The sequence below is a fragment of the Bacillus sp. X1(2014) genome (genome assembly GCF_007678255.1).
This window is the reverse complement of record NZ_VEED01000001.1, coordinates 634,387-749,729: the sequence shown is the minus strand read 5'-3', so window position 1 is coordinate 749,729 and position 115,343 is coordinate 634,387. Positions and strand designations below refer to the sequence as shown.

At 39.0% G+C, this 115,343-nt stretch carries 114 protein-coding genes, 1 tRNA gene, 1 other RNA gene, 1 riboswitch and 4 other annotated features (2 of these 121 only partly in view); of the genes, 95 read left to right on the top strand and 21 right to left on the bottom strand.

What is annotated here, in order from left to right; translation table 11 throughout:
* Positions 1 to 260: the beginning of an NAD kinase gene (locus FS608_RS03920; RefSeq protein ID WP_144547929.1), read on the bottom strand. 544 nt of this gene lie to the left of the window's left edge; 260 of the gene's 804 nt are visible here — the first part of the coding sequence; its start codon is at positions 258 to 260; its stop codon lies off the left edge, out of view.
* A 162-nt stretch (positions 261 to 422) separates the two neighbouring features.
* Here FS608_RS03920 and sppA point away from each other — a divergent pair, with 162 nt between their 5' ends.
* The 10 genes from sppA (at position 423) to FS608_RS03875 (ending at position 8,070) form a co-directional block, all read left to right on the top strand.
* Positions 423 to 1,433, top strand: coding sequence for a signal peptide peptidase SppA (gene sppA / locus FS608_RS03915; RefSeq protein ID WP_144547928.1), 1,011 nt, complete (start codon positions 423 to 425; stop codon positions 1,431 to 1,433).
* An 11-nt stretch (positions 1,434 to 1,444) separates the two neighbouring features.
* Entirely contained in the window at positions 1,445 to 1,912 is a 468-nt protein-coding gene (locus FS608_RS03910) for an RDD family protein (protein WP_144547927.1), read from the top strand.
* A 102-nt stretch (positions 1,913 to 2,014) separates the two neighbouring features.
* Complete coding sequence (locus FS608_RS03905) at positions 2,015 to 2,686, top strand: DUF2953 domain-containing protein (RefSeq protein ID WP_260871564.1); 672 nt, start codon at positions 2,015 to 2,017, stop codon at positions 2,684 to 2,686.
* Positions 2,687 to 2,703: 17 nt separating this feature from the next.
* On the top strand, positions 2,704 to 3,204 hold the full coding sequence (gene ytfJ, locus FS608_RS03900; RefSeq protein WP_144547926.1) for a GerW family sporulation protein: 501 nt from the start codon (positions 2,704 to 2,706) through the stop codon (positions 3,202 to 3,204).
* Positions 3,205 to 3,385: 181 nt separating this feature from the next.
* Positions 3,386 to 3,886, top strand: coding sequence for a thiol peroxidase (gene tpx, locus FS608_RS03895; RefSeq protein WP_144547925.1), 501 nt, complete (start codon positions 3,386 to 3,388; stop codon positions 3,884 to 3,886).
* Positions 3,887 to 4,000: 114 nt separating this feature from the next.
* Complete coding sequence (locus tag FS608_RS03890) at positions 4,001 to 4,984, top strand: class I SAM-dependent methyltransferase (protein ID WP_144547980.1); 984 nt, start codon at positions 4,001 to 4,003, stop codon at positions 4,982 to 4,984.
* A 233-nt stretch (positions 4,985 to 5,217) separates the two neighbouring features.
* Positions 5,218 to 6,411 (top strand): acetate kinase, encoded by a 1,194-nt coding sequence (locus FS608_RS03885; RefSeq protein WP_144547924.1) that lies wholly within the window; start codon positions 5,218 to 5,220, stop codon positions 6,409 to 6,411.
* Positions 6,412 to 6,469: 58 nt separating this feature from the next.
* A complete protein-coding gene (locus FS608_RS30685; RefSeq protein WP_222127300.1) occupies positions 6,470 to 6,616 on the top strand; it encodes a hypothetical protein in 147 nt (48 codons plus the stop codon).
* A 102-nt stretch (positions 6,617 to 6,718) separates the two neighbouring features.
* Entirely contained in the window at positions 6,719 to 7,561 is an 843-nt protein-coding gene (locus tag FS608_RS03880; protein ID WP_144547923.1) for an EcsC family protein, read from the top strand.
* A complete protein-coding gene (locus tag FS608_RS03875; protein WP_144547922.1) occupies positions 7,558 to 8,070 on the top strand; it encodes a MogA/MoaB family molybdenum cofactor biosynthesis protein in 513 nt (170 codons plus the stop codon). The genes FS608_RS03880 and FS608_RS03875 overlap by 4 nt, the downstream gene beginning before the upstream one ends.
* A gap of 38 nt (positions 8,071 to 8,108) precedes the next feature.
* Here the strand turns inward: FS608_RS03875 and FS608_RS03870 are convergent, their stop codons facing one another.
* Both FS608_RS03870 and FS608_RS03865 read right to left on the bottom strand, forming a co-directional pair.
* Positions 8,109 to 8,423, bottom strand: a complete 315-nt coding sequence (locus FS608_RS03870; RefSeq protein ID WP_144547921.1) for a hypothetical protein — start codon at positions 8,421 to 8,423, stop codon at positions 8,109 to 8,111.
* A 134-nt stretch (positions 8,424 to 8,557) separates the two neighbouring features.
* On the bottom strand, positions 8,558 to 9,010 hold the full coding sequence (locus tag FS608_RS03865) for a universal stress protein (protein ID WP_144547920.1): 453 nt from the start codon (positions 9,008 to 9,010) through the stop codon (positions 8,558 to 8,560).
* A gap of 106 nt (positions 9,011 to 9,116) precedes the next feature.
* Between FS608_RS03865 and FS608_RS30055 the strand changes: the two genes are divergently transcribed.
* The 3 genes from FS608_RS30055 to ald all read left to right on the top strand — a co-directional run bounded on the left by FS608_RS30055 (position 9,117) and on the right by ald (position 11,096).
* Positions 9,117 to 9,275, top strand: coding sequence for a hypothetical protein (locus FS608_RS30055; RefSeq protein ID WP_222127299.1), 159 nt, complete (start codon positions 9,117 to 9,119; stop codon positions 9,273 to 9,275).
* 158 nt (positions 9,276 to 9,433) lie between these two features.
* A complete protein-coding gene (locus FS608_RS03860; protein ID WP_186328581.1) occupies positions 9,434 to 9,814 on the top strand; it encodes a hypothetical protein in 381 nt (126 codons plus the stop codon).
* 163 nt (positions 9,815 to 9,977) lie between these two features.
* Positions 9,978 to 11,096 (top strand): alanine dehydrogenase, encoded by a 1,119-nt coding sequence (gene ald, locus FS608_RS03855; protein WP_144547919.1) that lies wholly within the window; start codon positions 9,978 to 9,980, stop codon positions 11,094 to 11,096.
* Between the two features lie 97 nt (positions 11,097 to 11,193).
* Here ald and ssrS read toward each other — a convergent pair.
* Together ssrS and FS608_RS03845 are read right to left on the bottom strand one after the other, a co-directional pair.
* A non-coding RNA gene (gene ssrS, locus FS608_RS03850) (6S RNA) lies at positions 11,194 to 11,390 on the bottom strand.
* Positions 11,391 to 11,445: 55 nt separating this feature from the next.
* Positions 11,446 to 12,543 carry a M24 family metallopeptidase gene (locus tag FS608_RS03845; RefSeq protein WP_144547918.1) on the bottom strand — a complete coding sequence of 366 codons (1,098 nt, stop codon included), beginning with the start codon at positions 12,541 to 12,543 and terminating at the stop codon, positions 11,446 to 11,448.
* A 186-nt stretch (positions 12,544 to 12,729) separates the two neighbouring features.
* On the opposite strand from FS608_RS03845, the gene FS608_RS03840 reads away from it, so the two are divergent.
* From FS608_RS03840 to FS608_RS03830, 3 genes are all read left to right on the top strand, one after another.
* A complete protein-coding gene (locus FS608_RS03840; RefSeq protein WP_144547917.1) occupies positions 12,730 to 13,410 on the top strand; it encodes a metal-dependent hydrolase in 681 nt (226 codons plus the stop codon).
* Between the two features lie 83 nt (positions 13,411 to 13,493).
* Complete coding sequence (locus tag FS608_RS03835; protein ID WP_144547916.1) at positions 13,494 to 13,733, top strand: hypothetical protein; 240 nt, start codon at positions 13,494 to 13,496, stop codon at positions 13,731 to 13,733.
* Between the two features lie 126 nt (positions 13,734 to 13,859).
* Positions 13,860 to 15,179 carry a CBS domain-containing protein gene (locus FS608_RS03830; RefSeq protein ID WP_144547915.1) on the top strand — a complete coding sequence of 440 codons (1,320 nt, stop codon included), beginning with the start codon at positions 13,860 to 13,862 and terminating at the stop codon, positions 15,177 to 15,179.
* 87 nt (positions 15,180 to 15,266) lie between these two features.
* On the opposite strand, the gene FS608_RS03825 is transcribed toward FS608_RS03830, so the two are convergent.
* Positions 15,267 to 15,578 (bottom strand): YtpI family protein, encoded by a 312-nt coding sequence (locus FS608_RS03825; protein ID WP_144547914.1) that lies wholly within the window; start codon positions 15,576 to 15,578, stop codon positions 15,267 to 15,269.
* 96 nt (positions 15,579 to 15,674) lie between these two features.
* On the opposite strand from FS608_RS03825, the gene FS608_RS03820 reads away from it, so the two are divergent.
* Positions 15,675 to 16,625: a DHH family phosphoesterase gene (locus FS608_RS03820; protein ID WP_144547913.1), complete on the top strand. Its 951-nt coding sequence runs from the start codon at positions 15,675 to 15,677 to the stop codon at positions 16,623 to 16,625.
* Positions 16,626 to 16,660: 35 nt separating this feature from the next.
* Here the strand turns inward: FS608_RS03820 and ytrI are convergent, their stop codons facing one another.
* Both ytrI and ytrH read right to left on the bottom strand, forming a co-directional pair.
* Positions 16,661 to 17,161, bottom strand: coding sequence for a sporulation membrane protein YtrI (gene ytrI / locus FS608_RS03815; protein ID WP_144547912.1), 501 nt, complete (start codon positions 17,159 to 17,161; stop codon positions 16,661 to 16,663).
* Positions 17,158 to 17,499 (bottom strand): sporulation membrane protein YtrH, encoded by a 342-nt coding sequence (gene ytrH, locus FS608_RS03810; protein ID WP_180230121.1) that lies wholly within the window; start codon positions 17,497 to 17,499, stop codon positions 17,158 to 17,160. Before ytrH ends, ytrI begins: the two co-directional genes overlap by 4 nt.
* Before the next feature lie 280 nt (positions 17,500 to 17,779).
* Between ytrH and dnaE the strand changes: the two genes are divergently transcribed.
* From dnaE to FS608_RS03770, 8 genes are all read left to right on the top strand, one after another.
* On the top strand, positions 17,780 to 21,142 hold the full coding sequence (gene dnaE / locus FS608_RS03805) for a DNA polymerase III subunit alpha (RefSeq protein WP_144547911.1): 3,363 nt from the start codon (positions 17,780 to 17,782) through the stop codon (positions 21,140 to 21,142).
* Positions 21,143 to 21,267: 125 nt separating this feature from the next.
* Complete coding sequence (gene ystJ, locus FS608_RS03800) at positions 21,268 to 22,506, top strand: NADP-dependent malic enzyme (protein WP_144547910.1); 1,239 nt, start codon at positions 21,268 to 21,270, stop codon at positions 22,504 to 22,506.
* A 7-nt stretch (positions 22,507 to 22,513) separates the two neighbouring features.
* Entirely contained in the window at positions 22,514 to 23,143 is a 630-nt protein-coding gene (locus FS608_RS03795; protein ID WP_144547909.1) for a FadR/GntR family transcriptional regulator, read from the top strand.
* A 199-nt stretch (positions 23,144 to 23,342) separates the two neighbouring features.
* On the top strand, positions 23,343 to 24,221 hold the full coding sequence (gene accD, locus FS608_RS03790; protein ID WP_144547908.1) for an acetyl-CoA carboxylase, carboxyltransferase subunit beta: 879 nt from the start codon (positions 23,343 to 23,345) through the stop codon (positions 24,219 to 24,221).
* Positions 24,215 to 25,192: an acetyl-CoA carboxylase carboxyl transferase subunit alpha gene (gene accA, locus FS608_RS03785; RefSeq protein WP_144547907.1), complete on the top strand. Its 978-nt coding sequence runs from the start codon at positions 24,215 to 24,217 to the stop codon at positions 25,190 to 25,192. The genes accD and accA overlap by 7 nt, the downstream gene beginning before the upstream one ends.
* A gap of 311 nt (positions 25,193 to 25,503) precedes the next feature.
* Positions 25,504 to 26,463, top strand: coding sequence for a 6-phosphofructokinase (pfkA, locus tag FS608_RS03780; protein WP_144547906.1), 960 nt, complete (start codon positions 25,504 to 25,506; stop codon positions 26,461 to 26,463).
* Positions 26,464 to 26,521: 58 nt separating this feature from the next.
* Positions 26,522 to 28,285, top strand: coding sequence for a pyruvate kinase (pyk, locus tag FS608_RS03775; protein ID WP_144547905.1), 1,764 nt, complete (start codon positions 26,522 to 26,524; stop codon positions 28,283 to 28,285).
* 105 nt (positions 28,286 to 28,390) lie between these two features.
* Entirely contained in the window at positions 28,391 to 28,777 is a 387-nt protein-coding gene (locus tag FS608_RS03770; protein WP_144547904.1) for an FxsA family protein, read from the top strand.
* Between the two features lie 42 nt (positions 28,778 to 28,819).
* On the opposite strand, the gene ytvI is transcribed toward FS608_RS03770, so the two are convergent.
* Positions 28,820 to 29,935 (bottom strand): sporulation integral membrane protein YtvI, encoded by a 1,116-nt coding sequence (gene ytvI, locus FS608_RS03765; protein ID WP_144547903.1) that lies wholly within the window; start codon positions 29,933 to 29,935, stop codon positions 28,820 to 28,822.
* 216 nt (positions 29,936 to 30,151) lie between these two features.
* On the opposite strand from ytvI, the gene FS608_RS03760 reads away from it, so the two are divergent.
* From FS608_RS03760 to FS608_RS03740, 5 genes are all read left to right on the top strand, one after another.
* A complete protein-coding gene (locus tag FS608_RS03760) occupies positions 30,152 to 30,613 on the top strand; it encodes a DUF441 domain-containing protein (RefSeq protein ID WP_144547902.1) in 462 nt (153 codons plus the stop codon).
* A gap of 276 nt (positions 30,614 to 30,889) precedes the next feature.
* Positions 30,890 to 32,008 carry a citrate synthase gene (gene citZ, locus FS608_RS03755; protein ID WP_144547901.1) on the top strand — a complete coding sequence of 373 codons (1,119 nt, stop codon included), beginning with the start codon at positions 30,890 to 30,892 and terminating at the stop codon, positions 32,006 to 32,008.
* A 123-nt stretch (positions 32,009 to 32,131) separates the two neighbouring features.
* A complete protein-coding gene (gene icd / locus FS608_RS03750) occupies positions 32,132 to 33,400 on the top strand; it encodes an NADP-dependent isocitrate dehydrogenase (RefSeq protein WP_144547900.1) in 1,269 nt (422 codons plus the stop codon).
* A gap of 91 nt (positions 33,401 to 33,491) precedes the next feature.
* The gene (gene mdh / locus FS608_RS03745) at positions 33,492 to 34,430 is read left to right on the top strand and encodes a malate dehydrogenase (protein ID WP_098574379.1); all 939 of its coding nucleotides are present in this window, start codon (positions 33,492 to 33,494) and stop codon (positions 34,428 to 34,430) included.
* Positions 34,431 to 34,516: 86 nt separating this feature from the next.
* Positions 34,517 to 34,993, top strand: a complete 477-nt coding sequence (locus FS608_RS03740; protein WP_144547899.1) for a MaoC/PaaZ C-terminal domain-containing protein — start codon at positions 34,517 to 34,519, stop codon at positions 34,991 to 34,993.
* Positions 34,994 to 35,359: 366 nt separating this feature from the next.
* Here FS608_RS03740 and FS608_RS03735 read toward each other — a convergent pair whose 3' ends face one another.
* A complete protein-coding gene (locus FS608_RS03735; protein WP_144547898.1) occupies positions 35,360 to 36,271 on the bottom strand; it encodes a nuclease-related domain-containing protein in 912 nt (303 codons plus the stop codon).
* Between the two features lie 192 nt (positions 36,272 to 36,463).
* Here FS608_RS03735 and FS608_RS03730 point away from each other — a divergent pair, with 192 nt between their 5' ends.
* The 19 genes from FS608_RS03730 (at position 36,464) to dut (ending at position 54,874) form a co-directional block, all read left to right on the top strand.
* The gene (locus FS608_RS03730; RefSeq protein ID WP_144547897.1) at positions 36,464 to 37,180 is read left to right on the top strand and encodes a response regulator transcription factor; all 717 of its coding nucleotides are present in this window, start codon (positions 36,464 to 36,466) and stop codon (positions 37,178 to 37,180) included.
* Positions 37,177 to 38,595, top strand: coding sequence for a two-component system histidine kinase PnpS (gene pnpS, locus FS608_RS03725; RefSeq protein ID WP_144547896.1), 1,419 nt, complete (start codon positions 37,177 to 37,179; stop codon positions 38,593 to 38,595). Before FS608_RS03730 ends, pnpS begins: the two co-directional genes overlap by 4 nt.
* Positions 38,596 to 38,614: 19 nt before the next feature.
* On the top strand, positions 38,615 to 41,251 hold the full coding sequence (polA, locus tag FS608_RS03720; RefSeq protein WP_144547895.1) for a DNA polymerase I: 2,637 nt from the start codon (positions 38,615 to 38,617) through the stop codon (positions 41,249 to 41,251).
* Between the two features lie 15 nt (positions 41,252 to 41,266).
* Entirely contained in the window at positions 41,267 to 42,103 is an 837-nt protein-coding gene (gene mutM, locus FS608_RS03715; RefSeq protein WP_144547894.1) for a DNA-formamidopyrimidine glycosylase, read from the top strand.
* Positions 42,104 to 42,199: 96 nt separating this feature from the next.
* The gene (gene ytaF / locus FS608_RS03710; protein WP_026563351.1) at positions 42,200 to 42,835 is read left to right on the top strand and encodes a sporulation membrane protein YtaF; all 636 of its coding nucleotides are present in this window, start codon (positions 42,200 to 42,202) and stop codon (positions 42,833 to 42,835) included.
* Between the two features lie 22 nt (positions 42,836 to 42,857).
* Positions 42,858 to 43,463, top strand: coding sequence for a dephospho-CoA kinase (coaE, locus tag FS608_RS03705; RefSeq protein ID WP_144547893.1), 606 nt, complete (start codon positions 42,858 to 42,860; stop codon positions 43,461 to 43,463).
* Between the two features lie 176 nt (positions 43,464 to 43,639).
* Positions 43,640 to 44,671 carry a glyceraldehyde-3-phosphate dehydrogenase gene (locus tag FS608_RS03700; protein WP_144547892.1) on the top strand — a complete coding sequence of 344 codons (1,032 nt, stop codon included), beginning with the start codon at positions 43,640 to 43,642 and terminating at the stop codon, positions 44,669 to 44,671.
* A gap of 324 nt (positions 44,672 to 44,995) precedes the next feature.
* The gene (speD, locus tag FS608_RS03695) at positions 44,996 to 45,370 is read left to right on the top strand and encodes an adenosylmethionine decarboxylase (protein WP_144547978.1); all 375 of its coding nucleotides are present in this window, start codon (positions 44,996 to 44,998) and stop codon (positions 45,368 to 45,370) included.
* 108 nt (positions 45,371 to 45,478) lie between these two features.
* The gene (locus FS608_RS03690; protein ID WP_144547891.1) at positions 45,479 to 45,874 is read left to right on the top strand and encodes a hypothetical protein; all 396 of its coding nucleotides are present in this window, start codon (positions 45,479 to 45,481) and stop codon (positions 45,872 to 45,874) included.
* Positions 45,875 to 45,962: 88 nt separating this feature from the next.
* A complete protein-coding gene (nrdR, locus tag FS608_RS03685) occupies positions 45,963 to 46,424 on the top strand; it encodes a transcriptional regulator NrdR (protein WP_026563356.1) in 462 nt (153 codons plus the stop codon).
* A 57-nt stretch (positions 46,425 to 46,481) separates the two neighbouring features.
* On the top strand, positions 46,482 to 47,870 hold the full coding sequence (locus tag FS608_RS03680) for a replication initiation and membrane attachment family protein (RefSeq protein ID WP_144547890.1): 1,389 nt from the start codon (positions 46,482 to 46,484) through the stop codon (positions 47,868 to 47,870).
* A gap of 12 nt (positions 47,871 to 47,882) precedes the next feature.
* On the top strand, positions 47,883 to 48,809 hold the full coding sequence (gene dnaI, locus FS608_RS03675) for a primosomal protein DnaI (RefSeq protein ID WP_144547889.1): 927 nt from the start codon (positions 47,883 to 47,885) through the stop codon (positions 48,807 to 48,809).
* Between the two features lie 163 nt (positions 48,810 to 48,972).
* Positions 48,973 to 49,851: a putative sporulation protein YtxC gene (gene ytxC, locus FS608_RS03670; protein ID WP_144547888.1), complete on the top strand. Its 879-nt coding sequence runs from the start codon at positions 48,973 to 48,975 to the stop codon at positions 49,849 to 49,851.
* Between the two features lie 93 nt (positions 49,852 to 49,944).
* Positions 49,945 to 50,194 (top strand) — a binding site (T-box leader).
* Between the two features lie 85 nt (positions 50,195 to 50,279).
* Positions 50,280 to 52,214, top strand: coding sequence for a threonine--tRNA ligase (gene thrS / locus FS608_RS03665; protein WP_144547887.1), 1,935 nt, complete (start codon positions 50,280 to 50,282; stop codon positions 52,212 to 52,214).
* Positions 52,215 to 52,525: 311 nt separating this feature from the next.
* Positions 52,526 to 52,658, top strand: a sequence feature (ribosomal protein L20 leader region).
* 129 nt (positions 52,659 to 52,787) lie between these two features.
* Positions 52,788 to 53,306, top strand: a complete 519-nt coding sequence (gene infC / locus FS608_RS03660) for a translation initiation factor IF-3 (protein WP_180230124.1) — start codon at positions 52,788 to 52,790, stop codon at positions 53,304 to 53,306.
* Between the two features lie 16 nt (positions 53,307 to 53,322).
* Entirely contained in the window at positions 53,323 to 53,523 is a 201-nt protein-coding gene (gene rpmI, locus FS608_RS03655; protein ID WP_026563362.1) for a 50S ribosomal protein L35, read from the top strand.
* A 38-nt stretch (positions 53,524 to 53,561) separates the two neighbouring features.
* A complete protein-coding gene (rplT, locus tag FS608_RS03650) occupies positions 53,562 to 53,921 on the top strand; it encodes a 50S ribosomal protein L20 (RefSeq protein ID WP_026563363.1) in 360 nt (119 codons plus the stop codon).
* Positions 53,922 to 54,101: 180 nt separating this feature from the next.
* A complete protein-coding gene (locus FS608_RS03645) occupies positions 54,102 to 54,362 on the top strand; it encodes a DUF1294 domain-containing protein (RefSeq protein WP_144547886.1) in 261 nt (86 codons plus the stop codon).
* 77 nt (positions 54,363 to 54,439) lie between these two features.
* On the top strand, positions 54,440 to 54,874 hold the full coding sequence (dut, locus tag FS608_RS03640; RefSeq protein ID WP_144547885.1) for a dUTP diphosphatase: 435 nt from the start codon (positions 54,440 to 54,442) through the stop codon (positions 54,872 to 54,874).
* 324 nt (positions 54,875 to 55,198) lie between these two features.
* Here dut and FS608_RS03635 read toward each other — a convergent pair whose 3' ends face one another.
* From FS608_RS03635 to FS608_RS03625, 3 genes are read right to left on the bottom strand one after another with little or no spacing between them, the layout of a single operon-like run.
* Positions 55,199 to 56,353, bottom strand: a complete 1,155-nt coding sequence (locus FS608_RS03635; protein ID WP_144547884.1) for a Ger(x)C family spore germination protein — start codon at positions 56,351 to 56,353, stop codon at positions 55,199 to 55,201.
* Positions 56,354 to 56,379: 26 nt separating this feature from the next.
* Positions 56,380 to 57,939, bottom strand: a complete 1,560-nt coding sequence (locus FS608_RS03630) for a spore germination protein (protein WP_186328580.1) — start codon at positions 57,937 to 57,939, stop codon at positions 56,380 to 56,382.
* A gap of 31 nt (positions 57,940 to 57,970) precedes the next feature.
* Positions 57,971 to 59,068, bottom strand: a complete 1,098-nt coding sequence (locus FS608_RS03625) for a GerAB/ArcD/ProY family transporter (protein ID WP_186328579.1) — start codon at positions 59,066 to 59,068, stop codon at positions 57,971 to 57,973.
* A gap of 242 nt (positions 59,069 to 59,310) precedes the next feature.
* Here FS608_RS03625 and FS608_RS03620 point away from each other — a divergent pair, with 242 nt between their 5' ends.
* Positions 59,311 to 60,396 carry a M42 family metallopeptidase gene (locus FS608_RS03620; protein ID WP_144547881.1) on the top strand — a complete coding sequence of 362 codons (1,086 nt, stop codon included), beginning with the start codon at positions 59,311 to 59,313 and terminating at the stop codon, positions 60,394 to 60,396.
* A gap of 330 nt (positions 60,397 to 60,726) precedes the next feature.
* On the opposite strand, the gene sspI is transcribed toward FS608_RS03620, so the two are convergent.
* Positions 60,727 to 60,933 (bottom strand): small acid-soluble spore protein SspI, encoded by a 207-nt coding sequence (gene sspI, locus FS608_RS03615; RefSeq protein WP_026563367.1) that lies wholly within the window; start codon positions 60,931 to 60,933, stop codon positions 60,727 to 60,729.
* Positions 60,934 to 61,199: 266 nt separating this feature from the next.
* On the opposite strand from sspI, the gene FS608_RS03610 reads away from it, so the two are divergent.
* The 5 genes from FS608_RS03610 (at position 61,200) to FS608_RS30680 (ending at position 67,008) form a co-directional block, all read left to right on the top strand.
* Entirely contained in the window at positions 61,200 to 61,949 is a 750-nt protein-coding gene (locus tag FS608_RS03610; protein WP_144547880.1) for a TrmH family RNA methyltransferase, read from the top strand.
* A gap of 61 nt (positions 61,950 to 62,010) precedes the next feature.
* Positions 62,011 to 62,280, top strand: a binding site (T-box leader).
* A gap of 70 nt (positions 62,281 to 62,350) precedes the next feature.
* Complete coding sequence (pheS, locus tag FS608_RS03605; protein WP_144547879.1) at positions 62,351 to 63,388, top strand: phenylalanine--tRNA ligase subunit alpha; 1,038 nt, start codon at positions 62,351 to 62,353, stop codon at positions 63,386 to 63,388.
* A gap of 51 nt (positions 63,389 to 63,439) precedes the next feature.
* On the top strand, positions 63,440 to 65,854 hold the full coding sequence (pheT, locus tag FS608_RS03600) for a phenylalanine--tRNA ligase subunit beta (RefSeq protein WP_144547878.1): 2,415 nt from the start codon (positions 63,440 to 63,442) through the stop codon (positions 65,852 to 65,854).
* Positions 65,855 to 66,037: 183 nt separating this feature from the next.
* Complete coding sequence (locus FS608_RS03595; RefSeq protein ID WP_186328578.1) at positions 66,038 to 66,550, top strand: nuclease-related domain-containing protein; 513 nt, start codon at positions 66,038 to 66,040, stop codon at positions 66,548 to 66,550.
* A 119-nt stretch (positions 66,551 to 66,669) separates the two neighbouring features.
* A complete protein-coding gene (locus FS608_RS30680; RefSeq protein WP_144547876.1) occupies positions 66,670 to 67,008 on the top strand; it encodes an Sjogren's syndrome/scleroderma autoantigen 1 family protein in 339 nt (112 codons plus the stop codon).
* 320 nt (positions 67,009 to 67,328) lie between these two features.
* On the opposite strand, the gene FS608_RS03585 is transcribed toward FS608_RS30680, so the two are convergent.
* Complete coding sequence (locus FS608_RS03585) at positions 67,329 to 67,619, bottom strand: 4a-hydroxytetrahydrobiopterin dehydratase (RefSeq protein ID WP_144547875.1); 291 nt, start codon at positions 67,617 to 67,619, stop codon at positions 67,329 to 67,331.
* 61 nt (positions 67,620 to 67,680) lie between these two features.
* Positions 67,681 to 68,625: a ribonuclease HIII gene (gene rnhC / locus FS608_RS03580; protein ID WP_144547874.1), complete on the bottom strand. Its 945-nt coding sequence runs from the start codon at positions 68,623 to 68,625 to the stop codon at positions 67,681 to 67,683.
* A 108-nt stretch (positions 68,626 to 68,733) separates the two neighbouring features.
* On the opposite strand from rnhC, the gene zapA reads away from it, so the two are divergent.
* The 13 genes from zapA (at position 68,734) to FS608_RS03515 (ending at position 83,896) form a co-directional block, all read left to right on the top strand.
* Complete coding sequence (zapA, locus tag FS608_RS03575) at positions 68,734 to 68,994, top strand: cell division protein ZapA (RefSeq protein WP_144547873.1); 261 nt, start codon at positions 68,734 to 68,736, stop codon at positions 68,992 to 68,994.
* Positions 68,995 to 69,000: 6 nt separating this feature from the next.
* Positions 69,001 to 69,555 carry a CvpA family protein gene (locus tag FS608_RS03570; protein ID WP_144547872.1) on the top strand — a complete coding sequence of 185 codons (555 nt, stop codon included), beginning with the start codon at positions 69,001 to 69,003 and terminating at the stop codon, positions 69,553 to 69,555.
* 74 nt (positions 69,556 to 69,629) lie between these two features.
* Complete coding sequence (gene polX / locus FS608_RS03565; protein ID WP_144547871.1) at positions 69,630 to 71,348, top strand: DNA polymerase/3'-5' exonuclease PolX; 1,719 nt, start codon at positions 69,630 to 69,632, stop codon at positions 71,346 to 71,348.
* A gap of 12 nt (positions 71,349 to 71,360) precedes the next feature.
* Positions 71,361 to 73,721, top strand: a complete 2,361-nt coding sequence (locus FS608_RS03560) for an endonuclease MutS2 (RefSeq protein ID WP_144547870.1) — start codon at positions 71,361 to 71,363, stop codon at positions 73,719 to 73,721.
* A gap of 19 nt (positions 73,722 to 73,740) precedes the next feature.
* Positions 73,741 to 74,148 carry a DUF350 domain-containing protein gene (locus tag FS608_RS03555; protein ID WP_144547869.1) on the top strand — a complete coding sequence of 136 codons (408 nt, stop codon included), beginning with the start codon at positions 73,741 to 73,743 and terminating at the stop codon, positions 74,146 to 74,148.
* 232 nt (positions 74,149 to 74,380) lie between these two features.
* Positions 74,381 to 76,087 (top strand): AMP-binding protein, encoded by a 1,707-nt coding sequence (locus FS608_RS03550; RefSeq protein WP_144547868.1) that lies wholly within the window; start codon positions 74,381 to 74,383, stop codon positions 76,085 to 76,087.
* Between the two features lie 319 nt (positions 76,088 to 76,406).
* Positions 76,407 to 76,991, top strand: a complete 585-nt coding sequence (locus FS608_RS03545) for a fatty acid metabolism transcriptional regulator FadR (protein ID WP_144547867.1) — start codon at positions 76,407 to 76,409, stop codon at positions 76,989 to 76,991.
* Positions 76,992 to 77,014: 23 nt separating this feature from the next.
* Positions 77,015 to 77,788, top strand: a complete 774-nt coding sequence (locus tag FS608_RS03540) for an enoyl-CoA hydratase (RefSeq protein ID WP_144547866.1) — start codon at positions 77,015 to 77,017, stop codon at positions 77,786 to 77,788.
* Positions 77,789 to 77,894: 106 nt separating this feature from the next.
* Positions 77,895 to 78,668 carry an electron transfer flavoprotein subunit beta/FixA family protein gene (locus tag FS608_RS03535; protein ID WP_026563382.1) on the top strand — a complete coding sequence of 258 codons (774 nt, stop codon included), beginning with the start codon at positions 77,895 to 77,897 and terminating at the stop codon, positions 78,666 to 78,668.
* A 39-nt stretch (positions 78,669 to 78,707) separates the two neighbouring features.
* Positions 78,708 to 79,685 carry an electron transfer flavoprotein subunit alpha/FixB family protein gene (locus FS608_RS03530; RefSeq protein WP_144547865.1) on the top strand — a complete coding sequence of 326 codons (978 nt, stop codon included), beginning with the start codon at positions 78,708 to 78,710 and terminating at the stop codon, positions 79,683 to 79,685.
* Positions 79,686 to 79,885: 200 nt separating this feature from the next.
* The gene (gene trxA / locus FS608_RS03525; protein WP_144547864.1) at positions 79,886 to 80,200 is read left to right on the top strand and encodes a thioredoxin; all 315 of its coding nucleotides are present in this window, start codon (positions 79,886 to 79,888) and stop codon (positions 80,198 to 80,200) included.
* A gap of 345 nt (positions 80,201 to 80,545) precedes the next feature.
* Positions 80,546 to 82,318: an excinuclease ABC subunit UvrC gene (uvrC, locus tag FS608_RS03520; RefSeq protein ID WP_144547863.1), complete on the top strand. Its 1,773-nt coding sequence runs from the start codon at positions 80,546 to 80,548 to the stop codon at positions 82,316 to 82,318.
* A gap of 70 nt (positions 82,319 to 82,388) precedes the next feature.
* A riboswitch (Lysine riboswitch) is annotated at positions 82,389 to 82,566 on the top strand.
* 112 nt (positions 82,567 to 82,678) lie between these two features.
* Entirely contained in the window at positions 82,679 to 83,896 is a 1,218-nt protein-coding gene (locus tag FS608_RS03515) for an aspartate kinase (protein WP_144547862.1), read from the top strand.
* 46 nt (positions 83,897 to 83,942) lie between these two features.
* On the opposite strand, the gene FS608_RS03510 is transcribed toward FS608_RS03515, so the two are convergent.
* Positions 83,943 to 84,386 (bottom strand): YslB family protein, encoded by a 444-nt coding sequence (locus FS608_RS03510; protein ID WP_395947389.1) that lies wholly within the window; start codon positions 84,384 to 84,386, stop codon positions 83,943 to 83,945.
* A gap of 442 nt (positions 84,387 to 84,828) precedes the next feature.
* On the opposite strand from FS608_RS03510, the gene FS608_RS03505 reads away from it, so the two are divergent.
* The 5 genes from FS608_RS03505 (at position 84,829) to gerE (ending at position 89,118) form a co-directional block, all read left to right on the top strand.
* On the top strand, positions 84,829 to 85,437 hold the full coding sequence (locus FS608_RS03505) for a succinate dehydrogenase cytochrome b558 subunit (RefSeq protein ID WP_144547861.1): 609 nt from the start codon (positions 84,829 to 84,831) through the stop codon (positions 85,435 to 85,437).
* Between the two features lie 58 nt (positions 85,438 to 85,495).
* A complete protein-coding gene (sdhA, locus tag FS608_RS03500; protein WP_144547860.1) occupies positions 85,496 to 87,244 on the top strand; it encodes a succinate dehydrogenase flavoprotein subunit in 1,749 nt (582 codons plus the stop codon).
* Positions 87,245 to 87,259: 15 nt separating this feature from the next.
* A complete protein-coding gene (gene sdhB, locus FS608_RS03495) occupies positions 87,260 to 88,021 on the top strand; it encodes a succinate dehydrogenase iron-sulfur subunit (protein WP_144547859.1) in 762 nt (253 codons plus the stop codon).
* Positions 88,022 to 88,168: 147 nt separating this feature from the next.
* Positions 88,169 to 88,750 (top strand): class D sortase, encoded by a 582-nt coding sequence (locus FS608_RS03490; protein WP_144547858.1) that lies wholly within the window; start codon positions 88,169 to 88,171, stop codon positions 88,748 to 88,750.
* 143 nt (positions 88,751 to 88,893) lie between these two features.
* A complete protein-coding gene (gerE, locus tag FS608_RS03485) occupies positions 88,894 to 89,118 on the top strand; it encodes a spore germination transcription factor GerE (RefSeq protein WP_026563391.1) in 225 nt (74 codons plus the stop codon).
* Positions 89,119 to 89,470: 352 nt separating this feature from the next.
* Here the strand turns inward: gerE and FS608_RS03480 are convergent, their stop codons facing one another.
* On the bottom strand, positions 89,471 to 89,779 hold the full coding sequence (locus tag FS608_RS03480; RefSeq protein ID WP_144547857.1) for a HesB/YadR/YfhF family protein: 309 nt from the start codon (positions 89,777 to 89,779) through the stop codon (positions 89,471 to 89,473).
* A gap of 208 nt (positions 89,780 to 89,987) precedes the next feature.
* On the opposite strand from FS608_RS03480, the gene FS608_RS03475 reads away from it, so the two are divergent.
* The 10 genes from FS608_RS03475 to clpX all read left to right on the top strand — a co-directional run bounded on the left by FS608_RS03475 (position 89,988) and on the right by clpX (position 98,885).
* Positions 89,988 to 90,437, top strand: coding sequence for a MarR family winged helix-turn-helix transcriptional regulator (locus FS608_RS03475; RefSeq protein WP_144547856.1), 450 nt, complete (start codon positions 89,988 to 89,990; stop codon positions 90,435 to 90,437).
* Positions 90,438 to 90,452: 15 nt separating this feature from the next.
* Entirely contained in the window at positions 90,453 to 91,247 is a 795-nt protein-coding gene (racE, locus tag FS608_RS03470; RefSeq protein WP_144547855.1) for a glutamate racemase, read from the top strand.
* A gap of 148 nt (positions 91,248 to 91,395) precedes the next feature.
* On the top strand, positions 91,396 to 92,454 hold the full coding sequence (locus FS608_RS03465) for a GerMN domain-containing protein (RefSeq protein ID WP_144547854.1): 1,059 nt from the start codon (positions 91,396 to 91,398) through the stop codon (positions 92,452 to 92,454).
* 122 nt (positions 92,455 to 92,576) lie between these two features.
* Entirely contained in the window at positions 92,577 to 93,332 is a 756-nt protein-coding gene (rph, locus tag FS608_RS03460; RefSeq protein WP_144547976.1) for a ribonuclease PH, read from the top strand.
* Between the two features lie 13 nt (positions 93,333 to 93,345).
* Positions 93,346 to 93,954 carry an XTP/dITP diphosphatase gene (locus tag FS608_RS03455; RefSeq protein ID WP_144547853.1) on the top strand — a complete coding sequence of 203 codons (609 nt, stop codon included), beginning with the start codon at positions 93,346 to 93,348 and terminating at the stop codon, positions 93,952 to 93,954.
* Positions 93,954 to 94,469, top strand: a complete 516-nt coding sequence (locus FS608_RS03450; RefSeq protein ID WP_144547852.1) for a metallophosphoesterase family protein — start codon at positions 93,954 to 93,956, stop codon at positions 94,467 to 94,469. The genes FS608_RS03455 and FS608_RS03450 overlap by 1 nt, the downstream gene beginning before the upstream one ends.
* Positions 94,470 to 94,580: 111 nt before the next feature.
* Positions 94,581 to 94,657, top strand: a tRNA-Arg gene (locus FS608_RS03445).
* A 118-nt stretch (positions 94,658 to 94,775) separates the two neighbouring features.
* Positions 94,776 to 95,801 (top strand): tetratricopeptide repeat protein, encoded by a 1,026-nt coding sequence (locus FS608_RS03440; RefSeq protein WP_144547851.1) that lies wholly within the window; start codon positions 94,776 to 94,778, stop codon positions 95,799 to 95,801.
* Positions 95,802 to 95,969: 168 nt separating this feature from the next.
* Positions 95,970 to 97,247 (top strand): trigger factor, encoded by a 1,278-nt coding sequence (gene tig, locus FS608_RS03435; RefSeq protein WP_144547850.1) that lies wholly within the window; start codon positions 95,970 to 95,972, stop codon positions 97,245 to 97,247.
* Positions 97,248 to 97,625: 378 nt separating this feature from the next.
* Positions 97,626 to 98,885 carry an ATP-dependent protease ATP-binding subunit ClpX gene (gene clpX / locus FS608_RS03430; protein WP_144547849.1) on the top strand — a complete coding sequence of 420 codons (1,260 nt, stop codon included), beginning with the start codon at positions 97,626 to 97,628 and terminating at the stop codon, positions 98,883 to 98,885.
* A 127-nt stretch (positions 98,886 to 99,012) separates the two neighbouring features.
* On the opposite strand, the gene FS608_RS31085 is transcribed toward clpX, so the two are convergent.
* On the bottom strand, positions 99,013 to 99,147 hold the full coding sequence (locus FS608_RS31085; RefSeq protein ID WP_260871563.1) for a hypothetical protein: 135 nt from the start codon (positions 99,145 to 99,147) through the stop codon (positions 99,013 to 99,015).
* 109 nt (positions 99,148 to 99,256) lie between these two features.
* On the opposite strand from FS608_RS31085, the gene lonB reads away from it, so the two are divergent.
* From lonB to yihA, 3 genes are all read left to right on the top strand, one after another.
* Entirely contained in the window at positions 99,257 to 100,924 is a 1,668-nt protein-coding gene (gene lonB / locus FS608_RS03425) for an ATP-dependent protease LonB (protein WP_144547848.1), read from the top strand.
* A gap of 237 nt (positions 100,925 to 101,161) precedes the next feature.
* A complete protein-coding gene (lon, locus tag FS608_RS03420; RefSeq protein ID WP_144547847.1) occupies positions 101,162 to 103,489 on the top strand; it encodes an endopeptidase La in 2,328 nt (775 codons plus the stop codon).
* Positions 103,486 to 104,067 (top strand): ribosome biogenesis GTP-binding protein YihA/YsxC, encoded by a 582-nt coding sequence (yihA, locus tag FS608_RS03415; protein WP_144547846.1) that lies wholly within the window; start codon positions 103,486 to 103,488, stop codon positions 104,065 to 104,067. Before lon ends, yihA begins: the two co-directional genes overlap by 4 nt.
* A gap of 30 nt (positions 104,068 to 104,097) precedes the next feature.
* Here the strand turns inward: yihA and FS608_RS03410 are convergent, their stop codons facing one another.
* A complete protein-coding gene (locus FS608_RS03410) occupies positions 104,098 to 104,586 on the bottom strand; it encodes a LiaF transmembrane domain-containing protein (RefSeq protein WP_144547975.1) in 489 nt (162 codons plus the stop codon).
* A gap of 278 nt (positions 104,587 to 104,864) precedes the next feature.
* Here FS608_RS03410 and hemA point away from each other — a divergent pair, with 278 nt between their 5' ends.
* From hemA to ysxE, 8 genes are all read left to right on the top strand, one after another.
* On the top strand, positions 104,865 to 106,208 hold the full coding sequence (hemA, locus tag FS608_RS03405; RefSeq protein ID WP_144547845.1) for a glutamyl-tRNA reductase: 1,344 nt from the start codon (positions 104,865 to 104,867) through the stop codon (positions 106,206 to 106,208).
* Between the two features lie 12 nt (positions 106,209 to 106,220).
* Entirely contained in the window at positions 106,221 to 107,054 is an 834-nt protein-coding gene (locus tag FS608_RS03400; protein ID WP_144547844.1) for a cytochrome C assembly family protein, read from the top strand.
* Positions 107,055 to 107,081: 27 nt separating this feature from the next.
* Positions 107,082 to 108,017, top strand: a complete 936-nt coding sequence (gene hemC / locus FS608_RS03395; RefSeq protein ID WP_144547843.1) for a hydroxymethylbilane synthase — start codon at positions 107,082 to 107,084, stop codon at positions 108,015 to 108,017.
* A complete protein-coding gene (locus tag FS608_RS03390; protein ID WP_144547842.1) occupies positions 108,014 to 108,796 on the top strand; it encodes a uroporphyrinogen-III synthase in 783 nt (260 codons plus the stop codon). Before hemC ends, FS608_RS03390 begins: the two co-directional genes overlap by 4 nt.
* 3 nt (positions 108,797 to 108,799) lie before the next feature.
* Entirely contained in the window at positions 108,800 to 109,780 is a 981-nt protein-coding gene (gene hemB / locus FS608_RS03385) for a porphobilinogen synthase (RefSeq protein WP_026563410.1), read from the top strand.
* A 19-nt stretch (positions 109,781 to 109,799) separates the two neighbouring features.
* Complete coding sequence (gene hemL / locus FS608_RS03380) at positions 109,800 to 111,086, top strand: glutamate-1-semialdehyde 2,1-aminomutase (protein WP_144547841.1); 1,287 nt, start codon at positions 109,800 to 109,802, stop codon at positions 111,084 to 111,086.
* A gap of 763 nt (positions 111,087 to 111,849) precedes the next feature.
* Positions 111,850 to 113,130 (top strand): stage VI sporulation protein D, encoded by a 1,281-nt coding sequence (spoVID, locus tag FS608_RS03375; protein WP_260871562.1) that lies wholly within the window; start codon positions 111,850 to 111,852, stop codon positions 113,128 to 113,130.
* Between the two features lie 108 nt (positions 113,131 to 113,238).
* Complete coding sequence (gene ysxE / locus FS608_RS03370) at positions 113,239 to 114,273, top strand: spore coat protein YsxE (RefSeq protein ID WP_144547839.1); 1,035 nt, start codon at positions 113,239 to 113,241, stop codon at positions 114,271 to 114,273.
* Between the two features lie 18 nt (positions 114,274 to 114,291).
* Here the strand turns inward: ysxE and FS608_RS03365 are convergent, their stop codons facing one another.
* Complete coding sequence (locus tag FS608_RS03365; RefSeq protein WP_144547838.1) at positions 114,292 to 114,483, bottom strand: hypothetical protein; 192 nt, start codon at positions 114,481 to 114,483, stop codon at positions 114,292 to 114,294.
* A 151-nt stretch (positions 114,484 to 114,634) separates the two neighbouring features.
* Positions 114,635 to 114,873: a binding site (T-box leader), on the top strand.
* Between the two features lie 48 nt (positions 114,874 to 114,921).
* On the opposite strand from FS608_RS03365, the gene FS608_RS03360 reads away from it, so the two are divergent.
* Positions 114,922 to 115,343, top strand: partial view of a valine--tRNA ligase gene (locus FS608_RS03360; RefSeq protein ID WP_144547837.1) — the start only. Its footprint extends 2,221 nt past the window's final position; 422 of the gene's 2,643 nt are visible here — the first part of the coding sequence; it begins with the start codon at positions 114,922 to 114,924; the stop codon falls past the right edge of the window.

The following is a 115,343-nucleotide window of genomic DNA, read 5'->3' as shown; positions in this document are numbered from 1 at the left end:
TTAATCCGGAAATCACAATACATACTCAGGTTATCTTCGGTTGAAATCCCCGTATAAAGACAATCATCCCGGAAGCCAGTTTTTCTAACTGCTTGTAGAAATGTTCCATCATCTCCAACACTGGCAATGATATTTGCGTTTCGGTAATCAGTGACAATTGTAAATCCATATCGATTTGCTATTTCTACAAGCGGAGCCACTTTTGACAGCATGTCCGAATCTCTTTTGTGATAAAAGTAAATATTGCGTCTATTCTCCATATTATGTACCTCCCTGGTAAATGAGATTTTTGTAACATTATCCTCATCAGGAAAATATTCTCTAAGAAATAATGCTAGTCTGAAATTAGTTTAGCATTTTATTGAGACAATATGAAATAGGACTTAATTTTAAGATAAACAAAAAGGGGGACATACGTATTTATGAATGGAAAACGGTGGGCCGCACTAGGGATTGCAGCAGCGTTATTTTTCTTCTCGGTGGTCATTAATTTTTTATCCTCTTTTGCCTTTAAAGGATGGGAAACAAATTTCACTGATTTTATGGCTTCCGCGGAGCAGCCCTTTACAGAAGAGGTTGTCAATGAAGGGAATGAATTAAAGAAAATAGTGATTCTTGATGTAAATGGGGTCATCCAGGATACAGGGGAAACTGGCTCAATTCTGCAAAATTCTGGCTTCAATCATCAGGGCTTCATGAAAAAGTTAAACTATATTAAAGACGATGATTCGGTAAAAGGAATAATTATAAAAGTCAATTCCCCCGGAGGCGGAGTGGTTGAAAGTGCAGAAATTCATGATAAACTAACTGAAATTCAAAAAGAAACTAAAAAGCCAGTCTATATCTCAATGGGGTCCATGGCCGCTTCGGGAGGATATTATATTTCAACAGCAGCTAAAAAGATTTATGCGAGTCCCGAGACAATGACTGGCAGTCTCGGTGTGATTATGGAAGGGATCAATTATAAAGGGCTGGCCGATAAATATGGCGTTGACTTTGTTACGATTAAAAGTGGTAAACATAAGGACATTATGAGCCCAACAAGAAAAATGACCGAGGAGGAACGACAAATCTTACAGTCGATGATAAATAATTCATATCAAGGATTTGTCAAAGTTATTTCAGAGGGAAGGAAGCTTCCAATCCTGCAGGTGAAAAAAATAGCAGATGGACGTGTCTATGATGGCCGCCAAGCCAAGGAATTGCAGCTAATTGATGGTTTTGGCTACTTAGACGATGTGGTGAAATATATGAAAAAACAAGAGAAACTAAAAGGTGCACAAGTCGTTCGTTATTCAGACTCACTTGGACTGAGTTCCTTATTTACAATGCAGGCAAAGAAATTAATGGGTAAAGATATGGAAATGGCTGGCTTGTTGAAGCTCCTATCAAGACCAAATTCTCCAAGACTTATGTACCTATATTCGGAATAGGGGGAGTATCCATGGAAACGAATGAGTATCAAGAATACTCGAACGACAGTAAAGAGGAACCTTCCTTTCGATATGCAGGCTTCTGGATGCGCTTTTGGGCGTACCTTCTAGATTTGGTGGTAGTGGGAAGTATTGTTAGGATGTTGATTAAACCAGTTTTTCGAATGCTGGATTTTTCTTTATCGGAATCATCCATGTTTGCTCCAGCTTCAATCGTATCCGCATTAATCTTCTACCTTTATTTCGTGCTAATGACCAAGTATCTAAATCAAACTTTAGGAAAAATGGTGTTTGGATTGAAAGTAGTTGATTTAAAAAGTGATCAAATGACATGGGGAACGATCCTCTTTCGTGAATGGATTGGTCGATTTATTTCTTCAACAATCATCGTTGGATATATAATTATTGCTTTTTTACCCAAAAAACAAGGCTTGCATGATCTATTCACTGACACCTCGGTCATACATGTGGAACGGTGAGCATAAACCTATCAACATTGTTGGTAGGTTTATTTTTTTATGGAAAAGCAAATACTACCCGCTGAAAGGTTGTGATTGAAATTGTTCTGGGTGCTTATAGTTATGTCGATTCTATTGCTCTTTTTCATTCTCATTCTTTTTACTAAATTAACAATACTAATTAATTATTATCATCATAATGACAATGATGATTTAAAGATAAAATTTAAGATTTGGTTTGGATTAATAAAATATACAATTAACGTTCCGTTAATAAAAGTGGATGATAATTCTCCTAGCATTGTAGTTAAAAGTAAAACTAAAATGGGTGATTCCTCAGCTGAAACAACTAACGCAGACTCCAAGCAATTCACAGCTGAAGATATTGAAAATAATTTTTCAAATGCCAAAAAATTACTGCATCATGTGTTTGGGTTACATCGGATTGTAAGAAATTTTTTTCGAAAAGTTACGATGAAAGGCTTTGAGTGGAATACTTTGATTGGTTTAGGAGATGCAGCACACACAGGGACGATAACGGGTGCCATTTGGGCATTTAAAGGGAGCATAATAGGTCTTATTAGTCATTATTTAAAACTGAAAGAAATGCCAAAAATAACTGTGACTCCACACTTTCAGGCTGCCGTGATTCAGACAAGAATAACATGTATTATTCAGTTTCGTATCGGGCATGCTATTCTAGCAGGATTAAAACTATTTAAATTCTGGAGGGGCGGACTTCCGCACTTTAAAAAGAAAGCAAATTTTGCAAATGATAAAACAAAATCCATTTAAAAAAGGAGGAAACAGCCATGTCTGACCATCCAATTCAAGGTTTGATGACAACTGCAATGGAAAGCCTTAAAGAAATGATTGATGTAAATACGATTATTGGTGATCCTGTCGAAACCCCTGATGGCAGTGTTATTTTGACTGTATCGAAAGTAGGTTTTGGATTTGCCGCAGGTGGTAGTGAATTTAAACTTGAGGGGTCTCAAAGTCAAGGGCAAGGGCAAGGGCAAGGGCAAGGGCAAGGACAAGGTCAGAGTCAAAGTTCATCCCATCCATTTGGGGGCGGGAGCGGGGGCGGTGTCTCAATTACCCCAATTGCCTTTTTAATTGTTAACTCTCATGGTGTTAAAATGCTGCACTTGGATGAAAGCACTCATTTGTATGAAAAAATATTAGAGCTGGCTCCACAGGCGATAGATAAAATTCAGCAAATGTTTTCAAAAAAGGACCAAGGTCAACAGCAAAATAGTTTGCAGGGATCGAGAAACGAGCATAAATCAAAAGAAGAACTTGAATTATAGGAGAAAAGGTTAATCTTCCAGAAGATTAGGAAGGTTAACTTTTTTCATGTAATATGTGAAAATTCAAAAGCTTATTAATTGCAAATTAGATTTTGAAAAGATATATTTACACTGTACATATTTGAAGGGAAAGCGTTTACTACAATCGCTAGAACTTGAACACGACAAAGGAGGATGTAAAATGGCAAATGTAACATTTAAAGGGAATGCAATTACACTTTTAGGCAATGAAGTTAAAGTAGGGGACAAAGCACCTAACTTTACTGTACTGGCAAATGATTTGTCACAAGTAACCTTAGAAAGTACCAAAGGTCAAGTACGTTTAATTACCTCTGTACCTTCTTTGGATACTGGTGTTTGTGATGCTGAAACACGTCGTTTTAATGAAGAAGCAAACAGCTTAGGTAATGTGAAAATATTAACGGTAAGTGTTGACTTGCCATTCGCACAAAAACGCTGGTGTGCTGCTAGCGGAATTGAAAATGTACAAACATTATCTGATCATCGTGATCTTTCTTTTGGTGAAGCATTTGGAGTTGCTATCCAAGAATTAAGACTACTAGCACGTGCCGTATTTGTTGTTGATTCTAACGATACAGTTACATATGTTGAATATGTAAGTGAAGCAACAAACCACCCTAATTACGAAGCAGCACTTGAAGCAGCTAAGGCGGCAAAGTAAAATAATGAATAAGAAGGCCTCTGCATAAGCAGGGCCTTTTTCTATGCTTAAAACTTGTATAATATGTCGATACTCATTAAAATGAATAAGGAAATTAATGAGGGCGGGGATCAAATGAAAGTTTCTCCAGTGGAACAACTGTTTACGTTATTTAATGAAACTGCACTTCTTTTGCAGGAAGAATTAAACTGTACATATTTAGAGGCACTCGCTGAGACAGGAGAGAATTTATTCCAAGGCTCTATCCTGCAAGATGAGGTCAGCGAACTAACAGAAAAAAGAATGAAGAAACAGTATGGACAGATTGATTTAGAAAAGTTTTCAAACGATGAAATTCGGAAAGCTTATCAGCTGGCTATTTTAAAAGGGATGAACGATAGTGTTCAACCGAACCATCAAATGACACCTGATTCTGTTGGGATACTTATTGGCTATTTAGTGGAAAGATTTATGAAACAGTCAAATTTCCGCTTGCTTGACCCAGCAGTGGGGACGGGAAATTTGTTAACAACTGTTTTAAATCACCTTCAAAGAAAAATTGATTCTGTCGGCGTTGAGATTGATGACCTTCTTATTAAGCTTGCCTATGTTAATGCCAATTTACAAGCTCATCCTATTCAACTCTTCAATCAAGACAGTCTGGAGCCGATGTTTATTGACCCTGTTGATGCAGTAATCGCAGATTTGCCTGTAGGCTTTTATCCAAATGATGTCAGAGCTGCAGATTATCAAGTCAGTGTAAGTGAAGGGCATACTTACTCTCATCATCTATTCATGGAACAAAGTGTCCGTCATACAGTGCCAGGCGGGTATTTATTCTTTCTTATTCCTAATGGATTATTTGAAAGTGAGCAAGCACCACAATTACATGAATTTTTTAAAGAGCAAGTTATTGTTCAAGGATTGCTCCAATTGCCAATAAGTATGTTTAAAAATAAAAGTTCAGCGAAAAGTATCATCATCTTGCAAAAAAAAGGAGAAGGAGTAAAGCCTCCTAAGCAGGCATTGCTTGTCGAATTACCTACCCTTTCTAGTGCAGTAGAGATGGACAAAATACTATTCCAAATGGATAAATGGTTTCAAGAGAACAAAGGATGAACCGAGATTTTTCTCTAGGTTCATCCTTTGTTTTAATATAGTAAAATAAGAAATATCAGAATACATTTTCATTTGTAATGTAATCGCTGCCATGAGAAATTTGCCTTGAAATATAATATACACAATGATTCAATTAAGGATGGAAATAATCAAGAGTGGTTTGAGCAAAATAATGTTGTACTACTCAAAAAAATGCCAAACCAGTGTTGTTATATAAAAGGAGCGGTAACGATATGTCAAAAATTATTGCAATTAATGCGGGGAGTTCTTCCTTAAAGTTTCAATTGTTTGAAATGCCAAGTGAAGATGTCATTACAAAAGGATTAATCGAAAGAATCGGTTTAAATGATTCAATTTTTAATATAACGGTTAAAGGTGAAAAAATTCAAGAAATAATTGATATTCCTGATCATGAAGTCGCTGTAAAAATGCTTTTAGATAAATTAACGACTTTAGGAATTATTAAATCTCTTAATGAGATTGTTGGAATTGGACACCGTGTTGTTCATGGTGGAGAAACATTTACCGATTCTGTGCTGATCACTGACCAAGTGTTAAATAAAATTGAAGAATTATCTGAACTTGCGCCATTGCATAACCCAGCAAATTTAACTGGAATCAAAGCTTTCATGAGCGTATTACCTAATGTTCCAGCAGTAGCTGTATTTGACACGGCATTCCACCAAACGATGCCAGAAAGCTCTTACCTATACAGCTTACCAATGGAGTATTACGAAAAGTATGGTATTCGTAAGTATGGTTTCCATGGAACTTCTCATAAATATGTTTCACAACGTGCAGCAGAACTTCTAGGCAGACCTGTTGAACAATTACGTCTAATTTCTTGTCATTTAGGAAACGGTGCAAGTATTGCAGCAATTGAAGGCGGTATGTCAATTGACACATCCATGGGCTTTACACCACTTGCCGGGGTGACCATGGGTACTCGTTCAGGTAATATTGACCCAGCATTGATTCCGTATATTATGGAAAAAACCAATAAAACGGCTGAGGAAGTACTTGATGTACTTAATAAAAAGAGTGGTATGCTGGCTATGTCCGGTTTCTCAAGTGATTTACGGGATATTGAAATTGAAGCGAAAAAAGGCAATGAGCGCGCGAAGCTTGCCTTGGATGTTTTTGCTAACCGAATTCATAAATACATCGGTTCTTATGCTTCACGAATGAACGGTGTCGATGCTATTATTTTCACAGCAGGAATTGGGGAAAATAGTGACACTATTAGGGAAAATGTTTTAAGAGGTCTAGAATTTATGGGTGTTTATTGGGATCCAGCTCTTAACAAAGTAAGAGGCGAAGAAGCATTTATTAACTACCCACACTCACCAGTAAAAGTATTAATCATCCCAACAAACGAAGAGGTAATGATTGCCCGCGACGTTGTACGTCTTAGTGACATTCATTAATCGATAATATTTAGGCTGTGTTAAAGGTTAATGTGATTTTGGCACTCTGTTAATTGGAGTGGAAGGCACGAAGACTCCTGCGGGAGTACGGGGCAGGGGAGACCCCGCAGGAGCAAAGCGACGAGGAGGCTCCCCGGCACGCCCGCGGAAAGCGAAGTGCCTGGAACGGAAATTAACAGACACGTTTGACACAGCCAATATTTAAAAGGCAAAAGCTAGGGCATAGCTTTTGCCTTTTGTCTTTTTATCAAGGTAATTCTTTATGATATACTTGAAAAAGAAAGCCTTGCCGTGGGAGGAATCAAACATGCCATTAACAGACCGTGAAGAAATGGTCTTGAATGAAATACAGGATTGGGAAAGAAATTTATTTGAATTCGAGCCGAATGATTTCCAATTAACCTATGAAAAATTTCTGCAACAATCATTCTCATTATTGCCTGATAAGGTTCAAAGCCAATTCTTTTCGGTAATCGATAGCTGGCTGTTTCATTTACATAGCATAATCCAAGGCTCTCAACTGCAAATGGATGCAAAGGATAGAATTCTTTCATCGGGGAGAATCTTTCATAAGGATCTAGAAACAATTGAAGATCTAAAAAAATTAAGCATTGAACAATTACAATATATTGCTGAGCAGCAAATTGCCCGTCATCGTCTTTATTCCTTTGCGCAAGGGGGATTAGCCGGGACTGGTGGTCCGCTGCTATTAAGCACAGATATACCAGCGATAGCAGTGATTAATTTAAGGGTAGTCCAATTAATAGCGATGACTTACGGGGTGGAAGTTAATACCCCATTTGAAATGATGACCTCTCTAAAAGTCTTTCACACGGCTACATTACCCCCAAGACTGCAAAGAGCAGGCTGGACTTCCCTGATGGAAGAATTAGAGGCGCAAGAAGACTATTATTTTTATGAAGGAAATGAAGAAATAACTGATATCACCTGGCTTGAACAACCGGTTCAACAACTTATGAAGGCGCTGGTCATAGCGCTGTTTAGAAAAAAAACGATTCAAGGAATACCGCTAGTCAGCATGGCCATTGGTGCTGGTGCTAATTATCAGTTAACTAGAAAAGTAACGGACGTAGCTCATAAATATTATCAACTTCGTTACCTACGTGAAAAAGAGGAGTTAATGGGATGAGTACTCAAGAACATAAAAAGGCCGCACCTAGAATAATTCATTGCAAAGTTATAACAGTTAGTGATACACGAACGAAGGAAACAGATAAAAGTGGAAAGTTAATGATCGACTTGCTCGAACATGCAGGGCACAAGATTGTTGATTACGTCATTGTAAAAGATGAAGCAGAGCCCATACAAGATGAAATCGTTAAAGGATGTGCAAGGGGAGAAATTGATGTCATTTTAACAAATGGCGGAACGGGGATTGCCAAGCGTGACGTAACTATTGAGACGATAGAAAAATTACTTGATAAAGAGATTGTCGGTTTTGGTGAAATATTCCGGATGTTGAGTTTTCAAGAAGATATTGGTTCTGCAGCCATTCTTTCAAGGGCCATAGCTGGGGTGGTAAAAAATAAAGCAATATTCTCTACCCCGGGCTCTACAGGCGCTGTAAAGCTCGCAATGAATAAGTTAATTCTGCCTGAACTAGGGCATGTAGTAAGAGAAATACAAAAAGACCTATAAATAGAGAAAACTCCCTTTTTCGATGAAAAGGGAGTTTTCTATTGATGGACTTTTGTTGAAAGAACTTCGTTTGCTCGGTACCATAGCCATAAATCATTAATAATGGAAGCGAGTTCCGCAATTTCCGTATTCAGTTGACATGAACGAGGAAAATTACTTTCATTGGAGAGAAGTGCTTGTTTCAAATTAATTTCGGTTTCAATTTCACTAATCCGGTCTGGAATCGAACCGCGGACTTGTTCCCAGTAAAAGAGAATCTTTTGTTGTGTTTCCTCGCTGTATTGGTCCCATTCCAAAGTTAATTCGGGCACTGGAATCCCAAGGCGATGATCAAAAGAAAAATATTCTTCCATACGATTGCCTCCAATCCGATTGACTACATTTTATTTTACTATACATTTACAACTCATTCACTACAAACCTATTTTTTTAAATTTGTAAAGAAAGCACGAAGCTTAAAATCAGCTGCGTGCTTTTCGACTCTATCTTAGGCTATATCTTTTTCTGTGCGAATAACAAGAACATCACAATGTGCATAACGAGTAATATGTTCAGAAACGCTGCCGATAAAAAACCTCTCGACAACATTTAATCCAGTTGCACCGCAGATAATCAAATCTACTTCGTGTTTTTTAGCTAAATCTCTAGGTATACGTATTTTGGGAGAACCATAATCAATTTCATATTGCACGTTAGTTAAGCCTGCATCCTCGGCTTGCTTTCGGTAATTTTCAAGCATTTCTTTTGCCAGTTCTTCTGCTCGAACTCCAATAACCGTATCATAAGCCTCAATTAATGCAAATGTTCTAGTGTCAATAACGTGGACTAATAATAGGGTGGCATCATTTCTCTTGGCCATTTCAATCCCTTTTTTAAAAGCCCAATCAGCTTCTTTTGAACCATCAATAGCGACTAAAATATTTCTATATTTAAGTCCCATGATTAATCATCTCCTTACTTAAATTATACATTATTTAACAAGGAATAACTGTTGCAACTTTTCGAACAATATAGAGGTAACCTTCAATGGAAAGGAGATTTGAATGATGGGAAAAAATGAACAAAACAAAAAGTTTGTATTTGAATTTAATGAGCATGGGACCAATGAAGTAAGCCAGCAAATTATGGATTCATATAATAGTGGATTTATTGGCGAAGGCACAGCAATTGCTGATAGTGCCGATTTTGCTGGAACCGAGAGCTAATTTTGTTGATGGTATGGAGGGGCTGTCCTTATATGGATAGTCTTTTTTTTGTGGACAAATGACATGGATTTTTTGTAAATAAGGGCCAATACCCAAGAATGTGCATTTACTTATGCATATTCTTTAGTGTGTCTATTAATAAAATGAGGAGGAGAAACATGAGTACAGAAATGTATGTAACGCCCAATAACGTAGATGTGAACTATAATATGGTGGATCCGGCAGATGAAAGGATACATGGATTCCACGGAGGATTTGGCCACTTTGGTGGTTTTGGCCGTCCGGGCTTTGGATTTGGCGGTTTTGGCCGTCCAGGATTTGGATTTGGTGGTTTTGGACGCCCAGGCTTTGGATTTGGTTTTGGCCGACCATTTGGTTTTGGCTTTGGCCGACCATTTGGCTTTGGTTTTGGGTTCCCATTCTTAACGGGGTTAGCAGCAGGTGCCTTATTAACCCCAGGTTGGGGATACGGATACGGATATCCTTACTATCCACCATACCCATACCCATACCCATACCCTTATTATCCTTGGTATTAATGGAAAAAAAGCTTTGCCATTTGGCAAGGCTTTTGCTTTATTTTTTGTCGAAATCAAATGTATTTAGTTAAACACAACAAGGGTACATCTTACTTGGGAAAAAGGTTATAATAAAACTGCCTTGGTTAATTTTACTAATTTGAATTTATTTGGAGGTAAACACATGCGAATCGGTGTACCTAAAGAAATCAAAAATAATGAAAACCGTGTAGCCATGACACCAGCTGGAGTAGTTAACCTGGTTAAGTTTGGTCATGAGGTTTTTATTGAAAATGGAGCTGGGCTTGGATCTGGTTTTTTAAATGAGGATTATGAATCAGCAGGTGCAAAATTAGTAGATTCAGCAGAAGAAGCATGGTCCATGGAAATGGTGATGAAGGTGAAAGAACCGCTTCCAAGCGAATATAAATACTTTCGTGAAGGATTAATTTTATTTACATATTTACATCTTGCACCTGAACCAGAATTAACAAAAGCATTAATTGATCATAAAGTAATAGGCATCGCTTATGAGACTGTTCAGTTACCAAATAGAAGTTTACCGTTGTTAACGCCGATGAGTGAGGTAGCTGGCAGAATGGCACCTCAAATTGGAGCCCAATTTCTTGAAAAAGTTCATGGGGGAAAGGGAATTCTACTATCTGGTGTCCCGGGGGTTCAAAGAGGAACGGTTACTATTATCGGCGGAGGTGTGGCTGGAACGAATGCAGCTAAAATGGCGATTGGTTTGGGAGCCAAAGTGACCATTATTGATTTAAATCCGGATCGACTTCGTCAATTAGATGATATTTTTGGATCAGATGTAACGACCCTTATTTCCAATCCTTATAATATCGCTGAAGCAGTGAAGGATTCAGATTTGGTGATTGGCGCAGTTCTAATTCCAGGAGCAAAAGCCCCGAAACTCGTAACGGAAGAAATGATTCAATCGATGAAACCAGGCAGTGTCGTTGTGGATATTGCAATTGATCAAGGTGGGATTTTTGAAACCACTGACCGGATTACCACGCACGATAATCCAACCTATGTGAAACATGATGTTGTCCATTATGCAGTTGCAAACATGCCGGGTGCGGTCCCAAGGACTTCTACCATCGCCTTAACAAATGTAACTGTTCCATATGCCGTGCACATTGCCAACAAAGGCTACAAACAAGCTTGTCTTAGCAATGAAGCATTGTTAAAAGGAATCAACACACTTGGCGGCTACGTAACCTATCAAGCAGTCGCAGAAGCACATGGGCTGGAATTCTTAGATACAAAAACATTGCTGGAAAAATAATAATTTAGTACGAAGAGGAGGGATGTGAATGTTCCTTCTCTACTTTTTTTATAAAATAAAAACCAGCTCCTAAAAGGAACTGGTTTGAAATACATACTATGTAGCCGCATTTGCCGTATTAATATAAGAAAGTTTTAAACCACCACTCCTCAAAGTGGGTGTTCTCAGAAACCCTTCCTGCATGTCCTCCAAGTCTTATAGACAGAGGCTTGTCATTCCAGTTCCAATGGTTAAACTCCCTTTTACAGCTTAAAGGTTAAAACTTTATTATGACTACGAACAACGCAGCTTGTATAAGTATAATATATCATTTCTTTCTAAATTTCAATGTAAAAAATTACAAATTACATTATTTTATGATCTGTAATTCTTTCGGGAAATTTGTGAGAACTTTTGCTCCATCAGCAGTAATATATAAATCATCTTCAATCCGTACCCCTGCCACACTTGGTACATAAATCCCTGGCTCAATTGTGTAAATCATACCTTCCTCAATAATGAGCTGGTTGGTTTCTGTTAGTGATGGGTACTCGTGGACGCTGATTCCGAGGCCATGACCGAGTCTATGTGGAAAATAGTCTCCATAGCCTGCGTCTGAAATAATTCGACGGGCAGTCAAGTCTACTTCTGCCGCTGTTACACCTGGTTTGCTTGCTTCAATAGCAGCAAGCTGTGCTTTTAATACGGTGTCATAGATTTCCTTTTGCTTGTCATTAATGTCTCCGTAAGCCACGGTCCTAGTGATATCAGAACAATACCTGTCAACAACCACACCCAAATCAAATAAGACAAGATCCCCTTTTTGAATTTTTGTTTCCCCAGGGTTTCCATGAGGAGAAGCGGCATTGGCTCCGGCAAGAACCATGGTCGAAAACGACATTTCTGTAACACCCTTTTGTTTTAAGGCGTACTCTAGGGCATTTAGAATTTCTAACTCTGTTTTTCCTTCCTTAATTTCACTAGCCCCGAATTCAACAGCGAAATCGGCAAGGGCACAAGCCTCTTCAATAATTTTTAGTTCCTTGGCGTCTTTAATCATTCGAAGCATGCGTAATTTTTCTTCAGCAGAAACAAAAGATGCTTGTGGGAATAATTTAGAGAGATTTTCATAGCGTTCTACATTCATATGTTCTTTTTCAATCGCTGCTTTCGATACGCCCTTTATTCTTTTATTAATAGAATTTAAAATCATTTCCCATGGGTTTTCGATATCACTGTAACCAAGAATTTCATGGTCCCAGCCTGACCGTTTGGCATCAGGTACTTCCATTGCAGGGCAGACAAGGAAGGGCTCTTCCGTCTGAAAGACTGCAAGTGCGAGCAGCCGCTCATGTGGATTGGTGTAATATCCGCTTAAATAAAATACATTCTCAGAAGAGGTTAGAAAACTAACTTCTATATCGTTATCCTTCATCCATGATTGAAGTTTCGTTAATCGTTGATTCATGTTAACTCCCCCTATGTAATTCATATCCTATTTGAGATTATCAATTAAAACATGAAAAGTAAACTTTCGTTGCATTTAATTCCTCTTGCTTAAATTCGATTTTTCAGGAATATACTAGAGATTATGGAAGGGATTCCAGTTATTGTATTGAACTAAGTAATAGAGGAAACGAGAGGAGCGATTGTGATGAAAATATCTTATCACGGACATTCAGTAGTACAAATCCAAACAAATGGAAAGAAAATTTTAATTGATCCATTTATTAATGGTAACCAATTAACAGACTTGAAAGTGGTTGAAACAAAACCTGATGTCATTATTTTATCGCATGGACACAACGACCATGTTGGGGATACGGTCGAGTTAGCAAAGAAAAATAATGCCCTCGTTGTAGCTAACCATGAGCTTTCAACTTACCTAAGCTGGCAGGGAGTGAATACCCATGGGATGCATATTGGCGGGGCCCATCAATTTGAGTTTGGCAAAGTTAAATTAACACAAGCCTTTCATGGTTCAAGCTATACAACAGAAAATAATGAAATTATCTATTGTGGGATGCCTGCTGGGATTTTATTTATGAATGAAGGAAAGACCATTTATCATGCTGGAGATACAGCGCTATTTTCAGATATGAAGCTGATTGGTGAACGCCATCCTATCGATGTTGCCTTCCTGCCGATTGGTGATAACTTTACCATGGGTCCTGAGGATGCAGCATACGCAGCTAAACTGCTAAAAGCTAAAACAGTGGTACCAATTCACTTCAATACCTTCCCGCCAATTAAACAGGATCCATTTAAGTTTATTGAGATGCTTGAAGATAAAAACGGTAGAGTACTCCAGGCGGGCGAAGCAATCGAAATTTAAATGTTCTAGGTGATTTACATACTTTTTTCTCTCCCCCATGCATAAATATGAAACAAGCAGTCTTTTTAGGGGAGGAAATTAAGATGAAAAAGAACAGATATTTACTTTGCCTGTTACTCTGTGGCTTCTTACTGTATTATGGAGCCCCGCGCTTATCGATTCATGCCGATGGTGCCGAAGGGATATTTTCATTAGCTTGGCTCGCATTTGCGTTAATGGTCATTGCCGGAAATCTAACAGGCTTGCTTTATAGCCCAAAAAAGCAAGGACAGAAACCTCAATTAGATCGACGAGTAAAGAAGAAATCCAGGTCCTTTTATTGAGAATTAAGGTCAATGTGAGAATCCGCATTGAATCAAGGCTTTTAACACTCTATAATAAAATTTATATGTAATCCAGATTATTCGTAATTGAATGATTGGAAGTTGACTATAAAAAGGGTGAAGGTCTTGGCCACAAAGCATGAACAAATTTTACAATATATAGATGGACTCCCAATTGGGGAAAAAATATCTGTGAGGCAAATTGCTAAGGCGATGACTGTAAGTGAAGGTACAGCCTACCGAGCGATTAAGGAAGCGGAAAATAAAGGATATGTCAGTACCATCGAGCGTGTTGGAACAATTAGAATCGAACGGAAGAAAAAAGAAAACATTGAAAAGCTGACTTTTGCAGAAGTAGTAAACATTGTTGATGGACAGGTGTTAGGCGGAAGAACAGGGTTGCACAAAACATTAAGTAAGTTTGTGATTGGTGCGATGAAATTAGAAGCCATGATGCGCTACACAGAGGCAGGCAACCTTTTAATCGTGGGTAACCGGACACAGGCACATGAACTAGCTTTAAAAGCAGGCGCCGCTGTACTTATTACCGGGGGATTCGATGCGGAAGAACATATTAAGAAACTGGCTGATAAACTCGAAATACCGGTAATATCAACAAGCTATGATACGTTTACGGTTGCTACAATGATTAACCGGGCGATTTATGACCAATTGATTAAAAAAGAAATAATATTGGTTGAAGATATTTTAACACCGCTAGCCGATACTTTTTATCTAAAAACCACGGATAAGGTGTCCAAATGGCACGAATTTAACCAACAAACTGCCCACAGCCGCTATCCTGTTGTCGATCAAAACATGAAAATCCAAGGGATGGTTACGAGTAAGGATATTTTAGGTCAAGGTATGGATACATCTATCGATAAGATTATGACCAAACACCCAATGTCTGTTAATGGGAAAACAAGTGTGGCCTCAACAGCTCATACCATGGTCTGGGAAGGTATTGAAGTTCTCCCTGTTACGGATGACGCTAATCGGCTAGAAGGGATCATCAGCAGGCAGGATGTATTAAAGGCCTTACAAATGAACCAACGGCAGCCACAGGTTGGGGAAACCATTGATGATATCGTTACCAATCAAATGGTATTAATGCAAGGGAGAGCAAAAGGAGAAGAGGTTTACTCTTGTGAAGTAACACCGCAAATGACAAACCAGCTGGGAACCATTTCGTACGGTGTTTTTACTACCATTGTCTCAGATGCTGCGAACCGAGTCTTACGATCCTATAAAAAAGGTGACCTTGTCGTTGAAAATATGACCATTTACTTTATTAAACCAGTTCAGATGGAAAGTACTTTGGAAATTTATCCAAAAGTACTTGAAGTAGGGCGCAAATTTGGAAAAGTGGATGTTGAGGTTTTCAATGAAGGCGTATTAGTCGGGAAAGCGATGATGATGTGTCAACTTCTGGATAGAAGTTAGAAAGAAAAGCTCCATCGCCTTGGCGCTGGAGCTAGACAGTTATCGGTATAAAACAAAGCCGCTTCATAGAGAAGCGGCTTCAGATTTTTATTTTTGCAGTTCAAAATTTTTTGCTTCCTCGATTGCGAAAGGAAGGTAATGTTTGTATTTCTTGAAACCGATCCAGCTGAATATTGCACCATAAACAATAAAAACTGCCGCAACAATATACATAACCGTTGTTTCAGAAATAAATAGCATGTGATTGACTCCGAATAGAAAGACAAAAAGCCCTAATGCAATATTTGATTTAGCCGCAAGCCATTTCTTTTCTACTAAACGGTTGCTTCTGATGTATTTTGTTTTATAAAATAGGTAGAAAGCAAAGAGTATAGCAATTAATATAACAAGTACAAACATATTATTTCCTCCAAGCATAGAAAATCTTCTATTATTGTACCTGTAAAAACAAAAAAATACCACCATGGTTTATGAGTTGGTAAAGGAGAAGCGCCCATGATTGAGCAAATATTAGCAGAGATTGAAAAATATGAAACCATTATAATTCATCGTCACGTCCGTCCAGATCCGGATGCATATGGTTCACAAGGCGGCTTGGCAGCCATTTTACAAGAATCCTTTCCAGATAAAAAGATTTATGCTGTTGGTCTAGAAGAACCAACTCTTCATTACATGCGCAGGCTGGATGTGATTGAAGATGAAGTTTACAAGGGTGCATTAGTGATCATTTGTGATACTGCAAATGCGGAAAGAATTTGTGACAAACGCTACACACTTGGTGATAAATTGATAAAAATTGATCATCACCCGAATGAAGACCCATATGGTGATTTACTATGGGTGGATACAAGTGCCAGCTCATGCAGCGAAATGATTTATGAATTTTATTTAAAGGGACAAGCTAAAGGGCTAAAAATGAACGATTCAGCGGCGAGACTTTTGTACGCTGGAATAGTCGGCGATACGGGCAGATTTCTATTTCCAAGTACAACAGAAAAAACGCTGGGCTATGCTGGAGAATTGATCCATTATAATTTTTCTCGTACCGAGTTATTTGACAAGATGTATGAATTAGATCTCAATATCGTTAAATTAAACGGATATATACTTCAAAATTTTGAACTTCAGGAAAACGGTGTTGCCTCAGTTAAATTAACCAAAGAACTTCTTAAAGAATACAATGCAAAACCAGCAGAAGCATCACTGCTTGTCGGAATATTAGGGAATGTAAAAGGGATTAAGGCATGGGTATTCTTTATTGAGGAAGACGAGCAAATAAGAGTACGTCTGCGTTCCAAAGGCCCGGTGATAAATGTAGTTGCAAGAAAGTTCAAAGGAGGAGGACATCCACTAGCGTCCGGAGCCTCCATCTATTCTTGGAGCGAAGTGGATGATGTATTGAAAGCACTTGGTGAGGTTTGTGAAAACTATTCTTTAAGCAAATAGAAAAATCGGCCCTCGTAGAAGGGGCCGATTTCTTATTATTCAAATTGAATCTCTAATTGAATAGATAGGTTTGTAAAAAATGCCATTTCTTTAACCTTTAGTTTATACCTTTTATCATTTATTTTTACTGGTTTATTTTCAATAATCTTTTTCAGAAGGTCTTTACTTTTATAGACTGTTTCAATATCCTTTGCAAGCATCATACTAATGTCATCCTTCACTGAGTCTTCTGTCTCTAAAACACTTAACGAATCTAATTTATATTTTTCCCAGTTTGTAATTCGAATATTGATTTTTTGTACTGTAAGCTGTTCGATGTTCCGCTTATTGATCTCTTTATATTCTTCTTGCCAAATTTTTTTCTCCTCGTTTAAGTCAACAATCTCCTGTGCTTGTTTCCGGATTAATTCGGTGTTCTCCTCCTGCCAGACTCCATAAATATATAAAAAAATACACCAGCTAATCGCTCCCCCAACGGCCATTCCAGCAAAAAAACGCTGCCAGGCAGGTTTTCGATATAAAGGAGGGATTCTCATGATGAGATATGCTCCTGGGTTAACCAATTAATAATTAGAGCTCCGGTCTGGGCACCGCCAAGGGCAGAGAGGATTAATAAGAATTGTTTAAAAAGATCCTTTGTATCTGCGTTAAATAAGCCCCTTTCAAACGTATAAACTGCGTCAAACGTTCCACCAATGGCGGATACAATGGCCCAGATTCTAAGTGCTGAAGATAAACGATATACCGTTGTCAACGGCGGCTGACCAGTTAGGAAAGAAGCAATCCCCCCAATTAGTGATCCGCCAAGTACGACTCCCAAGGCAATAAAGTAGCTTTCAATAAAAGCAGGAAAAAAACCAATCTCTTTCATCATGTCAACCGCCTCTACACGTAGTCATTACCTAATACTCATGTATATGGACAAACATGTGGAAATATGAATTAAGAATTGTCTAGCTACAGCGCCTAGGGGCTCGGGTGCATAAGCCAAGCCGTCATGAAGGTTAAAAAGCAACCTTCATGACGGCTTGTCTAGACTCACGCCTCTGAACAAGGCGCTTCCGCTTTTCTAATAAAAATGAGAACATATTTTCTTTTTTTGCAATTAAGTTTTATAATAGAGGGAGAGATTATCGAATTAAGGGTGTGACAATATGTCTTTTATTCACCTGCATGTATATAGTGCATATAGTTTATTATCAAGTACGGCATCTATCCCAGATTTAATAAAAAATGCACAGACAAAAGGGTTTTCTGCCATCGCTTTAACGGACAGAAACGTCATGTACGGAACCATTGAATTTTATAAGTTATGCAAAAAAAATAATTTGAAACCTATTATCGGGATAACAGTAGATGTGGAAAGTGATTACACCTCAAATGAATCCTATCCACTAGTCTTACTCGCTGAAAATGATCAAGGTTATAGAAATCTTTTAAAGATATCTAGTACCGTTCAAACTAAAACGGATCATGGAATCCCATTAAAATGGCTGAAACATTATTCAGACGGTCTCATAGCAATTACTCCTGGGCTCGACGGAGAAATTGAACAGTTACTTTTAAATGGCAACGAGGAAAGGGCTAAAGAAGTAATTAAAAAACTAGATTCCATCTTTGGCAACGCTAGCTTTTTCCTAGCGATTCAAAATCACCAACTCGAACAAGAAACAAAAGTTAGAAATAAGCTAGCTTGTTTGTCAAATGAACTGAATGTCCCAATGGTAGCCACAAATCAGGTCTATTATTTAGAAAAAGAAGATATGTTTGCTCATGAGTGTTTGTTAGCAATTAAAAATGGTGATAAATTGCAAGATGACCACAGAGAAAAGTTAGAAAACGATCAGTTCTATTTAAAAACTGCAAGTGAAATGATCGATTGCTTTTCTGATATCCCCGATGCATTAGAAAACACAATCCGGATTGCCAACAGATGTCAATTTAACATTGAGCTAAATAAAACCTACTTGCCTGCATTTCCAACGGAAAAAGGGATTCCTGCTGAGGACTACCTTGATATGTTGTGCAAACAGGGATTAAGTGAACGGTTTTCCTCTCCGACACAGGAACATTTTGAACGGTTGTCCTATGAATTAGCAGTCATTAAACGGATGAAGTTTAGCAATTATTTTTTAATTGTTTGGGATTTTATGAAATACGCACGCGAGAATGGGATTTTAACTGGGCCAGGAAGGGGTTCAGCAGCGGGTTCACTAGTTGCCTATGTTTTATACATTACAGATGTGGATCCATTAAAGCATAATCTACTATTTGAGAGGTTTTTAAATCCTGAACGAATTTCTATGCCGGATATAGATATTGATTTTCCAGACCACCAGCGTGATGAAGTGATTAACTATGTAGCTGAAAAATACGGGGACCTGCATGTCGCACAAATCGTTACCTTTGGAACGCTTGCAGCCAAAGCAGTACTTAGAGATATTGGGAAAGTATTCGGATTAAATTCTAAGGAACTTGAACATGTATCAAGGATGATTCCGTCACGATTAGGAATCGACCTTAAAGGTGCCTATAAGGAATCAGAAGCCCTAAGAAAGTTTATTAATGAAAGTCCAATGAATAAACACCTTTTTGAAACAGCTTTAAAACTAGAAGGACTGCCGCGCCACACTTCCACACATGCAGCAGGTGTAGTAATAAGTGAGAAGCCGCTCATAGATTTAATCCCCATCCAACGAGGGTCTAACCATGTATATTTAACGCAATTTTCAATGGAACATCTGGAAGAAATCGGCCTCTTAAAAATGGACTTTCTTGGCTTGCGAAACCTTACATTGATCGATTCAATAGTAACCTCGATCTTACGGAAAACAGGTAAGAAAATAAACATGGGTTCCATACCATTAGATGACAAATTGACCTTTAACCTGCTAGCCAAAGGTGAAACAACAGGTGTATTTCAGCTTGAATCAGAAGGGATGCGCAAGGTTCTAACTCGTCTAAAGCCTTCCCGATTTGAAGATATTGTTGCAGTCAATGCTTTATACCGCCCAGGACCAATGGAAAATATCCCGCTCTTTATTGATAGGAAACACGGTAATCAGAAAGTTGAATATCCACACCCTGATTTACGGCCAATCCTTGAGAATACATATGGTGTTATTGTCTACCAAGAACAAATAATGGAAATAGCTTCAAAGATGGCTGGATTCTCATTGGGTGAAGCCGATTTACTAAGACGGGCTGTTGGGAAAAAGAAAAAAGATATTCTTGATAAAGAGCGCAGTCATTTTGTTCAAGGGGCCCTAAAAAAGGGTTATGAACTTACCTTGGCTAATGATATTTATGATTTAATCGTTCGCTTTGCTAACTATGGCTTTAACCGAAGTCATGCAGTTGCCTATAGTATGATTGCCTATCAATTGGCTTTTTTAAAAGCAAATTATCCGGTTTATTTTATGGCAGGCCTGCTTACCTCGGCAATTGGAAACGATACGAAAATAGCACAATACGTGATGGAAACGAAACAAAAAGATATCACAGTCCTGCCACCATCCATCAACTACAGCGGTTACTCCTTCCAAGTTGAGCAAGAAGGAATCCGTTTCAGCTTGGCAGCGATAAAAAGTGTAGGGGCAGCTGCCTTAAAAGAAATCTTTCAGGCTAGGAAAAAGAAAAAGTTTGTTGACTTATTTGATTTTTGTATTCGGGTATCTCCTAAAGCCATCAATCGAAAAACGCTCGAGTTCCTTGTTCATTCTGGCTGCTTTGACGAATTTGGTGAAGACCGTGCCGTTTTGCTTGCAAGTTTAGATGTAGCACTGGAACATGCACAAATATTTAAACCAGCTGACAATAACCAATTTGATTTATTTGAAGATGAGTTCATGCCCAAGCCGAAATATATGCAAGTCGATCCAATCAGCCAGGAAAATAAGCTGACATTTGAAAAAGAGGCACTTGGTTTTTATCTATCTGACCATCCGGTATCTATTTACGAAGAGCAGCTGAAGCGAAGTGGTGCACACTCCTTATTTGGAATAAATCATAACAATCAGCGGGTATCTTCTGGAGTATATATCACCTCGATGAAATCAATTCGTACCAAAAAAGGTGATTCGATGGCTTTTTTAACAATAAGTGACTCAAGCGGTGAAATGGAAGCCGTCGCATTTCCTAATGTATACAAGAAATATTCGCACTTATTAGGCCATGGGAAGTTTACATTGCTTGAAGGGAAAATCGAAGAACGTGATGGAAAACTGCAATTTATCATTCAACAAGTTTTTCATATAGATGAGTGGCTAAAAACAAAAATACGTAAGCAATCAATTTTATATTTGAAAATAATAGAGGAAAAACAAGATGACAAATTTCTTCAGCAGATTCACCAACTAATTAAAGAAAACCAAGGAACTGCATCTGTCATTTTACACTATGAAATAAGCCGAAAAACAATAAAGTTAGGTGATGAAAATAATATCAATCCTACCCTTGAATTATTGCAATTATTAAGAGAGATACTAGGGCCGAAAAATGTCGTTCTAAAGGAATAATTCTTTACAACTATCACAGATATGTTATAGTGATAATGAGACAAGTGTGGTCTGACCACCAAAAATAGCGGGCTGCATAATTGGGATGTTTGTAAATTTCTGTAAAAATTTGAGGGGTGGATATCTTGACATTACGTGAAGAAGCATTACATATGCATCGAATTAATAAGGGAAAGTTAGAGTCGAAATCAAAAGTTCAAGTCCGAAATGCACATGATCTTAGCTTAGCTTATTCACCAGGTGTTGCAGAGCCATGTAAGGATATCTATGAAAAACCAGAATTGGTTTACGAATATACCATGAAAGGGAATATGGTTGCCGTCGTTTCCGATGGAACAGCTGTTCTTGGACTGGGGAATATTGGACCAGAAGCAGCCCTTCCTGTAATGGAAGGTAAGGCGGTGTTGTTTAAAAGTTTTGCTGGTGTTGATGCGTTTCCAATCTGTTTAAACACAACCGATGTAGACAAAATTGTTGAAACGGTGAAATTGCTTGAACCTACATTTGGCGGCGTTAATTTAGAAGATATTGCTGCTCCAAATTGTTTCGTCATTGAAGAACGATTGAAAAAGGAAGCAAACATTCCTATCTTTCATGACGACCAGCATGGTACAGCTATAGTTACGGTAGCAGGGCTTGTTAATGCACTGAAGCTAGTTGGCAAAAAAATGACTGAAATTAAAGTAGTTGCAAACGGTGCCGGAGCTGCTGGGATTGCAATTATTAAATTGTTATATAGTTATGGTGTAAGGGACATAATTATGTGTGATACCAAAGGAGCTATTTATGAAGGGCGTCCACAAGGTATGAATTCCGTGAAAGCAGAAGTTGCAAAGTTTACAAATCGGGATAACCTATCAGGAAGCCTTGAAGATGTAATCAAGGGTGCTGATGTATTTATTGGGGTTTCCGTTGCAGGTGCACTTTCTAAAGAAATGGTTGCATCCATGAATTCTGATTCTATTATTTTTGCAATGGCCAATCCGGACCCTGAAATCATGCCAAATGAGGCAAAAGCTGCAGGAGCAAAAGTGGTGGGAACTGGACGTTCAGATTTTCCAAACCAAGTTAACAATGTTCTAGCCTTTCCAGGAATTTTCCGTGGTGCACTCGATGTTCGCGCTACACATATAAATGAAAAAATGAAAGTCGCGGCAGCAGAAGCTATCGCCAACCTGATCAGTTCAGATGAACTTAATGCTGATTATGTTATTCCAGGACCTTTTGATCCAAGAGTTGCACCTGATGTAGCCGCAGCTGTGGCAAAAGCAGCGATGGAAACAGGTGTTGCCCGCATTAAGGTTGATCCAGAAGAAGTAAAGGAAAAAACAAAGAGGCTCGCTATTATTGGTAAAAGTGAGTGATACGTAAGTGGTAAACAATACTAAGGTTTATTTAGAGATTGTTAAGCAACTACGAGAAATGATTACCATTGATGGTTTAAAAACTGGGGATAAGATTCCTTCTGAACGAGAATTGTCTGAGCGCCTGAATTTCGGGCGCTCTTCCGTTAGAGAGGCCCTTAGAGCATTAGAACTGCTTGGATTAATTGAAACTAGGCGTGGTGAAGGGACGTTTATTCGGGATTTTAGGGGGAATCATCTCGTTCAGTTGCTTAGTACATTTATTTTACAAGATGAAAAAGCGAAACGAGACGTGTTTGAAACAAAGAACTTTATTGAGATGGATTGCCTTCGATTAGCCATTCATAAAATTGATGATCAAAGTATTGTGAACTTAAAAAAATGGTTGGATCAGCAAGGGATTATAGATGATAATGATTTTTTTTATCAAATAGTTGAAATAGCTGATAACCACCTCTTCGCTAGAATTTGGTCCATCTTAAAGGATTATTACTATTCTCTGGATTCAAGTAAGATGATCTATTCTCGTGAAGACTATGTATTCTTACTTGAGGCATTATCCGATAAGAATGAAGCAAAAATATTGACTGCTTATTACAAGCTACGGAATTTGTCAGTTTTTAACGACAAATACTAACAGACTTTGAACGCATTTTATCTTATAGTGAAGGTTATCCAAGCCCAAGAAAACAAGGTGTTTTTTAACTATTAGTGGTCTGACCACCGATGGAAAGCTAATAGGTATGAAGTAAAGCAATAATAGAAAAACTTTTATTATGTATTAATTGGAGAAACTTGCCATTTGGCGTTACCGTAACACAAAGGAGGTAGAATTTTTGGCGCTTAAAGATCTTTTTTCAAAAAACCAGACAAAAAAGAAGAAATACGCTCAAATACCGACGGAAAATGCAAAACATGATGTTCCTGAAGGCATAATGACAAAGTGTCCTTCATGTAAGAAAATCATGTATACAAAAGAATTGTTAAAAAATCTAAAGGTTTGTTTGCATTGTGGACATCATTTTCCAATGAACTCTAGGGAACGTTTAGACAGTTTCATTGATGAAGGAAGCTTTGTAGAATTTAATGAAAATATGATTTCTAAAAATCCATTAAATTTTCCTGACTATCTTGAAAAGCTTGAAAAAGATCGGGAAAAAAGCAAATTAAATGAAGCTGTTGTAACTGGAATTGGAACAGTTAACGAGTATAAAATTGTTCTTGCCATCATGGATGCTTCGTTCCGAATGGGGAGCATGGGGTCTGTTGTCGGCGAAAAAATTACACAAGCTATTGAAAAAGCGGATGAGTTAAATGTCCCTTTTATAATTTTTACGGCATCAGGCGGGGCCAGAATGCAGGAGGGTGCACTTAGTTTAATGCAAATGGCAAAAACTAGTGTGGCGTTAAAGAAGTTTAGTAATAATGGCGGCCTAATCATTTCAATTATGACTCATCCTACAACTGGAGGGGTTTCCGCGAGCTTTGCGTCATTAGGTGATTTTAACCTTTCCGAACCTGGTGCGCTCATTGCATTTGCGGGGAGAAGAGTAATCGAGCAATCCATCCGTGAAGAATTGCCAGAGGATTTTCAAACATCCGAGTTTCTTTTAAAGCATGGGCAACTGGATGCGATCATCCATCGCACGGAATTAATCGAGAAAATCACCAATATTCTAGAAATCCATCAACCTGGAGGTGTGCTCAGATGGTAGGAGAATTAGAATTTGAACGCCCCGTAATCGAATTAAGGAAGAAAATCTCTGAGTTACAGGAGTTCACCAAAACAGCTGATGTTGATTTAAGTTCAGAAATTGAAAAATTAGAAAAAAGACTTGAAAAACTCGAGCAGAGCATTTATGAAAATATTAAGCCATGGGACCGAGTACAAATTGCTCGTCTTCCTAACAGGCCGACAACATTAGATTATATTCCCTATTTGTTTGAGAACTTCTTTGAATGTCATGGAGACCGTACCTTTGCTGACGATGAGGCAATCGTAGGCGGTGTTGCTAAATATAGAGGATTACCAGTTACAGTCATTGGTCACCAGCGTGGAAAAGATACAAAAGAGAATATTCGTAGAAACTTTGGAATGCCACATCCAGAAGGATACCGTAAAGCACTTCGATTAATGAATCAGGCGAATAAATTTAATCGTCCGATTATTTGTTTCATTGATACAAAGGGTGCCTATCCTGGGAAGGCCGCAGAAGAACGTGGACAAAGTGAAGCAATCGCACGAAATTTGTTTGAAATGGCTGGTTTAAAGGTTCCTGTAATTTGTATCGTGATTGGTGAAGGCGGCAGCGGTGGTGCTCTTGCACTTGGAGTAGGTAATAGGATATATATGCTTGAGAATTCAACTTACTCGGTTATTTCTCCGGAGGGTGCAGCAGCTATTTTGTGGAAAGATGCATCGTTAGCTAAAAATGCAGCCGAAACGATGAAAATAACTGCACCTGATCTAAAGGAACTAGGTGTCATTGATGATATTATTCCAGAAGTTAAAGGTGGAGCTCAAAGGGACGTCATGAAACAAGCTGAGGAAATCGATCATGTACTGAAGAAAGCCTTGGAGCAGCTTCTTAAGCTGTCAGAGGAGGATCTTATCACTGATCGTTATAATCGTTTCAGAACAATTGGTGAATTTGCCACAATTAATGATTACATTGGTGTTAACTAATATAATGTGCTCATATTTATGGGCACTTTTTTTTTGACCTTTTCACAAAATGTTCACGAGAATTCCACAAAAAAACCAATGTTCGCGCTTACATCTCAGGATGAAACGTTTTCAATTTACTGACTATTCCGTCTCTTATATTTACTAATACCATAAGGTTGTTATAGTTATTTCTTCATGTTATTTTATAAATATTCGCGGGTTTTATGTAAATAATAAAAGAGGTAATTTATAAAACTCATCGTTCCTTTATTTTTACAACATTTGGATTTTATACATAATTTCCCAATTAAATAACTGAGGTGATAGCAATGAAAAGAATAGGAGTTCTTACAAGTGGTGGAGATTCTCCAGGGATGAATCCAGCAATTCGTGCTGTTGTACGGAAGGCCATTTATCATAATTTAGAAGTGTATGGTATTTATGGAGGGTACACGGGGTTAATATCTGGTAATATTAAAAAACTCGAGTTAGGCTCGGTTGGTGATATTATTCAACGCGGTGGAACCATGCTTCAATCGGCTCGCTGTCCAGAATTTAAAACAAAAGAAGGACAACAAAAAGGGATTGAACAGCTTAAAGCACATGGAATTGAAGGACTAGTGGTAATCGGTGGCGATGGTTCTTACCGTGGGGCGAAGGCTTTAACAGAACATGGCTATCCGTGTGTGGGGGTTCCTGGTACGATTGATAATGATATTCCTGGAACAGAGCTTACTATTGGCTTTGATACAGCATTAAATACAGTAATTGATTCATTAGATAAAATTCGGGATACCGCAACATCTCATGAAAGAACTTTCGTCATTGAGGTAATGGGACGAAACGCGGGGGACCTTGCTTTATGGGCTGGTCTAGCGGGTGGTGCAGAAACAATTTTGATTCCTGAAGAAGGGTATGACATGGATGATATTGTCGACAAACTTCGAAAAGGGAACGAACGTGGTAAAAAGCATAGTATTATTGTGGTAGCAGAAGGTGTTTGCAGTGGTGTAGAGTTTGGTAAGCAGGTAGAAGAAGCAACCAACTTTGACACTAGAGTTTCTGTCTTGGGGCATATTCAACGCGGTGGCTCACCTACAGCGGCAGACAGAGTCCTAGCTAGTAGATTAGGAGCCAGAGCAGTTGAACTTTTGATTGAAGGCAAAGGCGGTCGTGCGGTAGGGATTGAGAAGAATCAACTGGTGGACTATGACATCATTGAGGCACTTGGTCGTGAACATACTTTAGACCTTGATTTATATAAACTTTCGATGGAATTATCTATTTAAGGATATTAAAATTTAAGAATTACTTTATGAGCTTTTTTAATATAGGAGGAAAACACGGATGTTACGAAAAACAAAAATTGTTTGTACAATCGGTCCTGCAAGTGAAAGTGTGGAAAAATTAACTCAATTAATTAATTCGGGTATGAACGTTGCTCGTTTGAATTTTTCACATGGTGATTTTGAAGAACACGGAGCACGCATTAAAAATATCCGTGAAGCAGCGAAACTAACTGGTAAAACAGTTGCAATCCTGCTTGATACGAAAGGTCCTGAGATTCGGACGAATAATATGGTTAACGGTGCAATTGAGCTACAGGCCGGAAAAAATATTATTGTCTCTATGACGGAAGTTGAAGGAACCGTTGATAAGTTTTCTGTTACATATGCTGGATTAATTGATGATGTTCATGTTGGATCTAAAATTCTTTTAGATGACGGCTTAATTGGTCTGGAAGTTACGGAAGTAGATAAATCAAATAAAGAGATCCATACGAAAATTCTAAATAGTGGTACATTGAAAAATAAAAAAGGTGTGAACGTACCAGGTGTATCGGTTAACTTGCCAGGTATTACAGAAAAGGATACACAAGATATTCTTTTTGGAATTGAACAAGGAATTGATTTCATTGCTGCCTCGTTCGTGCGACGTGCTAAGGACGTAGTAGAAATCCGTCAGCTTTTAGAACAGAATAACGCAGCGCATATCCATATTATCCCTAAAATTGAGAATCAGGAAGGTGTCGATAATATTGACGAAATCCTAGAATTCTCAGATGGTTTAATGGTAGCGCGTGGTGATTTAGGGGTAGAAATTCCAGCTGAAGAAGTTCCACTAGTTCAAAAAATGTTAATTAAGAAATGTAATGAGAATGGGAAGCCTGTCATTACAGCAACACAAATGCTTGATTCGATGCAAAGGAATCCACGACCTACTCGCGCTGAGGCAAGTGATGTAGCGAATGCGATTTTCGACGGTACCGATGCGATTATGCTTTCCGGTGAAACAGCTGCTGGTCAATATCCAGTCGAAGCTGTCCAAACTATGCACAATATTGCTTCCAGAGCAGAATCAGCATTAGATCACAAAGAAATTCTCTCAAGCCGCAGTAAAGATACAGAGCATAATCTGACTGACGCAATTGGACAATCTGTTGCACACACTGCATTAAACCTTGAAGTGAAATCCATTATTACCCCAACAGAAAGTGGACACACAGCAAGAATGATTTCTAAATATCGCCCGAAAGCAGCGATTGTTGCGGTAACTTCTATTGAGCAAGTTTGTCGTCGTCTATCCCTTGTATGGGGTGTTTACCCGCAGTTTGGCAATGTTGCGACCACAACTGACGAAATGCTAGATAACGCGGTTGAAGCGAGCTTAACTAGCGGTATAGTAAACCGTGGTGATTTAGTAGTCATTACAGCAGGCGTGCCTGTCGGTGAAGCTGGTACCACGAACTTAATGAAAATTCATGTGGTTGGAGATATCATTACAAAAGCACAAGGAATTGGCCGTAGGTCTGCGTTTGGTAAAGTGGTTATTGCACATGATGCCAAAGAAGCTTTAGAGAAGGTAAAACCAGGTTCCATTTTGGTAACGATCGGTACGGATCGTGACATGATTCCGGCGCTTGAAAAATGTGCTGCTGTGATTACCCAAGAAGGTGGATTAACTAGCCATGCGGCTGTTGTTGGTCTAAACCTAGGCATCCCTGTGGTTGTAGGGGTAGATAATGCTTTTGGTTTGTTAAAAGAGGGTCAAGAAATAACCGTTGATGCAAAACAAGGAGTTATTTACAACGGTCATGCTAGCGTCCTATAAACTGTTTGTATAAAAAGAAGGGGAAACCCTTCTTTTTTAATTCCTAACAAAATAATCCCCATTCGTAATATAATGAAAATAAGCCTTTTGGAAAGGGGACAATCTATGCGATTTTTATTTCTATTAATCATATTAATTCCAGCTCTGGATATTGGCGTACTGCTATTTTCAGGAAAGAAAATTGGTGTATGGCCAACCATTACTCTAATTATTTTAACGGGAATCATTGGGGCGTATTTAGCCAAGAGAGAGGGCTTGCAGACGATCCGAAGGGTGCAAGAACAATTGAGTTATGGACAACTTCCTGGAGATGCATTATTAGATGGAATATGCATATTAATTGGTGGAACACTGCTTTTAACACCTGGATTTATTACAGATGTTACTGGTTTCATATTCCTTTTTCCACCAACCCGCAAGCCAATAAAAATTTTAATCATAAAAATGTGGCAAAGAAGGATTAATAAAGGGAATATCAAAATTATAAAATAAAAGTCAGCTTCCGTTTAGGAGCTGACTTTTTTCCTTAAATCATTATATTTCTTTCCCCATAATAAATCCCCATAAATCATGAAAAACATTGGCCCGATAAAGAGTACTAATAATTACTAGAGTGACAGGACCAACAATTAATCCTAATAATCCAATTAGTTTAAAACCGACGAATAAAGCAATCAGTGTGGCTAATGGGTCGAGGCCAATATTAGACGATAGGATTTTTGGTTCCATAATCTGCCGTTGGACGAGAACAACAATGTAAAGAACGCCTAATCCAATGGCAAGTCCCATGTTTCCACTAATCGCAGCATAAATAATCCAAGGGACAAAAACGGCACCTGTTCCTAAATAGGGAATAATATCGACAATGCCAGTAACTAATGCAATCGTTATTGCATAATCAACTCGAAGAATAAGCAAACCTATTAGAATAATAACTGTAGTAATTGAGATTAATGTTAATTGGGCTTTAATAAATCCAAATAGCGCCCTTTTTAAATCCAAAAAAACCGATCTACTGCTTGTTTTTGCTTTCTCGGGTAAAAGTTTGCCGCCCATTTTCGAGAATCGGTACCAATCTTTACTAATAAAAAACGTAGCCAATAAAGAAAAGATTAAAACTGTCGCTGCATTCGGAAGCCAAGCAATAATATTGGGAATAATCCCGAATAGGTTCTGAATAAAATTGCCAACAGTTGTGCCAATTCTAGTCCCGACATTCTGAATATTACTAATAATGGTATCCTGCTGCCCAGAATCCAATTTTTTAAAGACACTTGATAATTGCTCATATATTGGCAGAATCTGTGCTGTGAAATAATTCTCTATATACTCTATTAACGTATCAAGATGTTTTGGTACCACAGTAGATAAATAATTTGCACCGGAAACAATTTCGGCTATTAGGAGAGTAATAAGTCCTGCAAATAAAGCAAAAATAATAATAAGGGCAATAAAAACTGCTAAGGCACGAGGCATCCTAGCCTTGCTTTCAAAAATATCAACAAGTGGATTAATTAAAAAGGCGATAATTAAACCAATTAAAAATGGATAGATTAGTTTTGATAAATAAAAACAACATAAAAGTCCCAAAACAATTGCTCCAATGACAATGATAAATCGTATCGTCCGGTATAAATACTTTAGATTCAAAGACAAACCTCCTTGTATCCGCAATTATCGTAATTCTAGTTTAACATTTTACGAAATAATCTGCATATTTTTCCAGATAATTATAATAGTGAAAATATTACAAAGGTTTTTTCAAGAATCATTCCAAAGGAAAAGAACAGAAAACTACTGTTAACATAAATTTCACTCAAAGGTAGATGTTATGTTACGATAATTTCGATCAGGAAGGGTGAAAACATGCTTAACGAGTCAGTCTTATTTTTACTATTATTGCTAGTTATTGGTTTTATCGCGAAAAATAGTTCTTTACTAATCGCAATTGCTGTTCTCCTTGCTTTAAAAATTGGAGGATTAGATACCAAAGCATTCTCAATTATACAGTCGAAAGGGATCAACTGGGGGGTAACGATTATAACCATTGCTGTATTAATACCAATTGCAAGTGGAGAAATCGGTTTTAAGGACTTAACAGGAGCATTTAAATCTTCTTATGCATGGATTGCCCTAATCTCGGGTATGATTGTGGCTATGCTTGCAAAAGGAGGGGTAAAATTACTAGCTGATGACCCCCAGATTACTACAGCATTAGTACTTGGAACAATTCTATCTGTGTCTATTTTCAAAGGTGTAGCAGTTGGTCCATTAATTGGTGCTGGAATCGCCTATACCGCAATGAAAATTTTTAGTTTTTTTACTTAGATTTTTTGTAAAATAATATTTTTTTACACTTTTCGAAGCCTTTTCATTCACAAAAATCTGATAATTGTTTATAATAGGCTTGTAAGCGTTTCTTTTTTTACATAAACCACATAAAAACGCTGATTTGTTTATTAACCAATTTTTTTCCTAAAGGAATAGATTCTAATTGTTTGCTTTTGACCCGAGCAATCGCTCAGTTAATTTTATGAATGTATAAGGGGAATATTTTTGCTTTACTGGTATGGGGAAATTTAGAATGAGAAGGAGAGATTTAGTATGACAGTAACACGCGGTCTTGAAGGGGTAGTGGCTACAACTTCCTCCATCAGCTCAATTATTGATGATACGCTTACTTATGTTGGCTATGACATTGACGATTTAGCTGTGAATGCTAGTTTTGAAGAAATCATCTATTTATTATGGCACCTTAAGCTGCCTAATGCTGAACAATTAGCTGAATTGAAAAAACAACTTTCTGACAATGCCGCCTTACCAAAAGAAGTAATTGCGCATTTTAAGATGTACCAAATTGATAAGGTACACCCAATGGCAGCACTTCGTTCAGCCGTTTCTCTTTTAGGTTTATATGATGAGGAAGCAGATTTAATGGAGCCAGACTCAAATTACCGAAAAGCGATTCGCCTTCAGGCAAAAATGCCTGCAATTGTTGCAACATTTGCTCGTGTAAGAAAAGGGTTAGAGCCAATTGCACCTAAACCAGAATTAAGCTTTGCAGCCAATTTCTTATACATGTTGACTGGGAAAGTACCAGAACCGATCGCTGTTGAAGCGATTGATAAAGCGCTTGTATTACACGCGGACCATGAATTAAACGCATCCACATTTACTGCACGTGTATGTGTGGCTACATTATCTGATGTTTATTCTGGAGTAACTGCCGCAATTGGGGCCCTTAAAGGACCTTTACATGGTGGAGCAAATGAAGCGGTCATGAAAATGTTAAAAGAAATTGGTACGCTCGAAAATGTTGAACCATATGTACGTGGCAAGCTTGAGAAGAAAGAAAAAATCATGGGCTTTGGTCATCGTGTTTATCGAAAAGGAGATCCACGTGCCAAGCACTTAAGAGCAATGTCTAAAAAATTAACTGAACTAACAGGCGAACCACAATGGTATGATATCTCTGAAAAAATTGAAAGTATTGTAACCGGTGAAAAGAATCTGCCACCTAATGTGGATTTCTATTCCGCATCTGTTTACCACAGCTTAGGGATTGACCATGATTTAATGACACCAATCTTCGCAGTAAGCAGGGTATCTGGCTGGCTTGCACATATTCTTGAACAGTATCAAAACAACCGCTTAATCCGCCCGCGTGCAGATTATACAGGTCCTGGTATGCAAAAATATGTTCCAATTGAGCAACGAGGTTAATTATTTACTTTTGTCGCAATAATTGGTCTAATAAGAATATATGATAAGGTTAGAGACAAACATCTCTAACCTTTCCATAAGTCATAACGCAGCTTTTTTACATAATAGGAGGGAAAATCAACTATGCAAGGCGAAAAAATTACAGTTACAAACGGTGTATTAAATGTACCAAACAATCCAATTATCCCATTTATTGAAGGTGACGGAATCGGACCAGATATTTGGGCTGCTTCTGAGAGAGTTTTAAATGCAGCTGTTGAAAAAGCGTACAAAGGTGAACGCAAATTAATTTGGAAAGAAGTTTTAGCTGGAGAAAAAGCATTCAACCAAACTGGTGAATGGCTGCCATCAGAAACACTTGATTTAATCAATGAATATTTGATTGCCATTAAAGGGCCATTAACTACTCCTGTTGGCGGAGGAATTCGTTCGTTGAACGTTGCTCTACGTCAAGAGTTAGATTTGTTTGTGTGCTTACGTCCAGTTAGATGGTTCGAAGGTGTTCCTTCACCAGTTAAGCGTCCACAAGATACTGATATGGTTATTTTCCGTGAAAACACAGAAGATATTTATGCTGGTATTGAGTATGAAAAAGGTTCAGAAGCAGTTAAAAAGGTAATTGACTTCTTACAAAATGAAATGGGTGTTAACAAAATCAGATTCCCAGAAACTTCTGGTATCGGTATTAAGCCTGTTTCTGAACAAGGTACTTCGCGTCTAGTTCGTGCGGCAATTAACTATGCCATTAAAGAAGGCCGTTCTTCAGTTACACTCGTACACAAAGGTAATATCATGAAATTTACTGAAGGCGCATTTAAAAACTGGGGCTATGAGCTTGCTGAGAAGGAATTCGGGGATAAAGTATTTACATGGGCTCAATATGACCGCATTAAAGCGGAGCAAGGTTCAGAAGCTGCTAATAAAGCTCAAGCTGATGCAGAAGCAGCAGGCAAAATTATCGTAAAAGATGCAATTGCTGATATCTTCTTACAACAAATTCTTACACGTCCGCGTGAATTTGATGTTGTTGCAACAATGAATTTAAATGGAGATTTCATTTCAGATGCACTTGCAGCGCAAGTAGGCGGTATTGGTATTGCACCAGGTGCTAACATCAACTATGAAACAGGACATGCGATTTTTGAAGCAACACATGGTACTGCACCTAAATATGCAGGTCTTGATAAGGTGAATCCTTCATCTGTTATTTTATCAGGTGTGTTATTGCTTGAGCACTTAGGCTGGAACGAAGCCGCTACAATGGTTATTAAATCAGTAGAAAAAACAATTGCTTCTAAAGTTGTAACATATGATTTTGCTCGATTAATGGAAGGCGCAACAGAAGTAAAAACTTCTGAATTTGCTAACGAGCTTATTAAGAACATGGAGTAAAGAATTGATGCAGATGTGGGCTGTTCTTTAATAGCCCCGCCTGCATTTTAAGGTTCAAGACCAACAAAAACGTTTAAAGGGGAGAGTTATAATGTCATTAAAACGTAAAAAGGTTTCTGTAATCGGCGGAGGATTTACTGGAGCAACTACGGCATTTTTACTAGCTCAAAAGGAACTTGGAGATGTAGTTTTAGTAGATATCGCTCCAATGGAAAACCCTACAAAAGGTAAGGCATTAGATATGCTAGAAGCAAGTCCAGTACAAGGCTTTGATGCTAATATTACTGGTACTTCAAACTATGAAGATACTCGTGATTCAGATATCGTCGTGATCACTGCTGGTATTGCCCGTAAACCTGGTATGAGCCGTGATGATTTAGTTCAGACAAACCAAAAGGTTATGAGAAGTGTAACTCAAGAAATCGTGAAGTATTCCCCTAACTGTACAATTCTTGTTTTAACCAACCCAGTTGATGCAATGACATACACTGTATTTAAAGAATCAGGATTCCCTAAAAACCGTGTAATTGGTCAATCTGGTGTTCTTGATACTGCTCGTTTCCGCACATTTGTTGCTCAAGAATTGAACCTTTCTGTTAAAGACATTACAGGTTTCGTTTTAGGTGGTCATGGTGATGACATGGTTCCCCTTGTACGTTACTCATATGCTGGTGGAATTCCATTAGAAACATTAATTCCTAAAGACCGTCTTGAAGCAATTGTAGAACGAACTCGTAAAGGCGGCGGTGAAATTGTTAACCTTCTAGGTAATGGAAGCGCTTATTATGCTCCTGCTGCTTCTTTAGTTGAAATGTGTGAAGCAATACTTAAAGACCAACGTCGCGTTCTTCCATCTATTGCTTATCTTGAAGGTGAATTTGGTTACGATGGCATCTACCTAGGTGTACCAACAATCCTTGGTGCAAATGGCATTGAAAAAGTCATCGAGCTTGAATTAACTGCTGACGAAAAAGCTGCTTTAGATAAATCAGTTGAATCCGTTCGCAATGTGATGCAAGTATTAGCGTAAAAGAATAAAAGAGAAATTCGGGGTTACAATGGTTCCCCGAATTTCTTTGTATTTGTTTGAAATCGCTTACATGGAGGTGGAGTTTTTTGCTTTTAGGTAAAAAGAGAAGGTTAGGACGTAAAATTGAAGAAATTACTGTCGGTGAAAAACTAGCTATGACAGAAAAAATAGAAGACAAGGATCTGCTACTTTATTTAGGATTAACTGATGATGCAAATCCCCTCTATATTCAGCATGATTATGCTTCACAGACTCCTTTTGAAAAGCCAATCGTTCCGAGCATTATGCTGACAGGTATGATTACCTCAGCCATCTCGAAATATTTACCCGGTCCTGGAAGTCATATTTTAAGTCAAGAGATCAGTTTTCCAAAACCCGTTTATCATTATGGGGCAGTTGAGCTTTTATTCGAAGTGGTTGAAGTAACAAGGGAAGAGCATACCATTGTAATTAGTGTGGTAGGAACCAATGAAAAGAATGAGACAGTCATTCAAGGCAAAGTCAAAGTTTGTCCGCCCCACCGATTGGAAGAAATTCATGGCCGGGCTTTAGAGAATTTTTAATAAAGTTATTAAGATGGAATGTGAACTGTTCACATTCCTTTTTTGAGTTAACAATAGAACGAGGAAGGTTCATAAAGCCCGAAAAGGGTGAGGACCTTCTTTTTAAGGTCAGTAAGAGCAGTTCATAAAGCCTCAAAAGGGTGTTGGTCTGCTTGTTCGGGTCGATATGAGCGGTTCATAAAGCCTAAAAAGGTAATACACTCGTTTGTTCGGGGGGATAAGAGTCATTCATAGAGCCTGAATAAATGATCCACCTGCTCGTTGGGGGCTATAAGATTGGCTCATAAAGCCCGAAGGATGATCTTCCACTCATTCGGGGCCCTTTGCAGAGATATATGCAAGAAACGAGATTTATGACAAGTCAATTCAAATATAATATGTATATTTTTTGTTCCCAATGGACTGATAGTTTTTCTTTAAATATTTTTTAATTGTTTTTTTTGCCACAACCCCACCACACCATTCATAGACCAAATTAGTTGTAATTTTAATATCAGGAAATAGAAGCTTTATTTCCTCTACATTACGCAAAATAGCAGATTCAATCCCTTCCACACATTCACATATATCACAGATAACTTTTCTAGCGCCTGTTGAAAAAGTTACATTAAATGAGTTACATTTTGCACAGGTGATACCTTTTTTTTGCTGATTATAATCATAAGGGGGGAGTCTAGTATAAGGTGATTCAATTTGATGTAGGGTAACAAGCTTATCAGCAATTTTGAAATGGCGATTAGTTAATTTTGCAGGAATCTTCTCCAGTTTTTTTATTAGCTGGTTTAATTGTGTCGGGAAAACAAAGGACTTGTTTGGAGGGGCTTCATATAATGTAAACTCGGGGTTAATAAATACAACGGATCCCTCAATGGGAATATTATATCCTAAATTTTGAAGTAACTGGCTGAACAAAAACTGGGTTCGTTTTAGTTGGTCCAGAGGATTTTTATAATCTTTACCGGAAATCTTTTTCAGCCTGTCAGGTTTGTAAATAAAGTCGCCATCATAATTTTTAACTTCAAAATGGTAAATAGCATCTTGGAAAATGATGGTGGTATCAATTTGAAATTTAGATCCATTAACCTCGAGCAGTAATTCGTTTAGTATAATGCACTGACTTTGAAGATTCTCAGTTAATTCGTCGAATTGAGTTTCACCCTTAAAGCCTTTTTCTAGGTTTAAATACTTTTTTTGTTCCTCTGCTGTTAAACCCATACGTCGGTTTAAAATTCTGAGAATTAATAATTCACCAGATTCATTTCGATTTTTGTAAGCCATATTCCACTTCCTTCCTCGTGTTTAGGTTAATTTTATAAAAAATAATGAGGGAATTTGGTAGAAGTAATGACTTTTTAGTTAACTTTTCAAAAGACTAACTCATACGAAGTTCGTTTGTTAAAGTTTTGTAAAGCTAGAAAATACACAAACTTTATTATTATAATGGAGGTAACTAAAAATGTGGGGGTTATTATGAAAAATAGAGTGCTTGTTGTCGATGATGAACAGTCAATTGTTACTTTACTACAATATAACATGGAGCAAGCGGGGTTTGATGTAATAACAGCAATGGATGGTGAAGAGGGGAAACAAATTGCTGAGACCCAATCCCCTGATATCATTGTTTTAGATCTAATGCTGCCTAAAATGGATGGAATGGAAGTTTGTAAGCAGTTGAGACAAAACAAGATTATGACTCCGATTTTAATGTTAACAGCTAAAGAGGATGAATTCGATAAAATCTTGGGGCTAGAGCTAGGTGCAGATGATTATATGGTGAAACCTTTCAGTCCAAGAGAAGTGATTGCCCGTGTCAAAGCAATCCTTAGAAGGACACAAACTCAAACGGATGCTGCACCGGTAAGTGGGGAAGAGAAGGGGGTACTACAAATAGGTAATTTAAAAATCAATTCTGATAAATATGAGGCTTACTTTAACGACAATCTGTTGGAGTTAACCTTAAAAGAATTTGAATTGCTTCTTTATCTTGCTCAAAATAAAGGGCGTGTTATGACTCGTGATCAATTATTAAGTGCCGTTTGGAATTATGACTTTGCTGGCGATACTAGAATAGTCGATGTACATATCTCACATTTAAGAGAAAAAGTTGAAGTGGACACAAAAAAGCCAGCCTATATCAAAACAATTCGGGGCTTGGGCTATAAACTGGAGGAGCCGAAAGGAGAATGACCAAATTCCGTAAAGGACTGCTAATATCACTAATCATATTAATTATTATTGTATTAGTTGGGGTAGGAATTTTGATAGGTCAATTTTTTAAAAGCTATTACCTAGAGTCTCTAACTCAACACCTGAAAATTGAAGTCTTGTGGGTTCTTTCCATTTGTCTTGGGATTGCCATCATTATTATTCTTTTTCTATGTGTAAGAATTACCTCAAAGTATACAAAACCAATTGAGGCCGCTACAAATGTTGCCATTGAACTTGCAAAAGGAAATTACCGTGCGCGAACTACAGTAAGTAGATTAGATGAAACGGGGATGCTTGGGTCATCAATCAATATGCTGGCCGAAAACCTACAAGAGCTCACTAAAGCACAAGAAATGCAACAGGATAGGCTCAGTGCATTAATTGAAAATATGGGCGCTGGTTTAGTGTTAATTGATAGTCGAGGGTATATTAACCTAATCAATAAAGGATTTATTGATATTTTCCACGTCAATTCTAGCGATTATTTAAATAAAGTTTATTATGAAGTGATTGAATATGAGGAAATTTGTCAATTAGTGGCTGAAGTTTTTCGGACGGAAAAGAAGGTTAGCAAACAAATACTTGTTCCACTATTCATTGAACGGAGATACTTTGTTGTGTACGGTGTCCCGATTCTCGGAACCAACAATGTTTGGAAAGGTGTATTGCTCGTATTTCATGATATTACGGAAATTAAAAAACTCGAGCAAATGCGCAAGGATTTTGTGGCCAATGTATCACATGAATTAAAAACCCCAGTCACTTCTATTAAAGGGTTTACTGAAACACTGATGGATGGTGCCATGAATAATAAAGAAACATTGGAAGCGTTTCTTTCCATTATTCTCAAAGAAAGTGACCGTCTCCAAACCCTCATCCAAGATCTATTAGATCTTTCAAAAATAGAACAACAGGGCTTCAGATTAAATATTCAAGAACTAGATTTGTACGAGCTATTAAAAGAAGTTATTACGGTTCTTAGTGGAAAAGCCCAAGCAAAGAATATCCGGATTAACCTCCTTTGTAAGCAAGATCAAGTGATGGTCCAGGGTGATTTAGACCGGTTAAAACAAGTGTTTATTAACTTGATTGCCAATGCCATGAACTACACTCCGCCTGAAGGGAATGTGGAAATTATCCTTCTCGAACACGGTGATAAGATACGAGTTCATGTAAAAGATACGGGAATTGGAATTAGTAAGGAAGAAATTCCGCGTATTTTTGAACGATTTTACCGTGTCGACCGAGATAGGAGCCGGAACTCCGGTGGGACTGGACTTGGACTAGCGATCGTTAAGCATTTAATTGAAGCCCATCATGGAAATATAAGTGTTAGAAGTGAATTGGGTGAAGGAAGCGAGTTTATAATTGAATTATATAAATATTTAAGGTGATTTTGGAAGGTGGATATAAATGGAAAAGAAGAAACTTGTCCTTATAGATGGTAATAGTATTGCTTACCGGGCATTCTTTGCACTACCCTTGCTTAATAACGATAAAGGAATTCATACGAATGCCGTTTATGGCTTTACGATGATGCTGATGAAAATACTTGAGGATGAAAAGCCAAGCCATATCCTTGTTGCATTTGACGCGGGAAAAACGACCTTTCGACATAAAACCTTTAGTGAATATAAAGGCGGCAGACAAAAAACTCCGCCTGAGCTATCAGAACAATTTCCGTTCATTCGTGACCTTCTAGATGCCTATGGAATCTCTAGGTATGAACTTGAAAATTATGAGGCCGATGATATCATTGGTACTTTGTCATTAAATGCTGAACATGATGGGTATGAAGTAAAGGTGATTTCCGGAGATAAAGATTTAACGCAACTCTCTTCACCAACCACTACAGTTGGAATCACGCGTAAGGGTATTACAGATATTGAGGAATATACCCCTGAACATGTCGCTGAAAAATATGGACTTACACCAGACCAAATCATTGATATGAAGGGGCTGATGGGAGACCCTTCCGATAATATTCCTGGTGTACCTGGTGTTGGTGAAAAAACAGCTATCAAACTTTTAAAGGAATTTACTACGCTTGAAAATTTATTAGCCTCCATTGACCAGGTTAATGGTAATAAGCTTAAAGAGAAGTTGGAAGAATTTAAGGATCAAGCCATAATGAGTAAAGAGCTGGCAACAATTGAAAGGCAAGCACCTATCGATGTAAATATAGATACGATCACTTATGAGGGTTTTACGCGCGATAAATTAGTCGCTCTCTTTAAAGAATTAGGCTTTCATTCGTTATTGGATAAGCTGGGAGAAGGTCCAGACATGGCTGATGTGCCAGAACTGGAAGAGATTGAGTTTCAAACTCCAGAAGAAATCACGGAAGAGATATTCGCAGATGATAATTATTTTTATGTTGAGATGTTAGATGATAATTATCATTATGCAGAGATTATTGGTTTCTCCCTCGTCAATGAAAACGGTCATTTCTACTTCCCTACTGAACAGGTAATACAATCTGATGTTTTCAAAAAATGGGCGGAGGATGAAAGTAAAAAGAAGACAGTTTATGATGCCAAGCGTTCTGAGGTCTCTTTACGAAGATATGATATTCATTTAAAAGGAGTCGATTTTGATATTCTGATGGCCTCCTATATCATTAATCCTTCAGAAAACATTGAAGATCTCGCCGCGATTACAAAACGATTTGATGTACATACAATCCAAACCGATGAATCTTTTTATGGGAAAGGGGCGAAACGAAAGGTCCCTGAAGTAACACAACTTGCAGAACATCTTGTCCGTAAAAGTCTTGCCATGTCTGACCTAAGAGGAAAACTAGAGGATGAATTAAGAAAAAATGAACAATATGAGTTATTTACCGAACTTGAAATGCCATTATCGCTTATCTTAGCCGATATGGAATCATGTGGAATCAAAGTCGAACAGGAACGCCTCCAGACAATGGGCAAAGAACTAAATGAGAGACTAATTGAAATTGAAGAAAAGATATGTGAATTAGCAGGCGAAAAATTTAATATCAACTCACCGAAACAGCTTGGCGTTATTTTATTTGATAAATTAAACCTGCCTTCATTAAAGAAAACAAAAACAGGTTATTCCACGTCAGCGGATGTATTGGAGAAATTAGCGGAGGATCATGAAATTATTGAATACATCCTTCTATACAGACAATTAGGGAAGCTCCAATCTACCTATATAGAAGGATTGTTAAAGGTGATCAATCCTAAAACCGGGAAAGTCCATACAAGATATCAACAAACCTTAACAGCGACAGGGCGGTTAAGTTCTATTGATCCCAATTTGCAAAATATCCCGATTCGATTGGAAGAGGGTCGGAAAATTCGTCAGGCCTTTGTTCCATCTGAGGAAGGGTGGATCATTTTTGCTGCTGACTATTCCCAGATTGAACTTCGCGTTCTTGCTGATATTGCTGGTGATGATAAGCTGATTCAAGCATTTAAGGAAGATATGGATATTCATACCAAGACCGCGATGGAGGTTTTCCACGTCAATAAAGATGAGGTAACCTCGAATATGAGGCGTCAGGCAAAAGCCGTTAATTTTGGAATTGTCTATGGAATCAGTGATTATGGACTATCCCAATCCTTAGGAATAACCAGGAAGGAAGCCGGTCAATTCATTGAACGCTATTTAGATACTTACCCAGGTGTCAAAGAATATATGGATGATATTATCCACTCAGCTAAGCAAAAAGGATATGTTTCAACTCTTATGCAAAGAAGGAGATATATTCCTGAAATTACTGCGCGTAATTTTAATATCCGAAGTTTTGCCGAAAGAACGGCTATGAACACGCCAATTCAAGGCAGTGCTGCTGATATCATAAAAAAAGCAATGATAGATATGGACGATGCATTAAAGGACATGGGGTTAAAGACACGGCTTTTACTTCAGGTCCATGATGAATTAATTTTTGAAGCACCTGAGGAAGAATTGGAAACTTTAAAGAAGTTAGTCCCAGATGTGATGGAAAATGCCCTCGAATTAAAGGTGCCATTAAAAGTGGATTATGCCTACGGGCCAACATGGTTTGACGCTAAATAAAAGGAGGGGGCTATCTTGCCAGAACTTCCGGAAGTAGAAACCGTTCGAAAAACATTAAAAAAATTAGTGGTTAATAAAACAATCGAGGATATAACTGTCTATTGGCCAAAAATCATAAAAACCCCACTTGAAGTGGAACAATTTGTCGATGCCTTGATTGGAGAGACTATTATCGATGTAGGCAGAAGAGGGAAATTTTTAATTATCTATACAGGAAATTTCGCTCTAGTTTCCCACTTAAGAATGGAAGGAAAGTATGGTCTATATCCTAAGAAGGAGCCCTATGATAAACATACACATGTTCTCTTTCATTTTACAGATGGGACCGAATTAAGGTATCGGGACGTTCGAAAGTTTGGAACCATGCACCTCTATAAAAAAGGGGATGAATTTTTAACGGAGCCCTTAATCGGACTGGGCCCTGAACCTTTTTCAGAGGAATTTACCGTTCAGTATCTGGCTGAAAAGCTGAAAAAAACGAATCGAAAAATTAAAACCGCTTTATTAGACCAAAAAGTCTTTGTGGGATTGGGTAATATCTATGTGGATGAAGCGCTTTTTAGGGCCGGCATCCATCCAGAACGTATTGCCAACACACTTGATGCAAATGAACTTAACCTTCTTCATCGTGAAATTGTTGCAACCTTAAGTGAGGCAGTTAAAAAAGGGGGAAGTACGATTCGATCGTATGTTAACTCTCAAGGTGAAATTGGAATGTTTCAGCTTGAATTATATGCTTACGGTCGAAAGGGTGAAGAGTGTAAACGGTGCGGGACACCTTTAGAAAAAATAACTGTTGGCGGAAGAGGAACCCATTACTGTCCACAATGCCAAAAGATCTCAGCAGAATAGAAAAAGTAAAAAGGTGAAAATAGAATAACATTAACCATGGATAGGCTCCTGCCATATACTATCGTAATGATTTTGGTGGAAGGAGCCCTAGACATCATGGTTCAGTTGTTATCACTTCTCATCCTGGCTTTTGCACTTAGCCTTGACAGCTTTAGCGTAGGATTTACCTATGGACTAAGGAAAATGATCATGCCGCTTAGGTCAATAATTATTATTGCAAGTTGCTCTGCTATTTCCTTAATGATCGCTGTGTCAATTGGACACGGACTTGAGAAAGTTTTATCACCAAGAATTACGGCAAGCCTAGGGGGAATAATCCTAATTGGTCTTGGTGCTTGGGTTTTGTATCAATTTTTTCGACCAGAAAAAGAAAAGGACGTACTAGATCAGGAAAAGACAATCGTGAATTTTGAAATCAAGTCCCTAGGATTAGCCATTAATATATTGAAAAAGCCGATGTCGGCTGATTTCGATCAATCTGGTACGATTACTGGGATTGAGGCGTTAATGTTAGGGTTTGCCTTGTCGCTGGATGCCTTTGGAGCAGGGATTGGCGCAGCGATGCTTGGCTTCTCTCCTTATTATTTAGCGTTTACTGTCGCAATTATGAGTTCATTGTTTGTTCTTTTAGGAATAAAAAGTGGAACTTTTTTTCATAAATTTGAATGGATTCAAAAGTTCACCTTTTTGCCAGGGATATTATTAATAATCATTGGGATTTGGAAATTATAAGAACCAGAAAGAGGATATGGGGATGTCATTAGTTATCGGTTTAACAGGTGGAATTGCCAGTGGAAAAAGTACTGTCTCTAACTTTTTTAAAGAAATGAATATCACGGTGGTTGATGCAGATATTGAAGCACGCCTTGCGGTAATGAAAGGTGAAACGGCTTATTTTAATATCCTTGCTGAGTTTGGCGAAGATATATTATTAGCCGATGGAGAAATCGATCGGCCTAAACTGGGCTCGATTATTTTTCATCAAGTCGAAAAACGGCAATTATTAAATGACATCGTTCACCCAGAAGTCAGAAGAAGAATGAAGGATAAAGTCGAAACGGCGAAAAAGAATGGTGAAGAAGTGGTTGTTCTCGATATACCGTTACTATTTGAAAGTAAACTTACGTATATGGTGGATAAAACATTACTAGTATTTGTTGACAATGAAACTCAATTAAAAAGATTAATCGCGAGAAATAACCTATCTGTTGAGGATGCAGAAGCAAGGATCCATTCTCAAATGCCATTGGCTGATAAACTCAGGCTCGCAGACGCAGTAATTAATAATAATGGTTCGGTCGAGGATACAAAAAAACAGCTTCTTGAAATCTTAGCGCAGTTTGGCATCAATAAAAAATAATATGAAATAATTAGGGAGAAGGAGTGACCTTCTCTTTTTTTATATTAATAAGTTATCTAAATTATAAAACATTTTAAAAATCCGCACTTTATTCATCACAATTCCACCTAAATATGTTATACTAATTACAATAATACAAGTATTAAGTATGACATTAATACAGAAGGGGTTGCAAAATGAAGACAAAAGTTGCGATTAATGGATTTGGGAGAATTGGAAGGATGGTTTTTAGAAAAGCGATCCTTGAAAATAAGCTTGATGTTGTAGCCATAAATGCTAGTTATCCTGCAGAAACATTAGCACATTTACTTAAATATGATACAAATCATGGACCATTTCAAGGAGAAGTTGTTCCATTAGATGATGAGCTGCTTGTAAATGGAAAAAGGATTAAATTATTGAGCAGTCGTAATCCAGAGGAACTTCCATGGAGAGAGCTCGGGATTGAGATTGTGATTGAAGCTACTGGGAAGTTTAATGCCCGTGAAGCGGCAGCATTACACTTAGAAGCAGGGGCAAAGAAAGTGATCTTAACTGCACCAGGAAAAAATGAGGACGTTACCATTGTTATGGGTGTTAATGAAGAAATGCTGGATATTAATGAACATGAAATTATCTCCAATGCATCATGTACAACCAACTGTCTTGCACCTGTTGCAAAGGTATTAGATGATAAATTTGGAATTGAAAGCGGATTAATGACGACCATTCATGCCTATACAAATGATCAAAAAAATATAGATAATCCTCATAAAGATTTACGGAGGGCTCGTGCTTGCGGTCAATCAATCATTCCAACGACAACAGGGGCAGCGAAAGCAATTTCTCTAGTTTTACCACAGTTAAAGGGGAAATTACATGGTATGTCACTTCGTGTTCCAACACCAAACGTTTCACTGGTTGATTTAGTCGTGGATCTTAAACAAGATGTAACCGTGGATGAAGTCAATCATGCCTTTATTGAAGCAGCAAATGGCCCATTAAAAGGCATTTTAGATTTTACAATGGAACCGTTAGTATCTGTTGATTTTAATACCAATGAACATTCTGCCATCATTGATGGTCTATCCACAATGGTGATGGGGACAAGAAAAGTAAAGGTTTTGGCATGGTATGATAATGAGTGGGGCTATTCTTCACGTGTGGTAGATCTCACACTGTTAGTTGCTCAGAAAATAGCAGAATCCTCCGAATTAAAGGTTGGATAAATAAACAAAAAAAGCTGTCGATTGACAGCCTTTTTTTTGTGCTATCTCGTGCCATTTTGGTGTAATTAGGCATAAAATAGTTTTGTTGAATTTATTTATAAAGTGATGAAAAAGCCCGTCCTAATAAAGTTTTTTATATTGATAGGTTGCAAAAAAAATATAAACAAAGTATACTAGTCATCGTGAACTTCTTGAAATTGGTAACGATTAATTACTTAAAGGGTTAGGACCTCTCTGGACTAACTTTCCCCCGTGGTAGTTATAAGATACCGTTTGTACATGATTTCAAGAAAGAACAAAAAGGTTAGAGGGGGACAAATGAATATGGAAACAATGGGACGTCACGTGATCTCTGAGCTATGGGGATGCGACTTTGAAAAACTAAACGATATGAATTTTATTGAAACGACTTTTGTTGAAGCAGCTCTTAAATCAGGAGCGGAAATCCGTGAAGTAGCATTTCATAAATTTGCTCCACAAGGTGTGAGCGGTGTCGTCATTATTTCCGAATCACATCTAACTATTCACAGCTTCCCTGAGCATGGATATGCCAGCATTGATGTCTTCACTTGCGGCGATTTAGATCCTAATGTTGCAGCAGATTATATTTCTGAGGCATTGAATGCCCAAACACGTGAAAATATAGAAATTCCACGTGGCATGGGTCCTGTCCATGTAAAACAGGCAAAAGTTCTATAATCTTTATAAAAATAATTAGTGAAGAGGTGTATCTTAACATACACCTCTTTTTATATTTTAAGCGAAAATGTTGTACAATAAGACCAAAGACAATTGGGGAGGAAAAGTATGGCTATGTTTGGTAACTTATTTGTGAGATTTAAGCAGCAAATTGAGACTTCAGACCGAATTGCGGATGATTCTTTAAAAACGCATTATTATAAGGCGAAGTTCAATCAAGTTTTTGATTCAGTTGAAAAGTTATTCCATGAAGATGCAGATTGCCAGATAACAACCGTTTCTAAAGATCATGGGGAAATTGCTGTTGAAATCAACAAACCAATTAAATGCTTTCTGATTGTTACTATTGTGTCTGTAAAACCAATGGAAACAGCAGTAGACTTTAATATATCATCTGAAAAAATTTCGATACTTGGTGCTTATCCTGCTTTAAAAAAGCGGATTATTTCTTATTACGAGCGAATTAATCAATTACATACCTTTGTTGGAATAAAAAACTCCTAATACTTACTTGTATAAAGATATTCTTTTTTATAAGATGAAAGTAAGCGTTTAGTTCGGGTTATACAGTGTAGATTTGGAGTTGATTACAATGAAATGCCCTTCTTGTCAAAATTATGGTACACGTGTCCTTGATTCCAGGCCTGTTGATGAAGGCCGGGCCACACGGAGGAGACGCGAATGTGAAGAATGTGGGTATCGGTTTACTACGTTTGAGAAGATTGAAGAGATCCCGCTAATTGTAGTCAAAAAAGAAGGTACCAGAGAAGAGTTCAGTCGTGATAAAATCTTACGAGGCTTGATAAAAGCTTGTGAGAAGCGGCCTGTGGCCTTAAAGGAACTAGAAGATATAACCCACGGTGTTGAAAAAGACCTGCGCAGTCAGGGGATTTCTGAAATAAAGAGTGAAGCCATAGGTGAAATGGTAATGGACAGGCTAGCACACGTGGACGAAGTTGCATATGTCAGATTCGCATCTGTCTATCGACAATTTAAAGATATCAATGTATTCATTGATGAATTAAAAGAATTAATAAAAAAAGAAAAATCTTAAGAGCTAAAGAGGTTTTTGGCTCTTTTTGACTTTATAACAGGGGAAGGTTGTAGTAATATGGCGCAGCATTGGCAGGAAATTCTTCCTATTGACCGTTATATCGTAACTGCTGATGGGCTACTGCATGATTATGACCGTAAAGTGCTGACGTTTTTATATCAGCCCTTGATTGGTTCAACTTGCTTTAGTTTATATATGACTCTCTGGGCAGAGGTAGAGGAAAACCGGCTTTGGTCTGAGTCCTCCACACACCATCTGTTGATGAATCTCTTAGAAATGAACTTAAAGGACATTTTCGAAGCAAGATTAAAGTTGGAAGGCATAGGTCTGTTAAAGACCCGTGTCAAAACAGATGAAGGAGGACGGTCTTTTTTATATGAACTTCGTCCTCCACTAAGTCCCGAACAATTCTTTTTAGATGGAATGCTAAATATATATCTTTACCGTAAAATTGGAAAAAATCACTTTTCTAGGTTAAAACGCTTTTTTAGTGACCAACAAAAGCCGGCCAATGATGAGTATGTCGATGTTACAAAAGCCTTTCAGGATGTCTTTGCTTCGGCGGCCCCAGGCAGTATGCAATATATACAAGGGATTTCTGAAGAATTACATGAGGAAGAAAATCAGCAGTTTATCGGAAGGGCGGAATCAAATCCGATTCAAATTGGTGTAGACACGTTTGATTTTGATACGTTATCTGCTGGGCTGAATGAATCACTCGTTCCAAAAAAAGCGTTAACACCAAAAGTGAAAGCTGTGATTAGTAATCTTGCATTTTTGTATCAAATCGCCCCATTAGAAATGAAAAATTTCATTTTAGGTGCTATTAACGAACATGATGAAATTGATATTGAAGACTTAAGAAAAGGTGCTCGTGATTGGTATCAGTTTGTTAATTATGACCAGTTGCCCAGCCTGATTAACCGAACCCAGCCTATTGTTCACCAAACGCAAATAACTGAACCGAAAACCCCGGAGGAAAAGTTAATTCGTTCTTACGAAACGACCCCGCCACTTATCGTTTTTAAAGAATTCTCCGGAGGAGTAGAGCCTTCGAATGCCAATTTGAAAACATTAGAAGAAATTATGATTAAATATAAACTGCCACCGGGTGTTGTCAATGTTTTAATTGAAGTGGCAATGAGAAAAACGGACATGAAATTTACTAAGGGCTTTGTCGAATCCATTGCTAGTCATTGGGCAAGGAAGCAGGTTAAAACAGTGAAGGAAGCAATGGAACTCGCGAAAAATGAAGAACACAAGGCAGCTGAAAGTAAAAAAACGGGGAAATCAGTTAGTAAAAAGCCGATTCGGACAGAGTTAATTCCTGATTGGTTTGATGAGGGCACACAGGAGGCAAAGAAAGAGCCATCGCAGGGAATTACCAATGAGGTTGAAGCAAAGAAACGGGCGATTGAAGAAAAATTAAAAGCGTTCCGCAAATAGGGGGTGCCGTAGTTGGAGAAAATCAATAAAACCTTAAATAGATTGGCTTCAAATGAAAGTTTTCAAAAACGCTATGAACAACAGCGGAAGCAAGTCCTGCAAAATCCTGATGTTAAAGCATTTCTATCACAGAATCAAGAAGCTATTGATTCTGTGATGATTGATAAAAGTATGAGTAAACTGTATGAATACATCAATCAGAGCAAGGATTGCAATAAATGTGAGTCCCTTGATGGCTGCATCAATTTTATGAAGGGGTATCACCCTGATTTGGTTCTAGCTCGAAATTCTATCGATGTTGTTTATAAACAATGTCCTAGGAAAATTATGGCTGATGAAAAGAAGAAAAATGAGAAGTTGATCAAGAGTTTATATGTCCCTAGAGATATCTTGGAAGCATCCTTTGAGGAATTTGAAGCGGACACAGGCCGACTTGATGCCGGAGATCAGGCGGCAACGTTCTTAATGAATTATGAGGCAGGAAAAAAACCAAAAGGTCTTTATCTTTATGGAAAATTCGGAGTGGGAAAATCTTATTTATTAGGGGCAATTGCCAATGAATTGGCGAAGAAACAAATTTCTTCGATGATTGTCTATGTGCCTGAATTGTTGCGAGAGATGAAAGGGTCAATCGCGGATTCCACATTGAATGAAAAAATTGAGGCTTTAAAAAAAGAACCGATCCTCATGCTTGATGATATTGGCGCTGAAGCTGTATCAAGTTGGACAAGGGACGAGGTGCTGGGTCCTATTTTACAATTTAGAATGCTTGAGAGTCTTCCCACATTTTTCACATCAAATTTTGACTTTAAAGGCCTGGAGCATCATCTAACTTACAGCCAGAGGGGCGAAGAAGAGAAAATGAAAGCAAGACGAATCATGGAGCGAATTCGTTCCTTGAGTATGCCTGTGATGGTTGAGGGTCCAAACAGAAGGTAATTTAAATTAAAGAAAGTAGTTTTAGGATTGTCGTAAACAAGTCGGCAGTCCTTTTTTTATACTTTTTTTCTGTAAATAACAAAAGCATGTACCAGCTAACTTCTATTTTAGCTAAGTCCCCCATATATATTAATACAAAGATTGGCTTAAAGGGGGGATTTGGTTGGCGGAAATCATCTTCCAATGCAAGTTGGATGCAGAAAAATTTTATGACCACTTGCTGAAGTACTTACCAAATAATCATGACAAAGAAACTATTCTTCTAATTGAAGATCGACATATAGTTAAATTTTTTGGCAATATGATATCGGTAGAAATTTCCAGAATTGTTAAACATGCTTTTTACGAATTCATTACCAATATTAAACGGGATGATTGGTTTAGAGAAATATTAAAAAGCCATTATTTTTACGATGAATTTGAAGAACAGCAACAAATTATCGAAATTATTGATTCTATTCTCGAGGGTCAAAGAGAAGACTTGTCTATTTTCTTGAATGATGCAAATGAAGAGATACAGATTAAATCTGCCATTGAGCATATTTTTTTGGATAATATCTCTTTTTCGTTTGACTCGTTTCTCAAATTTAGATTGCGTCCGTACTTTCAGTCGTTGCAAAGCTATGTTGAGATTGCTATTGATGAATATAAGATGGAGCAAGAATATCAAATATTTGTGCAAATGCTCCGGGAGTTTCTGGTGAATCGTGAGCCGAAAATGGAAGTACTCCATTTATTGCTCGACGAGGAAATCACTTTTTATAATGATCAGTTTGTAGAAATGAAACGTGCTGAATTAACAAGATTGATTGACCGTAAATTACTAGTTAATCATCCTGTATATGTCGATTCTGCATCGATTGCCCCATTATTATCACTTGCGCCTACAACTATTTTTTTGTATACAAAGGACCCGGATGAGCCCTTAGTAAGGACAATCAAAAATATTTTTGAAGAAAGAGTAACTATTAAATCATTTGCTGCACTAAGAGATGTGAATAAATGGGCAGAGGATCATCAATCTTCTGAGAATCAGGCTTGAGAAAGGAATTGTGTGAAAATTTGTCTTATTAGGTTGATGTCCCTTGATTTTTCAAAAATTAATCATTATAATTGCATACATAGTATAGTCATAGTAAAAGTAATGATAAGGACAACAGTATTTTTTACGGTTTTTAGAGAGGGAGATCATGGCTGAAAGTCTCCTAACACGAAAATAATACTTACCACCTTTAAACTTCAGCAGTGAACGCTTCATGCCTTATGAGGTTAGTAATTGTCTGACGGCTCTCGACCGTTAACAGACCAAAGTCAATTTCAAATTGTTATTATTTGAAATTGAAAAATTGGGTGGAACCACGTGTTTATTAAAACTCGTCCCTTTTCCAGGGACGGGTTTTTTTTATTTTTCAAAAAGCGGATTCTTGGGCAAAAATGACCCAAAACGCTTAATTCAAAGGAGGAATTACCATGTCAGACGTTGTTAAGATTTCGTTTCCAGATGGGGCAGTAAAGGAGTTCCCTCAAGGAACAACAACGGAAGATATTGCCGCATCCATCAGCCCAGGCCTAAAGAAAAAAGCGATTGCCGGCAAATGGAACGGTCAGTTGTTTGATCTTCGCCGTCCAATTAATGAAGACGGTTCAATAGAAATCGTCGTCCCAGATTCCAATGATGCGTTAGAAATTTTACGCCACAGTACTGCCCATTTGATGGCACAGGCGGTAAGAAGACTCTATCCTGGTGTGAATTTAGGTGTTGGCCCTGTAATCGAGGGTGGATTTTATTATGATATGGACCTTGAGGAATCATTAACTCCAGAAGATCTGCCAAAGATTGAGAAGGAAATGGCCAGAATCGTTAATGAAAATATTGAGATTGTTCGCAAGGAAGTAAGCCGTGCAGAGGCTGTACAGCTTTTTAAAGAAGCTGGTGACCCATATAAGCTAGAACTAATTGAAGCGATTCCTGATGAGGAAACAGTGACAATCTACGAACAAGGTGACTTTTTTGACCTATGCCGCGGAGTCCATGTCCCATCAACAGGGAAAATCAAAGAATTTAAGCTATTGAGTATTGCAGGTGCTTATTGGCGCGGGGACAGTAAAAATAAAATGCTGCAGCGCGTTTATGGAACAGCCTTTTTCAAAAAAGAAGACTTAGCTGAACACCTTCGCTTACTTGAAGAAGCAAAAGAACGTGACCACCGTAAAATTGGTAAAGAATTGAACCTTTTCACTAGCAATCAATTGGTAGGACAAGGATTACCGTTATGGCTTCCAAAGGGTGCAACTATCCGTCGGGTGGTTGAACGTTACATTGTTGATAAAGAACAACGTCTGGGTTATGACCATGTATACACTCCAATTATGGGCAGTGTCGATTTATATAAGACTTCAGGACACTGGGATCATTACCAGGAAGATATGTTCCCAGTAATGGACATGGATAATGAGCAATTAGTTCTTCGTCCAATGAACTGTCCGCATCACATGATGGTATACAAAAACAGCATCCACAGCTATCGCGAACTTCCAATCAGGATTGCCGAACTTGGAACAATGCATCGTTATGAAATGTCTGGTGCACTTTCAGGACTACAGCGTGTTCGTGGAATGACTTTAAATGATGCACATATCTTTGTTCGACCTGACCAAATTAAAGATGAATTCAAACGGGTTGTGAACCTCGTTTTAGCAGTTTACAAAGACTTTGATATTAATGACTATTCCTTCCGCCTTTCTTACCGTGACCCGCAAGATACTGAAAAGTATTTTGACGATGACGCAATGTGGGAAAAAGCCCAAGGTATGCTGAAGGAAGCAATGGATGACCTTGGTCTTGATTATTATGAGGCAGAAGGAGAAGCAGCCTTCTACGGTCCTAAGCTTGACGTTCAAGTGAAAACAGCACTAGGAAAAGACGAAACACTATCAACAGTGCAATTGGACTTCTTATTACCAGAACGTTTTGATTTAACATATGTGGGTGAGGACGGCAAACCGCATCGTCCAGTCGTTATCCACCGTGGTGTGGTATCAACAATGGAACGTTTTGTTGCCTTCTTAATTGAAGAATACAAAGGTGCGTTCCCAACATGGCTCGCTCCAGTCCAAGTACAGGTGATTCCGGTATCTCCTGGCGCACATTTCGATTATGCGAAACAAGTACAGGAGCAGCTTCAGAATGAAGGTTTCCGTGTCGAATTGGATGGACGTGATGAAAAAATCGGTTATAAAATCCGTGAAGCACAAATGCAAAAAATACCATATATGCTGGTTGTTGGGGATAAAGAGGTCGAAAATCAGGCTGTTAATGTCCGCAAATATGGCGAGCAAAACTCAGAAACAAAGCCATTCTCAGAGTTTTTAACTTCATTAATTGCTGAAGTGAAAAGAGGATAAACAGTAGAAAGGGAGGTTCGCCTCTCTTTTTGTTTTGTCTAGCTCCAGTGCCCAGCGACTAGTGTACTTCGCTCGCCTCCTACGATAAGTCAACATCGAATCGCTAGCGCTCTTCGTGTTTCCTTTATCTTGTTCGGAGAGCTCCAGTCCATAGGTCGCTAAACGGGCACTTCCACTTTTCCAAAAAAAACTATTGAATAATTATTTATTTCTTGCTAAAATAAATTTCGTTGTCAAAGAAAATAGTTCGTTTGACATTGTATCTTTGCTTATGTTATATTTACTAAGGTGAAAAATTGAATACTTGTTTTTGGGAAAAGAAGAAGCACCCGCTTCTCACCTGATTGACGCAATAGGCAGTTGGCAGGTTTTACTTGAACTTTTTGGTTTCATTAATTTTGTTCTGTAAAGTGTGGGTGCATTCATCCGCACTTTTTTGTTTGTGCAATAATAGCACTGCTAAAAAGTTTTATACCTGTTGATGTGTAGCGTCCTACGTTTAGGTTTGAAAGGGCTTGTAATGATTTTCTTGACCAAGATGTTGTATTCGTGATAAAACCTTGGAGGTGGCTAATTATTAGCAAAGACATGTTGTTAAATGAGGGCATTCGCGCTCGCGAAATTCGCCTAATTGATCAAAATGGCGAGCAGTTGGGGATTAAAACCAAAACTGAAGCCTTAGAGATTGCCGGAAGAGTGAACCTTGATTTGGTACTTGTAGCACCAAATGCAAAGCCTCCAGTCGGCAGAATTATGGACTATGGCAAATTTAAATTCGAGCAGCAAAAGAAAGAAAAAGAAGCTCGTAAGAATCAAAAAATCATCACCACTAAAGAAGTTCGTCTCAGCCCGACAATTGATGAGCATGACTTTAATACAAAGTTACGCAATGCAATTAAGTTCTTAGAAAAAGGCGACAAGGTAAAAGCTTCAATCCGTTTCAAGGGCCGGGCAATTACCCATAAAGAAATTGGTCAACGTGTGTTAGACCGTTTTTCAGAGGCGTGCAAGGAAGTTGCAACGATTGAATCACATCCAAAAATGGATGGTCGAAGCATGTTCCTAGTTTTAGCACCTAAAACCGACAAGTAATAAGGAGGATATCCCAATGCCAAAAATGAAAACTCACCGTGGCGCTGCAAAGCGTTTTAAAAAGACTGGTTCAGGTAAATTAAAACGTGACCACGCTTATACAAGCCACTTATTTGCTAACAAATCTACTAAAGCAAAGCGTAAGCTTCGCAAAGCATCACTTGTTTCTAAAGGTGATTTCAAACGCATTCGTCAATTATTAACTTACATGAAGTAAAAATTAAGTGATCGATTTATATATTGGAGGGAAATTAAATGCCACGTGTAAAAGGCGGTACAGTTACGCGCAAACGTCGTAAAAAAGTTCTTAAATTAGCAAAAGGTTATTTCGGTTCAAAACATACATTATATAAAGTAGCTAACCAACAAGTTATGAAATCTTTAATGTATGCTTTCCGCGATCGTCGTCAGAAAAAACGCGACTTCCGCAAACTTTGGATTACTCGTATCAATGCAGCAGCTCGTATGAATGGTCTTTCTTACAGCCGTTTAATGCATGGCTTAAAGCTTGCTGGTATCGAAGTAAACCGCAAGATGCTTGCTGAATTAGCAGTAAGCGATGCAAACGCATTTGCTGAATTAGCAAACGTTGCAAAACAAAACATTAACAAGTAATTAGAAAAGCGAAAGCGCCTTGACCAGGGGCGACAGGCATAAGACGAGGCGGCGAGAAGGTTGTTTTTTAACCTTCTTGACGGATTGGCTTATGACCCCGAGCCCCTAGGCGCTGTAGCTAGACATATCAAAAGCCATTCTCTTATGAGGATGGCTTTTTCTATAAGGGGGATACGGGGGATGGTTATATGGGTAGTGGCATATTTGATCATGAATATAGCAGGACTTGTGATTATGTGGGAAGATAAGAGGCGGGCTAAAAAGCATGAATACCGAATCCGCGAGCGGACCTTATGGCTAGTGGCGTTATTTGGCGGTGCTATAGGTGCGACAGCAGGCATGCAGCTTTATAGACATAAAACGAAGCATACTTCATTTAAGATTGGTTTCCCGGTCCTTGCAGTGATTGAATTAGTTCTGTTAATCAAGTTTTTATTATAAAAGCCGCGTCTTTGCGGCTAAACAATGCATACGTAATCAATTAAGTTACATAAAAATTTCTTGAAACGAGGTTCGAAATGGAATATCAATTGAAAGTTAAATTAATAGACGATGAGGCTGTATTACCCCATCGAGCATATGAAGGTGATGCTGGATTAGATTTATTTTCTATTGAAGAAAAAATAATCAAAGCAGGGGAGGCAGCCTTAATAAGAACGGGTATACAAATTGAATTACCTAAAGGAACGGAGGCACAGATTAGGCCAAGAAGTGGTCTAGCCTTAAAACACTCTATAACTGTGCTTAATAGTCCGGGGACTATTGATGAAGGGTACCGAGGGGAAATAAAAATTATCCTTATTAATCATGGGAAAGAAGATTTTACGATTGAAAAACAAATGAGAATTGCCCAAATGGTTATTGCCCCAGTCTTAAAAGTTAACCTTATTGAAACAGAAATATTAGAGGATACGGGTAGATCAGAAGGTGGATTCGGTTCTTCCGGTAAATAAAAGTATGATTGGACATTCGTTCCTTCATTAGAATTTGGACTTTGCAGCTTCCAACTTCTTTAAAAAGGTGAGAATGTCCATTTCATAGTTTTTTGAGAGTAAAAATTAGTATGGTCCCCCTTTTATACGAATTAGATAAATGATCGGATAACTACCATAATACTCAATACTAAGCCGATTAATGAAAGAATAGAAAAAACAACTAGTTCTTTTATTTCCTTTTTTCGTATTAAACGTAAAGCTTCCCAGGAAAAGATTATAACGAAGGTAAAAATCATCAAAAAAATCTTAAACATTTTCCATTCCTTTTAATGAAGTATTTCTTCACTTACTTAAGCCGATTCTTCTAACATAAACTTTTGAATTGATGTTTACTTCTACTTGTGAAAACTCATGGTTCCAATTCTTCTTATAAAATGTATTCCATGCTTTTGGATATTCTCGATAAACGGCTTGGCCAAATCCAAATATGTCTGATTGAAAATCTTTTTGAGCCGTATTTACTACTAATTGAATTCGACCCTTAATCTCCTTTTCAATATTTTTTTGGATCTCTTCGATTACTTTTGGATTAAATAATACTAGCTTTGAAGTATTTTCAATTGCACTCATTTCTGAGGCAACATTAACTGTAATTTTCATTTGTCCATGTTCATGATGAGGAAGGATTTGTGTTTTTGATCTAATAATATCAAAACTAATATTTCCCCCGCCTTTTTCCTTTGGGACTGTAATAGTAATGACTCCTCCTTCAATTTCATTACGAAGCCATAAAATTCCCCGGGTTTCAGTTTCATCCATCCAACCTATTAGCTTGTCTTTTTTAAATACAGCAGCCCCATTAATAGCCTGTATTTTTCCTGATTCATTTTCTGTATCTACTTCTACTGAAGTTAATTTATACTGAGGGGCATATGGTTCTAATCCGTCTGTAAGAAGCATGTTTAAAAAGTCCCTGACATAAACCTTTAAACCTACACTTAGCTTTGCAAGTTCCTTCGTTTCCTCTGCTGAAACACTTTCTAAATTTGGTATGTTTTTAATAACTTCGGAAGCCGCTCCTTCTGTAAACATAATAAAACTGTTCATTCGAGGTTGATGGAACCTTGTATAAAAGTCAATAATATTAAAAATTCCCTTTCTAGCTAAAGACTCACTGATTAACAAGACCCTGCTTTGAGAAAAGAATACACGTCTCGATAGCTTCATTTGTAAATTTCGGTACGCTTCAGAAACCGTGACACCTTTCTCTGAAATGACAAATGTACTGTGATCTTTTCCTCCTCCACTACTTCCTCCAGTTGGTCCTAGCTTAGTTGGTATGGCCACTTGAAGGGTTAAGCGAATCATATTGTCTTCCACAAGGTCTAATCCAATCGCAGTAACAATGGCAATATCATTTACTTCAATCCGGTTCCAACATCCTGTAAGCAAAAAAACGTTTATGACTCCTAATAGCAGTTTTCTAATCACCTTCATAATCCCATCCCGTCCTTTTAAACGAACTAGTTTTTACGGTTGCGGGGACTTAATCTCCTCAAATTTCTTTTTCCTGTTTGTTCTGGCCGTTCATTCATCCTCCACCAAGGAGCACGAACAAAAACATCTTTAAGGTTGTTAAAATTAAGTGGGGCAACTGGGGCCAAATAAGGAACACCAAAGGAGCGCAGTTGAACAAGGTGAACTAAAATAAAGAAAACTCCTAATAGGATTCCATAAAACCCTAATGTTGCGGATAAAAAAATCATTAAAAACCGAAGGATCCGAATAGCTCCAGTTAGGGTATAACTAGGAAACATAAATGATGCAATGCCTGTAGTGGATACAACAATAACTAATGGAGCGGAAACAATTCCCGCCTCAACAGCAGCTTGACCGATTACTAATGCTCCAACAATACTAACTGTTGATCCAATTGGCCGCGGCAGCCGTAAACCTGCTTCACGTAATGCTTCAAAGGTTATTTCCATTAATAGGGCTTCGATAACCGCTGGAAAGGGCACCTTTTCCCGTGAAGCTGCAACACTAAACAAAAGATTGGTTGGCAGTAATTCCTGATGGAAGGTAGTCACAGCGATATAAATGGAGGGAAACAATAGTGCAACCAATAAAAATAGATAGCGGATGAATCGAATAAAGGTTGCCATAATAAACTTTCCATAATAGTCTTCAGGGGAACTCATCATTTGAAAAAAAGTAACAGGAACAACAAGAGCAAAAGGGCTATTTTCAACGATAATCCCAATTCTGCCTTCCAGAAGGTTACCGACCACTCGATCAGGCCTTTCAGTTTGCAATATTTGCGGAAACACAGAGAAAGGATGATCCTCAATAAGCTCCACAATGTAACCGCTATCCTCAATCGCATCAATATTAATCTGGTTTAATCTGCTGCGAACTTCTTCAATGATTGAATGTTGTGCAATTCCATCAAGATAGGTAATGACTACTTCGGTTTGGGAAAGGTTCCCGATCTGTATACTTTCGAATTTAAGCTTTGTTGTTCTTAATCGTCTTCGAATCATACTTGTATTCGTTCGGATATTTTCAGTAAAGCCTTCTCTTGGTCCTAAAACGACCGCCTCGGATAGGGGTTCTTCAATGGAGCGCTTTTCCCATGCTTGTTCACTAATAAAAAGGAATTGTTTATATCCATTAATCAATAAAACAGTGTCACCTAACAAAATATGATTAATCACTTCCTGCAGTGTTTCCCCTTGTTTTACTTGAGCTGAACTTAGTTCTTCTACGATGGTCTCAATTGTCGGTTTAGGGTTATTTAGGAATGCATTATTGTTTTTGAGTAAAGGAGTGATGACGTTTAATTCAATTCTTTCTATACCTACTAATCCATCGAGATAAAAAATCATAGCCGAGTATGTAGAATTTATTTGAAGTTCACGATATCTGAAATCTGAAGCCCCTTCAAAATAATGCTTTACCTGTAAAAAATCTTCCTGAAGAAATCCTGATAATTGATCGTTTCCTTTTTCCTCCTGAGTTTTGACTCCGTTTTGATTTTGGAAAGTCGAATATAATTTTTTAATCCGTCTTAAAGTTTTCAATGAACGTACCACCCTTATTGATTAAATGAGACTATAAAAGGCCCAATTTTTTACGAATCATTGCGGTAAATAATATTAAAATCGGCACAATGATTTGTAATAGAGTTAAAAAATATGGAACAAAAAACTTAAATCCAAAATCTATATGTTCAACATAATTAGATGAGGTTATTAGTGATAAGGGGGTAATAATTAACCCTAGTGATATCAGTACGGAACGAGTTTGTTTTAACTTGAATAATTGAGATATGGCAACGGAAGCACCGAATGTAAATCCTCCCACCTTAAAAAATACACCTGCTACCATCATTAAAATAACAAGGGCATCAAACCGCTCAAGAAAGTCTGCAACAGAAACCATTTGAGTTGCAGCAAGCAGGGTAAAAAGATCTCTGCTGTAAATTTCCGGTCCTAGCGTAGAAAGCATCATAATAGAATTAATTGTTAATAGGATTCCTCCGATTACTAGAGCAGACAATCCTATCTTTCTTATATGTTTTTTATTGCTTAAAAAAGGAAAAAACATCATAATGACAATGGTTTCGCCAAAAGGGAAGTTTATGGCAGTTGGAATTGATTTTTTCAATAAAGGTTGTACTCCATTACCTAAAACAGGAGTTAGATTTTTTACATCAAATGGTTCAACGCTAAATAAGAGAAGCCAAATCAGGATAAGTGCAAAAATATAGATAGGAAAGATGATTTCCGCCATTCGCCCCAAAGTCTCTACTCCGCCCAGCAAACAATAGATCATTAACACCATAAAGCTTCCTATTACTACTAAGATTGGGGTTTCAGTTAAGATGGTGGTGACAATCAGATCCCCCAATTCTCTGCACGCTCTTGCGGCAGAATAGGTAAAATGCACAATATAAAGCAGGATTACGGGATAGGAAAGAAACCTTCCGATTATCTTTGGCAGCATCTGAACGAGTGTATCCCCTGAATAATAGGTTGATAATTGAGTATAAACAACCATTAATAGTAGACTGGATACCATGCCGATTAGGATATAGATCCATGCATCCTGCTTCGTGTCAGCCCCTAAACCCAGAATCATCGCTGTCCCTAATACATAGCCTGCCATTAAATAAACAAGCTGGATTGCACTAATTTTTTCCTTAATCATTAATTTATCTCCCTTTTGCAGTAAGAAAAGCTTATGAGATACAAAACAACCCATTCCTAACAAAGTATTCCTTTTTATTTAATATTCTCCATAGAGATACATGTTATCCATGAAGCCTAGATTCCATGAACTACTTAAAGATTCAAAGGATGGTGCGTTATTTCATCCAATCAGGCTAAATTTGTAACTTAACAATATACTTCTGTATAATAAAATTGTACCTATACAAAGGGGGCGAAATAATGACAAAACTAGATGAAACCTTGACGATGTTCAAAGAGTTAACGGATGCCAAAGGAATTCCTGGTAATGAGCGTGAAGTTCGCGAAGTTATGAAAAAATACATAGAACCATTTGCGGATGAACTCACAACCGATGGACTTGGCAGTTTAATTGCTAAAAAGGTAGGTAAAGAAGGCGGCCCGAAAATTATGGTCGCTGGTCATTTAGATGAAGTTGGCTTCATGATTACCCAAATTGATGATAAAGGTTTCCTTCGTTTTCAACCGGTTGGCGGCTGGTGGGGCCAGGTCATGCTTGCCCAGCGCGTGACGATTGTAACGAGAAAGGGAGATGTAACCGGAATTATCGGATCCAAGCCGCCGCATATTTTATCACCAGAAGCACGCAAGAAACCTGTGGAAATTAAAGACATGTTTATTGATGTAGGTGCTTCAAGCCGTGCGGAAGTTACGGAGTGGGGAGTTCGTCCGGGAGATATGGTTGTCCCTTATTTTGAATTTACCGTTATGAACAATGAAAAGATGTTATTAGCTAAAGCTTGGGATAACCGGATTGGCTGTGCCATTGCCATCGATGTGTTAAAGCAGCTGAAAGGTGTAGACCATCCTAATGTTGTCTATGGTGTCGGAAATGTTCAGGAAGAGGTTGGTTTGCGTGGTGCCAAGACGGCAACTGCCAAAATTGACCCAGATATCGGTTTTGCGGTTGATGTCGGTATTGCCGGCGATACACCGGGAGTTTCTGAAAGAGAAGCCATGAGTAAAATGGGCAAGGGTCCACAGGTTGTCATTTATGATGCCTCTCTTGTAGCCCATAAAGGGTTGCGCGATTTAGTGACCGATACTGCTGATGAATTGAACATTCCTTACCAGTTCGAATCAATTCCTGGCGGTGGTACGGATGCAGGGTCGATCCATTTGACCCATAAAGGGGTTCCAGCATTGGCCATTACGATTGCGACTAGATATATTCATTCTCATGCAGCGATGCTCCATCGTGATGATTACGAAAACGCGGTGAAACTGATTGTGGAAGTTATCAAGCGTTTAGACCGTGAGATGGTTGATAAAATTACGTTTGAATAACTTATTGTGAGGTCCCCGGTAGAACTTTACCGGGGATTTTTTATTCGAGTTTTTGAATCGCTGATTGAAAGGTGAAATTCGCTGATTGAGCATGAGAATTCGCCGATTGAAAGGTGAAATTCGCTGATTGAGCGAGAGAATTCGCCGATTGAATGCCCAAATTCGCTCAATGAACCAAACATTCGCTCATTGAGTGTCTGAATTGCAGATAGTCTTTATATATCAACATTAAAACATTTATTATTGCATCTAATTGAACTGAAAGTTTAAATCTTTACAGAAAAAAGCTGTCAACCTTAACTGATTGACAGCCCTTTAACCAACCTATGACTACTTTAACCCACTTTCAAGAGTTGTTAGCATTTCTTTTTTCTCTTCTTCGGATGAATTTTTCCAAATGATTTCAAATAAAACACCGAGACCCGGGAGCATTTTTTCTTCCCCGTTTTGAATCGCATCAACAATCGTATCTTCTAATTGGTCTTGTGTATTCCCAGCAACATTGTGAACAATCGCGTTACGTAAATTTAAATTCATGTATATGCACTCCTTTTCAATAAATAATAAAGTCTAAAACTCTGAACCTGGAGAACTGTCTAGCTACAGCGCCTAGGGGCTCGAGACATAAGCCAATCATTTCGGAAGGCAAACGGCGCCTTCTGTCAGTGCTTGTCTTATGCTTGTCGCCCCTGGACAAGGCGCTTTCGCTTTTCTTTTAATATGTTTTCTATTTTTGGTTTTATTATGTATTTTTATTAGGCTATAATATAAAAATCATCGTTATTGTAAAAGGAGAGCGGGTTTTGAAGCATATTGAATCAATAAATAATCCGAAAGTTAAACTATGGAAAAAGCTGTTAACGAAAAAAGAGCGGGATAAATCAGGAACATTTTTAGTGGAAGGCTTCCATTTAGTGGAGGAAGCGCTGAAACAAGGAGAACAGATTTTAGAAATCATTGTTTCTGAAAAAGTGGATTTACCTTCCCGATGGGATGCTAGTTCCACACCAATCACACAAGTTACTGAAGAGATATCAAATTCATTATCTGATACAGAAGCACCGCAAGGAATTTATGCTGTGTGCAGAATCGCAGCTGCGGAAGTACATAATGCAAAAACCTACCTGTTCATTGATGCAGTTCAGGACCCAGGCAATCTCGGAACTATGATCCGCACGGCAGATGCAGCCGGGATTGACGCTGTTGTGGTTGGACGTGGAAGTGTAGATATATATAACTCTAAGGTTCTAAGGTCCGCACAAGGAAGTCACTTTCACTTGCCGATAATTAGAGGGGACCTTCATGAGTGGATCGAAAAGCTGCACGAAAAAAATATTCCTGTTTATGGTACAGCACTTGAAGGGGCCTCTGCATATACTGATATTTCTACAGGTGATTCGTTTGCCTTAATTGTTGGAAATGAAGGAAATGGTGTCGGCAAAGATATTCTTGCGAGTACAACAGCTAACCTTTATATCCCGATTTACGGGAAAAGTGAGTCACTAAATGTGGCCGTTGCAACGGGAATCCTCCTTTATTATTTGAAAAAATAGGCGTAAACTAGTTTGACCTTGCGTGGAGAATTATTATATAATAATGAACAATATGGAATATTAAATGACGATGACGGAGAAAAGTATCTTATTTAAAACCATTTAGGGAGAAAGTGCCGCGACTGAAAGCACTTTTATGGTAAGGATAAGAGAAGTTCACCTCCTGAGTTGGCATCGGGACCACGATTAAAAGCAATAGCTATTCAGCTACTTCCGCTTTCCGTGTAAAGATGCACCGGCATAAGCCGTTATCCGAATGAAGCGAACACAATGTGTTTTACATAACGTGTTTACAAGGGTGGTACCGCGAAACTTTAACCTCGTCCCTTTCCAGGGATGGGGTTTTTTTGTTTTTCTGGTGCCTGACACCAATTACCGATTATTATTAAGGAGGAATTGACATGCAAGAACGTTTAAAGGAATTGCAGGAAGAGGCTATTCAAAAAATTGAACAGTCCGGAAGCTTAAAAGAATTAAATGACATCCGTGTTGCCTACTTAGGAAAAAAGGGGCCAATTACGGAAGTATTGCGCGGCATGGGGAAACTTTCTGCTGAAGAGCGTCCAGTTATGGGGGCACTAGCAAACGAAGTTCGTGAAGCGATTGCCGAAAAAATTGAAGCCAAACAGAAGGGATTAGAAGAAGCTGCTGTTCTAGAAAAGTTAGCTTCTGAAAGTATCGATGTTACTCTTCCAGGCCGCCCAGTGAAGGTTGGAAATCACCATTCGCTAACAAGAATCATTGAAGAAATTGAAGACTTATTTATCGGTATGGGTTACCAGGTAGCAGAAGGTCTGGAAGTTGAGCAGGATTATTATAACTTCGAAGCTCTTAATTTACCGAAGGGCCACCCAGCCCGCGATATGCAGGACTCTTTCTATATTACAGAAGACATCCTTCTTCGTACTCATACATCTCCAGTTCAAGCCCGTACGATGGAGAAGCACCAAGGCAAAGGACCGATCAAGATTATTTGCCCAGGTAAAGTGTACCGCCGTGATAATGATGACGCGACACACTCCCACCAATTTATGCAAATCGAAGGTCTTGTTGTCGGTGAAAACATCCGGATGAGTGACCTAAAAGGAACTTTAGAAGTGTTTGCGAAAAAAATGTTCGGGGAAGATCGTGAAATCCGTTTACGCCCAAGCTTTTTCCCTTTCACAGAACCATCTGTTGAAATGGACATTTCTTGTAAAATTTGCGGCGGCGATGGCTGCAGCGTTTGTAAACGCACAGGTTGGATCGAAATTCTTGGAGCAGGAATGGTCCATCCTAACGTTCTAGAGATGGCAGGATACGATTCTAAAAAATACACTGGCTTCGCCTTCGGTATGGGAGCTGAACGAATTGCAATGTTAAAGTACGGTGTCGATGATATCAGACATTTCTATACCAATGATGTTCGTTTCTTAAAACAATTTTCAAAACACGAGTAAATTGGAACGCTTCAACCCGTTGAAGTTGAATAAATAAAGGAGGATGACGACATGTTCGTTTCATATAAATGGCTCCAAGATTATATCGATTTAACTGGAGTAACTGCTGCTGAATTAGCAGAAAAAATTACAAAAAGCGGTATTGAGGTTGAGGGAGTCGAAATCCTTAATGACGGCATTCAAGGTGTCGTTGTTGGTCATGTTCTTGAACGAGAACAGCATCCAAATGCGGATAAATTAAGCAAGTGTCTTGTCGATGTTGGCGGAGAACAGCCGGTACAAATCATTTGCGGAGCGCCAAATGTGGCACAAGGGCAAAAGGTTGCAGTGGCAACAGTAGGTGCAGTATTACCAGGTAATTTTAAAATAAAACGCGCGAAACTTCGCGGTGAAGAATCGAACGGAATGATCTGTTCGCTGACAGAGTTAGGAATGGAAGGAAAGGTAGTTCCGAAAGAGTATTCTGAGGGGATCTTTGTTTTTCCAGCGGATACAGAGGTAGGTGTCGATGCCCTTGCCGAGTTAAATCGTGATGATGAGATTCTTGAACTTAGCTTAACACCAAACCGTGCCGATTGTTTGAGCATGCTGGGTGTTGCCTATGAAGTGGCAGCGATTCTTGGCAGAGACGTCAAACTTCCAGAAACGAACCTGCAAGCTTCAACTGAAAAAGCATCTGATTATGTAAAAATTACGGTCGAAGCAAAAGAGGATAATCCATTATATGTAGCGCAAATCATTAAAAATGTAAAAATCGGACCATCTCCGCTCTGGATGCAAACACGTTTAATGTCTGCGGGAATTCGTCCACACAATAATGTGGTCGATATTACCAACTACATTCTGCTTGAATATGGTCAGCCGCTTCATGCATTTGATTATGACCGCTTAGGTTCAAAAGAAATCCTTGTCCGCCGTGCAACAGATGGGGAGAAATTCGTAACGTTGGATGATGCTGAACGCACGTTAACATCTGATCATCTAGTCATTACTAATGGAACCGAACCAGTTGCGCTTGCCGGGGTTATGGGTGGAGCAAATTCAGAGGTAACTTCAGATACAACAACTGTACTACTTGAATCCGCTTATTTTAACGGGGCAACTGTCAGAAAAGCTTCTAAAGACCATGGCTTAAGAAGTGAAGCGAGCGCTCGTTTTGAAAAAGGTGTTGATCCTAATCGTGTTCGTGCCGCTGGAAATCGTGCTGCCTACTTAATGGCAAAATACGCTGGCGGTGAAGTATTAGAAGGTGCAGTAGAGGCGGATACAATGACAGTTGAGCCAGCTGTAGTTTCTATCACTTTAGAAAAAATCAATCGAGTTCTTGGTACAGACCTAGTGATGAATGACGTAAAAGATATCTTTGATCGCCTTCAATTTGGTATCAGCATTGAGGAGGATACCGTAACCGTAACGGCTCCAACTCGCCGCGGTGATATTAAAATAGAAGAAGATTTACTAGAAGAGGTGGCCCGTCTTTACGGCTACGACAACATCCCTAAAACATTGCCAGTTGGTTCAACTACCCCAGGAAGGTTATCAGAGTACCAGAAGAAACGCCGTATGGTTCGACAATACCTTGAAGGAGCAGGATTGTACCAAGCAGTGACCTATTCCCTTACAAGCGAGGAAAAAGCAACTCAATTCGCGCTTGAAAAACGAGATACTATCCGTCTTTCAATGCCAATGAGTGAGGAGCGCAGCATCCTGCGTTTAAGCATTATGCCACAGTTGTTGGAAGTATTAAAATACAACAGTGCCCGTCAAAATGAAAGCTTAGGTGTGTATGAAACCGGGGCTGTATTCTTAGCGAATGGTACAGATACTCTTCCATCAGAAAAAGAACACTTAGCCGCCGCTATTACAGGGCTATGGTCAAGTCATTCTTGGCAAGGAGAGAAGAAGGCAGTCGACTTCTTCGTGATCAAAGGAATCCTAGAAGGAGTGTTTGCTAAACTTGGTTTACTAGAACAGGTTCAATTTGTTCAAGCGCAAGTTGACGGCATGCACCCTGGACGTACGGCTGACGTACTCTTAAATGGGGAGAAAATCGGCTTTATCGGCCAAGTTCACCCAACAGTTCAAAAAGAGCTTGATTTAAAGGATACCTACGTATTTGAGCTCTCATTGAAACCAGTACTTGAAGCAGAAACACCAGCATTACAATACCAGGCCATCCCACGCTTCCCGTCCATCACAAGAGACATTGCTCTTGTGGTAAACAGAGAAACGGTGTCAGGCACCCTAAAAGAAATTATCGTAACAGCGGGTGCGCCGCTTCTGAAGGAAGCTGAAGTGTTTGATTTATATGAGGGAGATAAGATGGAGGCAGGCAAGAAGTCTATTGCGTTCTCTCTAAAGTATGTTGATCCGGAACGTACGTTAACAGATGAAGAAGTGACGAAGATTCATAACCGAGTACTTGCTGCGTTAGAAGAAAAAGCAGGTGCAGTTTTAAGGGGTTAACAAAAAGCTAGTTCGAAGATTGTTTTCGAACTAGCTTTTTTTTCTTAAATGAAATTTCCGGTTCGCTGATTTATTTCTTTGTGAAATTAATAGACAAACTTTATTAACAAATTCCGCTATTATTCGGCAGGGATTACCTGCTCCTTTCAGAATTATATTAGTAAAATGAAAGGAGTGAAAAGATTGGTTATAAAAGAAAGGACAATTCCATTAGTACTTCTTATTTTAGAGGCGTTATGCCGACGTCTTCCATTGAATTACCAAAAGTATCAGCAAATTTTAGAGGAGCTGGGGAGGAGACAGGCTGGTTACAAAGGTGAAGTGAGTCTTGATTATTATTTACGTCTCCTGCCAATTGATAAATACCTAATACTCCACGATTTAAACCTTCCTGATGGTGACTACAACTGCCAAATTGATACCCTTCTCCTAACATCACAATTCGCCCTAATTGTTGAAGTGAAGAATATGGCTGGCAAATTAATATTTGATACAGAAAATGAACAGTTTATTCAAATAAATAATGAAAAGGAAAAAGGCTACCCTGATCCAATTGCTCAATCCGAAAGGCATAAAAAGTTTCTAGAAAAACTAATGGCAGAACATAAATTTCCTCCAATTCCGGTCGATTACATAGTAGTTTTAAGCAATAACTATGCTTCATATGTCATCAACGAAAAAACACTCATAAAGTAAAACCACGAATATGTAAGTCAGATGTTTTCCTTAATAAAATTCAGTTTTTTGAAAAGCAATATGTTACTTCATTCATTCATGCGAAAGACCTCCGAAAACTGAGTCGACTTCTCGTAAAAATGAATAAGGTACCGACTAGCTATGTTTTGAAAAAGTACGGAATTAACAAAGCTGATATATTAACTGGAGTCTGTTGTCCTCACTGCAACTACTTACCACTTGTTCGCAAAAAACAAAAGTGGTATTGTCCTTCATGCGACAAATTTTCAGTAGATGCGCATAAAAATGCCCTAATAGACTACTTTTTACTGATTGATTTAAATATTACTAACCAACAGTTCCGAGAATTTACCCATCTTGATTCAATTAATATTGCGGGTAGAATGCTGCGTTCCGAAAATCTTAAAAGTACAGGATCAAAAAAGAATCGAATTTACTTTCCTGTTACTTTTCTATGAAATTACGTGCCAAAGTTCAATGCGCAAATAAAATAGGTCAATGCGCAAATAAAACTGTGCAATCCGCAAATAAAACGGCTCAATCCGCAAATAAAACCGATTTATTCGCAAATAACAAGTTTTATAACCGCTCAATAGACGGTGAATTGCTATTTTGTTGTTGAAAATGTACTAATTTTTTTAAAAACAATGCATGCAATGAACAACACTACTTTTATTAGATAAAATTCATTCATTTTTTCGATAAATCTAACCATTTACAAATTAAATACAACAGAGGATGTCAAATTTGCGACATCCTCTTTAAAATTCACGTACAATTATATCTTTTCATAAATCGAGTCATAGTTTTTCGCTAAAGTGATATCCAAATCAGTTAACCCCCCGGCATTCCATGAGGTTAATCGCAGTGTCACTAATTTATAATCAATCGCCATGAATGGATGATGATTTTTTTCTTCTGAAAGCTGTGCAATGACATTTACAAACGCTACGCCTTGTAAAAACTCACGAAAGCGGTACTTTTTCACAATGAATTTTCCGTCCAATTTCCAGCCTGATAAGCTCGCAACAGCTGCAGTAATCTCCGATTCACTTAGTCTATTTGCCAACCTAAACTCCTCCAAACGCTGTTTTTATATATCTATTCGAAAAACAGCCCAAAAAATCATATCAATTTCGTTTTTTACTAACAAGGGCGATCGCTTTGTCCGTATTGGCAAAGTGAAGCTTTACATAAGACGGAAGGATGTCACGGCCTTTACTCATGATTAGCTTTGCTGCAGCTACATCCACCTGTGCCCCTGCACCTTTTGGAATTTTGAAGCCTGCAGACTCGCTGAGTTTATCAATATATTGGATGAAGGCATATCGTGCGAGAATACTTGCTGCAGCAACAGCGAGATGAATTCCTTCTGCTTTCGTACTAAAACAAACATTTTCTTTGGCCACTGCTTTTTGGCCTTTAATATGCTGAAAATAGGTACTGCCTTGAACAAATTGGTCGATAAGTATTGCTTCAGGCTTCTCAGGCGAGATTTTGTCTAATACATTTAAAATCGCTTGATTATGTAAGAGCGCCTTCATTTTTCCCTGCGACATTCCTGCTTTTTGAACCTGATTATACTTTTCGTTTTTTAATGTCATTAAACTAAAGGGAATAATATCTTTAATGACCTTCGCAATTGCAATAATTTTTTCATCGTTTAAATCCTTCGAATCCCGCACGCCTAATTCTTTCATCAATGGAATATTTTCCTTTTTCACATACGCAGCCACGACTGTAATTGGACCGAAAAAGTCTCCCGTCCCAACTTCATCTGAACCAATCACTGACATTTGACTAATCCCAATAGGCAGGTCGCCTTTCGCTGGTGATTTCGATTTAGAAGGAGAGGAAGGCTTGTTTGAGGTGGCACTTCCCCATTTACTGGCCTCTTTTTCACTATCGTTTCCTTGGAATAATACTTTGCCAGATTTATAAGCTGTAATCATACAGGCAGACGTTTTTGCAGCAAACACACTGCCGGGAATGTTTTTATCTAATAAACTTTTTCCGTAATAGTTTCTCATTTCCATGATCTTATTCATATCTAGATTCAATACAACATTAGCCATACTATATACACCACATTTCTAAATAAAGATAAAATACGCTTTAACTTTTCCACAGATAACGGTTCATGTTATGATAGAGAATAGGATTCTCTGAATGGAGGCATGACGTTGTCGAATAATCAAAAAAATAGAACTACCGTAGATATATACGGACAACAATATGTTATTATGGGTTCCGAAAGTCCAAGTCACATCCGGCATGTGGCCTCATTGGTTGACAATAAAATGCGCGAAATCAGTTATAAGAATCCCAATTTAGATGAAACCAAACTCGCCGTTTTAACAGCTGTAAATGCAGTCAATGATTTTCTTCAAATGAAAGACGAATTAAATCGGCTACAAAAAGAACGACAAAAGGAAAAGGACTAAAATACCATGTTGGATTTAGCAATTATCATTTTTTTAATTATTGGATTCTTTGTAGGCCTGAAAAGAGGCTTTATTCTGCAGCTTTTTCATTTAATAGGTTTTATTATTGCATATGTAGCAGCATATTCATACTATGAACAGTTAGCACCGAAGTTAACATTATGGATTCCTTATCCGAACTTCGGTAATATGTCTTCCCTAAAAATCCTTGGCGACAGCAGTAATATGGAAGCCGCCTTTTATCGTGCGATTGCCTTTGTCATCATCTTTTTTGCGGTAAAAGTGTTATTGCAAATTATTGGTTCCATGCTTGACTTCGTTGCTCATTTGCCTATCTTAAGGCAATTGAATGTTTGGGCAGGAGGAATTCTAGGTTTCGTTGAAGTGTATTTAGTTATCTTTATTTTATTATATATTTCAGCCCTTGTACCAATAGAATTTATGCAAAATGCTTTGGATCAATCGATCATGTCAAAAGCAATTGTGAATAACACGCCGATCCTTTCACAGCAAATAAAAAGCTTGTGGATTGAATATACAGCTGCTTTAACTTCTCTGTAGCAGAGAAGTTTTTCTATTCATGCCATAAAGTAGGCTAAAATGAAAATGCTAATCAGTAGGTAGGTGACTTATTAATGGAAGTAACTAAAAAAGATTTATTACGATTATTAGAAACGATTGCCACTTATATGGAGTTAAAGGGAGAAAACCCTTTTAAGGTATCTGCTTTTCGAAAAGCGGGCAATGCCTTGGAAACAGATGAACGAGACTTAACAGAAATTGAAGATTTTACAACGATTTCTGGAATAGGTAAAGGGACGGCCGCTGTCATAGATGAATACATAAAAGAGGGTACATCTTCTGTTTTAAATGAATTAAAGGCGGAAGTTCCAAGAGGACTAATCCCATTACTTCAGCTCCCAGGTCTGGGGGGGAAGAAAATTGCCAAACTATACAAAGAGTTGAAAGTTGTGGATGTTTCCAGCTTAAAAGAAGCATGTGAAGCAGGAAAGGTTCAAGCACTCGCTGGTTTTGGTAAAAAAACAGAGGAAAAAATTCTCGGTGCCATTGCCAATGTGGGTACAAGGCCTGAACGGCTTCCGTTAGCCTATATGATCCCCATTGCGGAGCAGATTGAAGCTACACTAGAGAATTTCAAGGATATTGAGCGATTTTCACGTGCGGGAAGCCTGCGCAGAATGAGAGAGACGATTAAGGATCTTGATTTTATCATTGCAACTAATCAGCCTGAACATGTGCGCGAACAGCTATTACAATTAGCAAACATTAAAGAAGTGATTGGAGCTGGAGAAACGAAGGTTTCCCTCGTTTTTGCCTATGATTACGATATTTCTGTCGATTTCCGCCTGGTAAAACCCGAAGAATTTATCACAACCCTGCATCATTTCACTGGATCAAAAGACCATAATGTCCGAATGAGACAACTTGCGAAAGAACGCGGTGAAAAGATCAGTGAGTATGGCGTTGAAATCATCGAGACGGGGGAAATTCTCACCTTCTCATCAGAAGAAGAATTTTTCAAGCATTTTGATCTTCCCTTCATTCCTCCAGAAATAAGAGAGGACGGGAAGGAAGTCGAAACATACAGTGCAACTGAGGAATTAATTGAGTTAGCAGATATTAAAGGGGATCTTCACATGCATTCCACCTGGAGCGACGGTGCCCATTCCATTGAACAAATGGCTGATGCATGCCGGGCAAGAGGTTATCAATACATGGCCATCACTGACCATTCACAGTATTTAAAAGTGGCTAATGGTCTTACACGCGAAAGACTACTAATGCAAAGAGAAGAAATTAACAGACTGAATCAAAAGTATGATGATTTTCTTATTCTAGCGGGTGTCGAGATGGATATTCTTCCAGACGGCAGCTTGGATTATGATGATGAGTTGCTAGCTGAGATGGATTTCGTGATTGCCTCCATTCATTCTGCCTTTTCTCAACCAAGGGAAAAAATCATGGAGCGTCTAAAGACGGCGTTAACAAATGCCCATGTGGATTTAATTGCTCATCCAACGGGCAGGAAAATCGGCCGTCGCGAAGGATACGATGTAGACATTGATTTATTGATCCAACTTGCCAAAGAAACTAATACAGCACTAGAACTAAATGCAAATCCAAACAGGCTTGATCTAGCAGCGGAGTATTTACGCAGAGCACAGGATGCGGGAGTAAAAATCCTTATCAACACAGATGCACATAAAATGGATACACTAAAGCATATGGAAATCGGTGTTTCCGCAGCCAAAAAAGGCTGGATTAAAAAATCATCCGTGTTAAATGCACTGGATAAAAATGACCTGCTAGAATTTTTACATAATCGAGAATAGGAGGTTATCTCCATGCAAGAAAAAGCTTTAAAAGTACTAGAATTTACTAAAGTGAAAGAACAGCTGTTAGAACATGCGGCATCTTCTCTTGGGAGAAGAAAAATACAGGACTTGGTGCCTTCTATTGATTTTGATGAGGTGGTTAAACTTCAAGCAGAAACAGATGAGGCATCGACAGTGTTCCGGGTAAAAGGGAATGTACCACTTTCAGGTGTTCATGATATAACTGCACACATCAAACGGTCTGTCATTGGCGGTGTGTTAAGCCCGCATGAACTTATTCAAACAGCTAGTACCATCCATGCAAGCAGACAAATGAAACGATTTATCGAGGAGTTTGCTGATGAACGAACAGAAATTCCGATTTTGTCTGAACAGGCAGAACGAATTATTCCGCTGACAGACCTTGAGCATTCGATTAAACATGCCATCGATGATAGCGGAGAAGTATTAGACAGTGCAAGCGACCTGCTACGGTCATTACGACACCAACTGAGGTCAAATGAATCGCGCGTTCGGGAAAAACTAGAAAGCATGATTCGTTCATCGAATGCCAGCAAAATGCTTTCCGACGCAATTGTCACGATTCGAAATGACAGGTTTGTCATTCCTGTTAAGCAGGAGTATCGCGGCCATTACGGCGGGATTATTCATGACCAAAGCGCATCAGGACAAACCCTTTTTATAGAACCGCAAGTGATTGTCCAATTAAACAATCAACTCCAGGATATTCGTGTGAAGGAACAACTCGAGATCGATAGGATTCTAACAGAGTTATCGGCCGCAGCGGCAGAACACGAGAGTGAACTTAAAGTCATCGTCGAGGTCCTTGCCAATTTAGATTTTATTTTTGCAAAAGCAAGGTATGGAAAACGTATAAAGGCGTCCATGCCGATCATGAATAATGAAGGAAGAATTGCTTTATATAAGGCAAGACATCCACTTATTCCAATCGAAGAAGTTGTGGCCAACGATATCATGTTAGGAAAAGAGTTTACAACAATTGTTATCACAGGTCCGAATACAGGTGGAAAAACGGTCACCCTAAAAACACTTGGCTTGTGTACATTAATGGCCCAGGCTGGTTTGCAAATTCCGGCTTATGACGGCTCAGAGCTTGCCGTTTTTGATGCAGTTTATGCTGATATTGGCGATGAACAGTCCATCGAACAAAGCTTAAGTACCTTTTCATCCCATATGGTTAATATCGTGGATATCTTAAACCGCGTCGATTTTAATAGTCTTGTACTATTTGATGAACTCGGGGCAGGCACCGACCCACAGGAAGGTGCGGCCTTGGCGATTTCCATTTTGGATGAGGTCCACAAGCGGGGTGCTAGAGTCATTGCAACGACACATTACCCAGAGTTAAAAGCATATGGGTATAACCGTGAGGGTGTCTTGAATGCGAGTGTCGAGTTTGATGTGGAAACATTAAGCCCTACTTATAAATTGTTATTAGGAGTTCCAGGGCGGAGCAACGCGTTTGAAATCTCCAAACGCCTCGGCTTAAATGAACGGGTCATCGAGGCGGCTCGCTCGCATGTAAGTGAAGATACGAACCAAATTGATAAGATGATTTCATCACTGGAAGACAGTAAACGACTGGCAGAAAAAGAGCGAGAGGAAGCTCGTGATTATTTAAAGTCTGCTGAGAAACTCCATCAAGACTTGCAAAAACAACTAATGGAATTTTACGAGAAAAAAGACTCGATGCTTGAAAAGGCCGCAGAAAAAGCTGGAGAAATCGTTGACGAGGCAAAGAGTGAGGCTGAACGGGTCATCCGAGATCTTCGCAAAATGCGTACGGAAAAGCATGCCGATATTAAGGAACATGAATTAATTGAAGCAAAACGGCGCTTAGAAGAGGCTGCACCAGAAATACCAAAATCCGCTGCTAAACTCACAAATAAAAAAACGAAGAAACATACGTATATGCCTGGCGATGAGGTAAAAGTACTTACCTTTGACCAAAAAGGCACACTGGTTGAAAGAGTTTCTTCGAATGAATGGCAGGTACAAATCGGAATTCTCAAAATGAAAGTAAAAGAAAAAGATATGGAATATATGAGCACCCCGAAACAGGTCGAAACCAAACCGATGGCGATTGTAAAAGGCCGGGATTCATATGTTAAACTGGAATTAGACCTTCGCGGCGAGAGGTATGAAGATGCTCTCCTTAAGGTGGAAAAGTATATTGATGATGCGCTGCTTTCCAGTTATCCACGTGTATCAATCATCCACGGTAAAGGAACGGGTGCGCTGCGACAGGGTGTTCAGGAATACTTAAGAAACCATCGATCTGTCCAAAAAATTCGCTTTGGAGAAGCTGGGGAAGGCGGATCAGGCGTAACCATCGTAGAGTTTAAATAATGTCCGGGGAGTTTTGGCAATGGACCAGTTTTGGGAGAACGAATATATTCAAATAGCTGCTAATTATAGTGTAGTCATTTTATGTTTGGTCGTCTTTTTAGCTATTTTTGAAATGGTGACCAAATATAAAAATTGGGAAGAAATCAAAAAAGGAAATTTGGCTGTGGCGATGGCAACGGGGGGGAAAATATTGGGGGTGGCCAATATCTTCCGCTGTACAATCGAGCAGAACAATTCCCTGCTTTCCATGATTGGCTGGGGAATTTATGGATTTTTGTTATTAGTTGTGGGTTATTTTATCTTTGAATTTTTAACGCCAAAATTTAAAATTGACGAAGAAATTCAAAATGATAATCGGGCAGTTGGGTTGATTTCGCTGGTGATCTCGATTGGTTTATCGATTGTCATTGGTGCAGGTATTACGTAAGGGGAGAATAAAAAGTGGAGACATTAGCTAAGATACTTCTCGGATTATGCGGCTTGTTTTTGCTAATCGGTTTGATCTATATGTTATTTTTTGCGTAAGTCAGAATCACCGCTGAGGAACAATCAGCGGTGATTTTTTAACTTTATCGTCAATTGTTTAATGTGTAGTACTGTAATATAATAGAAGAGAAGTTTGAATTTTTATAATTATCCACATAGAAAAGGGGGATATTATGTATGAAGCAAAACCTTGGCTAGCACTGTATCCAAAAGAAATACCTGCCACACTCGAGTACTCCAGAGAGCCTGTTCAGCAATACTTAGTGAATTCTGCAGAGCAATACCCTGAAAAAATAGCGATTCATTTTTTGGGAAAAGACATCACCTATAAACAGCTTTATGAAGATGCCATGAAGTTTGCCGGTTATTTGCAGGAAAACCTAGGTCTATCAAAAGGTGATCGGGTTGCAATCATGCTGCCTAACACACCACAGGCTGTGATAAGTTATTTTGGGATATTAATAGCAGGCGGAATTGTTGTTCAAACGAATCCGTTATATACGGAACGTGAATTAGAATATCAGATGAAAGATTCAGGCGCAAAGGCAATCATTACACTCGACATCCTCTATCCACGCGTATCTAAAGTGATGCCGCAAACAGATTTACAACATATAATTGTAACCGTTATCAAGAACTACTTACCATTCCCTAAAAATCTAATTTATCCCTTCATCCAGAAAAAACAATATGGAATTGTCGTGAATGTAAAGCACGGAGGAAGTACACATTTACTTTCGGAAATAGTAAAAATGAAGCGACAAAAAGTGAAGCAGGTTGAATTCAATTCTGAGGAAGATGTTGCACTCCTTCAATACACAGGAGGAACAACAGGATTTCCGAAAGGCGTCATGCTCACCCATAAGAATTTAATTGCAAATACCAAGATGTGCCAGGCCTGGCTGTACAAATTCAAGCCAGGTGAAGAATCAGTTCTCGCAATCGTCCCGTTCTTCCACGTGTATGGCATGACAACTGTGCTCATTTTATCAGTAATGCAGGCAAACAAAATGATCTTATTACCTAAATTTGATGTTGAGACAACATTGAAGACCATACACAAACAGCGCCCGACAGTGTTCCCAGGTGCACCAACCATTTATATTGGTATCTTAAACTATCCTGAATTGAAAAAATATGATTTATCATCGATTCATTCTTGTATCAGTGGCTCAGCCGCACTTCCAGTCGAGGTACAAGAGAAGTTTGAAAACGTTTCGGGTGGAAAACTTGTTGAAGGTTATGGGCTAACGGAAGCCTCTCCAGTCACACATGCGAACTTTTTATGGGATGCCCCTCGAGTAAAAGGCAGTATTGGTGTGCCGTGGCCAGATACAGAAGTAAAGGTTGTATCAACAGACACAGGTGAACCAGTGCCGATAAAGGAAATTGGAGAAATCGTAATAAAAGGGCCGCAAATCATGAAAGGGTACTGGAATCGTCCAGAGGATACAAAGGAAGTCTTGCATGATGGATGGTTATATACAGGTGACCTTGGCTATATGGATGAAGATGGCTATTTCTATGTAGTTGACCGCAAAAAGGATATGATTATCGCTGGCGGGTATAATATCTATCCAAGAGAGATAGAGGAAGTATTATATGAACATCCGGATGTGGTTGAAGCAGTCGCAGCAGGAATACCCGATCCGTACCGCGGAGAAACGGTTAAGGCTTATATTGTCTTAAAAGAAGGTTCATCGGTTACGGAAGAAGAAATGAACCAATTTTCACGAAAATATCTTGCAGCATACAAGGCACCGAGATACTATGAATTTAGACAAGAATTGCCCAAAACCGCTGTAGGGAAAATTTTAAGAAGGATGCTAGTTGAAGAAGAGAAACAAAAAATAGAAGAAGAAAACCAAAAACACGCATAAGTGTTACCTCTTTTTTTTGACAGAATAAGCCTGTCCATCTGTCATGAATAAGAAAAGGTAATGAGATATCTTGACAGATCAAGAGATAATAACTATTATTAAAATATGAATGATTGTTCATTCATATTTTTCTTTTTTAATAATAGACTGTGTTAATGGTTAATGCTGATTTTTGAACTCTGTTGATTGCAGTGGAAGGCACGAAGACTCCCGCGGAAAGCAAAGTGCCTGGGACGGAAATCAACAGACAAGTATAACACAGCCTAACAATATTAACCGTATTAACTGAACGAAACTTTCTTTCAAAGGAGGGATATAGTTGAAAAAAAGCAGGCCAAAATACATGCAAATTATTGAAGCTGCGGTGATTGTGATCGCAGAAAATGGCTACCATCAAGCACAAGTTTCAAAAATTGCTAAGCAAGCTGGAGTGGCTGATGGAACCATATATCTATATTTTAAAAACAAGGAAGACATCCTTATCTCTCTCTTTGAAGAAAAAATGGGAAGTTTCATTGAAAAAATAGATACAATGATAGCAGGAAAAGGGACAGCGGCAGAGAAGTTATTAATGATGGTAAAAGCTCATTTTAGTATGCTTTCTGAAGACCATCACATGGCAATCGTGACACAGTTGGAGTTACGGCAATCGAATAAGGATTTGCGGCTCCGAATTAATAATGTTCTAAAAGGTTACCTGCAGGTAATCGATAAGATTGTTATTGAAGGGAAGGAAAGCGGAGAGTTTTCCAGCGACCTCGATATTCGATTGGCCAGGCAAATGATTTTCGGTACAATCGATGAAACTGTGACATCGTGGGTGATGAACGAGGAAAAGTACGATCTAGTTGCACTGGCATCTCCAGTCCATCACCTCTTGATTAATGGCTGTGGAAGCCGGTAAATATGAAAATAGGGGGAATTCCAATGGAATACTTAAAATGGTCTTTTCAGGACAGTATTGCCACAATCACAATTGATCGTCCACCGGCAAACGCCCTTTCCTCAGGACTATTAAGGGAATTGTCAACTGTGCTCGATGAAATTGAACCTAATCGCGAGATCAGAGTGATTGTCATTCATGGGGAAGGGCGCTTTTTCTCTGCAGGTGCAGATATTAAGGAATTTACCACGGTTACTACTTCTGAAGGATTTTCTAATCTTGGGAAGTTTGGACAAGACTTATTTGACCGAATGGAAAAATTCCCGAAACCGATTATTGCTGCAATCCATGGAGCAGCGCTTGGCGGGGGGCTTGAACTAGCAATGGCATGCCATATCCGCTATGTTAGTGAAAAGGCCAAACTAGGTCTGCCTGAATTACAGCTTGGCTTAATTCCAGGATTCGCTGGTTCGCAGCGCCTTCCTAAATATGTGGGCGTGGCAAGAGCTGCGGAAATGCTGTTCACTTCTGAGCCAATCACAGGTGTTGAAGCAGTCCAATTTGGTTTAGCGAATCGTGCCTTTCCCGAAACAGAAGTAGTCGAAGAGGCGTTAAAGCTAGCAGGAAAAATTGCGAAAAAAAGTCCTGGGTCCATTAAAGCAGCGATTGAATTGTTAAATTATGCAAAAACGGACGATTTCTACGAAGGATCCAAAAGAGAATCTGAGTTATTTGGTGAAGTGTTTATTTCTAACGATGGAAAAGAAGGCATTCAAGCCTTTATTGAAAAAAGAGAACCACATTTTAAGGGTGAATAAACATATCTTTGCAGGTATAATTGTAAAGGAAGCCCTTTTTTTTATAAGTAATTTTCTTAATCTTTCAAACTGAGCGAATGCTCGAAATTTTATTAGGAGGGAAATCATGAATATTTATGTATTAATGAAAAGAACCTTTGATACCGAGGAAAAAATTTCGATTTCTGCTGGAAAAATTAATGAGGATGGTGCTGAATTTATCATCAATCCGTATGATGAATATGCAATTGAAGAAGCAATCCAAGTTCGCGATGCTAAGGGTGGAGAAGTTACCGTTATTTCTGTTGGAACTGAAGAAGCAGAAAAGCAATTACGTACTGCGCTAGCAATGGGTGCAGATAAAGCAGTCCTTATTAATACGGAGGATGATGTTGAAGGCGGAGATCAATTTACTACAGCAAAAATCCTCGCTGAATATCTAAAAGATAAAGATGCGGATTTAATTATTGGCGGCAATGTAGCGATTGACGGTGGAACAGGCCAAGTGGGACCACGTGTTGCAGAACTGTTAAACATCCCTTATGTAACAACTATTACTAAGTTAGAAATTGACGGAACAAATGTAACCGTTACCCGCGACGTAGAAGGTGATTCAGAAGTTATTGAAACCAGCCTTCCGCTGTTAGTTACAGCTCAACAAGGTCTAAACGAGCCGCGCTACCCATCCTTACCAGGAATCATGAAAGCAAAGAAGAAGCCGCTTGAAGAATTAGAATTAGATGACCTAGACCTTGAAGAAGACGATGTGGAAGCAAAAACAAAAACGATCGAAATTTATTTACCGCCTAAGAAAGAAGCAGGCCGCGTTTTGGCTGGCGATTTAAATGATCAAGTAAAAGAACTTGTTCATCTTCTTCATACCGAAGCAAAAGTAATCTAACTGGTTTAATACAAATTTTGTTCTCAGGAGGTATATGGAATGTCAAGAAAAGTAGTAGTTTTAGGAGAAGTTCGTGACGGTTCATTACGTAATGTATCATTCGAAGCGATTGCAGCAGCAAAAACAGTTGCTGAGGGCGGAGAAGTTGTTGGTGTTTTAGTGGGCGATTCTGTAAGCGCTCTATCGACTGAGTTAATCCAATTTGGTGCGGACCGTGTGGTTGTGGTTGAAGATGAGAAATTAAAACTTTATACATCGGATGGTTACGCTCAAGCACTTTTAGCGGTGCTCGACCAAGAAAAACCAGAAGGATTGGTTATGGGTCATACCTCATTAGGTAAAGATCTTTCCCCAAGAATTGCCGGAAAATTAGCATCAGGTTTAATTTCCGACGCCACAGCTGTTGAAGTAGCAGGTGGTAATGTTGTGTTCACAAGACCGATTTATTCCGGTAAAGCCTTTGAAAAGAAAATTGTTACAGAGGGCTTAATTTTCGCAACAGTACGACCAAATAACATCACCCCATTAGAAAAAGATGATAGCAGAAGCGGCGATGTATTAACCCTTTCTGTAGAAATCAAAGACCTTCGTGCAATAATTAAAGAGGTCGTCAGAAAAGCGAGCGAGGGGGTTGACCTAAGTGAAGCAAAAGTGGTTATTTCAGGAGGCCGCGGTGTAAAAAGTGCGGATGGATTCCAGCCACTTAAAGAACTTGCAGCCGTCCTAGGCGGAGCGGTAGGTGCTTCCCGTGGTGCCTGTGATGCTGACTATTGCGATTACTCGCTGCAAATTGGCCAGACTGGCAAAGTTGTCACACCAGACCTTTACATTGCCTGTGGTATTTCTGGAGCTATTCAACACTTAGCGGGAATGTCCAACTCAAAGGTAATCGTTGCTATTAACAAGGACCCAGAAGCAAATATTTTCAAAGTAGCAGATTATGGAATCGTCGGCGATTTATTTGAAGTAGTACCATTATTAACTGAAGAGTTTAAAAAATTGAAGGTACACTCATAATAAGAAGAGCGGAAGTGTTTAGTTACTATAACTAGACATTAGAAAAGCGAGCGGAAGGTCTCCGCTCGCTTAATTTTTCGGATACTTAGGTTCATACTTGGGAAGAATTAACGATGTGGCTAAGCAATTTATTAGCTTGATTTTTCAAACTTTGTTATACTTTCGATAGTAACTCAGTAATCATTAGGAGGGCAATATAAATGGCAATTTCACATTTAACTGATCAAAACTTTTCGGCTGAAACTGGTTCAGGCCTTGTTCTTGTAGATTTTTGGGCACCATGGTGCGGACCTTGTAAAATGATCGCTCCCGTTCTTGAAGAACTTGATTTAGAAATGGGCGATAAAGTAAAAATCACTAAACTTGATGTGGATGATAACCCGCAAACTGCAGCAAACTTTGGTGTAATGAGCATCCCAACTTTATTAGTGATGAAAAATGGCGAAGTTGTTGACAAAGTTGTCGGCTTCCAACCAAAAGATGCACTAGCAAGTGTTTTAGAAAAACACGTGTAAATAAAATGAAAATGCCTTAGCTTGGAAATAACCCAGCTAAGGTTTTTTTTCTGTATAGGAAATTATAAAATAATTAATTGTTGATAAATTTAATTAGTTCTCTGAATCCAGCTCCAGCGCCCAACGGCTAGTGTACTTCGCTCTCCGCCCTACGATAAGTCAACATCGAATCGACTTGAGCTCCGTGTTTCCTTTATCTCGGTTGGAGCGCTCCAGTCCATACGCCGCTAAACGGGCGCTTGCGCTTTTTGTTCTTTTTCCAAGAGACTACTACTTTCAATTATGCGCAGTTTCCTTTAATATTTTAACAGTAGATTATATATAAGACGGGAGGGAGTGGCCGGAATGAATGAAACAATTAAGCAAAAACTGACGCTGCTGCCGGATCAGCCTGGCTGCTACTTAATGAAAGACCGTCAGGGAACGATTATTTATGTCGGAAAAGCAAAAGTATTAAAAAATCGTGTCCGTTCCTATTTTACTGGATCGCACGATGGGAAGACATTAAGACTTGTCAATGAAATTGAGGACTTTGAATATATCGTCACCTCTTCGAATATTGAAGCACTTCTGCTGGAACTTAATCTTATTAAAAAGTATGATCCGAAATACAATATCATGCTGAAGGATGATAAAACGTATCCGTTTATTAAGTTGACAGCGGAAAAGCATCCTAAACTTATTATCACAAGAAAAGTAAAAAAGGATAAAGGGAAATATTTTGGTCCATACCCCAATGTGACAGCTGCGAATGAAACCAAAAAGCTTCTAGACCGAATCTACCCGCTCCGTAAATGTTCAACACTGCCGGAGAGGGTCTGTTTATACTATCATTTAGGACAGTGCCTGGCACCATGTGTAAATGAAGTTCAGGAAGAACAGTATAAACAAATGACGGATGAAATCACCCGCTTTCTAAATGGTGGTTATAATGAAATAAAAAAAGAGCTTAAGGAAAAAATGGCTGCTGCGTCAGAGGAATTAGACTTTGAACGAGCAAAAGACTATCGTGACAAAATCATTCATATTGAAACGATTATGGAAAAGCAAAAAATTACGATGACCGATTTTACAGACCGCGATGTATTTGGCTATGCAGTCGATAAAGGCTGGATGTGTGTACAGGTCTTTTTTGTCCGCCAAGGAAAACTAATTGAGCGGGATGTTTCCATGTTCCCCGTCTATAATGAGCCAGAGGAAGAAATCTTAACATTCCTCGGTCAATTTTATTCGAAAGCCAATCACTTTAAGCCGAAAGAAATTCTCATCCAAGATAATGTCGAGTTAAGTTTAGCTGAACAACTGTTAGAAGTTAAAGTGCTGCAGCCCCAACGTGGACAAAAAAAGGATCTTGTGCAATTGGCGATTAAAAATGCAAAAATTGCACTGAATGAAAAATTTTCACTGATTGAAAAGGATGAAAATCGAACCATTAAGGCAGTTGAGAATCTGGGAGAATTACTGGGAATCTATACGCCGCACCGAATCGAAGCTTTTGATAACTCTAACATCCAAGGGACGGACCCTGTATCAGCGATGGTGGTTTTCATTGATGGCAAGGCGAATCATCGAGAATACCGTAAATATAAAATCAAAACCGTTCAAGGGCCGGATGATTATGAATCGATGCGGGAAGTAACAAGAAGAAGGTACTCACGTGCGTTAAAAGAGGAACTTCCTCTGCCTGATTTAATCATCATCGATGGTGGAAAAGGGCATGTTGAAGCCGTACGTGACGTATTGGAAAATGAATTAGGGTTAGATATTCCACTGTCTGGACTCGTAAAAGACGAAAAGCACCGGACATCACAATTGCTGTATGGCAATCCATTAGGAATTGTTCCGCTCGGGCGGAACAGCCAGGAGTTTTATTTACTCCAAAGGATTCAAGATGAAGTCCACCGTTTTGCAATCACCTTCCATCGCCAACTGCGCGGAAAAACTGCGTTTCAATCCTTGCTTGATGATATTCCGGGGATTGGGGAGAAACGGAAAAAGTTATTGTTAAAACAGTTCGGCTCGGTGAAAAAAATGAAAGAAGCAAGTAAGGATGAATTCATAAATATTGGAATTCCAATGAATGTTGCCGAAGAGTTAATCAAAAAACTTCAATCCTAGTGATTGTCAGAAAAAAAGGAACATGCTATAATTAGTGAAAATTTAATTTACTATCACTTTTACGTATTAAAGTGAAGGTAGAGGTGCGAGCTTCAAGAGTAGTGGTTCTGAGAAGGATGAGCTTCTGAGACGGATCATGAAAGGGGATGTTCGCCGAAGTAAAGATGGTCTCATAACTTTCTTTGCTGGTCCCGTATTGAATAAATGCTGGATTGTCAAGACTAATGTCTTGGAGAGCTATCTTACATTGTAGGTGCGAGAATTTTTTTCGTGTTTTAAGCAATGAGATGCCCTTCTCATTGCTTTTTTGTGTTTAATTGGGGAAAATATGAATTACTTCTAGAGAAGGGGAAAACAAACATGGGGATAATTGTACAAAAATTCGGAGGCACTTCGGTTGCTAATGTAGAAAGAATTTTAAATGTCGCGTCATGTGTAAAAGGTGAAGTTGACCGGGGAAATAATGTGGTGGTTGTTGTTTCTGCAATGGGTAAATCGACGGATACACTCGTCGGTTTAGCAAAGGAAATTTCAGCGCAGCCTAATAAACGAGAAATGGACATGCTGTTATCGACTGGGGAACAAGTAACGATTTCGTTACTGTCCATGGCTCTCAACCAGCAAGGGCTTGATGCCGTTTCCTTTACTGGCTGGCAGGCTGGTATTATGACAGAACCAGTCCATGGGAATGCCCGGATTTCTAATATTAAAACTGCAGCGATTGAATCACAACTTGAATCCGGCAAGGTGGTTATTGTTGCAGGATTCCAAGGAATCACCGAAGACGGTGAAATTACCACACTTGGCCGCGGTGGTTCCGATACTACAGCCGTTGCTCTCGCTGCAGCCCTTAAGGCAGATAAATGCGACATTTATACTGATGTAACGGGAGTTTTTACAACGGATCCAAGATATGTGAAGAGTGCTCGCAAGCTCTTATCAGTATCGTACGATGAAATGCTCGAGTTAGCTAATTTGGGTGCAGGTGTACTTCATCCACGAGCAGTGGAATTTGCTAAAAATTATCAAGTTCGGCTTGAAGTTCGTTCGAGCATGGAGAAGACAGAAGGAACAGTTATTGAGGGGGAAGCAGCAATGGAACCAAACTTAGTAGTCCGCGGAGTCGCATTTGAAGACGAAATAACAAAAGTAACAGTATTAGGATTGGCCAATTCATTAACCAGTCTATCTACCATCTTTACAACACTTGCTGAAAATCATCTAAATGTGGATATTATTATCCAGAGCACAACAGAGGGTGGTTCTGCGAATTTGTCATTCTCTATTCATACGGATGATCTATTAGAAACATTAAAGGTCCTAGAAGACAATAAAGCAGTGCTAAATTATGAGCAAATTGATGCTGAAAACAAATTAGCGAAGGTGTCGATCGTCGGTTCAGGGATGATCTCCAACCCTGGTGTCGCAGCAAAGATGTTTGAGGTACTCGCCGCAAACAACATCCAAATCAAAATGGTCAGCACATCAGAAATTAAAGTTTCGGCCGTAGTAGAAGAAATAAATATGTTAAAAGCCGTAGAAGCTTTACACGAAGCATTCGGACTTGCAGTTCAATAAAAAAGAATGGTGTCAGGCACTATTCGGTGCCTGACACCATTTTCGATTAGTTTTTTTCCCATTTCACTGTGAAAACAACTTTATTGGATTTTTTGACTGGATGTTCGAAGGTTTCGGCGTTGGCTTCTTTTTGCATTTCAATTTGTTGAGCCAGGAATCCTGCTTCGAGTTGGAAAAAATGTTCAGCCTTGGACTTAACTCGTGAAACAATGAGCGGACTAATTAATTCAAATTGGAAATCTGTTTTATTTTCTTTCACAAGTTCCAACTGGCCCCATGAGGCCTTTGCAAAGAAATCAATAATCTGTTCTAGATCCAGTAATGGATATTTTCGTGCAAGTCGTTTTCCGGCCCAATATAAAATTTCAGGTGTATCTTTCCCTAAAATCTCAGGCAAAAGAACTTCCCTGATTAATTCATAGCCGAAGATGGATATGGTTTTTGGTTCATCAGTATCAATCATTTCATTCATAACTGTACTATTATTCACAAGCTTCCCCTCTTTCTATCATTCTATTATATACGCTTTTTGTTAATTTTCAGTACAGTTTTTCTAGTTATTATGAATCAAATTTAGCTTTATTTTTTGTTATTTTGCAATATCTTACCTTGTTTTTCATGATAATTATCATTCCCGATAAAGAAATAATAACAACCGTTTTTTCTTGGTAATTAATTGAAGGAATTCAAGAAATGTTGAGAAAAAACCCATTTTTTTAGCGAGGATATATAAATTATTATAATATCAATATATTTAAAAAATTTTAGTTTTATGCGAGTGATGTGTATCCGTTTTCTTGACGCTCTTAACTGATGGGAGTAAAATGGACATGTCACATAATTGTCACAGTGGTGCGAAGTTTCGACAATAAGGGAATTAAATTGATAGAAACTGAACATCATTTTTTTAAACATTATAGGGGGGTAAATTTATGGCGGGTAATCGAGAGTTTGTTTATCGGAGATTGCATTCGTTGCTTGGGGTTATTCCAATCGGTATCTTCGTGATGCAGCATCTGGTTGTGAACCACTATGCAACAGAAGGGGTAGAATCCTTCAACAAAGCTGCGAACTTTATGGGGAATCTTCCATTTCGCTATGTTTTAGAAACTGTAATTATTTATTTACCGATTTTATTCCATGCAATCTATGGGCTGTATATCGCTTTTACAGCTAAAAACAATGCAAGTCAATATGGCTTTTTCAGAAACTGGATGTTTTTGCTCCAACGTGTGTCTGGTGTGATAACTCTAATTTTTATCACATGGCATGTATGGGAAACTCGTATCGCGGCCGCATTTGGACACGAAGTTAACTTCCAAATGATGCAAGATATTCTTTCATCACCATTCATGTTTGGTTTTTATGTTATTGGTATTATTTCAGCGATTTTCCACTTTGCAAATGGATTGTGGTCATTCTTGGTTAGTTGGGGCATCACTGTATCCCCACGATCTCAAGTGATTTCTACATACGTGACAATCGTGATTTTCTTGGCTCTATCTTATGTTGGTGTAACAACACTACTAGCTTTTGTATAATAAATCACATGATTGATCGGAAAAATATTGGATTTTGGATTAAGGGAGTGAGTCACAAATGAGTAAAGGTAAGGTGATCGTAGTCGGCGGCGGTTTAGCTGGCTTAATGGCAACGATTAAGGTTGCAGAAACAGGAACACCAGTAGAATTGTTTTCTTTAGTACCTGTTAAACGCTCTCACTCTGTTTGTGCCCAGGGTGGTATTAATGGAGCGGTAAATACAAAAGGTGAAGGCGATTCCACATGGATTCACTTTGATGACACTGTTTATGGTGGAGATTTCTTGGCTAACCAGCCGCCAGTAAAAGCAATGTGTGATGCAGCACCTGGAATTATTCACTTAATGGACCGTATGGGAGTTATGTTTAACCGTACTCCTGAAGGATTACTTGATTTCCGCCGCTTTGGTGGAACACAGCATCACCGTACTGCATTTGCTGGAGCAACCACTGGTCAACAGTTACTTTATGCATTAGATGAACAAGTTCGCCGTGAAGAAGTGGCAGGTCTTGTAACGAAATATGAGGGCTGGGAATTCCTAGGTGCAGTTGTTGATGACGATGGTGTGTGCCGTGGGATTGTTGCTCAAAACTTAAAAACAATGGAAATTAAATCCTTCTCAGGCGATGCCGTCATCATGGCTACAGGAGGCCCTGGGATTATTTTTGGAAAATCAACTAACTCTGTTATTAATACAGGTTCTGCTGCTTCAATCGTTTACCAGCAGGGCGCTTATTATGCGAATGGAGAAATGATTCAAATCCACCCGACTGCCATTCCTGGCGATGATAAACTTCGCTTAATGAGTGAATCGGCTCGTGGTGAAGGTGGACGTGTTTGGACATATAAAGATGGAAAGCCTTGGTACTTCCTTGAAGAAAAATATCCTGCCTATGGAAACCTCGTACCACGTGATATTGCAACACGTGAGATTTTCGATGTATGTGTAAACCAAAAACTCGGAATCAATGGCGAGAACATGGTATATCTTGATCTTTCTCATAAAGATCCACATGAATTAGATGTTAAACTCGGTGGTATTATCGAGATTTATGAAAAGTTTATGGGTGATGACCCTCGTAAAGTTCCAATGAAAATCTTCCCAGCTGTTCACTATTCAATGGGTGGCCTTTGGGTTGATTATGATCAAATGACAAACATTCCAGGGCTATTTGCAGCTGGTGAATGTGATTACTCACAACATGGTGCGAACCGTTTAGGTGCCAATTCCTTGCTTTCCGCCATTTACGGTGGAATGGTCGTTGGTCCAAATGTAGTGAGATACATCAAGGGTCTTGAAAAGAGTTCTGATGCCGTATCTTCTACAGTATTTGACCGTCATGTTAAAGAACAAGAAGATAAGTGGAATGCTGTTATGTCTCTAGATGGAAATGAAAATGCTTATATTCTTCATAAAGAGCTTGGCGAATGGATGACGGATAATGTAACGGTTGTTCGCCACAATGACAGACTATTAAAAACGGACGAGAAAATTCAAGAACTACTAGAACGTTACAAAAAGATTAACATTAATGATACATCTAAATGGAGTAACCAAGGGGCAGCCTTTACTCGTCAATTACAAAACATGCTGCAATTGGCTCGTGTTATTACGATCGGTGCATACAACCGGAATGAGAGCCGTGGTGCACATTATAAGCCTGACTTCCCTACACGTAATGATGAAGAATTCTTGAAAACAACAATGGCGAAATTTGTTGACAGTTCTTCAGCACCGGCTTTCCATTACGAAGATGTTGATGTTTCATTGATTAAGCCACGCGAACGCAATTACGCAAAAAGTTAAGGGGGAGTAGAAAAAATGTCTGATAAAAAAATGGTGAAATTTATTATTTCACGTCAAGATAACGAAAATGCTGCTCCTTATGAGGAGGAATTTGAGGTTCCCTATCGCCCGAATATGAATGTTATTTCGGCGTTAATGGAAATCCGTAAAAATCCTGTCAATGCAAAAGGACAAGCATCTACCCCAATTACCTGGGATATGAACTGTTTAGAAGAAGTCTGCGGGGCTTGTTCGATGGTCATCAACGGCAAACCGCGTCAATCTTGTTCAGCACTGATCGATCAGTTGGAACAGCCAATTCGATTAGCGCCAATGAAAACATTCCCTGTGGTACGTGACCTTCAGGTTGACCGTAGCAGAATGTTTGATGCCTTAAAGAAAGTAAAAGCTTGGATTCCTATTGATGGGACCTATGATTTAGGACCTGGTCCACGTATGCCTGAGACAAAGCGTCAATGGGCATATGAACTTTCTAAATGTATGACTTGTGGCGTATGTCTTGAGGCTTGCCCGAACGTAAATAGCAAATCAAACTTTATTGGTGCACAGCCGCTTTCACAGGTTCGTCTTTTCAACGCACATCCAACGGGTGCTATGAATAAGGCAGAACGACTTGAAGCGATTATGGGCGATGGCGGACTTGCTAACTGTGGTAATTCACAAAACTGTGTTCAATCTTGTCCAAAAGGTATTCCATTAACAACTTCTATTGCTGCATTGAACCGTGATACAACCATTCAAGCTTTCAGAAGCTTCTTTGGAAGTGACCACGCTTAATAAAATGAAAAACCTTCTTTTCTTATCTGGAAAAGAAGGTTTTTTGTCGTATATGGGCGAATAATTGCATTGGTTCTTTCGGCTGCTGTTTGTTATACTCTTATTAATGTAAAGCCCGAGCCCGGTAGAAAAGGATGGTTTTTAGAGGTGAAATATAAATTTCCGCTGTTCATTATTTTGACAGGATTCGTTTTAGTAGGGATTTGGCTCTGGCAATTTATCAATGTGAAGACGCAAACCCATGCATCGCTCCAGGAAGCGAAGGAACTAATTGCCGATCAGCCTGCTGTTGCTCCTAAAAAGAGGGGTGAAAACAGTCCTCCTCCTAATATGGGGGAAACAGTCGGACTATTAGCCATTCCAAAAATTAAGGCAGAGTTAGCTATTGTTGAAGGAACGGATCCAGATGACCTCGAAAAAGGCGTCGGTCATTATAAGGGTGCCTATTTTCCTGGTGATCAAGGGCAAATTGTTTTATCGGGACACCGTGACACCGTTTTTCGTAAATTAGGAGAGTTAAAGCTTGGTGATTCGCTAAAAATGGAAATGCCGTATGGTTCATATACTTATGAAATCATTGATACGAAGATTGTCCAGGCTGATGATACGAGCGTTATTACGCTCCAACACGAGAAAGAGGAATTAATTTTAACCACCTGTTATCCCTTTAGTTATGTAGGGAATGCACCAAAGCGATATATTATTTATGCATCACTCAAAAGTTCCTAGGGATTAGGAGCTTTTTTTTACAAAAATCAATCTCCTTTCAGTAAATATAGTCACTACATTTGTATTGTTCACATAAGATATGTTGACTAAATATATACCCACCCCGTGTTCATAACTGGCGAAGGCAAGGAGGGTTACAGTACTTGAAGGAGAATGTTTATAATCATAAGCCGTTACTCACCAAACGTGAAAGAGAAGTATTCGAGTTATTAGTACAAGACAAAACAACGAAAGAAATCGCTGGTGAATTATTTATAAGCGAAAAAACGGTTCGGAATCACATTTCAAATGCCATGCAAAAGCTTGGTGTCAAGGGGCGTTCACAAGCAGTTGTAGAGCTCCTTCGGATGGGAGAGCTAGAACTTTAACATTGACCGGCATCCTTCTTGGGAGGCCGGTTTAATTTTGAATAGATAAACATAAAAAGGTAAGCATTCTCGAATCGAAATGCTTACCTTTTTTGTTACAATGCGGATTAATGATACTTGAAAATACTTCTCTGCTTAATTAAAAGCAGGTATTCTTACCATCCTTTTAAACCACGAGGATAGATTACTTAATAAGAATGCCGCTCTAAGTCCCAGAATGAGTATGGTTGAAAATAAGCCGTAAGATATATTCAAAGTAATCCCTCCACATTGAAGTTTTAGTGTTAATAACTAACACTAGGATTATTGTTAATCTGAAAACTAATTTTATTCGGCGAACTGTATTTTTCCCCTAATTATGCGATTGCGACTTGGTGTAACTATATTCTACTTCATCCCTTTGTTCATTGTAGTCGACATGCAAATCATGTTGATTGAAAAACCACAAATCCCTTTCTTCAATATAAAATAAAAAACCTTCTGCTTCGTATTTCACAATGATATCAATAGGATCATTATCTACGGTGAAACCAAGCGAAAACCCTTCTTGGACAGGGCTGTTTCCATATACTTTCGGATAAAACTTTACTTTATCCCCTTTTTTTAATTCGACCTCTTCTTTAAACCAGTTTAGTGCTGACGTGCTAATTACAATTTCCATTCTTTTCTCACCTTTGGCTTATTATTCAAATTCTACCTTATTATACTCCAAAGAGTGGCAAACTAATATTTTTCTGATAGTTTCAGCTTGAATTTTTGGAGAAAAAAGTAGAAAATAAGAAGAAACATGAAGTACGACAATGAGGAACAATAGTTTTTATATAGATTAATGTTTCAGGGAAAGAAAGCTTTTTATAGGAGTGTTTGAGATGAAACTCGAGAATTCACAAAGAGCAAATGGGGAAATTGTTGCAAATATTGAAAAGGATTTACGCTACATTTCTGGCATCATTAAGCAAAAAGGAAGAGAAATGTTAAGTACTTATACAATTACACCTCCACAATTTATTGCTTTGCAATGGCTCTTTGAAGATGGGGACATGACAATCGGGGAACTTTCTACTAAAATGTACTTGGCATGCAGTACGACAACAGATCTTGTTGACAGGATGGAAAAAAATCTCCTCGTAGAACGGGTGAAAAATCCAAACGACCGTCGTGTGGTGAGAATACATTTGCTTGAAGAGGGCAAAAGAATCATTGATGAAGTAATTAAAAAGCGTCAAGTTTACTTAGAAGAAGTGTTGGTTGATTTCACTCCGGAAGAAATTCAGGTTCTTCAAAGAAGCTTAACGAAATTGCATCAGGAAATGCGTTAAAAGAGGCGATAGGTTTTGAAACAAGCTATTGGTGTGATAGATTCGGGCGTTGGCGGATTAACCGTTGCTAAAGAGGTGATGCGCCAGCTTCCAAATGAGAAAATCATCTATTTGGGAGATACAGCGCGCTGCCCATATGGCCCGAGAACAACTAGGGAAGTTAAGAGGTTCACATGGGAGATGACCTCTTTTTTACTAGAGAAAAAAATCAAAATGCTCGTCATTGCCTGTAATACGGCTACAGCTGCGGCATTAGACGAGATTCGTAAGGAATTGCCGATTCCGGTCTTAGGGGTAATTAATCCAGGAGCACGAGCGGCTATTAAGAAGACAAAAAATTATCGTGTTGGAATTATTGGCACTGAGGGTACTGTAAAAAGTGGGGCATACGAGAGAGCGTTAAAGTCGTTAAATAGCCGGCTTTTTGTTAAAGCACATGCCTGTCCAAAATTTGTTCCGCTTGTGGAGAGTAACGAATTTGCAGGTCCGATTGCGGAAAGAATTGTTGACGAAGCCCTCAAGCCGATGCTCAATGAAAAATTGGATACGCTGATTTTAGGCTGCACACATTATCCGCTGTTAGAGCCTGTGATAAAGAATGTCATGGGTGAGTCTGTCAGCGTGATAAGTTCGGGTGACGAGACAGCACATGAAATAAGTGCAATCCTTCAGTACAATGGTTTATTAGATACATGCGAAGAAGATCCAGAGCATGAATTTTACACCACTGGTTCCAGACGAATATTCTCAAAAATCGCCTCACAGTGGCTGGGATATCCAATTACCGATGTCAAAAAAATAAAACTATAAATAGTTGGTGTCAGGCACCACTCGTGGACATTTGTCCACGAGCGGTGCCTGACACCTTTTTTTGACACCTTTTTTTTCATAAGTCGGTCTAATTTATCATAAGGCTCGTATATATGTTAGTACAAACTGTCTTAGGGGGGAAATAGTTATGTCTAAAAATAAAGCAAAGATCCTTGTGTCGACTGTGCTGACATCATCAGTTCTACTGTCAGGTTGTGGATTATTCGGGACTGAAACAGAAAAGAAAATCGATCCGCCAAAGAGTGTGACGATCAAGGAGGATACAACAAGTAAGAAAACGACCGCTACAGAAGCAAGTAAGGAGGCGCAGGCAAACACCGTCAAAACAGAACTATACCTGGTAGATAAAGACGGCTATGTCGTTCCGCAAACATTGGATCTGCCGAAAACCAGTTCGGTCGCTAAACAGGCGCTTGAATATTTAGTGGCAAATGGTCCAGTGACTGATCTACTCCCAAATGATTTCCGGGCGGTTCTCCCAGAGGATACGGAGCTTTCTGTAAATATTGATAAAGATGGCGTTGCAACGGTTAATTTTTCAAAAGAGTTTAAGAATTACCAAGCTGAAGATGAAATGAAAATTCTCCAATCTGTCACTTGGACATTGACACAGTTTGATAATGTGAAAACTGTGAAACTTAAAATGAATGGACATGATTTGACGGAAATGCCTGTGAACGGTACACCGATAAGCGAAAATCTTTCCAGAGCAACCGGAATCAACCTTGATACAACGAATGTTACAGATATTACCAATACTAAACCTGTAACTGTTTATTATATTGGCGGTGAAGAGGGCTCCTATTATTATGTACCTGTCACACGCCGGGTGAGCAATAACGAAAAAGATAACTACGTAGCTATCGTTAATGAATTGATAAAAGGACCAAGTGAAAAATCAACTCTAGTATCTGAATTTATGTCAGATGTAGAGCTCCTTGAAGCTCCAAAATATGAAGATGGAAAAGTCACCTTGAACTTTAATGAGAATATTTTTGGAAGCTTTAAAGAAAAGGAAATTTCACAGCATTTATTAGATTCACTAGTGCTGTCCCTAACTGAGCAAGAGGGCGTAGAAAAAGTTGCTATTCAAGTTAAGGGTAAGGCAGACATTAAAAATGATAGCGGGAAGAAATTAACTGAACCTGTAACTCGTCCAGAAAAAGTCAATACAGGTAGTTTTTAAAAAATAATTTTTGTTATACTATATAGTGACAATGAAAGAGGTTGGCTTGGATGCCGCCTCTTCTTTATTTGGTATTTAAGAAAATGAATGTACCAATTCAATAATAAAAGGAGGTAGTAATGGTGCGTGTTGATGGTAGAGAGCCGTTACAACTAAGACCCATACATATTGAACCCAATTATTTAATGCACCCCGAAGGATCTGTCCTAATCTCTGTAGGGAATACAAAAGTGATTTGTGCAGCGAGCATCGAAGACAGAGTGCCTCACTTTATGAGGGGGGAAGGCAAAGGCTGGATTACTGCCGAGTATTCTATGCTGCCCCGAGCAACAGAAACAAGAAACATTCGCGAATCTTCTAAAGGAAAGGTTTCCGGTCGAACGATGGAAATTCAGCGGCTAATCGGCCGCGCCCTTAGAGCAATCGTCGATTTAAGTGCTCTAGGTGAGAAAACAGTTTGGATTGATTGTGATGTTATCCAGGCCGATGGTGGTACTCGAACAGCCTCAATCACAGGAGCATTTGTTGCAATGGCCCTCGCTTTAAATGCATTTTCCGAGAAAAAGTCCTTTGCTAAATTCCCGATTACGGATTATTTAGCGGCGACAAGTGTCGGGATCCTGCTAAATAATCAAACGGTCCTGGATTTAAACTACGCTGAGGATTCTAAGGCCCAGGTCGATATGAATGTAGTCATGACGGGCAATGGAGAATTTGTTGAACTGCAAGGGACAGGGGAGGAAGCGACTTTCTCCTACGAACAGCTTCAAGGCCTGCTTGGTGCTGCTCAAGAAGGACTAATGGAACTTTTTGAACACCAAAAAGCAGTACTGGGTGAAGAAATTACTCGAAAAATAGAGTCGCGAAGACAAAAATGAGAGGCGATCAAATATGAAAGAAGTTATTATTGCAACTAAAAATCCAGGAAAAGCGAAGGAATTTGAACATATCTTTTCATCACGAGGGATCACGGTTCGTACCTTGCTGGATTATCCAGAAATTTCTGATGTTGAGGAAACTGGCACAACATTTGAAGAAAATGCGACTTTGAAAGCAGAGGCGGTCTCCAAAGCACTAGGGAAAATGGTGATTGGCGACGATTCAGGCTTGATCGTGGATGCCCTTGAAGGGAGACCCGGGATTTATTCAGCACGTTATGCGGGTGAACCAAAAAATGACCAGAACAATACTGATAAAGTACTGTCTGAATTAGAAGGTATTCCTGAGGAGAAGCGGACAGCAAGGTTCTACTGTGCCTTGGCAGTCGCAGTTCCAGGCAAAGAAACAAAAACGGTGTCAGGCACTTGTGAAGGACGTATTCTTGAAGAGAGAAGAGGTACCAATGGGTTTGGCTATGATCCGGTTTTTTATGTACCTGAGAAGGGCTTAGCGATGGCCGAGTTATCATCAGAAGAAAAAAACAAGATCAGCCATCGTGCGAATGCCTTGAAAAAACTAGATGTAGTCATGGATTCTATTTTAGAAAGTGCGGAGCGTTAATGAGCAAAGTTTTAATTGTTAGTGATAGTCATGGATTAACAAAGGAGCTCCGTGTAATAAGAGAAAGGCATCTGGATGAGGTTGATTTAATGATTCACTGCGGTGATTCAGAATTATCTCCAGATGATGAAGCGATTTCCGGCTATCTAACGGTAATGGGAAATTGTGATTTTGGGGGCGGATATCTACTAGAGACAATTTCTGAAGTGGCTGGGCGGAGGTTTTTTATTACCCATGGCCACCGGTATTCGGTTAAGTCCTCCTTAATGAATTTAAAATACAAAGCGCAGGAAGTAAACGCGAATATCGCCTGTTTCGGACACTCACATGTCCTTGGTGCGGAAGTGATTGATGGGATCTTATTTTTAAATCCAGGCAGCATCCGCTTGCCGAGGGAACGCTTTGAAAAAACTTATATTATTCTGGATTTGCAGATTGAAAAAATTAAAATGTCGGTGTTTGAAGTAAGCGGCCAGGAGGTTACCGAACTTGCCCGCGAGTTTGTATTGTCATAATTAAGAGGGAGAATTCCTCTCTCTTTTTTCTTTTTATAAAAAATATTAGAAAGTGTGTTGACTTTTTGATATTACGATAATATAATAAATCTTGTCTTAAACAACATATTTGTCCCAGTAGCTCAGCTGGATAGAGCAACGCCCTTCTAAGGCGTGGGTCGGGAGTTCGAATCTCTCCTGGGACGCCATCTAATTTTACTATCAACACTACATATTGAATTTAAACTCACCATTTGACGGTGAGTTTTTTTTGTCTTTTATTTATGCTAAACTAATTCCCATGACAATCCTAAGGACGGTTTTTTTATGAAAAAAAGGGAACCTGTGAAACGAATAGATAATATAGTCTTTTTTCCCGGACTTGAAGAAAGATTAACTAACAAGGGTCTCGAGAGCCTTGAGAAGAAAAAATTTAACGAAGCGATCAATCTATTGGAGGAAGCAAGAGAATATGACCCTGACAATGATGAAGTCTTGATTGGGCTGGTTCTTGCTTATTTTGAAGCTGCTTCTTTTCAAAAAGCGAAAGAACTCGCCAAGGAAATGCTCCATAAGGGGATTGGTGACTACCTCCAGATGGTCGATCTCTATTTGACAGTACTGATCCAACTCCATGAATATCATGAAATCGTGTCAACCGTCGAAGCACTTTTAGAAGAAAAAGAGATTCCGCCGGAAAAACATGATCATTTCCTAACGATCCTTCAATTCAGCCGAAGAATGGCAGAGAATCGTCAACTAGATCTTGAGGAAATCGAACCAGAGGAAACAGCGGTCCAAGAGTTAAACCTATTTGCAAATGATAATCTAAATGAACAACTGCTCCTCATTTCAAGTCTAGAAGAGAAAAATATTCGCCCCTATCTCCATGAAATTACAGATTATTTAGAAGCGGAAGCAGGTCATCCGTTTTTAAAAACCATTCTCTTAACTCTTTTGAAAGAGCAGGAAATTGATAGAGAACTTATTATCAGGAAATTTGGCATGAAAAAGAAAGTTATTCCAACACAACTTCCCGAGGTTAGAGAAGAACCAAGAATGCAAGCGATAAAAGTGCTTGTCGAATCTCATCTGGAAAGCGAAAACCCTGGTCTTTTTGAAAACACGAGCGGAATGGTTGAGCGTAATTTTTTTATAACCTATCCGTTTGAACTAGAGCCCGAGAGTACTCATGCATGGGCTGCAGCTTTCCACCACTTGGCACAAGATTATATGGGGATGGATACGAGAATGGATCTTCTTTCCAGCGAATACGATGTATCTGTTAGTGAAATTGAAGAAGCAATCGCAAAAATTGAGGTAATTGAGAAAATTTCTTATCCTAATATATAGGCTCGCTGTTGAAAGAAATCAATCCTATGTTATAATGTAGTGGTTGCATTGTGTAAAAAACTATATTTTACATTTAAAAAAAGGAAATTGGCTTTGATAGAAAGTGATTTCCAAACTACTCAAATTCGTTAAGAATGATATGAGAATAGATTGTTGGAGGGAAAATGTATGTCAGTAAAATGGGAAAAGTTAGAAGGAAACCGTGGCGTTCTTACTGTTGAAGTAAGTGCGGACAAAGTAAACGAAGGTTTAAACGCGGCATTCCAAAAGGTTGTAAAGCAAGTTAACGTTCCAGGTTTCCGTAAAGGAAAAATGCCACGTCAAATGTTCGAAAAGCGTTTTGGTGTAGAATCTCTTTATCAAGATGCATTAGATATTCTTCTTCCAGAAGCATACGGAAGCGCAATTGACGAAACTGGAATCGAGCCAATCGACCGTCCAGACATCGACATCGAGCAAATGGAAAAAGGTAAAGAACTTATCTTCAAAGCTACTGTTCAAGTAAAGCCTGAAGTAACATTAGGCGAATATAAAGGTTTAGAAGTAGAAGCAATTGATACAAACGTGACTGACGAAGATGTTGCTAATGAATTAAAAACTCTTCAAGAGCGCCAAGCTGAACTTGTCATTAAAGAAGAAGGTACTGTAGAAAACGGTGATACAGCTGTTCTAGATTTCGAAGGATTCGTTGATGGCGTTGCTTTCGAAGGCGGAAAAGCTGAAAACCATTCACTTGAAATCGGATCTGGATCATTCATCCCAGGTTTTGAAGAGCAATTAGTAGGACTAGCTGCTGGTGAATCTAAAGACGTGGAAGTAACATTCCCTGAAGAATACCACGCTGCTGAACTTGCTGGTAAGCCTGCAGTATTCAAAGTAACTATTCATGAAATTAAAGGAAAAGAACTTCCTGTATTAGATGACGAGTTTGCTAAAGATGTGGATGATGAAGTTGAAACATTAGATGCTCTTAAAGAGAAAATCAAAACTCGTTTAGAAAACAGCAAGAAGCACGAAGCTGAGCATCATTTACGTGATACTGTTGTTGAACAAGCTGCTGCAAATGCAGAAGTTGAAATTCCAGAAGTTATGGTTACTAACGAAGTTAACCGTATGCTTCAAGAATTCGAACAACGTTTACAAATGCAAGGTATGAACCTTGAACTATACTTCCAATTCTCAGGTCAAGACGAAAATGCTTTACGTGAGCAAATGAAGGAAGAAGCTGTAAACCGCGTACGTGTGAACTTAACACTAGAAGCGATTGCTAAGGCTGAAAACCTTGAAGTAACTGACGAAGATGTTAATGCTGAACTTGAAAACATGGCTGGCATGTATAACATGACTGTTGATAGCATTAAACAAGCTCTAGGCGGACTTGAAGGCATCCAATCAGACCTTAAACTTAAAAAAGCAGTAGACTTTCTTGTTGAAAACAAGAAATAATTAACCTGTTTATTGCAAGGCACGATTTAAATCGTGCCTTGTTTTATACTTTTTTTAAAATACATATTATAATAAGATTTAACAATGGGCAGGAAAATATCTAAGACATAGCGAAATTAATATAAAATAATTTCCAGACAGCATTTAGATTTATTTTTATCATAATGGTTAAGATTAAAGAATACATAAGTGATTTAAAATGAACTACACAAACAAAGGGAAACCTATTTACCTTAAGCTTTTTATTTCCAGTCCATTGGCATTCTGTGTTACAATGCAACATACATACTAATCAATAATTAGAGAGAGACTTGACTTTTGTTTGTGTAATTCGCTGCTTCGCATAGGATACTAACATGATTTAAGGGGTGAAAGGATTTGTTTAAATTTAATGATGAAAAAGGTCAATTAAAGTGTTCCTTCTGTGGTAAAACACAGGACCAAGTTCGTAAATTGGTTGCCGGGCCTGGAGTTTACATATGTGACGAATGTATTGAACTTTGCACCGAAATCGTTGAGGAAGAACTTGGAACAGAAGAAGAAGTAGAATTTAAAGATGTACCGAAGCCGAAGGAAATTTGTGAAATTCTTGATGAATATGTTATCGGTCAAGATCAAGCGAAAAAATCCCTTTCTGTGGCAGTATACAATCACTATAAGCGCATCAATTCCAATAGTAAAATTGATGATGTTGAACTTGCAAAGAGTAACATTTGTATGATTGGACCAACAGGAAGCGGTAAAACATTACTAGCCCAAACATTGGCTCGTATTTTGAATGTACCATTTGCAATTGCCGATGCTACTTCACTAACGGAAGCTGGATATGTTGGGGAAGATGTTGAAAACATTTTATTAAAATTAATCCAATCTGCTGATTACGATGTAGAAAAGGCTGAAAAAGGGATTATTTATATTGATGAGATTGATAAAATTGCCCGTAAATCAGAAAATCCTTCGATTACAAGAGATGTTTCTGGTGAAGGCGTTCAACAAGCTTTATTAAAAATTCTTGAAGGTACGGTTGCAAGTGTTCCGCCACAAGGTGGACGAAAACACCCGCACCAAGAATTTATCCAAATCGATACAACCAATATCCTCTTTATTTGCGGAGGAGCATTTGATGGAATTGAACCAATTATTAAGCGCCGTTTAGGTCAAAAAGTAATTGGCTTTGGATCAGATGTTAAGCAGCAGGATGTTGCTCAGAAAGAACTGCTTTCTAAAGTATTACCAGAAGACTTACTTCGCTTTGGATTAATTCCAGAATTTATTGGACGTCTTCCAGTGATTGCGAGCCTTGAGCAGTTAGATGAAGCAGCATTAATTGAAATTTTAACGAAGCCGAAAAATGCGCTTGTTAAACAATATCAAAAAATGCTTGAAATCGACGATGTTGAGCTTCAATTTGAAGAGGGCGCTTTGACTGAAATTGCCAAAAAGGCAATTGAACGCAAAACTGGTGCACGTGGTCTCCGTTCCATCATTGAAGGAATTATGTTGGATGTCATGTTCGACCTTCCTTCTCGTGATGACATTACCAAGTGCGTCATTACCAAAGAAACAGTCATTAACAATGGTGTTCCAAAACTCTTATTAGAAGATGGAACCGTCGTTGCTGAAGAAAAATCTGCATAATTGTACCGAAAGGCCTGGCACTTGCCAGGTCTTTTTGTGCTTATTATTGGTATGGAGCGAATTTTTCGCCCTAAATGAACGGATTTTCATGATCAATGGGCGAATTTCCCGTCTTAATGAGCGAATTTCATAGTCCAATGAGCGAATCTCTCAGTCCAATCAGCGAATTTTCGTAATCAATCAGCGAATTCCATGGTTCAATCAGCGAATTTTGGCAGCCAATCAGCGAATATCCCCATTCAATCAGCGAATCCAATTCCACTCCATCTCCCGAAACAGTTTCTTACGAATATGTGGTTTATTCCATCCCACTGCAGGAAATACTTATTAATATATATTTAGTAAAAAGTTGAAGTGCAGGAGGGAAATGTATGAGTTGGACGGGGATTGCCTTATTTATACAGCTATTCTTCGGAATCATAATTGGGCTGTATTTTTGGAATTTGCTTAGGAATCAGCGTACACAAAAAGTATCCATTGATCGGGAATCCCGTAAGGAAATGGATCAACTTCGCAAAATGAGATCTATTTCACTTTCAGAACCATTAGCTGAAAAAGTAAGGCCTTCAAGCTTTCAAGATATTGTCGGCCAAGAAGATGGAATCAAATCATTAAAAGCAGCACTATGTGGACCAAATCCCCAGCATGTGATTATTTATGGACCGCCTGGAATTGGAAAAACAGCAGCTGCACGCCTTGTTTTAGAAGAAGCGAAGAAAAATCGTAAATCACCCTTTAAACCTGAATCTGTTTTTATCGAGCTAGATGCAACGACTGCGCGATTTGATGAGAGAGGAATTGCTGATCCGTTAATCGGTTCTGTACATGATCCAATCTATCAAGGAGCAGGGGCCATGGGACAAGCAGGAATTCCGCAGCCAAAGCAAGGGGCAGTGACCAATGCTCATGGTGGGGTCCTTTTTATCGATGAAATTGGAGAATTGCATCCGATTCAAATGAATAAGCTCTTAAAGGTATTAGAGGATCGGAAGGTTTTCCTTGAAAGTGCGTATTATCATGAGGAAAATAATCAAATTCCGACCCATATCCATGATATTTTTAAAAATGGCCTTCCAGCCGATTTCCGGTTAATTGGCGCTACGACAAGGACACCAAGTGAAATTCCCCCTGCGATTCGGTCCCGTTGTATGGAAGTTTTCTTTCGGGATTTAACACAGGAAGAAATCGTTGAAATTGCGAATAAGGCTGCCCAAAAAGTGAACCTACAAATCAACGAAACAGGCGTCAATACACTATCGAACTATGCAAGGAATGGGCGCGAAACAGTTAATTTAATTCAAATTGCGGCAGGACTTGCGATAACAGAAGAACGCGATTATATCAAGGATGAGGATATCGAGTGGGTCATCCATGCGAGTCAAATGTCACCAAGAATGGAACGAAAAATTAATGATTTATCCCATGTAGGTCTTGTTAATGGCTTGGCTGTTTATGGGCCAAATTCGGGTGCGCTCCTAGAAATTGAAGTGACCGTCATCCCTGCCAAAGATAAAGGGACAATCAATATCACAGGTATTGTTGATGAAGAAAGTATTGGCGGACAAGGCAAATCGATTCGCCGGAAGAGTATGGCGCGCGGTTCCATTGAAAATGTAATAACGGTTTTACGATCAATGGGTGTCCCAGCTAACGACTTTGATATCCATGTGAATTTCCCGGGCGGTGTTCCAATCGACGGCCCATCGGCAGGAATTGCGATGGCGACTGGCATTTACTCTGCGATTTATAAAATTCCAATCGACAACACGGTTGCCATGACAGGAGAAATAAGTATCCATGGAAATGTCAAACCGATTGGCGGGGTGTATCCAAAGGTAAAAGCTGCGAAAAAAGCAGGAGCAAAAACAGTGATTATTCCAGAGGAAAACATGCAAACGATTTTAAATGAGATTGATGGAATAAAAATTATTCCCGTTTCCCATCTGCATGAAGTATTTGAGATTGCGCTGGTAAATGATTATCAAAAAATGGATGCAATCCCTGCATCGATTGAGCTATCTAAAAAAGAGAGTATCTAATTAAAACTTCGGTTTGTGATCCATCTGCAAGCCGAAGTTTTTTGCCTATTTTATCAAAAGTTTTCTACCATTATTATAGAAAGAAATCGGAATGATTGGGGAAACTAAACGTATGCTGAAAAGAGAATCAACCCGCTTTCTCTAAAAATAGACACTTAAAAATAAATAGGATAGAATTGTACAAAGACCATTCTGATTTTGTAGTGAAAAATTGTTTGCATGTGGAGGTGCAGTAATTTGACGAAAAAGAACGAATTGATCGTCCCCCTCCTGCCGCTTCGAGGATTGCTCGTCTATCCGACCATGGTCCTGCATTTAGATGTTGGACGTGAAAGATCAGTACAAGCACTTGAAAAAGCAATGGTAGATGACCATTTAATTTTCTTAACCACTCAAAAGGAGGTTTCAATTGATGACCCTTCTGAAGAGGATTTATACACGATAGGAACATTAACAAAAGTAAAACAAATGCTTAAGCTGCCAAACGGCACGATAAGGGTCTTGGTAGAAGGATTAAATCGTGGGGAAATCACTTCATTTCATGATGAAGAAGACTACTATGCGGTTACAATCGTTACCTATGATGACCCAATTACGAAGGATGTCGAAGATCAAGCCCTAATGAGAACCATGCTTGACTATTTCGAACAATACATAAAATTATCGAAGAAGATTTCTGCAGAGACCTATGCGTCTGTTGCAGATATTGAAGAGCCTGGCAGAATGGCAGATATCATTTCCTCCCACTTACCGATTAAGTTAAAGGAAAAGCAGGAGATTCTGGAAACGACGGATATCAAAGAAAGAGTGAACAAAGTAATTGATATCATCCATAACGAAAAAGAAGTCTTGAATTTAGAGAAAAAGATTGGTCAGCGTGTTAAGCGTTCGATGGAACGGACACAAAAAGAGTATTATTTACGTGAGCAAATGAAAGCGATACAAAAGGAATTAGGCGATAAAGAAGGCAAAACCGGTGAAATTGCCGAGCTTACGAAAAAAATTGAGCAAGCAGGCATGCCTGAACATGTGCTAAAAGCGGCACAAAAGGAATTAGACCGGTATGAAAAGGTACCAACCAGTTCAGCAGAAAGTGCTGTGATTCGAAACTACCTTGATTGGTTAATTAGTCTCCCTTGGTCTAATAAAACGGAAGATGACATTGACATTAACCGTTCAGAAAAGATCTTAAATCAGGACCATTATGGTCTTGAAAAGGTGAAGGAACGTGTCCTTGAATATTTGGCGGTTCAAAAGCTGACCAACTCGTTAAAAGGACCAATCCTCTGTCTAGCAGGACCTCCAGGGGTAGGTAAAACAAGCCTGGCCCGTTCGATTGCGACATCGCTCAATCGTCATTTTGTTCGTGTATCACTTGGCGGAGTGCGTGATGAATCCGAAATTCGAGGCCATCGCAGAACATATGTGGGTGCGATGCCAGGACGAATCATCCAGGGAATGAAAAAAGCAGGAACCATTAACCCTGTCTTTTTACTCGATGAAATTGATAAAATGTCCAGTGATTTCCGCGGAGACCCATCGAGTGCCATGCTCGAAGTTCTAGACCCAGAACAAAATAGTAATTTTAGCGACCATTATATAGAAGAAACCTATGATCTCTCTAAGGTCATGTTTATAGCAACGGCCAATAATCTATCAACGATTCCTGGACCGTTATTAGACAGAATGGAAATTATCACAATTGCCGGCTACACTGAGCTTGAAAAGGTTCATATTTGTAGTGATCATTTGCTTCCAAAACAAATGAAAGAAAATGGTCTTTCCAAAGGAGTTCTTCAAGTCCGCGATGATGCAATTCTAAAAGTCGTTCGTTACTACACACGGGAAGCTGGTGTTCGAAGTTTAGAACGTCAGATGGCAACTCTTTGCCGGAAGACCGCAAAAATTATTGTTTCCGGTGAAAAGAAACGCGTCATCATTACCGAAAAGAATATCGAAGAGTTTTTAGGAAAAACAAGATTCCATTATGGAATGGCAGAAAGCGAAGATCAGGTCGGAGTAGCAACTGGGTTAGCCTATACAACTGTGGGTGGAGACACACTCCAGATCGAAGTATCTTTAGCTCCAGGTAAAGGGAAACTTGTATTAACCGGGAAGCTTGGCGACGTCATGAAGGAGTCTGCGCAAGCTGCGTTTAGTTATATCCGTTCTAAAGCGGAAGAACTAGGTATTGAAGAAGATTTCCATGAAAAATATGATATCCATATACATGTGCCAGAAGGTGCAGTTCCAAAAGATGGACCATCAGCAGGAATCACGATGGCAACAGCACTGGTATCTGCATTGTCAGGCCGGCCAATCCGCCGCGAAGTTGGGATGACAGGAGAGATTACGTTAAGAGGAAGAGTCCTTCCGATAGGCGGTTTGAAAGAAAAGACCCTTAGTGCCCATCGCGCTGGCTTAACGAAGATTATTCTTCCAAAAGATAATGAAAAGGATATTGATGATATCCCAGAAAGCGTAAGGAATGAACTGGATTTTGTCCTTGTTTCCCATGTGGATGAAGTCTTGAGGCATGCCCTTTTGGAAGGTGAAGTGCAATGAAGGTAGTAAGTTCAGAAATAGTCATCAGTGCTGTAAAGCCAGAACAATATCCAGAAACAGATTTACCTGAATTTGCGCTTGCTGGCCGTTCCAATGTTGGTAAATCATCTTTTATCAATAAAATGCTCAATAGAAAAGGTTTGGCGAGAATCTCTTCTAAGCCAGGAAAAACACAAACGTTAAATTTCTACTTAATAAATGAAATGCTTCATTTTGTGGATGTTCCAGGTTATGGGTACGCGAAAGTCTCTAAATCAGAGCGGGCAGCGTGGGGAAAAATGATCGAAACCTATTTTACATCACGCGAGCAACTAAGAGCAGCTGTGCAAATTGTTGACCTTAGACATCCACCATCGAAAGATGATGTGATGATGTATGATTTTTTAAAGCATTATGAGATCCCTTGTATTATCATCGCAACAAAAGCGGATAAGATCCCAAAAGGGAAATGGCAAAAGCATTTAAAAGTTGTCCGAGAGACATTAGACCTTGATAAAAATGACCAAATGATTCTTTTCTCTTCAGAAACAGGACTTGGGAAAGATGAAGCATGGTCAGCACTTCAAAGCTATATGTAAATAAGAAACGCCTGGCAATTGCGCCAGGCGTCATTTTTTTTTCTTTAGTAAAAAATAAATACCAACGACGATGAGCAGGGCGGGCCAAAACTTCCACACGAAACTCATACCGTTTTGGAGTAAGTCAAAATATGCAGTAATTTTATCATAAAATAAGAGGAGAACAGCTAAAATAAGAAAGAGGAATGCTTGAAATAAACCAGAATTCGTCTTTTGAAAGCGCAGGAAAAAACCTGCAGAAATAATTAATATCAGCATTCCAATCGTGTTACTTGGCCAAAAGGACATCTTGCCGACCAGATGAAAATGGAGTCCAAAGCCAGCCATTATGACCCCAGGAAGAATTGCCTCGTACTCGTGTGCAGAATACCCCTGACCTAGAAAAGCAATTCCGACAATAATCAACAGTGTCGGCCATGTGAAAAATTGTTGAAAAATAGTTATGCCGGATTGCTGCAACAAAAAGTAAGCACCAAAGCCGATAAGAATGATCCCAGGAAAAACTCGTTGATTCTTCATTAAAAACACCACACTTCCAGTAAGGTTCTCTTGAATCTTGTCCATTTTTTTGGTACTGTACATAAGGAAGTATTTTAAAAAAACATTTATCATGATTAAGAAAGTCTAAAGGAAACGTTGATAAACTGTCCCTATTGGGATTGTTAATCGGCGACTTTACTTTAATATATTACCATATAGTTTCGTTTTCTGTTCACATTTTAGGAGGAAAAGTCGAAATTGCTCATGATATAATCATACTAGTTAAGTTGTAATATCTATTGGGGGTGTCCTTACAAATGCATACATTAGTGATCGGTATAAACTATAAAACTGCCCCTGTTGAAATTCGCGAGCGGTTGTCATTTAATGAAGCCGACCTTGCGGATGCCATTAAAAAGCTAAATACTAAAAAAAGCATCCTAGAAAATATCATCTTGTCTACATGTAATCGTACGGAAATTTATGCGGTGGTAGATCAATTACATACAGGCCGCTATTATATAAAAGAATTTCTGTCAGAATGGTTTGGATTAGAGCAAAAAGAATTTTCTCCGTTCTTATTTGTGTATGAAGATGATGGGGCGATCGATCATTTATTTAACGTGACTTGCGGACTTAATTCCATGGTTTTAGGAGAAACACAAATCCTTGGACAAGTTCGTACGAGCTTCATGTTGGCACAGCAAGAAGCAACGACTGGTACTGTATTTAATCACTTGTTTAAACAAGCGATTACCCTTGCCAAACGTGCTCATTCAGAAACTGATATTGGTGCCAATGCCGTTTCTGTCAGCTATGCTGCCGTCGAATTGGCCAAGAAAATTTTTGGATCACTTGCCAACAAACATGTGTTAATTTTCGGAGCAGGAAAAATGGGAGAATTAGCGGCTCAAAACCTTCACGGAAATGGCGTGAAACAAGTTACTGTAATTAACCGAACGTATGAAAAGGCGATCGATTTAGCGAATCGATTCAGCGGTAAAGCGAGAACACTGGCTGAATTAGAGAAAGTATTAGTGGAAGCTGATATCCTAATCAGTTCAACTGGTTCGAAGGATTTTGTTATTTCAAAAGAAATGATGGCCGGCGTTGAGAAAAAACGCAAAGGGAAGCCGTTATTTATGGTGGATATTGCTGTACCGCGTGACTTAGATCCAAGAATCGGTGACCTTGAAAATGTCTTTTTATACGATATCGACGATTTAGAAGGAATTGTTGAGGCCAACTTGCAAGAGCGCAAGAAAGCAGCCGAAAGAATCATGCTCATGATTGAAAAAGAAATCGTGGATTTCAAGCATTGGCTTGGAACGCTTGGAGTGGTGCCAGTTATCTCAGCACTGAGGGAAAAAGCCCATGCCATTCAATCTGAAACGATGGTAAGTTTGGAGAGGAAATTGCCAAATTTATCAGAACGCGACTTAAAAGTTTTAAATAAGCATACAAAAAGTATCATCAACCAGCTCTTAAAGGATCCGATTTTACAAGCAAAAGAATTGGCTGCGCGCCCTGACGCAAATCAGGCAATGGAATTATTCATGAAAATTTTTAATATTGAAGAGCTTGTCCAAGAACAACATTCGAAAGCAGCCGAAACCAATCAAATACCGGTTACAACACCGCGGGCTTCCTTTCAGTCATAAGGGGTACATTCTATGTTTAATGTCTTTATGACAAGGCTTCACGAATTAACCGTTGTTCTTTACGCCTTTAGTGTGTTGTTATATTTTTTCGATTTTCTACACCATAACCGGAAGGCAAACCGTATTGCTTTCTGGTTACTTGCGTTTGTATGGATTTTGCAAACCGTCTTTCTCGGAATCTATATGTATAAAACAGGCAGATTCCCTGTATTAACGATTTTTGAGGGACTTTATTTTTATGCTTGGATCTTGGTTACATTATCCATTGTGATCAATCATTTATTACGGGTTGATTTTATCGTTTTTTTCACGAATATCCTAGGCTTTACGGTAATGGCCATTCATACATTTGCCCCAATACAATATAGTTCGCATATCATGGCGAAGCAGCTTGTTTCCGAATTATTGTTGATTCATATTACGATGGCTATTCTTTCATATGGTGCATTTTCCCTATCCTTTGTTTTCTCATCATTATATTTGCTTCAATATGATTTATTAAAAAGGAAAAAATGGGGCACAAGGCTCATACGTCTTGCCGACTTAGATAAACTCGAAAAATCATCCTACATATTGGCTGTGATCGGTGTGCCAATGCTGCTGCTGAGTTTGATTTTAGGACTGCAGTGGGCCTTTCTTAAGGTTCCTGGGATGCCATGGTACGATATGAAAATCGTTGGATCATTTCTGTTATTGATAGCCTATAGTATCCTTTTATATTTGCATAGTATGAAAAATTTATCTGGCAGAAAATTGGCCATTTGGAATACAGCGGCATTTTTAATTGTCCTAATTAACTTTTTCTTATTTGGTAGATTATCATCTTTTCATTTATGGTATGCGTAGTGCATAACCACCTCAGGAGGCACATTCATGAGAAAAATCATTGTAGGTTCTAGACGAAGCAAACTGGCTTTAACACAAACAAATTGGGTGATGGATCAATTGAAGAAATTGGACCCTCGTTTCGAATTTGAAGTGAAAGAAATCGTTACAAAAGGGGATCAAATTCTTAACGTTACTCTTTCAAAAGTTGGCGGTAAAGGATTATTTGTAAAAGAAATCGAGCAGGCTATGCTTGATAAAGAGATTGATATGGCCGTGCATAGTATGAAAGACATGCCAGCTGTTTTACCAGAAGGACTGACAATTGGCTGTATCCCATTCCGTGAGGATCACCGTGATGCACTAATCTCCAGAGGACATGTAAAGTTAAAAGATTTAAAACCTGGTGCAATTATCGGGACAAGCAGTCTGCGCCGCAGTGCTCAGTTATTAGTGGCGCGTCCAGATTTAGAGATTAAATGGATTCGTGGTAACGTAGATACAAGATTAGCAAAATTAGAAACGGAAGAATACGATGCGATTATTCTAGCAGCTGCAGGCCTTTCCCGCCTTGGCTGGACTTCAGATGTAGTTACTGAATTTTTGGATGCTGACCTATGTATTCCAGCGGTGGGTCAAGGCGCATTATCGATCGAGTGCCGTGAAGATGATAAAGAACTTCTAGAACTATTTGAAAAATTCACTTGTAAGAAAACAGAAAGAGCCGTTCGTGCCGAGCGTGCCTTCCTTCAAAAAATGGAGGGTGGGTGTCAGGTACCAATTGCCGGCTTCGCCTACGTGGCTGAAAATGATGAAATCGTCCTAAATGTGTTAGTAGCTTCACCAGAAGGACATGAAATCATTAAAGAAGAAGTGAGAGGACATAACCCAGAAGAGCTTGGAGTTCAGGCTGCTGACCTTTTAATTCAAAAGGGTGGTAAGGACCTGATTGAAAAGGTAAAACGGGAGCTTGAAGGTCAATGACCCAAACGTTACCTTTGCTTGATAAGACTGTTCTTGTACCTAGAGGCGAAGGTCAAGCAAAATCCTTTTCACAACTTGTTGAAAGGTACGGAGGGATTGCAATCGAAATCCCTCTTATTGCCTTTCGGCCGATTGAAAAAAATCAACGCCTTCATGATGCAATGATGGCACTTGATACATATGACTGGATTATTTTTACTAGCAATGTCACAGTTGAAACCTTCTTTTCTTTTTTTAAAAAGAAAGAGACGGATCAATCGTTTCCGAGAATCGCTGTGATTGGAAAAAAGACAGCAGAGGTTTTGGAAGCAATGGGATTCTCACCTGAGTTTGTTCCGTCTGCTTATGTGGCAGAAACGTTTGTGGAAGAATTTAGCCCATTATTGGATAGGGATGCTCGGGTGCTGCTTCCGAAAGGAAATCTTGCCCGAGAGTATATCGCGAGATCCTTAACGGAACGGGGGGCTCAAGTGGATGAGGTTGTCATTTATGAGACATACCTGCCGGATGAAAGTCGAGATAGGTTGGCTCGGATGCTAGCGAATCAACATATTGATATACTTACCTTTACAAGCCCTTCAACGGTTGATCATTTAATGGATGTCGTTAAAGAGTATGGATTGGATAAACAGCTTGGTAACTGCCTTATTGGCTGTATTGGTCCCATTACCGAGAAAAAATTACATGACTATGGATTAACGGTTCATGCGTCACCAAAAGAGTATACCGTAAAAGAAATGATTAATAGTATGATTGCTTATATAGAGACGGAGGAATAATCAATGGAACTTCAATTTAAACGTCATCGCCGCTTACGCTCGAGTGCGAGCATGCGTTCACTTGTTCGTGAAAATCACCTCAAAGCAGAGGACTTCATTTATCCACTTTTTATTTATGAAGGCGAAAATATCCGCAATGAAGTATCATCCATGCCTGGTGTTTACCAAGTTTCGATGGACCACCTGGAAGCAGAAATGGAAGATATCGTAGCACACGGAATTAAGTCAGTTTTACTATTCGGCATTCCGAAAACGAAAGACGCATGCGGTGAGCAAGCCTATCATGACCATGGGATCGTTCAGGTAGCTACTCGGTTTATTAAAGAAAAATTCCCTGAAATTATTGTCGTTGCTGATACATGTCTTTGCGAATATACAAGCCACGGGCATTGTGGAGTGGTTGAAGGGGAGAAGATTCTTAACGATCAATCTCTTGAATTGCTTGTAAAAACGGCTATTGCTCAGGCAGAAGCAGGGGCAGACATTATTGCCCCATCTAACATGATGGACGGCTTTGTTGCCGCTATTCGTGCTGGGTTGGATGAAGCAGGCTTTACTGAGATTCCTATTATGTCTTATGCAGTGAAATATGCATCAGCGTTCTACGGTCCATTCCGTGAAGCAGCTGAGGGTGCACCGCAATTTGGTGACCGTAAGACCTATCAAATGGATCCGGCGAACCGGATGGAGGCATTTAGAGAAGCAGAATCGGATGTCGCTGAAGGGGCAGACTTCCTAATCGTGAAACCAGGTATGCCGTACCTAGACATCGTCCGTGATATGAAAAATACCTTTAATTTACCGATTGTTATTTATAATGTAAGCGGAGAATATGCAATGGTTAAAGCGGCAGCACAAAACGGCTGGATTGATGAAAAAAACACCGTACTTGAAATGTTAATGGGCATGAAACGTGCGGGTGCAGACTTGATCATCACCTATGCTGCAAAAGATGCGGTTCGCTGGTTAAGAGAAGACCAATAATTCGAAAAGAGGGAACGGTATGCGTTCGTATACAAAGTCGATAGAAGCATTTAAAGAAGCCCAAGCTATTATGCCTGGCGGAGTAAATAGTCCGGTTCGTGCTTTTAAATCAGTAAATATGGACCCGATTTTCATGGAACGAGGCAAGGGTTCAAAAATTTATGATATTGATGGCAATGAATATATTGACTACGTCCTTTCATGGGGACCGCTCATCCTTGGTCATACGAATGACCGAGTGGTTGAAGGCTTAAAAAAGGTCGCTGAACTTGGAACAAGTTTCGGTGCACCGACATTAATGGAGAATAAACTAGCTAATCTTGTGATTGAACGTGTCCCATCCATCGAAGTCATTCGCATGGTATCATCAGGAACAGAGGCGACAATGAGCGCGCTTCGCTTAGCTAGAGGATATACAGGCCGTAACAAGATTTTGAAATTTGAAGGATGTTACCACGGCCATGGGGATTCCTTGTTGATTAAGGCTGGTTCTGGGGTGGCTACACTTGGTTTACCAGACAGCCCGGGTGTACCTGAAGGGGTAGCCTCAAACACCATCACAGTCGCTTATAATGACCTTGAAGGCGTAAGATATGCGTTTGAACAATACGGTGAGGATATTGCTTGTATCATTGTTGAGCCTGTTGCTGGGAACATGGGGCTGGTTCCGCCGCTTCCCGGATTCTTAGAAGGTTTACGTGAGATAACGTCAGCGAACGGCTCATTGCTAATTTTTGATGAAGTTATGACAGGCTTCCGTGTGGGTTATAACTGTGCTCAAGGCTATTTTAATATCACTCCTGATATCACATGTCTTGGTAAAGTAATCGGGGGCGGACTTCCGGTTGGAGCGTACGGTGGTAAAGCAGAAATCATGAAGCAGATTGCCCCAAGCGGTCCAATTTATCAAGCGGGCACCCTTTCTGGTAACCCACTTGCGATGACAGCAGGTTATGAAACATTAAGTCAATTAACGCCAGAGCATTATGCGGAATTTATCCGTAAGGGTGATTTATTGGAAAAAGGCTTCAAGGCAGCTGCTGAAAAATATGATGTTCCAATCACATTTAACCGTGCAGGTTCAATGATTGGCTTCTTCTTTACTAATGAAGCTGTCATTAATTATGATGTAGCGAAATCATCCAATTTGGAATTCTTCGCAGCATATTATCGTGAGATGGCACTTCAAGGAATCTTCTTACCGCCATCACAATTTGAAGGCTTGTTCTTATCAACAGAGCACTCCGATGAGGATATCGAAAAAACTATCCGTGCAGCGGAGATTGCCTTCTCGAAACTTAAATAAACTATTTTTTGGCACCCACCTGGTTTGGTGGGTGTTTTTTGTATGGTTAGAAGCTTAATTTGTTGGGCCAGTCTGGGGACTGGCTTTTGAAGAAGCAGTTTGAAAATTGGGTTTGACGGAATAGATTGGAGTTTTGTAGAAATAATTGTCAAAGTTGGCGAAATAAAGTCCCGGTTAGGCGAGATAATCTCGTAAACCGGCGAAATCCCTACTCAACTTGGCGAAATCCCCCCTCCTAGTAAAGGCAGTACCCCAGATCAAACAGAGATCGAGGCCTGGGCAGTCATTAAAATAGGTAACTAAAAAACTGTTTAGCGAAATAGTTTAGAGTTTAGGCGAAAAAAAGATCATAGATGGCGAAATAAAGTCCTAGTTTGGCGAAATAATCAAGTGATCCGGCGAAATCTCCACTGAACTTGGCTAGATCCCCCATCCTAGTAAAGGCAGTACCCCAGATCATACAGAGATCGAGGTTTGAGCAGTCATTAAAATAGGTAACTAAAAAGCCTATTGGCGAAATAAATTGAAGTTTTGGCGAAATAATGATCAAAGTTGGCGAAATAAAGTCCTAGTTTGGCGAAATAATCAAGTGATCCGGCGAAATCACCACTCAATTCGGCGAAATCCCTGCCTCCCACAAAACATAAAAACCTCATCCAAATCTCTAAACACGAAAACTACGTTTCTTTTCCACTCAAAACAACACTTTTTATCATAAAAAATCCCCTTGGGTCATAGAGTGTAAGTGACATAGTGATTTTGCGTGAAGGAAACGAAAGGAGGAGTCGCTTTGTCCCAAGAGAACCAATCGTGCCTACGCTTTTCCTTGGAGGAGTCTTTGTGGTTTAGAAAAGGACAGGAAGTCGAAGAGCTTATTTCCATCTCTTTAGACCCGGACATTACCATCCAGGAAAACGACCAGTACGTAACCATAAGAGGTTCGCTCGAACTCACAGGCGAATATAAAAGTTACGAAACTAACAGTGAAAATGAAGAAGAAGGTGTAACATCTCAAAAGTTTGTGGAAAGGGTCGATAACCGGGAGGAAGGAACCTGTGAATTTTCGCACCGATTCCCTGTCGACATTACCATCCCAAATAATCGGATTCAGAGTATTTACGATATTGATGTTCTCGTTGAATCGTTTGACTATTCGATTCCTGAACGCAGCTGCTTGAAGCTGGCAGCAGAACTAACAATTAGCGGCTTATATGCCACCGAACAACAACAACCGCAGGAAGAGGCTACTGAGATTGAGGTCGTCCATCGTGCTGAACCTGAATATGAAGATGTAGAAGAAGTAGAAGTTGAATTGGAAACAGTTCAAAGCAGCTACCAAGATAACTTCTTATTTGAAGCAGAGGCAAGAAAACCGCAAGAAGAAGAGAGTGTAGACGTCTTACCTAAATTTCCGACCTTCAATTACCAACCGCAGGAAGAAATTGAAGAAGAGGAAAACGAACCTACATGGGATTTACAGGAAACAAGAATTGAAGAGGACCAACCATCATGGGAGTTGCAAGAGGCCAGAAATCAAGAAAACCAACCTACAGAGGAATTACTAGAAGTAAGAAATGAAGGGTACCATTCATCATGGGACATAGAAGAAGTTAAAAGTGAAGAGAGCCAGCCAGCGTGGTATTTCCAGGAAGCCAGAAGTGAAGGAACCCAGCCACAACAAGAGCAAGGGGCCGTTTTGGAAGCTGCGCCACAACCAACAGAGCATGTTGAAGAGGAAGTCAGTCATCAGGTAGAAGAAAGCTCTTCGTCACCGGAGGAAGCACCACCGAAGAATACTAAAAAGAAAAAAGCGGCCAAAAAGAAAAGCATGACGTTAACAGAGTTCTTTGCTCGAAAGGATGATAATGCGGATCAAGCAAGAGTTAAGATTTGCATCGTCCAAAAGGGAGATACCGTGAGCAGCGTAGCAGATCGCTATGATGTATCCGTACAAAACCTTCTGCGTGTCAACAATCTTGAAATCAATCAAGATGTATATGAAGGTCAAGTATTATATATTCCTAGCAGCTTTGCAAAAAAATAACTAAAAGAGATGAGCGGGTTTTTTGACCTGCTCACCTTCTTTTCATGAAGAAATATCGTCCACCAAGCGGCGATTATGCTTTTCCATTGGAAAGAGAGTTGAGTTTTCATGAATAACCCCAATCATCTAGCCACACTTGCACCGATCTTAAAACAATATCTTATTGAACCTCAATTTGTAGAGGATTTTGGCACCGTCCTCAAGGTTTATTCAAATAAAGGAACCTTTGCTTTAAAAAAAATTGACCCGTCGACTGGGACAGATTTCATTCGCCATGTCCATCTTCTTTACCAAAAAGGATTTAACCGCATCGTTCCGATTTATCCTACCATGGACGGCAGGTATGCAGTTTTACATGAAAATAATCTTTATTACTTAATGCCATGGATGTCAAATGAACAAAAGGAAGACCGTGAGCATAGAAATCATCAGCTCTTTCGTGAACTAGCACGCCTTCATACACTATCCGCCAAAGAAATTACCATGAATAAAGAAGAAAGAACCGAGCACTATGAAAAGACTCTTCAACAGCATGAAAAACAACAGGAATTTCTCGATGGTTTCATCGACGAATGTGAAAAAAAGACCTACATGTCGCCGTTCGAATTGCTATATTGCCTCTACTACAATGAAATCAGCCAAGCGCTGAAATTCTCAAAAACGAAATTTGAAGAATGGTATGAAAAAACGAAAGACAATGAAAAGGCGCGTATGGTGATCACGCACGGAAAATTGTCACCTGAGCATTTTTTATATGATGATAAAGGGTATGGATTTTTTATAAACTTTGAGAATGCTCACTATGGCTCACCGATCCATGACCTTCTTCCATATTTATCAAGAGCCTTAAACACTAATCCAAAGCGAAGTGATACGGCCGTCGATTGGGTATATCATTATTTTAAATACTTTCCATTTAGAGCCGACGAAAAATTATTATTCTACAGCTATTTAGCGCTCCCGATTCCAATCATCCAAGTGGCAGAAAGTTACTATCGTAAGCAGCGTCCCAAAAATGAGTTAAAATATGTACGCCAGCTGCAGCACCGCTACTGGCATTTGAAAAATTCAGAGTATGTTGTCATGAGAATGACCGAGATTGATGCGCAGGCAGCAGCAAAAGAAGGAGCCCAGCAGCAGTAACCTTGCTACAAGGGCTCCTTAAACGATTTCAAAATAAATTGACACAGCAATTGCGACAAATAAAGTTAATAACACGATATCGAAGAATGTAGGAATGATCAATGTTCGAATAAATTGGAAGACCACAAACGGAATAACTAATTGCGCTGCAACCCTCCGACAAGTCCGAAACCAGGGTTGGTATTTAAACTTATTCAAATTTCTCTTCACCAAAAACCCCCCCTTTTTATTTTCTTTATGTATATTCCACAAGAGCGGAGAATTCTCCAAAAAAGAAGCATATAGTATAAAAAATAAAAAAAGTGGTTATCATTATTGACGTCAAACCCTTTTTTTCGGTAGTATAACAATATAATTTAATTAATAAGCAACGACAGGGAAGAGTACGATGCAAACCTGCTTTATAGAGAGGGAAATCAATAGCTGAAAGATTTCCTAAGCAGACAGTCGGAAGGTCGCCCACGAGCTTCTTCTGCGAACGGATCCTAAAGCATCCTATTAGTTGAAGACGGACTAAATCCGTTATCTACATAAGTGCCAATCAGTTTTTTTGATTGGAAAAAAGGTGGTACCGCGAAGCAAACTCCATTCGTCCTTTTATGACGATGGGGTTTTTTATGTTGAAAAGGAATCAAAGGAGGAACAAACATGGAAACAAAGGAACTAACAATGCCTACTAAATACGATCCACAAACGATTGAAAAAGGTCGTTATGAATGGTGGCTGCAAGGTAAATTTTTCGAAGCAAAAGATGATGAAAGTAAGCAGCCATACACGGTTGTCATCCCACCGCCAAACGTAACGGGGAAACTTCATTTAGGCCATGCCTGGGATACAACTTTACAAGATATCGTAACCCGTATGAAACGGATGCAGGGGTATGATGTTCTTTGGTTACCGGGGATGGACCATGCGGGAATTGCTACCCAAGCAAAGGTAGAAGAAAAACTTCGTAACGAAGGTAAAAGCCGCTACGATTTAGGCAGAGAAAAATTCGTTGAGGAAACCTGGAAGTGGAAGGAAGAGTATGCTTCTCATATCCGTCAGCAGTGGTCAAAACTAGGATTAGG

What these genes read in the sequence shown, in the direction of transcription:
- rplT (WP_026563363.1), top strand. Translation starts at nt 53,562, where the DNA reads ATGCCACGTGTAAAAGGCGGTACAGTTACGCGCAAACGTCGTAAAAAA.
- FS608_RS03825 (WP_144547914.1), bottom strand. Translation starts at nt 15,578, where the DNA reads ATGTTTGTACTTGTTATATTAATTGCTATACTCTTTGCTTTCTACCTA.
- FS608_RS03635 (WP_144547884.1), bottom strand. Translation starts at nt 56,353, where the DNA reads ATGAAGGTGATTAGAAAACTGCTATTAGGAGTCATAAACGTTTTTTTG.
- FS608_RS03480 (WP_144547857.1), bottom strand. Translation starts at nt 89,779, where the DNA reads ATGGAAATTGTAATTAGCACGTCAGCACTAAACTGGTTTAAAGAAGAG.
- dut (WP_144547885.1), top strand. Translation starts at nt 54,440, where the DNA reads ATGGAATATCAATTGAAAGTTAAATTAATAGACGATGAGGCTGTATTA.
- FS608_RS03530 (WP_144547865.1), top strand. Translation starts at nt 78,708, where the DNA reads ATGTCAAGAAAAGTAGTAGTTTTAGGAGAAGTTCGTGACGGTTCATTA.
- polA (WP_144547895.1), top strand. Translation starts at nt 38,615, where the DNA reads ATGGAAAAGAAGAAACTTGTCCTTATAGATGGTAATAGTATTGCTTAC.
- rpmI (WP_026563362.1), top strand. Translation starts at nt 53,323, where the DNA reads ATGCCAAAAATGAAAACTCACCGTGGCGCTGCAAAGCGTTTTAAAAAG.
- pnpS (WP_144547896.1), top strand. Translation starts at nt 37,177, where the DNA reads ATGACCAAATTCCGTAAAGGACTGCTAATATCACTAATCATATTAATT.
- ysxE (WP_144547839.1), top strand. Translation starts at nt 113,239, where the DNA reads ATGAATAACCCCAATCATCTAGCCACACTTGCACCGATCTTAAAACAA.
- sdhB (WP_144547859.1), top strand. Translation starts at nt 87,260, where the DNA reads ATGTCTGATAAAAAAATGGTGAAATTTATTATTTCACGTCAAGATAAC.
- FS608_RS03455 (WP_144547853.1), top strand. Translation starts at nt 93,346, where the DNA reads ATGAAAGAAGTTATTATTGCAACTAAAAATCCAGGAAAAGCGAAGGAA.
- hemA (WP_144547845.1), top strand. Translation starts at nt 104,865, where the DNA reads ATGCATACATTAGTGATCGGTATAAACTATAAAACTGCCCCTGTTGAA.
- dnaE (WP_144547911.1), top strand. Translation starts at nt 17,780, where the DNA reads ATGTCTTTTATTCACCTGCATGTATATAGTGCATATAGTTTATTATCA.
- FS608_RS03535 (WP_026563382.1), top strand. Translation starts at nt 77,895, where the DNA reads ATGAATATTTATGTATTAATGAAAAGAACCTTTGATACCGAGGAAAAA.
- FS608_RS03875 (WP_144547922.1), top strand. Translation starts at nt 7,558, where the DNA reads ATGAGTACTCAAGAACATAAAAAGGCCGCACCTAGAATAATTCATTGC.
- FS608_RS03560 (WP_144547870.1), top strand. Translation starts at nt 71,361, where the DNA reads ATGCAAGAAAAAGCTTTAAAAGTACTAGAATTTACTAAAGTGAAAGAA.
- FS608_RS03835 (WP_144547916.1), top strand. Translation starts at nt 13,494, where the DNA reads ATGAAAAAGAACAGATATTTACTTTGCCTGTTACTCTGTGGCTTCTTA.
- hemL (WP_144547841.1), top strand. Translation starts at nt 109,800, where the DNA reads ATGCGTTCGTATACAAAGTCGATAGAAGCATTTAAAGAAGCCCAAGCT.
- coaE (WP_144547893.1), top strand. Translation starts at nt 42,858, where the DNA reads ATGTCATTAGTTATCGGTTTAACAGGTGGAATTGCCAGTGGAAAAAGT.
- FS608_RS03910 (WP_144547927.1), top strand. Translation starts at nt 1,445, where the DNA reads ATGGAAACGAATGAGTATCAAGAATACTCGAACGACAGTAAAGAGGAA.
- FS608_RS03680 (WP_144547890.1), top strand. Translation starts at nt 46,482, where the DNA reads ATGGCGCAGCATTGGCAGGAAATTCTTCCTATTGACCGTTATATCGTA.
- FS608_RS03515 (WP_144547862.1), top strand. Translation starts at nt 82,679, where the DNA reads ATGGGGATAATTGTACAAAAATTCGGAGGCACTTCGGTTGCTAATGTA.
- FS608_RS03620 (WP_144547881.1), top strand. Translation starts at nt 59,311, where the DNA reads ATGACAAAACTAGATGAAACCTTGACGATGTTCAAAGAGTTAACGGAT.
- FS608_RS03890 (WP_144547980.1), top strand. Translation starts at nt 4,001, where the DNA reads ATGAAAGTTTCTCCAGTGGAACAACTGTTTACGTTATTTAATGAAACT.
- FS608_RS03885 (WP_144547924.1), top strand. Translation starts at nt 5,218, where the DNA reads ATGTCAAAAATTATTGCAATTAATGCGGGGAGTTCTTCCTTAAAGTTT.
- uvrC (WP_144547863.1), top strand. Translation starts at nt 80,546, where the DNA reads ATGAATGAAACAATTAAGCAAAAACTGACGCTGCTGCCGGATCAGCCT.
- mdh (WP_098574379.1), top strand. Translation starts at nt 33,492, where the DNA reads ATGTCATTAAAACGTAAAAAGGTTTCTGTAATCGGCGGAGGATTTACT.
- icd (WP_144547900.1), top strand. Translation starts at nt 32,132, where the DNA reads ATGCAAGGCGAAAAAATTACAGTTACAAACGGTGTATTAAATGTACCA.
- accA (WP_144547907.1), top strand. Translation starts at nt 24,215, where the DNA reads ATGGTAGGAGAATTAGAATTTGAACGCCCCGTAATCGAATTAAGGAAG.
- FS608_RS03730 (WP_144547897.1), top strand. Translation starts at nt 36,464, where the DNA reads ATGAAAAATAGAGTGCTTGTTGTCGATGATGAACAGTCAATTGTTACT.
- tpx (WP_144547925.1), top strand. Translation starts at nt 3,386, where the DNA reads ATGGCAAATGTAACATTTAAAGGGAATGCAATTACACTTTTAGGCAAT.
- FS608_RS03390 (WP_144547842.1), top strand. Translation starts at nt 108,014, where the DNA reads ATGACCCAAACGTTACCTTTGCTTGATAAGACTGTTCTTGTACCTAGA.
- ytrI (WP_144547912.1), bottom strand. Translation starts at nt 17,161, where the DNA reads ATGAGAATCCCTCCTTTATATCGAAAACCTGCCTGGCAGCGTTTTTTT.
- FS608_RS03625 (WP_186328579.1), bottom strand. Translation starts at nt 59,068, where the DNA reads ATGATTAAGGAAAAAATTAGTGCAATCCAGCTTGTTTATTTAATGGCA.
- FS608_RS03450 (WP_144547852.1), top strand. Translation starts at nt 93,954, where the DNA reads ATGAGCAAAGTTTTAATTGTTAGTGATAGTCATGGATTAACAAAGGAG.
- FS608_RS03570 (WP_144547872.1), top strand. Translation starts at nt 69,001, where the DNA reads ATGTTGGATTTAGCAATTATCATTTTTTTAATTATTGGATTCTTTGTA.
- FS608_RS03690 (WP_144547891.1), top strand. Translation starts at nt 45,479, where the DNA reads ATGGCTATGTTTGGTAACTTATTTGTGAGATTTAAGCAGCAAATTGAG.
- ytaF (WP_026563351.1), top strand. Translation starts at nt 42,200, where the DNA reads ATGGTTCAGTTGTTATCACTTCTCATCCTGGCTTTTGCACTTAGCCTT.
- FS608_RS03645 (WP_144547886.1), top strand. Translation starts at nt 54,102, where the DNA reads ATGGTTATATGGGTAGTGGCATATTTGATCATGAATATAGCAGGACTT.
- trxA (WP_144547864.1), top strand. Translation starts at nt 79,886, where the DNA reads ATGGCAATTTCACATTTAACTGATCAAAACTTTTCGGCTGAAACTGGT.
- ytrH (WP_180230121.1), bottom strand. Translation starts at nt 17,499, where the DNA reads ATGATGAAAGAGATTGGTTTTTTTCCTGCTTTTATTGAAAGCTACTTT.
- nrdR (WP_026563356.1), top strand. Translation starts at nt 45,963, where the DNA reads ATGAAATGCCCTTCTTGTCAAAATTATGGTACACGTGTCCTTGATTCC.
- polX (WP_144547871.1), top strand. Translation starts at nt 69,630, where the DNA reads ATGGAAGTAACTAAAAAAGATTTATTACGATTATTAGAAACGATTGCC.
- sspI (WP_026563367.1), bottom strand. Translation starts at nt 60,933, where the DNA reads ATGAATTTAAATTTACGTAACGCGATTGTTCACAATGTTGCTGGGAAT.
- FS608_RS03820 (WP_144547913.1), top strand. Translation starts at nt 15,675, where the DNA reads ATGATTGAGCAAATATTAGCAGAGATTGAAAAATATGAAACCATTATA.
- FS608_RS03555 (WP_144547869.1), top strand. Translation starts at nt 73,741, where the DNA reads ATGGACCAGTTTTGGGAGAACGAATATATTCAAATAGCTGCTAATTAT.
- ytfJ (WP_144547926.1), top strand. Translation starts at nt 2,704, where the DNA reads ATGTCTGACCATCCAATTCAAGGTTTGATGACAACTGCAATGGAAAGC.
- FS608_RS03760 (WP_144547902.1), top strand. Translation starts at nt 30,152, where the DNA reads ATGCTTAACGAGTCAGTCTTATTTTTACTATTATTGCTAGTTATTGGT.
- FS608_RS03440 (WP_144547851.1), top strand. Translation starts at nt 94,776, where the DNA reads ATGAAAAAAAGGGAACCTGTGAAACGAATAGATAATATAGTCTTTTTT.
- thrS (WP_144547887.1), top strand. Translation starts at nt 50,280, where the DNA reads ATGTCAGACGTTGTTAAGATTTCGTTTCCAGATGGGGCAGTAAAGGAG.
- hemB (WP_026563410.1), top strand. Translation starts at nt 108,800, where the DNA reads ATGGAACTTCAATTTAAACGTCATCGCCGCTTACGCTCGAGTGCGAGC.
- FS608_RS03700 (WP_144547892.1), top strand. Translation starts at nt 43,640, where the DNA reads ATGAAGACAAAAGTTGCGATTAATGGATTTGGGAGAATTGGAAGGATG.
- FS608_RS03505 (WP_144547861.1), top strand. Translation starts at nt 84,829, where the DNA reads ATGGCGGGTAATCGAGAGTTTGTTTATCGGAGATTGCATTCGTTGCTT.
- FS608_RS03845 (WP_144547918.1), bottom strand. Translation starts at nt 12,543, where the DNA reads ATGAATCAACGATTAACGAAACTTCAATCATGGATGAAGGATAACGAT.
- FS608_RS03870 (WP_144547921.1), bottom strand. Translation starts at nt 8,423, where the DNA reads ATGGAAGAATATTTTTCTTTTGATCATCGCCTTGGGATTCCAGTGCCC.
- speD (WP_144547978.1), top strand. Translation starts at nt 44,996, where the DNA reads ATGGAAACAATGGGACGTCACGTGATCTCTGAGCTATGGGGATGCGAC.
- FS608_RS03880 (WP_144547923.1), top strand. Translation starts at nt 6,719, where the DNA reads ATGCCATTAACAGACCGTGAAGAAATGGTCTTGAATGAAATACAGGAT.
- FS608_RS03400 (WP_144547844.1), top strand. Translation starts at nt 106,221, where the DNA reads ATGTTTAATGTCTTTATGACAAGGCTTCACGAATTAACCGTTGTTCTT.
- FS608_RS30055 (WP_222127299.1), top strand. Translation starts at nt 9,117, where the DNA reads ATGGGAAAAAATGAACAAAACAAAAAGTTTGTATTTGAATTTAATGAG.
- citZ (WP_144547901.1), top strand. Translation starts at nt 30,890, where the DNA reads ATGACAGTAACACGCGGTCTTGAAGGGGTAGTGGCTACAACTTCCTCC.
- FS608_RS03735 (WP_144547898.1), bottom strand. Translation starts at nt 36,271, where the DNA reads ATGGCTTACAAAAATCGAAATGAATCTGGTGAATTATTAATTCTCAGA.
- FS608_RS03865 (WP_144547920.1), bottom strand. Translation starts at nt 9,010, where the DNA reads ATGGGACTTAAATATAGAAATATTTTAGTCGCTATTGATGGTTCAAAA.
- pheS (WP_144547879.1), top strand. Translation starts at nt 62,351, where the DNA reads ATGCAAGAACGTTTAAAGGAATTGCAGGAAGAGGCTATTCAAAAAATT.
- FS608_RS30680 (WP_144547876.1), top strand. Translation starts at nt 66,670, where the DNA reads ATGAATAAGGTACCGACTAGCTATGTTTTGAAAAAGTACGGAATTAAC.
- FS608_RS03540 (WP_144547866.1), top strand. Translation starts at nt 77,015, where the DNA reads ATGGAATACTTAAAATGGTCTTTTCAGGACAGTATTGCCACAATCACA.
- pyk (WP_144547905.1), top strand. Translation starts at nt 26,522, where the DNA reads ATGTTACGAAAAACAAAAATTGTTTGTACAATCGGTCCTGCAAGTGAA.
- rnhC (WP_144547874.1), bottom strand. Translation starts at nt 68,625, where the DNA reads ATGGCTAATGTTGTATTGAATCTAGATATGAATAAGATCATGGAAATG.
- pfkA (WP_144547906.1), top strand. Translation starts at nt 25,504, where the DNA reads ATGAAAAGAATAGGAGTTCTTACAAGTGGTGGAGATTCTCCAGGGATG.
- FS608_RS03410 (WP_144547975.1), bottom strand. Translation starts at nt 104,586, where the DNA reads ATGAAGAATCAACGAGTTTTTCCTGGGATCATTCTTATCGGCTTTGGT.
- hemC (WP_144547843.1), top strand. Translation starts at nt 107,082, where the DNA reads ATGAGAAAAATCATTGTAGGTTCTAGACGAAGCAAACTGGCTTTAACA.
- lonB (WP_144547848.1), top strand. Translation starts at nt 99,257, where the DNA reads ATGAGTTGGACGGGGATTGCCTTATTTATACAGCTATTCTTCGGAATC.
- sppA (WP_144547928.1), top strand. Translation starts at nt 423, where the DNA reads ATGAATGGAAAACGGTGGGCCGCACTAGGGATTGCAGCAGCGTTATTT.
- tig (WP_144547850.1), top strand. Translation starts at nt 95,970, where the DNA reads ATGTCAGTAAAATGGGAAAAGTTAGAAGGAAACCGTGGCGTTCTTACT.
- yihA (WP_144547846.1), top strand. Translation starts at nt 103,486, where the DNA reads ATGAAGGTAGTAAGTTCAGAAATAGTCATCAGTGCTGTAAAGCCAGAA.
- sdhA (WP_144547860.1), top strand. Translation starts at nt 85,496, where the DNA reads ATGAGTAAAGGTAAGGTGATCGTAGTCGGCGGCGGTTTAGCTGGCTTA.
- FS608_RS03905 (WP_260871564.1), top strand. Translation starts at nt 2,015, where the DNA reads ATGTCGATTCTATTGCTCTTTTTCATTCTCATTCTTTTTACTAAATTA.
- FS608_RS03770 (WP_144547904.1), top strand. Translation starts at nt 28,391, where the DNA reads ATGCGATTTTTATTTCTATTAATCATATTAATTCCAGCTCTGGATATT.
- FS608_RS03465 (WP_144547854.1), top strand. Translation starts at nt 91,396, where the DNA reads ATGTCTAAAAATAAAGCAAAGATCCTTGTGTCGACTGTGCTGACATCA.
- pheT (WP_144547878.1), top strand. Translation starts at nt 63,440, where the DNA reads ATGTTCGTTTCATATAAATGGCTCCAAGATTATATCGATTTAACTGGA.
- FS608_RS03550 (WP_144547868.1), top strand. Translation starts at nt 74,381, where the DNA reads ATGTATGAAGCAAAACCTTGGCTAGCACTGTATCCAAAAGAAATACCT.
- FS608_RS03840 (WP_144547917.1), top strand. Translation starts at nt 12,730, where the DNA reads ATGAAAATATCTTATCACGGACATTCAGTAGTACAAATCCAAACAAAT.
- ald (WP_144547919.1), top strand. Translation starts at nt 9,978, where the DNA reads ATGCGAATCGGTGTACCTAAAGAAATCAAAAATAATGAAAACCGTGTA.
- FS608_RS03860 (WP_186328581.1), top strand. Translation starts at nt 9,434, where the DNA reads ATGAGTACAGAAATGTATGTAACGCCCAATAACGTAGATGTGAACTAT.
- FS608_RS03475 (WP_144547856.1), top strand. Translation starts at nt 89,988, where the DNA reads ATGAAACTCGAGAATTCACAAAGAGCAAATGGGGAAATTGTTGCAAAT.